Annotated in this window: 103 protein-coding genes and 1 pseudogene; 39 read left to right on the top strand and 65 right to left on the bottom strand. The window is 53.9% G+C overall.

Translation table 11 applies throughout. From position 1 onward, the window contains the following. The first annotated feature begins 55 nt into the window (after positions 1-55). The gene (locus AC6I8T_RS21215; RefSeq protein ID WP_208725915.1) at positions 56-781 is read left to right on the top strand and encodes an SDR family oxidoreductase; all 726 of its coding nucleotides are present in this window, start codon (positions 56-58) and stop codon (positions 779-781) included. A gap of 48 nt (positions 782-829) precedes the next feature. On the opposite strand, the gene AC6I8T_RS21210 is transcribed toward AC6I8T_RS21215, so the two are convergent. Continuing rightward, a complete protein-coding gene (locus AC6I8T_RS21210) occupies positions 830-1,942 on the bottom strand; it encodes an alkene reductase (protein ID WP_497834348.1) in 1,113 nt (370 codons plus the stop codon). Between the two features lie 200 nt (positions 1,943-2,142). Between AC6I8T_RS21210 and AC6I8T_RS21205 the strand changes: the two genes are divergently transcribed. After that, complete coding sequence (locus tag AC6I8T_RS21205) at positions 2,143-3,168, top strand: AI-2E family transporter (RefSeq protein WP_208725917.1); 1,026 nt, start codon at positions 2,143-2,145, stop codon at positions 3,166-3,168. On the opposite strand, the gene AC6I8T_RS21200 is transcribed toward AC6I8T_RS21205, so the two are convergent. Further along, positions 3,157-5,871 carry a cation-transporting P-type ATPase gene (locus tag AC6I8T_RS21200; protein ID WP_208725918.1) on the bottom strand — a complete coding sequence of 905 codons (2,715 nt, stop codon included), beginning with the start codon at positions 5,869-5,871 and terminating at the stop codon, positions 3,157-3,159. The genes AC6I8T_RS21205 and AC6I8T_RS21200 overlap by 12 nt on opposite strands. Before the next feature lie 431 nt (positions 5,872-6,302). Between AC6I8T_RS21200 and AC6I8T_RS21195 the strand changes: the two genes are divergently transcribed. From AC6I8T_RS21195 to AC6I8T_RS21185, 3 genes are read left to right on the top strand one after another with little or no spacing between them, the layout of a single operon-like run. Next, positions 6,303-7,391: an efflux RND transporter periplasmic adaptor subunit gene (locus tag AC6I8T_RS21195; RefSeq protein ID WP_208725919.1), complete on the top strand. Its 1,089-nt coding sequence runs from the start codon at positions 6,303-6,305 to the stop codon at positions 7,389-7,391. Then, complete coding sequence (locus tag AC6I8T_RS21190; RefSeq protein ID WP_208725920.1) at positions 7,391-10,453, top strand: efflux RND transporter permease subunit; 3,063 nt, start codon at positions 7,391-7,393, stop codon at positions 10,451-10,453. The genes AC6I8T_RS21195 and AC6I8T_RS21190 overlap by 1 nt, the downstream gene beginning before the upstream one ends. After that, positions 10,446-11,411 carry an acyltransferase family protein gene (locus tag AC6I8T_RS21185; RefSeq protein ID WP_208725921.1) on the top strand — a complete coding sequence of 322 codons (966 nt, stop codon included), beginning with the start codon at positions 10,446-10,448 and terminating at the stop codon, positions 11,409-11,411. Before AC6I8T_RS21190 ends, AC6I8T_RS21185 begins: the two co-directional genes overlap by 8 nt. 40 nt (positions 11,412-11,451) lie before the next feature. Here AC6I8T_RS21185 and AC6I8T_RS21180 read toward each other — a convergent pair whose 3' ends face one another. Continuing rightward, positions 11,452-11,805 (bottom strand): DUF1428 domain-containing protein, encoded by a 354-nt coding sequence (locus tag AC6I8T_RS21180; protein WP_208725922.1) that lies wholly within the window; start codon positions 11,803-11,805, stop codon positions 11,452-11,454. 178 nt (positions 11,806-11,983) lie between these two features. Here AC6I8T_RS21180 and AC6I8T_RS21175 point away from each other — a divergent pair, with 178 nt between their 5' ends. Further along, positions 11,984-12,670, top strand: coding sequence for a RipA family octameric membrane protein (locus AC6I8T_RS21175; protein ID WP_497834347.1), 687 nt, complete (start codon positions 11,984-11,986; stop codon positions 12,668-12,670). A 31-nt stretch (positions 12,671-12,701) separates the two neighbouring features. Here the strand turns inward: AC6I8T_RS21175 and AC6I8T_RS21170 are convergent, their stop codons facing one another. Continuing rightward, on the bottom strand, positions 12,702-12,959 hold the full coding sequence (locus AC6I8T_RS21170; RefSeq protein ID WP_244634061.1) for a hypothetical protein: 258 nt from the start codon (positions 12,957-12,959) through the stop codon (positions 12,702-12,704). Positions 12,960-13,097: 138 nt separating this feature from the next. Here AC6I8T_RS21170 and AC6I8T_RS21165 point away from each other — a divergent pair, with 138 nt between their 5' ends. Further along, complete coding sequence (locus AC6I8T_RS21165) at positions 13,098-13,430, top strand: gamma-glutamylcyclotransferase family protein (protein ID WP_497834346.1); 333 nt, start codon at positions 13,098-13,100, stop codon at positions 13,428-13,430. Positions 13,431-13,706: 276 nt separating this feature from the next. Further along, a complete protein-coding gene (locus AC6I8T_RS21160) occupies positions 13,707-14,006 on the top strand; it encodes a hypothetical protein (protein ID WP_497834345.1) in 300 nt (99 codons plus the stop codon). A gap of 250 nt (positions 14,007-14,256) precedes the next feature. Here AC6I8T_RS21160 and AC6I8T_RS21155 read toward each other — a convergent pair whose 3' ends face one another. After that, positions 14,257-15,549 (bottom strand): hypothetical protein, encoded by a 1,293-nt coding sequence (locus AC6I8T_RS21155; protein ID WP_497834344.1) that lies wholly within the window; start codon positions 15,547-15,549, stop codon positions 14,257-14,259. 337 nt (positions 15,550-15,886) lie between these two features. On the opposite strand from AC6I8T_RS21155, the gene AC6I8T_RS21150 reads away from it, so the two are divergent. Both AC6I8T_RS21150 and AC6I8T_RS21145 read left to right on the top strand, forming a co-directional pair. Beyond that, complete coding sequence (locus AC6I8T_RS21150) at positions 15,887-17,074, top strand: low temperature requirement protein A (protein ID WP_415173505.1); 1,188 nt, start codon at positions 15,887-15,889, stop codon at positions 17,072-17,074. 32 nt (positions 17,075-17,106) lie between these two features. Continuing rightward, a complete protein-coding gene (locus AC6I8T_RS21145) occupies positions 17,107-18,051 on the top strand; it encodes a LysR family transcriptional regulator (RefSeq protein ID WP_497834515.1) in 945 nt (314 codons plus the stop codon). Here the strand turns inward: AC6I8T_RS21145 and mdcH are convergent. The 10 genes from mdcH to AC6I8T_RS21095 form a co-directional block, all read right to left on the bottom strand. Beyond that, positions 18,036-18,929 carry a malonate decarboxylase subunit epsilon gene (gene mdcH / locus AC6I8T_RS21140; protein WP_497834343.1) on the bottom strand — a complete coding sequence of 298 codons (894 nt, stop codon included), beginning with the start codon at positions 18,927-18,929 and terminating at the stop codon, positions 18,036-18,038. The two genes, AC6I8T_RS21145 and mdcH, sit on opposite strands and share 16 nt — an antisense overlap. Beyond that, positions 18,926-19,531, bottom strand: coding sequence for a malonate decarboxylase holo-ACP synthase (locus tag AC6I8T_RS21135; RefSeq protein ID WP_208726623.1), 606 nt, complete (start codon positions 19,529-19,531; stop codon positions 18,926-18,928). The genes mdcH and AC6I8T_RS21135 overlap by 4 nt, the downstream gene beginning before the upstream one ends. Before the next feature lie 2 nt (positions 19,532-19,533). Beyond that, positions 19,534-20,493: an AEC family transporter gene (locus tag AC6I8T_RS21130; protein ID WP_208725929.1), complete on the bottom strand. Its 960-nt coding sequence runs from the start codon at positions 20,491-20,493 to the stop codon at positions 19,534-19,536. 130 nt (positions 20,494-20,623) lie between these two features. Continuing rightward, the gene (gene mdcE / locus AC6I8T_RS21125) at positions 20,624-21,412 is read right to left on the bottom strand and encodes a biotin-independent malonate decarboxylase subunit gamma (RefSeq protein WP_208725930.1); all 789 of its coding nucleotides are present in this window, start codon (positions 21,410-21,412) and stop codon (positions 20,624-20,626) included. Beyond that, on the bottom strand, positions 21,409-22,245 hold the full coding sequence (locus AC6I8T_RS21120) for a biotin-independent malonate decarboxylase subunit beta (protein ID WP_208725931.1): 837 nt from the start codon (positions 22,243-22,245) through the stop codon (positions 21,409-21,411). The genes mdcE and AC6I8T_RS21120 overlap by 4 nt, the downstream gene beginning before the upstream one ends. Beyond that, complete coding sequence (gene mdcC, locus AC6I8T_RS21115; protein ID WP_208725932.1) at positions 22,238-22,537, bottom strand: malonate decarboxylase acyl carrier protein; 300 nt, start codon at positions 22,535-22,537, stop codon at positions 22,238-22,240. Before mdcC ends, AC6I8T_RS21120 begins: the two co-directional genes overlap by 8 nt. A 9-nt stretch (positions 22,538-22,546) precedes the next feature. Next, positions 22,547-23,413, bottom strand: coding sequence for a triphosphoribosyl-dephospho-CoA synthase (locus AC6I8T_RS21110; protein ID WP_208725933.1), 867 nt, complete (start codon positions 23,411-23,413; stop codon positions 22,547-22,549). After that, the gene (mdcA, locus tag AC6I8T_RS21105) at positions 23,413-25,068 is read right to left on the bottom strand and encodes a malonate decarboxylase subunit alpha (RefSeq protein ID WP_208725934.1); all 1,656 of its coding nucleotides are present in this window, start codon (positions 25,066-25,068) and stop codon (positions 23,413-23,415) included. Before mdcA ends, AC6I8T_RS21110 begins: the two co-directional genes overlap by 1 nt. A 235-nt stretch (positions 25,069-25,303) precedes the next feature. Further along, positions 25,304-25,780, bottom strand: coding sequence for a nucleoside deaminase (locus AC6I8T_RS21100; RefSeq protein ID WP_208725935.1), 477 nt, complete (start codon positions 25,778-25,780; stop codon positions 25,304-25,306). Continuing rightward, entirely contained in the window at positions 25,777-27,084 is a 1,308-nt protein-coding gene (locus tag AC6I8T_RS21095) for a nucleobase:cation symporter-2 family protein (RefSeq protein WP_208725936.1), read from the bottom strand. The genes AC6I8T_RS21100 and AC6I8T_RS21095 overlap by 4 nt, the downstream gene beginning before the upstream one ends. A 122-nt stretch (positions 27,085-27,206) precedes the next feature. Here AC6I8T_RS21095 and AC6I8T_RS21090 point away from each other — a divergent pair, with 122 nt between their 5' ends. Further along, positions 27,207-28,109: a LysR family transcriptional regulator gene (locus tag AC6I8T_RS21090; RefSeq protein WP_244634062.1), complete on the top strand. Its 903-nt coding sequence runs from the start codon at positions 27,207-27,209 to the stop codon at positions 28,107-28,109. Between the two features lie 533 nt (positions 28,110-28,642). Then, positions 28,643-30,433, top strand: coding sequence for a sensor domain-containing diguanylate cyclase (locus AC6I8T_RS21085; protein WP_208725938.1), 1,791 nt, complete (start codon positions 28,643-28,645; stop codon positions 30,431-30,433). A 7-nt stretch (positions 30,434-30,440) separates the two neighbouring features. Here AC6I8T_RS21085 and bdcA read toward each other — a convergent pair whose 3' ends face one another. Further along, positions 30,441-31,154: an SDR family oxidoreductase gene (gene bdcA, locus AC6I8T_RS21080; protein WP_208725939.1), complete on the bottom strand. Its 714-nt coding sequence runs from the start codon at positions 31,152-31,154 to the stop codon at positions 30,441-30,443. Positions 31,155-31,347: 193 nt separating this feature from the next. Here bdcA and AC6I8T_RS21075 point away from each other — a divergent pair, with 193 nt between their 5' ends. The 3 genes from AC6I8T_RS21075 (at position 31,348) to msrA (ending at position 32,977) form a co-directional block, all read left to right on the top strand. Beyond that, entirely contained in the window at positions 31,348-31,593 is a 246-nt protein-coding gene (locus AC6I8T_RS21075) for a ParD-like family protein (RefSeq protein ID WP_208725940.1), read from the top strand. Further along, positions 31,590-32,375 (top strand): type I methionyl aminopeptidase, encoded by a 786-nt coding sequence (gene map, locus AC6I8T_RS21070; RefSeq protein ID WP_415173516.1) that lies wholly within the window; start codon positions 31,590-31,592, stop codon positions 32,373-32,375. Before AC6I8T_RS21075 ends, map begins: the two co-directional genes overlap by 4 nt. A 65-nt stretch (positions 32,376-32,440) precedes the next feature. Beyond that, entirely contained in the window at positions 32,441-32,977 is a 537-nt protein-coding gene (msrA, locus tag AC6I8T_RS21065) for a peptide-methionine (S)-S-oxide reductase MsrA (protein ID WP_208725942.1), read from the top strand. Positions 32,978-33,081: 104 nt separating this feature from the next. Here the strand turns inward: msrA and AC6I8T_RS21060 are convergent, their stop codons facing one another. Both AC6I8T_RS21060 and AC6I8T_RS21055 read right to left on the bottom strand, forming a co-directional pair. Continuing rightward, entirely contained in the window at positions 33,082-34,437 is a 1,356-nt protein-coding gene (locus tag AC6I8T_RS21060) for an RHS repeat domain-containing protein (RefSeq protein WP_497834342.1), read from the bottom strand. 64 nt (positions 34,438-34,501) lie between these two features. Beyond that, positions 34,502-35,419 carry a LysR family transcriptional regulator gene (locus AC6I8T_RS21055; protein ID WP_497834341.1) on the bottom strand — a complete coding sequence of 306 codons (918 nt, stop codon included), beginning with the start codon at positions 35,417-35,419 and terminating at the stop codon, positions 34,502-34,504. A gap of 127 nt (positions 35,420-35,546) precedes the next feature. On the opposite strand from AC6I8T_RS21055, the gene hpxD reads away from it, so the two are divergent. Both hpxD and AC6I8T_RS21045 read left to right on the top strand, forming a co-directional pair. Next, positions 35,547-36,578 carry a Rieske 2Fe-2S domain-containing protein gene (gene hpxD / locus AC6I8T_RS21050; RefSeq protein ID WP_208725945.1) on the top strand — a complete coding sequence of 344 codons (1,032 nt, stop codon included), beginning with the start codon at positions 35,547-35,549 and terminating at the stop codon, positions 36,576-36,578. Positions 36,579-36,589: 11 nt separating this feature from the next. Further along, a complete protein-coding gene (locus tag AC6I8T_RS21045) occupies positions 36,590-37,555 on the top strand; it encodes a PDR/VanB family oxidoreductase (protein WP_497834340.1) in 966 nt (321 codons plus the stop codon). Here the strand turns inward: AC6I8T_RS21045 and AC6I8T_RS21040 are convergent. After that, positions 37,552-38,154: a LysE family translocator gene (locus AC6I8T_RS21040; protein WP_497834514.1), complete on the bottom strand. Its 603-nt coding sequence runs from the start codon at positions 38,152-38,154 to the stop codon at positions 37,552-37,554. The two genes, AC6I8T_RS21045 and AC6I8T_RS21040, sit on opposite strands and share 4 nt — an antisense overlap. Positions 38,155-38,263: 109 nt before the next feature. On the opposite strand from AC6I8T_RS21040, the gene AC6I8T_RS21035 reads away from it, so the two are divergent. From AC6I8T_RS21035 to AC6I8T_RS21025, 3 genes are all read left to right on the top strand, one after another. Continuing rightward, positions 38,264-39,178 carry a LysR substrate-binding domain-containing protein gene (locus tag AC6I8T_RS21035; RefSeq protein WP_208725947.1) on the top strand — a complete coding sequence of 305 codons (915 nt, stop codon included), beginning with the start codon at positions 38,264-38,266 and terminating at the stop codon, positions 39,176-39,178. A 255-nt stretch (positions 39,179-39,433) separates the two neighbouring features. Continuing rightward, positions 39,434-39,598, top strand: coding sequence for a con-10 family general stress protein (locus tag AC6I8T_RS21030; RefSeq protein ID WP_013511857.1), 165 nt, complete (start codon positions 39,434-39,436; stop codon positions 39,596-39,598). Between the two features lie 368 nt (positions 39,599-39,966). Then, positions 39,967-40,428, top strand: a complete 462-nt coding sequence (locus tag AC6I8T_RS21025) for an OsmC family protein (RefSeq protein ID WP_208725948.1) — start codon at positions 39,967-39,969, stop codon at positions 40,426-40,428. Between the two features lie 3 nt (positions 40,429-40,431). Here the strand turns inward: AC6I8T_RS21025 and AC6I8T_RS21020 are convergent, their stop codons facing one another. The 9 genes from AC6I8T_RS21020 to AC6I8T_RS20980 all read right to left on the bottom strand — a co-directional run bounded on the left by AC6I8T_RS21020 (position 40,432) and on the right by AC6I8T_RS20980 (position 50,614). Next, complete coding sequence (locus AC6I8T_RS21020) at positions 40,432-41,508, bottom strand: diguanylate cyclase (RefSeq protein ID WP_208725949.1); 1,077 nt, start codon at positions 41,506-41,508, stop codon at positions 40,432-40,434. A 227-nt stretch (positions 41,509-41,735) separates the two neighbouring features. Next, positions 41,736-43,571, bottom strand: a complete 1,836-nt coding sequence (locus tag AC6I8T_RS21015; protein ID WP_208725950.1) for a methyl-accepting chemotaxis protein — start codon at positions 43,569-43,571, stop codon at positions 41,736-41,738. Positions 43,572-43,745: 174 nt separating this feature from the next. Beyond that, positions 43,746-44,378 carry an aspartate/glutamate racemase family protein gene (locus AC6I8T_RS21010; protein WP_208725951.1) on the bottom strand — a complete coding sequence of 211 codons (633 nt, stop codon included), beginning with the start codon at positions 44,376-44,378 and terminating at the stop codon, positions 43,746-43,748. 43 nt (positions 44,379-44,421) lie between these two features. Beyond that, on the bottom strand, positions 44,422-45,699 hold the full coding sequence (fabF, locus tag AC6I8T_RS21005) for a beta-ketoacyl-ACP synthase II (RefSeq protein WP_497834339.1): 1,278 nt from the start codon (positions 45,697-45,699) through the stop codon (positions 44,422-44,424). 20 nt (positions 45,700-45,719) lie between these two features. Beyond that, positions 45,720-47,279 (bottom strand): DHA2 family efflux MFS transporter permease subunit, encoded by a 1,560-nt coding sequence (locus AC6I8T_RS21000; RefSeq protein ID WP_497834338.1) that lies wholly within the window; start codon positions 47,277-47,279, stop codon positions 45,720-45,722. Then, on the bottom strand, positions 47,276-48,301 hold the full coding sequence (locus tag AC6I8T_RS20995; RefSeq protein WP_208725954.1) for an HlyD family secretion protein: 1,026 nt from the start codon (positions 48,299-48,301) through the stop codon (positions 47,276-47,278). The genes AC6I8T_RS21000 and AC6I8T_RS20995 overlap by 4 nt, the downstream gene beginning before the upstream one ends. After that, on the bottom strand, positions 48,298-48,843 hold the full coding sequence (locus AC6I8T_RS20990; RefSeq protein ID WP_208725955.1) for a winged helix-turn-helix transcriptional regulator: 546 nt from the start codon (positions 48,841-48,843) through the stop codon (positions 48,298-48,300). The genes AC6I8T_RS20995 and AC6I8T_RS20990 overlap by 4 nt, the downstream gene beginning before the upstream one ends. 219 nt (positions 48,844-49,062) lie before the next feature. Next, the gene (locus AC6I8T_RS20985; RefSeq protein ID WP_497834513.1) at positions 49,063-49,608 is read right to left on the bottom strand and encodes a GNAT family N-acetyltransferase; all 546 of its coding nucleotides are present in this window, start codon (positions 49,606-49,608) and stop codon (positions 49,063-49,065) included. After that, a complete protein-coding gene (locus AC6I8T_RS20980; protein ID WP_208725956.1) occupies positions 49,601-50,614 on the bottom strand; it encodes a LacI family DNA-binding transcriptional regulator in 1,014 nt (337 codons plus the stop codon). Before AC6I8T_RS20980 ends, AC6I8T_RS20985 begins: the two co-directional genes overlap by 8 nt. A 283-nt stretch (positions 50,615-50,897) precedes the next feature. On the opposite strand from AC6I8T_RS20980, the gene ascF reads away from it, so the two are divergent. Together ascF and AC6I8T_RS20970 are read left to right on the top strand one after the other, a co-directional pair. After that, positions 50,898-52,346, top strand: coding sequence for a PTS cellobiose/arbutin/salicin transporter subunit IIBC (gene ascF, locus AC6I8T_RS20975; RefSeq protein ID WP_497834337.1), 1,449 nt, complete (start codon positions 50,898-50,900; stop codon positions 52,344-52,346). 12 nt (positions 52,347-52,358) lie between these two features. Beyond that, positions 52,359-53,789 (top strand): 6-phospho-beta-glucosidase, encoded by a 1,431-nt coding sequence (locus AC6I8T_RS20970; RefSeq protein ID WP_208725958.1) that lies wholly within the window; start codon positions 52,359-52,361, stop codon positions 53,787-53,789. A 57-nt stretch (positions 53,790-53,846) separates the two neighbouring features. On the opposite strand, the gene AC6I8T_RS20965 is transcribed toward AC6I8T_RS20970, so the two are convergent. The 4 genes from AC6I8T_RS20965 to AC6I8T_RS20950 form a co-directional block, all read right to left on the bottom strand. Continuing rightward, positions 53,847-54,446: a nucleotidyl transferase AbiEii/AbiGii toxin family protein gene (locus tag AC6I8T_RS20965; protein ID WP_497834336.1), complete on the bottom strand. Its 600-nt coding sequence runs from the start codon at positions 54,444-54,446 to the stop codon at positions 53,847-53,849. Positions 54,447-54,472: 26 nt separating this feature from the next. After that, positions 54,473-54,745 (bottom strand): nucleotidyl transferase AbiEii/AbiGii toxin family protein, encoded by a 273-nt coding sequence (locus tag AC6I8T_RS20960; protein WP_497834335.1) that lies wholly within the window; start codon positions 54,743-54,745, stop codon positions 54,473-54,475. After that, complete coding sequence (locus AC6I8T_RS20955) at positions 54,742-55,512, bottom strand: type IV toxin-antitoxin system AbiEi family antitoxin (RefSeq protein WP_208725959.1); 771 nt, start codon at positions 55,510-55,512, stop codon at positions 54,742-54,744. Before AC6I8T_RS20955 ends, AC6I8T_RS20960 begins: the two co-directional genes overlap by 4 nt. Positions 55,513-55,610: 98 nt before the next feature. Then, positions 55,611-56,660, bottom strand: a complete 1,050-nt coding sequence (locus AC6I8T_RS20950; protein ID WP_208725960.1) for an NAD(P)-dependent alcohol dehydrogenase — start codon at positions 56,658-56,660, stop codon at positions 55,611-55,613. A gap of 111 nt (positions 56,661-56,771) precedes the next feature. Between AC6I8T_RS20950 and AC6I8T_RS20945 the strand changes: the two genes are divergently transcribed. Continuing rightward, on the top strand, positions 56,772-57,203 hold the full coding sequence (locus AC6I8T_RS20945; protein WP_497834334.1) for a winged helix-turn-helix transcriptional regulator: 432 nt from the start codon (positions 56,772-56,774) through the stop codon (positions 57,201-57,203). Here AC6I8T_RS20945 and AC6I8T_RS20940 read toward each other — a convergent pair. Further along, the gene (locus tag AC6I8T_RS20940; protein WP_497834333.1) at positions 57,145-57,969 is read right to left on the bottom strand and encodes a helix-turn-helix transcriptional regulator; all 825 of its coding nucleotides are present in this window, start codon (positions 57,967-57,969) and stop codon (positions 57,145-57,147) included. The genes AC6I8T_RS20945 and AC6I8T_RS20940 overlap by 59 nt on opposite strands. Before the next feature lie 104 nt (positions 57,970-58,073). Between AC6I8T_RS20940 and AC6I8T_RS20935 the strand changes: the two genes are divergently transcribed. Continuing rightward, complete coding sequence (locus tag AC6I8T_RS20935) at positions 58,074-58,961, top strand: SDR family oxidoreductase (RefSeq protein WP_497834332.1); 888 nt, start codon at positions 58,074-58,076, stop codon at positions 58,959-58,961. 80 nt (positions 58,962-59,041) lie between these two features. Here the strand turns inward: AC6I8T_RS20935 and AC6I8T_RS20930 are convergent, their stop codons facing one another. The 5 genes from AC6I8T_RS20930 to AC6I8T_RS20910 form a co-directional block, all read right to left on the bottom strand. Then, positions 59,042-59,863 carry a Cof-type HAD-IIB family hydrolase gene (locus tag AC6I8T_RS20930; protein ID WP_208725964.1) on the bottom strand — a complete coding sequence of 274 codons (822 nt, stop codon included), beginning with the start codon at positions 59,861-59,863 and terminating at the stop codon, positions 59,042-59,044. A gap of 213 nt (positions 59,864-60,076) precedes the next feature. After that, positions 60,077-60,778 carry a biuret amidohydrolase gene (biuH, locus tag AC6I8T_RS20925; RefSeq protein ID WP_208725965.1) on the bottom strand — a complete coding sequence of 234 codons (702 nt, stop codon included), beginning with the start codon at positions 60,776-60,778 and terminating at the stop codon, positions 60,077-60,079. Next, positions 60,771-62,081: a purine-cytosine permease family protein gene (locus tag AC6I8T_RS20920; RefSeq protein WP_497834331.1), complete on the bottom strand. Its 1,311-nt coding sequence runs from the start codon at positions 62,079-62,081 to the stop codon at positions 60,771-60,773. The genes biuH and AC6I8T_RS20920 overlap by 8 nt, the downstream gene beginning before the upstream one ends. Beyond that, entirely contained in the window at positions 62,074-63,522 is a 1,449-nt protein-coding gene (locus AC6I8T_RS20915) for an amidase (RefSeq protein WP_208725967.1), read from the bottom strand. Before AC6I8T_RS20915 ends, AC6I8T_RS20920 begins: the two co-directional genes overlap by 8 nt. A 218-nt stretch (positions 63,523-63,740) precedes the next feature. After that, positions 63,741-64,661, bottom strand: coding sequence for a LysR family transcriptional regulator (locus tag AC6I8T_RS20910; protein ID WP_208725968.1), 921 nt, complete (start codon positions 64,659-64,661; stop codon positions 63,741-63,743). Between the two features lie 112 nt (positions 64,662-64,773). On the opposite strand from AC6I8T_RS20910, the gene AC6I8T_RS20905 reads away from it, so the two are divergent. The 5 genes from AC6I8T_RS20905 (at position 64,774) to AC6I8T_RS20885 (ending at position 70,821) form a co-directional block, all read left to right on the top strand. Continuing rightward, complete coding sequence (locus AC6I8T_RS20905) at positions 64,774-65,919, top strand: M20 family metallopeptidase (protein ID WP_497834330.1); 1,146 nt, start codon at positions 64,774-64,776, stop codon at positions 65,917-65,919. Continuing rightward, on the top strand, positions 65,916-67,313 hold the full coding sequence (locus AC6I8T_RS20900) for a YfcC family protein (protein ID WP_497834329.1): 1,398 nt from the start codon (positions 65,916-65,918) through the stop codon (positions 67,311-67,313). The genes AC6I8T_RS20905 and AC6I8T_RS20900 overlap by 4 nt, the downstream gene beginning before the upstream one ends. 233 nt (positions 67,314-67,546) lie before the next feature. Then, positions 67,547-68,809: a DUF1479 domain-containing protein gene (locus AC6I8T_RS20895; protein WP_208725971.1), complete on the top strand. Its 1,263-nt coding sequence runs from the start codon at positions 67,547-67,549 to the stop codon at positions 68,807-68,809. Between the two features lie 78 nt (positions 68,810-68,887). Beyond that, positions 68,888-69,640 carry a DeoR/GlpR family DNA-binding transcription regulator gene (locus tag AC6I8T_RS20890; RefSeq protein WP_208725972.1) on the top strand — a complete coding sequence of 251 codons (753 nt, stop codon included), beginning with the start codon at positions 68,888-68,890 and terminating at the stop codon, positions 69,638-69,640. An 83-nt stretch (positions 69,641-69,723) separates the two neighbouring features. Next, the gene (locus tag AC6I8T_RS20885) at positions 69,724-70,821 is read left to right on the top strand and encodes an NADH:flavin oxidoreductase/NADH oxidase (protein ID WP_208725973.1); all 1,098 of its coding nucleotides are present in this window, start codon (positions 69,724-69,726) and stop codon (positions 70,819-70,821) included. Positions 70,822-70,903: 82 nt separating this feature from the next. On the opposite strand, the gene AC6I8T_RS20880 is transcribed toward AC6I8T_RS20885, so the two are convergent. Beyond that, positions 70,904-72,289, bottom strand: coding sequence for an aminotransferase-like domain-containing protein (locus AC6I8T_RS20880; RefSeq protein ID WP_208725974.1), 1,386 nt, complete (start codon positions 72,287-72,289; stop codon positions 70,904-70,906). A 118-nt stretch (positions 72,290-72,407) separates the two neighbouring features. On the opposite strand from AC6I8T_RS20880, the gene AC6I8T_RS20875 reads away from it, so the two are divergent. Next, positions 72,408-73,271, top strand: coding sequence for a DMT family transporter (locus AC6I8T_RS20875; protein WP_208725975.1), 864 nt, complete (start codon positions 72,408-72,410; stop codon positions 73,269-73,271). A gap of 60 nt (positions 73,272-73,331) precedes the next feature. Here AC6I8T_RS20875 and AC6I8T_RS20870 read toward each other — a convergent pair whose 3' ends face one another. Together AC6I8T_RS20870 and AC6I8T_RS20865 are read right to left on the bottom strand one after the other, a co-directional pair. Continuing rightward, positions 73,332-74,438 (bottom strand): ABC transporter substrate-binding protein, encoded by a 1,107-nt coding sequence (locus AC6I8T_RS20870; protein ID WP_497834328.1) that lies wholly within the window; start codon positions 74,436-74,438, stop codon positions 73,332-73,334. Positions 74,439-74,557: 119 nt separating this feature from the next. Next, positions 74,558-75,310 carry an IclR family transcriptional regulator gene (locus AC6I8T_RS20865; RefSeq protein ID WP_208725977.1) on the bottom strand — a complete coding sequence of 251 codons (753 nt, stop codon included), beginning with the start codon at positions 75,308-75,310 and terminating at the stop codon, positions 74,558-74,560. Positions 75,311-75,714: 404 nt separating this feature from the next. Between AC6I8T_RS20865 and AC6I8T_RS20860 the strand changes: the two genes are divergently transcribed. The 6 genes from AC6I8T_RS20860 (at position 75,715) to AC6I8T_RS20835 (ending at position 80,487) form a co-directional block, all read left to right on the top strand. After that, on the top strand, positions 75,715-76,107 hold the full coding sequence (locus AC6I8T_RS20860) for a RidA family protein (protein WP_208725978.1): 393 nt from the start codon (positions 75,715-75,717) through the stop codon (positions 76,105-76,107). A 110-nt stretch (positions 76,108-76,217) separates the two neighbouring features. Beyond that, positions 76,218-77,042 carry an ABC transporter substrate-binding protein gene (locus tag AC6I8T_RS20855; protein ID WP_208725979.1) on the top strand — a complete coding sequence of 275 codons (825 nt, stop codon included), beginning with the start codon at positions 76,218-76,220 and terminating at the stop codon, positions 77,040-77,042. A gap of 49 nt (positions 77,043-77,091) precedes the next feature. After that, on the top strand, positions 77,092-77,829 hold the full coding sequence (locus tag AC6I8T_RS20850; protein ID WP_415173251.1) for an amino acid ABC transporter permease: 738 nt from the start codon (positions 77,092-77,094) through the stop codon (positions 77,827-77,829). Next, positions 77,826-78,470 (top strand): amino acid ABC transporter permease, encoded by a 645-nt coding sequence (locus AC6I8T_RS20845; RefSeq protein ID WP_208725981.1) that lies wholly within the window; start codon positions 77,826-77,828, stop codon positions 78,468-78,470. The genes AC6I8T_RS20850 and AC6I8T_RS20845 overlap by 4 nt, the downstream gene beginning before the upstream one ends. Further along, positions 78,467-79,204, top strand: a complete 738-nt coding sequence (locus tag AC6I8T_RS20840) for an amino acid ABC transporter ATP-binding protein (protein WP_208725982.1) — start codon at positions 78,467-78,469, stop codon at positions 79,202-79,204. The genes AC6I8T_RS20845 and AC6I8T_RS20840 overlap by 4 nt, the downstream gene beginning before the upstream one ends. Before the next feature lie 11 nt (positions 79,205-79,215). Next, positions 79,216-80,487 carry an alanine racemase gene (locus AC6I8T_RS20835; protein ID WP_208725983.1) on the top strand — a complete coding sequence of 424 codons (1,272 nt, stop codon included), beginning with the start codon at positions 79,216-79,218 and terminating at the stop codon, positions 80,485-80,487. 43 nt (positions 80,488-80,530) lie between these two features. Here AC6I8T_RS20835 and AC6I8T_RS20830 read toward each other — a convergent pair. From AC6I8T_RS20830 to AC6I8T_RS20820, 3 genes and pseudogenes are all read right to left on the bottom strand, one after another. Further along, positions 80,531-81,762 (bottom strand): annotated as a pseudogene (locus AC6I8T_RS20830) (MFS transporter). A 186-nt stretch (positions 81,763-81,948) separates the two neighbouring features. Continuing rightward, positions 81,949-83,001 (bottom strand): NAD(P)-dependent alcohol dehydrogenase, encoded by a 1,053-nt coding sequence (locus tag AC6I8T_RS20825; RefSeq protein WP_497834512.1) that lies wholly within the window; start codon positions 82,999-83,001, stop codon positions 81,949-81,951. Between the two features lie 109 nt (positions 83,002-83,110). Beyond that, positions 83,111-83,944, bottom strand: a complete 834-nt coding sequence (locus AC6I8T_RS20820) for an SDR family oxidoreductase (protein WP_497834327.1) — start codon at positions 83,942-83,944, stop codon at positions 83,111-83,113. 132 nt (positions 83,945-84,076) lie between these two features. Between AC6I8T_RS20820 and AC6I8T_RS20815 the strand changes: the two genes are divergently transcribed. After that, on the top strand, positions 84,077-85,018 hold the full coding sequence (locus tag AC6I8T_RS20815; protein WP_208725986.1) for a LysR family transcriptional regulator: 942 nt from the start codon (positions 84,077-84,079) through the stop codon (positions 85,016-85,018). Here AC6I8T_RS20815 and AC6I8T_RS20810 read toward each other — a convergent pair. The 9 genes from AC6I8T_RS20810 to AC6I8T_RS20770 all read right to left on the bottom strand — a co-directional run bounded on the left by AC6I8T_RS20810 (position 84,996) and on the right by AC6I8T_RS20770 (position 96,785). Further along, positions 84,996-86,393 (bottom strand): hypothetical protein, encoded by a 1,398-nt coding sequence (locus AC6I8T_RS20810; protein WP_497834326.1) that lies wholly within the window; start codon positions 86,391-86,393, stop codon positions 84,996-84,998. The genes AC6I8T_RS20815 and AC6I8T_RS20810 overlap by 23 nt on opposite strands. Next, entirely contained in the window at positions 86,390-86,653 is a 264-nt protein-coding gene (locus tag AC6I8T_RS20805; protein ID WP_497834325.1) for a PAAR domain-containing protein, read from the bottom strand. Before AC6I8T_RS20805 ends, AC6I8T_RS20810 begins: the two co-directional genes overlap by 4 nt. A gap of 48 nt (positions 86,654-86,701) precedes the next feature. Beyond that, positions 86,702-87,448, bottom strand: coding sequence for a T6SS immunity protein Tli3 family protein (locus tag AC6I8T_RS20800; RefSeq protein ID WP_497834511.1), 747 nt, complete (start codon positions 87,446-87,448; stop codon positions 86,702-86,704). Positions 87,449-87,608: 160 nt separating this feature from the next. Further along, positions 87,609-88,355, bottom strand: a complete 747-nt coding sequence (locus AC6I8T_RS20795; RefSeq protein ID WP_497834510.1) for a T6SS immunity protein Tli3 family protein — start codon at positions 88,353-88,355, stop codon at positions 87,609-87,611. A 148-nt stretch (positions 88,356-88,503) separates the two neighbouring features. Continuing rightward, entirely contained in the window at positions 88,504-89,220 is a 717-nt protein-coding gene (locus AC6I8T_RS20790) for a T6SS immunity protein Tli3 family protein (protein WP_497834324.1), read from the bottom strand. Positions 89,221-89,303: 83 nt separating this feature from the next. Further along, positions 89,304-91,397: an SGNH/GDSL hydrolase family protein gene (locus AC6I8T_RS20785; protein WP_497834323.1), complete on the bottom strand. Its 2,094-nt coding sequence runs from the start codon at positions 91,395-91,397 to the stop codon at positions 89,304-89,306. Continuing rightward, the gene (locus AC6I8T_RS20780) at positions 91,394-93,919 is read right to left on the bottom strand and encodes a type VI secretion system Vgr family protein (protein WP_497834322.1); all 2,526 of its coding nucleotides are present in this window, start codon (positions 93,917-93,919) and stop codon (positions 91,394-91,396) included. The genes AC6I8T_RS20785 and AC6I8T_RS20780 overlap by 4 nt, the downstream gene beginning before the upstream one ends. A 125-nt stretch (positions 93,920-94,044) precedes the next feature. Further along, entirely contained in the window at positions 94,045-94,737 is a 693-nt protein-coding gene (locus tag AC6I8T_RS20775) for an aspartate/glutamate racemase family protein (protein ID WP_415173263.1), read from the bottom strand. Then, a complete protein-coding gene (locus tag AC6I8T_RS20770; protein ID WP_208726101.1) occupies positions 94,734-96,785 on the bottom strand; it encodes an FUSC family protein in 2,052 nt (683 codons plus the stop codon). Before AC6I8T_RS20770 ends, AC6I8T_RS20775 begins: the two co-directional genes overlap by 4 nt. A 262-nt stretch (positions 96,786-97,047) precedes the next feature. On the opposite strand from AC6I8T_RS20770, the gene AC6I8T_RS20765 reads away from it, so the two are divergent. Further along, positions 97,048-97,995: a sulfonate ABC transporter substrate-binding protein gene (locus AC6I8T_RS20765; RefSeq protein WP_208726565.1), complete on the top strand. Its 948-nt coding sequence runs from the start codon at positions 97,048-97,050 to the stop codon at positions 97,993-97,995. A 110-nt stretch (positions 97,996-98,105) separates the two neighbouring features. Here AC6I8T_RS20765 and AC6I8T_RS20760 read toward each other — a convergent pair whose 3' ends face one another. From AC6I8T_RS20760 to ssuD, 8 genes are all read right to left on the bottom strand, one after another. After that, entirely contained in the window at positions 98,106-99,317 is a 1,212-nt protein-coding gene (locus tag AC6I8T_RS20760; RefSeq protein ID WP_497830931.1) for an acyl-CoA dehydrogenase family protein, read from the bottom strand. Between the two features lie 3 nt (positions 99,318-99,320). Then, a complete protein-coding gene (locus AC6I8T_RS20755; RefSeq protein WP_208726097.1) occupies positions 99,321-100,754 on the bottom strand; it encodes an MFS transporter in 1,434 nt (477 codons plus the stop codon). A 174-nt stretch (positions 100,755-100,928) separates the two neighbouring features. After that, positions 100,929-101,804, bottom strand: a complete 876-nt coding sequence (locus tag AC6I8T_RS20750; RefSeq protein ID WP_208726095.1) for a MetQ/NlpA family ABC transporter substrate-binding protein — start codon at positions 101,802-101,804, stop codon at positions 100,929-100,931. Continuing rightward, complete coding sequence (locus AC6I8T_RS20745; protein WP_208726093.1) at positions 101,801-102,499, bottom strand: methionine ABC transporter permease; 699 nt, start codon at positions 102,497-102,499, stop codon at positions 101,801-101,803. The genes AC6I8T_RS20750 and AC6I8T_RS20745 overlap by 4 nt, the downstream gene beginning before the upstream one ends. Further along, the gene (locus tag AC6I8T_RS20740; RefSeq protein ID WP_497834321.1) at positions 102,496-103,515 is read right to left on the bottom strand and encodes a methionine ABC transporter ATP-binding protein; all 1,020 of its coding nucleotides are present in this window, start codon (positions 103,513-103,515) and stop codon (positions 102,496-102,498) included. The genes AC6I8T_RS20745 and AC6I8T_RS20740 overlap by 4 nt, the downstream gene beginning before the upstream one ends. After that, a complete protein-coding gene (locus AC6I8T_RS20735; protein ID WP_208726089.1) occupies positions 103,512-104,903 on the bottom strand; it encodes an LLM class flavin-dependent oxidoreductase in 1,392 nt (463 codons plus the stop codon). Before AC6I8T_RS20735 ends, AC6I8T_RS20740 begins: the two co-directional genes overlap by 4 nt. 77 nt (positions 104,904-104,980) lie before the next feature. Further along, positions 104,981-106,417: an FAD/NAD(P)-binding protein gene (locus AC6I8T_RS20730; protein ID WP_497834320.1), complete on the bottom strand. Its 1,437-nt coding sequence runs from the start codon at positions 106,415-106,417 to the stop codon at positions 104,981-104,983. After that, a complete protein-coding gene (ssuD, locus tag AC6I8T_RS20725) occupies positions 106,417-107,589 on the bottom strand; it encodes an FMNH2-dependent alkanesulfonate monooxygenase (protein ID WP_208726087.1) in 1,173 nt (390 codons plus the stop codon). Before ssuD ends, AC6I8T_RS20730 begins: the two co-directional genes overlap by 1 nt. A gap of 272 nt (positions 107,590-107,861) precedes the next feature. Here ssuD and AC6I8T_RS20720 point away from each other — a divergent pair, with 272 nt between their 5' ends. Further along, positions 107,862-109,796, top strand: coding sequence for an aliphatic sulfonate ABC transporter substrate-binding protein (locus AC6I8T_RS20720; RefSeq protein WP_497834319.1), 1,935 nt, complete (start codon positions 107,862-107,864; stop codon positions 109,794-109,796). Here AC6I8T_RS20720 and AC6I8T_RS20715 read toward each other — a convergent pair. The 4 genes from AC6I8T_RS20715 to AC6I8T_RS20700 form a co-directional block, all read right to left on the bottom strand. Then, a complete protein-coding gene (locus AC6I8T_RS20715) occupies positions 109,785-110,048 on the bottom strand; it encodes a hypothetical protein (RefSeq protein WP_497834318.1) in 264 nt (87 codons plus the stop codon). The genes AC6I8T_RS20720 and AC6I8T_RS20715 overlap by 12 nt on opposite strands. Before the next feature lie 196 nt (positions 110,049-110,244). Beyond that, a complete protein-coding gene (locus tag AC6I8T_RS20710; protein WP_497834317.1) occupies positions 110,245-111,216 on the bottom strand; it encodes a ParB family protein in 972 nt (323 codons plus the stop codon). 7 nt (positions 111,217-111,223) lie between these two features. Beyond that, a complete protein-coding gene (locus AC6I8T_RS20705) occupies positions 111,224-112,423 on the bottom strand; it encodes an AAA family ATPase (protein WP_208726074.1) in 1,200 nt (399 codons plus the stop codon). A 1,947-nt stretch (positions 112,424-114,370) separates the two neighbouring features. After that, positions 114,371-115,300, bottom strand: coding sequence for a RepB family plasmid replication initiator protein (locus AC6I8T_RS20700; protein ID WP_208726072.1), 930 nt, complete (start codon positions 115,298-115,300; stop codon positions 114,371-114,373). Positions 115,301-115,343: the final 43 nt, after the last annotated feature.

Here is a 115,343-nt window from a genome sequence, read left to right as displayed (position 1 = left end):
CCCCACCAGCACAGGCCAACCTGTGCTGGTTTTTACGTTTGCAGGAGTTAAAAACATGAGCCAGAAAAGAACATTTCTGATTACCGGTGCCAGTAAAGGTATTGGCTTTGCACTTTCACAGCGTTTGGCGGCCAGTGGACATCAGGTGATTGGCATTGCGCGCAGTGCGCCAGCCCAACCCTTCCCCGGTCACTTTGTCGCGCTGGACCTGGCAGATAGCGCGGGATTCAAACAAGCCCTGGAGGACATCACTGCCCAATTCCCCCTTGATGGCGTCATCAACAATGTCGGCCTGGTTCGACCGCAATATCTGGCAGATGTCACCCTCGATGCACTGGATGAAGTATTAAAAGTGAATTTACAGCCAGCGTTGCTGGCAACTCAGGCCGCATTACCCGGTATGCAGTCGCGAGGTTTCGGACGGGTAGTTAACATTTCCAGCCTGACGGTACTTGGCGTGCCGCAGCGCACCTCATATGCCGCGGCCAAAGCGGCGCTGGTCAGCTTTACCCGGAGCTGGGCGCTGGAACTGGCAACCCAGGGGATTACCGTAAACGCCGTGGCACCAGGCCCCACCGAAACAGAACTGTTCCGTGCCAGCAATCCCCCAGGCAGTCTGGGAGAACAGCGTTACCTCAGTAGCGTACCGATGAAGCGCTTCGGGCAGCCGGATGAGATCGCCGCAACCATTGCGTTCCTGTTATCTGAAGAGGCGGGATTTATGACGGGGCAGACGTTATATGTCGATGGGGGAGCATCAATTGGGGTAGCGCAGATTTAAAGCCAGTGACAGCCAGTAACGGCGCGATTTATCGCGCCGTTTTCGTTGTTACGATACCCAGGCAGGGAAATCGGTATAACCGCGTGCATCGCCGCCGAAGAAGGTGTCACGATCCCAGGCAGTGAACGGGTGCCCCTGACGAATACGTTCTGGCAGGTCCGGGTTAGCGGTAAATAAGCGACCAAACGCAATCAGGTCAGCGTCCCCGTTTACCAGCATCACCTCTGCCGCATCCGGTTTAAATCCGCCAGCCGCAATGATCATTCCGCTAAAGAACGGGCGCAGTTCACGACTGGCGACCGGTTCCGCATAGCTGCCGTTCTCGCGATCTTCAGGTCCCACAATCCGTGGTTCGATAATGTGTAGATACGCCAGGGAAAAATCGTTCAATTTTTCCACCAGATAACGAAACGTGGTGGCCGGGTCGCTGTCATGCATATCGCCATAAATGCCGCTCGGTGAAATACGTACGCTGACACGCCCACTGCCCCAGACATCTGTCAGCACCGCCACCACGTCAAGTAAAAACCGGGCGCGATTTGCCAGACTTCCTCCCCACTTATCGTTACGCTTGTTGCTGCCATCTAACAGGAACTGTTCCGGTAGATAACCGTTGGCGGCATGCAGCTCCACACCATCAAATCCTGCCGCCAGTGCGCGTTGCGCCGCACGCTGAAATTCGTCGATGATGGCAACGATAGCGTTTTCATCAAGTTCCCGTGGCTCAGGGAATAAGCGCCCCTCATAGTTGCCCTGTGCATCTTTGCCGACGCCATAGGTATCGCGGGCAACCAGGGCAGAAGGCGCAACCGGTGGTCTTCCGGCGGAAAGTTCGGGCAGCGACTGGCGGCCAGGATGCCAAAGCTGCAACACAATCTGGCTCCCTTTAGCGTGCACCGCCTCAACCAACCGTTGCCAACCGGCTTGTTGTTCGTCACTGAAGATGCCCGGCGCATCGGCGTAGGCATTCGCAAACGGAGAAATGGCAGTGGCTTCTGCAATCAACAACCCCCCTTCGCTGGCACGCTGGCGATAATACTCCACCATCAGTTCACCGGGAACGCCGCCGACTTCCGTGCGCATCCGTGTTGTTGGTGCCATCACCACGCGATGTTGTAGACGAAGTTTTCCAGCGCTAATTGGGGTAAATAAAGTTTTCATTTTTGCTGCTCTCTTTGGCTAAAGAGAGCAGCCTAAAGTGCCTGTACTGATTCAGAAACCGGGCAACAGGCATAACCGCTATTCTCAAATGGAATGTGTATTCTCTGTTCAGCCCTGTGGTGAAACTATGCTGAATCAAAACATTGCAGATATAGTTAATGCACTATGCAGCGCATCGTTAACTTCAGGGAAATGACGAAATGAGCTGGTTTACCCCGTGGCCGCAGTTATATCGTGTGTTGATTCTCCTTGCCTGCCTGACCCTGATTTTGTTCGGGCTTCATCTGTCGGCGCACCTTATCAATCAGGTGCTGCTGGCGTTGCTGCTTTCCATCATGCTGGACCCGCTGGTGAGTTGGCTGGAGCATAAACGGATTCCGCGTATCCTCTCTTCGCTGGCGATCATTCTGGTGCTGCTGCTGGTGATTGTTGTCACCATTATTAAGCTCACGGTACTGACGCCGGACCTGATTCTGCTGAGCCGTCAGACGCCCCTGTTGTTAACCACCCGCTTGCAAGAGATCACCCAGGCGCTGGACCAGGTGGGCATTGCGCTGGCACCGGATGAGATGCTGGCTTTTATTGATGTTGGCGCGGTGGTGAAATGGATCACCGCTTTCCTCACCCAGATTCCCGGCGTGCTGTCGTGGTGGGTGATGGTGTTTCTGATGTTGTTGTTTATGTTGTATGAACTGCCACTGCTGAAAAATGCGCTGGAAAAACGCGCCCACGGCAAATCGGCGGCGCTCTACCGTGCGTTGGATGATGGCATCCAGAGCGTGATTGTCTATGCGCGGGTCAAAACCCTGACCGGCATCTTTGGCGGCATCATCGTCTGGGGGGGTGCGCAACTGCTGGGGCTGAAATTTGCCTTCTTCTGGGGTGTGTTGATGTTTGTGTTCAATTACATCCCGGTGCTGGGTTCATTTATGGCGGCGATTCCGCCGGTGGTGCAGAGCTATATCGCTTTTGATCTGGAAGTGGCGCTGGCGATAGCCGGTTTTTTTGTCCTGTTAAATCTGACGCTCAGTTCAGTGCTGGAACCGCTGATGATTGGTAAACGTCTCGATATGGCGTTGACCAGCCAGTTGCTGGCCTTTCTGTTCTGGCAGGCGTTGCTTGGCATCACCGGTGCTATCCTCGCCATTCCGCTGACTTATCTGATCAAAAAAGTCCTGCTGGCCAGCTATCGGCAACAGCAGGACTCGGCGTTATCAGATCAATGACTGCGTTTTAACGCCACGCCAGGAGCGCGTCAGACGTTTTTCTATTTCCACGATGATGAAGATAGCGATACTGACGATTAACGAGATAAACCAGTAATTAATCGGCAACGGACGGGTACCGAACAGCGTGTTCATCAGCGGTACATAGATGATGATGGCTTGCAGGACGATCAGCACCAGCGTCACCATCCAGATACCTTTGTTTTTGACCAGGCCGCCGTCAAGGGAGAAGCCTTCTGAGTTACGGCAGTTAATCATATAGGCCCATTGCGCTGTCACCAGCATTTGCAGCAACACGGTGCGGATAAATTCCTCACTGTAGCCGCGCGGCTGGAGCCAGGCTTCCAGCACGAAGGCGCTGATGGAGATCAACAAACCAACAAACACGACACGCCAGATGGCGTAACCATCCATCACATGCGCTTTGACATTACGCGGTGGGCGGCGCATCGCATTGGCTTCTGCCGGTTCAAACGCCAGGCCAAATGACAGGGTGGCGGAGGTTGCCATGTTCATCCAGAGAATCTGTACCGGGGTAAGCGGCAGCAGGTTACCCATCAGGATAGCGATGATAATCAACAAGCCCTGCGCCAGGTTGGTCGGCATAATAAACAGGATGGTTTTCTTCAGGTTGTCGTAAACCCGCCGTCCCTCTTTCACCGCTGCCGCAATGGTAGCGAAGTTGTCATCAGCCAGAATCATATCTGCCGACTCTTTCGTCACCTCGGTTCCTTTGATACCCATCGCAATACCGACGTTGGCCTGCTTCAGTGCCGGGGCATCATTCACCCCGTCACCGGTCATCCCGACAATTTCACCGCTGGATTCCAGCGCCTTCACCAACCGCAATTTATGTTCGGGACTGGTGCGCGCAAAGATGTCATAGGTTTTTGCCGCCTGCGCCAGCTCGGCATCATTCATATGCTCCAGCTCGTATCCGGTCACCGCAGAGTTGCTGTTGCCAATGCCCAGCATCTGCCCGATCGCCATAGCGGTTTCCTGATGGTCGCCGGTGATCATCTTGACGCGAATCCCTGCCTGCTGGCATTCGTGAATCGCCGAGATGGCTTCCGGACGCGGTGGATCCATCATGCATCCCAGGCCCAACAGCACCATGCCGTTTTTCAGCTCGTCGTGGTCGAGCGTGGTCACTGGCGCTGACGTTGGTTTCCACGCCGCCGCAACGGTACGCAGCCCTTCACTGGCATAGGTGGTGATGGCCGCTTCCCAATACGCCAGATCGAGCGGCTCAACCCCCTGCGGAGTTTGTTGTTGCTGGCACAGTTTCAGCAACACATCCGGTGCGCCGGTCAGCAAAATATACGACTGGCCGTCAGCGACACAGCTCACCGACATGTATTTATACAGGGAATCGAAAGGTAATTTACTGACCACCTCAACCGATTGTTTTTGCGTGATGCCCTTCGCCGCCAGCACTTTCATTGCGCCTTCGGTCGGACCGCCAACAATCACCCAATGACCATTGGCATCCTGCTGCAACTGGCTTTCGTTACAGGTATCTACCGCGCGTAAAAATTGCTGGAACAAGGGATCGGTCGCCGAATTTAATCCGCTACCGCCTTCCGCAACAATTTCGCCTTTCGGTTCATAGCTGTTGCCGCTCACACGCCATTTGCTTTTTGCCAGCACCACCGCTTTGACCGTCATTTCATTCATGGTCAGGGTGCCGGTTTTGTCAGAGCAAATCACTGACATCGCCCCAAGGGTTTCCACCGTCGGCAATTTACGGATGATGGCCTGTACGCGCGCCATCGACTGCACGCCAAGGGAGAGGATAATCGAGATAATCGCCGGTAAACCCTCCGGCACCGCCGCCACCGCCAGGCTGATGACCGACAGCGCCAGCTCAGGGAACGGAATGTCACGCAGCAACCAGGCAAAAATAAACAGCGCCACCATCATTAAGACAATGATGAAGAAAATGGCTTTACCGAGTTTGTCGATCTGCACCAGCAGCGGCGTTTTGACCTCTTTCACTGAGCTGATCATCTCATTGATATGACCCAACTCCGTATCGCCGCCACTGGCGACCACCACGCCTGATGCGGTGCCTGAACTGACCGTGGTGCCAGAAAATGCAAGGTTGAGACGATCGCCAAGGGATTTTTCTCCCTCCAGCGATGCCACGCTTTTTGACACCACCGTGGATTCGCCAGTAAGAATCGCCTCCTCGACGCGCAGGTTATGCACATCAAATAAGCGCAAATCTGCCGGAATTTTATCGCCAGGACGCAGCATCACCACATCCCCCGGCACGATATCCTGGGTGGATATGGTGGTTTGTTTGCCATCGCGCACCAGAATCGCTTCACTGGCTAACATATTCTGAATGCTTTTCAGTGACTTCTCAGCGTTACTTTCCTGAACAAAGCCAATTAAGGCATTGATCACCGCCACACCGATAATGACAAAGGTATCAACCCAATGTGCCATGACGGCGGTAATAAGCGCGGCGGCAAAGAGGATATAAATTAACACGTCTTTAAAATGTGCGATAAATTTCAATAACGCTGACTTCTCCGCTTTTTGCGGCAGCGCATTAGGACCGTATTTCTTTAAACGATCACTGGCGTCAGTTGATGATAAGCCAGCCGGTGAACTTGCTAAGTTCTGGAAAGTTTCCTCTGTGGAGTACTGATACCAGGGTTGTGCACCCTTATCCTGACCTTGAACATTTTCCATATTGACCCCTAGCTACTAAGCTATTGTTAAAATGAGTTTTTCTAAAAAAACACACATAATCTGAGGTAATTAGATTTGTAAGACACCTGCTGACATCATTATCCGAAAAAGCGATCTGACTAATGATTTGAATGAGATAAATTAAATCTAATCTATATTATCAGAATGGCAATGTTACTTTGTCTGCACCATCAGCTTCCGGCTGGATGCGTGCCCTTCCAGGATCATTAGATAAAAAAATAAAGGTAAACAGTAATGGAAATACAAACAGTTAAGTTGGTTTGTGGATTCGTTATCATGGCCGTTGTTGCCACCACGCTGGTCGGTTTGCTGACCTATGTTGTGGTATCGCATATTTCATGAAGATCGTTTGTTTAATCCTTGCGAGCTGTTTAATTCATGGCGTGGTATTTACGGGATGAGGGAAAATAATGATAAAATACAAGGCTCTACTTTTACTTGCCTGTACATTGCTAATTGCGGGGTGCGATGAAAAAAAAGAACCGCCGCCTCCCCAACCCCGCGTCGTTAAAGCGTTTACCATCACCTCAGGCAGCGCCAGCAATGTGCGCATCTTCCCGGCGCGTATCCAGGCGGGTGATAACACCGAACTGGCGTTTAAACGTGCAGGCCGTATTGAACAACTCGATTTACGTGACGGGATGGTGGTAAAAGCGAACCAGACCCTCGCCCGATTAAATGACACCGATGCACGTTTACGCGTGAAAGACCGGCAAAATAGTTTCCAACTGGCCGATCGGCAATATCAGCGTTTCCGTACCCTTTCCAATCGCAGCGCGGTGTCGCAAGCGGATATGGATGTACAGAAATCCAATCGCGATGCAGCAGCCACCGCGCTGAAAGTGGCTCAGGAAGAGTTGCAATTCCTCACCCTCAGCGCGCCGTTTGATGGCGTGATTGCCCGCGTCAATGTGCGTAATCATCAGGTGGTTGCCGCCGGACAACCCATCGCCTTGCTGACCCGCGCCGACGTGCTGGATGTGATTTTCACCGTACCGGAGAGTTTATTCACCGCCCTCGATATCCAGAACGCCAGTTATCAACCTGAAGTGCAATTCAATGCCCTACCCGACAGAACGTTCACTGCCAGCTACAAAGAACACAGCACGCAAACCGATGCCGCGACGCTCACCTGGCAGGTGGTGCTGACCATGCCCCGTCCGGCCGATTTACCGAATGTGGCCGGGCTAAGTGGCACCGTGCGTATTCAGTTGCACAACCTGCCGAACGCACCACAGCAATCGCAGGTGGTGGTACCCGCTGCGGCAGTATTCAATCCGGATCGTAGCCCAACCAATCAGCCACATGTCTGGCTGATTGTTGGTGAAGGCGACAATTTACACGTCAAAGATCAACAGGTTGAAGTGGGCAACATCAGTGCCGAAGGCATTGAAATTATCAGCGGCTTGAAAACAGGCGACCGCGTGGTGTCTGCCGGAACAGGCGAGCTGCGTGAGGGTGAAGCGATCCGTATCTGGACCCGTGAGCGGGGGTTATAATGCGGATTATTGACAACTTTATTAATAAACCTGTCCGTATCTGGATGGTGATTTTGCTGCTGGGCGTAGGCGGGATTTACGCCCTGCTAAACATTGGTCGTCTTGAAGACCCGTTGTTCACCATCAAGGCGGCGGTGATCGTCACGCAATATCCGGGGGCGTCGGCGCAGCAGGTGGAAGAAGAAGTCACGCTCCCGTTGGAAAATGCCTTGCAACGCTTGCCTTCACTCGACAACGTTAGCTCGATTTCCAGCAATGGCCTGTCGCAGATCACCGTCTCAATTCACACCAGTTATCTTGCCAACCAACTGCCACAAATCTGGGATGAACTTCGGCGACGGGTGGGTGACGCGGCGCGCCAGTTCCCACCTGGCGTCAATGAACCCTTCGTCAATGACGATTTTGGCGATGTCTATGGCTACTTCTTTGTTATTTATGGCAAAGACTTCAGCAACGACGAACTGCGTAATTATGCCGACCAGTTGCGGCGCGATCTGGTGTTGGTACCCGGGGTCGCGAAAGTTGCCGTCGCCGGGGTGCAACAGGAACAAATTCGCATCGCCCTCTCCAGCACCAAAATGAGCAGCTACGGCATCACGCCCGCGCGCGTAGCCGACTTACTCAGCCGCAGCAATGTGGTGTCTAACGCCGGGAGTATCCGTCTTGAGGGAGAATCGATCCGTTTCAACCCCACCGGGGAGTTTCAGTCTCTGGAGGATTTAGCCAACCTGCCGATATCCCGTCCTGGCACCACGCAAACGCTCCATCTGCATGACATTGCCACCCTGTCACACGATGTCACCGACACGCCGGACAACCTCTACCATGCCGACGGTCATGATGCGCTGGCGATTGGTGTCTCTTTCGCCCCCGGCGTTAACGTGATTAACGTGGGCGATGCGCTGACACAAAAGCTTCAGGATTATCAACAGGACAAACCCGCTGGCATCTCGCTGAAAGTGTTTTATAACCAGGCACATGAAGTGAAGCAGTCGGTGGATGGCTTTATCCTTAACTTTCTGATGGCGCTGGCGATTGTAGTCGGTACGCTGCTGATTTTTATGGGACTGCGCAGCGGTATTGTCATCGCTGCCTCGCTTACCTTTAACGTGTTGGGCACGCTGCTGGTGATGTACCTGTTTGGGCTGGAACTCCAGCGTATCTCGCTGGGGGCGCTGATTATCTCCCTCAGTATGCTGGTGGATAACGCCATTGTGGTGGTGGAAGGCATCAAGATCGACCAACAACGCGGTAAACCGTTACAACAGGCCACCACGCAGATGGTCAAGCGCACGGCACTGCCACTGTTGGGAGCCACGGTGATTGCCATCATTGCGTTTGCTCCGATCGGCCTGTCACAAGACTCAACCGGGGAGTACTGTAAATCGTTGTTCCAGGTGCTGCTGATTTCTCTGCTGCTCAGTTGGATCACGGCGCTGACGCTAACGCCGGTGTTTATTAAATGGAGTGAAGCGCGCCGTAAAGAATTGCAGTTACCACCACAGGATGATCAATCTCCCTATCAGGGTGTGGTGTTCCGCATTTATCGCAGCACGCTGGCGAGCTTAATTCGGCTACGCTGGCTGACCATCACCGTGATGGTGGCCTGCCTCGCTGCCTCTCTTTATGGTTTCACCTTTGTAAAACAAAATTTTTTCCCCTCCTCCAACACGCCGATTTTTTTCACCGATCTCTGGTTGCCCTATGGCACGGATATCAATTTTACCGCCGCGACGGCGGCTGAAATCGAGCGTTTTATTAATCAGGAGCCAGGCGTTGATGCCACCGTCACCACCATCGGTCAGGGTGCGATGCGCTTTACCCTGACCTATGACGCAACCCGGCAGTACAGCAATTACGCTCAGATTATGGTGCGGGTCAAAGATGGCCGCCAACTGGAGCGGATTGCCTTAGCCACCGAACATTACATTCAGCAGCAATATCCGCAGGTGAATGAGCGTATCAAACGCATTCAGTTCGGCAGCGCCAGTGACAGTGCCATTGCGCTGCGTGTCATCGGTCCCGATCCGGATGTGCTGCGTCGTATTGGCAGCCAGATTGATGGTATTTTCCAGGCAGATGGCACCACCTTCCCGGTGCGCAATGACTGGCAGGAGCGGAGCAAGGTGATCCGACCGCAATATTCAGCGTTACGCGGTCAGGAACTGGGTATCGACAAGCGCGACATTGACCAGGCGCTGCGGATGAATTTCAGTGGCGATGCGGTGGGGATTTTTCGGGATGGCTCACGGCTGATTCCGATCATGCTCTTCCCGGCGCCGGAGGAGCGGCAGAATATTGATCATATCGCCAACATCCAACTCTGGAGCGCCTCGCTGCAACATTTTGTCCCGCTCAGTAACGTGATTTCTGATTTCCGCCTGGAGTGGGAAGACCCGCTGATTATGCGACGCGACCGGATGCGCGTGTTGACGGTACAAACCGATCCCGACCCGGCGCAAGGATTAACCGCGGCCCAGGTGGTGGCGCGCGTCCAGCCGCAAATTGAACAACTCCAACTGCCTCCCGGCTATCGGCTGGAATGGGGCGGAGAACTGGAAAGTTCACGCGAAGCCCAAAGCGGCCTGTTAAGCTCGCTGCCAATCGGGTTTCTCGTGATGTTTATCATCACCATTCTGATGTTCAATTCTTTGCGAGATGCGGTGGCGATATGGATCACTGTGCCGCTGGCTTTGATTGGCGTCACCTGCGGCTTTTTACTCACCGGCATTCCGTTTGGTTTTATGGCGTTGATTGGTTTGCTGAGTTTGTCCGGCATGCTGATCCGCAACGGCATCGTGTTACTGGAGGAGACGCGTCAGTTCCGACAGCAAAAAGCGTTGCAGGCGGCGATTCTCGATGCCGCCACATCGCGTTTACGCCCCATTTTGCTGACCGCGTTCACCACCGTGCTGGGTCTGCTGCCGCTGTTGCGCGATGTGTTTTTCCAGAGCATGGCAGTCGTGATCATTTTCGGGCTGGGTTTTGCGACGGTGCTGACGTTGCTGGTGTTGCCGGTGCTGTATCGTTGTTTCCATGCCAGGGATGCTGCTGATGAATAATATCGGGTTGAATTTGTTGAAAACCCTGGCATGTATGACGGCGGTCTCCTTTTTCACGATGTATCAGAGCTACGACCGCTACAACTATAATTACAGCCTCGCGCTGAATATCCTGAGTTTTATCTCCACCATCGCCACGCCGCTCTACTTTTTGTTGAGCGGCTATCTCGATGCCGGACAGAAGCACAGTCCGAACTGGCAGTTGGAGAAGATCCGGCGCATTTTGCTGATCTTTCTCTTTTGGTTTAGTTTTTTCTGGTTTGCCGGGGTGCAAAATAAAGGCTATCTGATTCAACCGTGGTTTGTGATTTCCCTGATTTTGATTTATGTCTCGCAACCGGTGATTGACCGCCTGCTTCTTTTCCCTGGCAAAATGGCGTCGATTATTTTTGTGCTGCTGTTGGCCGCTTTCCTGTATGACATTTTGGCCGTGCTCTACCCGAATACACGCGCTTTCTCGCTGTTACCGCAATATCGTATCTGGACCTGGGTGTTGTATTACTTATCTGGTCGTCTGATGGCGTTGCCAGGCGTGGTACAACTGCTGCAATCGATACGGGTGGTACGGCTCAGTTTGTTATTACTGCCTGTGGTGTATCTGTTTACCTGGCTTTATGAACGTTATTATTTTATCGCGCGCTTTATCACTACCGGCAATGATTTCGTACTGACCGGCTCCCAGGTCTATTTCCTGGTGATTCTGATGGCGATTAGCGTCAACGGGATAACGGTGCCTGCGCACTGGAAAAAGGTGCCCGCGCTGTTCGCCACCCTCGGTAAAACTATGACCGGGGTTTATATCCTGCATTACCTGGTGTTCAACATCCTCGCCTGGTCGATTTCCATCCGTTCGCTGGCCGATAAGATCATGGTGATTTGCCTGACTGTGGTGGTATCAATGATGATTTCGTTGCTGTTGTTACAGATTCCCGGAGTGAAAAAACTGATTAGCTTGTGAGTGAGGTGGCTGGCGGCACGCCGCACAGCCATCAACCCGCTCATTCATCAAGAATGGGTGAGAAACCACCGTAAATCATGCGTTTGCCATCAAACGGCATAGTTTCGCCCATCTCTTTCATGCGCGGATCGGCCATCAGTTTTTCATTAGCGGCATCACGTACCTCTTTGGAAGGATATTCAATCCAGCTAAACACCACCGTTTCTTCCTCTTCAGCTTTGACCGCCATACGGAAGTCGGTGAGTTTGCCGTCTGGTACATCATCCGCCCAGCATTCAACAATACGGGTCGCGCCGAATTCCTTAAACAAAGGCGCGGCCTTAGCCGCCATTGCCAGATAGGCCTCTTTTTTATCCAGCGGGACCGGCACAACAAATCCATCAACATAAGGCATAGGAATTCCTCCGTCGTTAATGACGCGGCCAGTGGTGGCCGCGAAGATTAAGTGTACGAAAAATAGACCAGTGGGGTTTGCGTGACGGGCGGCAAAATGACAGGTTGACAGCATCCAGGCTTGTTACGCTGATTTACGATACACTCGCCTTCATCCTCGTTAGTCAATACGGAATTTTATGCGCATTATCATTGATCAGGCTGACCAGCCCTTTATCCAGAGCTTTTTTGGCGAGAAAGTTGAGAGCATCGAAACAGAATCTCCCCAGGCGAAACAACTGCATCAGGCCCTTCAGGTTGCCCGCCAGCAGGTAAATACCGAGGCAGAACTGGACTGGAAACGCAGCGCCTTATTCCTCGCGCTGTTTGTGTTCCTCTATGCGGGACTGGGTGCGTCGCTGACCTTAGATCTCACCGCCAACAGCTCCAGCCATAAAAGCATTGCTTATGCGCTGGAAGCAGTGCCGGTATTGATCGCCTTTTCCGGGTTTTTCCTTTCTCTGCTGTTCCTGTTTTTTACCCGCAGTAGTGCACGCCGGGTACGTAACTGGGAACGCGGCATTCTGTTGCTGGAAAAGTACACCGCCTGCAACCTGAGCCATCAAATCAATGTGATGGGCGCGCGCACCACGCATTATTCTCAGCCAACGATCACCATCTCACTGGCGTTATTTATCAGCGTGACCTGGGTGGTGATGTATAACTTTTTCACTTTTACCACCAGCGGCGTAATTGGTAGCGTGATCTCCTTGTTTATCAGCACTATGACTTATGTGATCCTCGATCTTCAGTTACTTAAGTCCGGCCAGCAGAGCGAAATTGATGAACCGTTGATCCCCGCTGATGACGAAAAAGAGAAAGATTAAATCTGGTGTAGCGGCGCGATAAATCGCGCCGCTACGATTCTGCCTCCGATAGCACTTCTACCAGTATCAGCGGGCACTTTCTTACCCGACATGCTTGTGAGTATGCCAGCGAGCACACTGAACACAGATCCCGTACGTCTGATTGGTATTCATATTCGGTGAAATAACGAAACTGGCCACGCTCCGGCTCGGTACGCCAGAAACGTTGTGGCTCGAGAATTTCATCAAGTTGCCTGAAAGTCAGGGCCGACGGGTTATGAAACCCGACTCTTACACGATAAATAGTCATGATTTGATTATTCGTATCCAACCTGACATCAGCCAGACGTTATTAGTTTTCAATGCGATAGATCTCACTTATCACTCAGGATGACAGGCCGGATGTTCAGGGTTAAAGTGCTTCTTTTGTCTGATTTTACGAGGGAAAATGAAACGTTTATTTGTCTACGGCACGCTGTGTCCGGGTCGTTCCAACGCGCATATTTTAGAAAATATCGGCGGAGAATGGCTAGCCGGGCATGTGACAGGGACTTTTTATGAACGCGGCTGGGGAGCAGCAGCGGATTTTCCCGGCATTGTGCTGGATAAAAACGGCCCTCGCGTAGACGGTTATCTGTTTTTATCCAACAACCTGGAACCTCACTGGCCGATGCTGGATGAGTTTGAAGAGGGTTATGACCGGGTCGAAGTGGATGTGACCACCATCGAAGGTCAACGGATCACGGCATGGATCTACCAATTGCAACCACGCACTGCCTGATGAACATCCGCGGTCACGGCGATAATGTCCGTGGCCGCCGGCCAGCAATGCCGATCAAAACAACCAAAACCGTCGTAGTCTGATTTAAAAGGAAATCTTACCTCATGAAATTCCCATGAGAGAAACAGGTTATAATATTGAAATTAATTTCACCCTGTTTTTCAACCCTCCCACTTATATTAACATCGATAAAAACAGCAACTGCTAATGAGATTGCACAGGGAAAGTATCCAACACATATACGCCAGGATGGCTTAAAGAAGCTGGAATCGAACGTTGATCTCACTGCTGATCTATTATTATAAAAAACCCGATTCTATTTCTGCTAACGGAAGCGTTGATGAGAAAGGCATTATTACCATCGGCGCACTCACATTCTATAATGAATGGGTAGTAAAAAATATCAATAAAGCCGATGAGTTATATGATTTCAATCCAAATACATTAAGCACCTCCCCTCTCCGTTGTATCTCGAAAGAGAAACATGTAGAAGTGATAGAAATTGACAAGATGGTTTTAGAGTCACTGGGTGCAAAAGTTGGTGATAAAACCGTAGAGATTTCCGTTCCCTCATGAGGCCCTGATGGAAAGCAAAAAATAGTGGAAGGTGGATTACTGGTCCGAATTTGGCTGGGAAATACCGACAAAGGTGAGCCAGTGTATGAATACTATGGCCTCAGCCTGCTGGATCGAGAAGATTATATTCCTGAGTTTATCGTTCCTCCTGATTTTTCGGTAGATCGCTAATCTTCGCACGGTTCATACACCTATTTAGCCGCAGGCGGCAAAGCCTGCGGCTCATCCTCTGACTGCGAGCCACTGCGTGTTACCGATCCTCCATGCCGCACTGCCCGACAATGCGCTCCCCAATGTAGTTGCAGGTTTCATGCAACCGCCCCGTCACGCAGGTATAAGTCGTCTCGCCATCCGATCCCGGTGAGATCCGCACTTTTCCACCCCCCGATTTGCAGCAACTTTTAAACTTCGATGCGGTAGCAAAAGTACATTGACGCCCGGAACTTTGACCTCCGGCAGCACTGGTTAACGCCGTCTGTATTGACTGCATCTGCTCAGGATCATCAGAGGTCGCAATCGCCACGTTGTTAAGTTGCACACCTGTGGCCTGCATCACATCCTGACCGGTTGATGCGGCGACAGCAATGCCGGTCGCCGCGCCGACCAGTGAAGACACCAATTGCTGATTTTTAGCCTCATTCTCGGCTTCAATCCGTTGGTTATCGATTTGCGCTTGCGCATTGCTGGCGTCCAGCGCGGCCATATATTGTGACTGTGCAACATATCTGCCTGCGATATCCGCTGAGGTCTTACCTAATCCGGTGAAACCTTTTTCGTTCATCACGTCAGCAATCAGCTTATAACGATTGGCCTGAGTATCGTTATAATCACTTTGTCCACCGAAAGGATAAGCCGCCTCCGCTTTACGTTGCGAGGCTTGCAGCAGCGTATATTGTTGTTGTAACTGCTGGTATGATTTTGCGTAGTCTTTGTTATTCGCCATAAAATCCAGCAACGGACGATAATCGTTCGCTTTGGCATCTGGCATGGTATTTAACGATACCGCATAATCATTGATGGTTTTCGCGCTGGTATCACCGTTCTTCATCATTGCCTGATAGGCGGGAATATCCAGTGTCGCCATATCATTCACAAACAGGAAATTACCTCGCGAGTCAATAATATTGACATACTCTTTGTAGACATCAACCGGGCGGCTATTTTTCTTCGCCTTACCATCGTACAGTTTAAAAAGATTGCCGTAGGTCGAGACGGCCAGGTTCGATCCCCCAATTGATTTATCGAAAGGAGGAATAGCCGAGAGCAGTTGATTAAATTGTTTGATTCCTTTCTCATAATCACCGCTTCTGCTGGCGTTTTCTATGATGATACTTTCCAGTTCAAACGTTGTGACTCCCTGAACGTCTTTGTATTCCTGTATATTACAACTGGCAAGAAAATGACTGTAGGCAGCATCGAACTCACCGGCATTACTCCTTAACGAGGGAGAATGTAATGCTTTCTCCATATCGGAACATTTGGAGTATTGACCTGCTGAGCAACCAGAAAGTATGAAAGTGATGAGTAGAAAAAATATTTTCATATTGACACCTTATTAATTTTATTGGCGTCCTTTTTTCATCGCGAGCAAAGGCGTTTTAATTACCCACGTCACGCGACCGCTGAGTTCCTTTAAGAGGTAGTTTCATCCCGAAACCAAAAGCTAATCTACGGCAACAGCTATAGTGTGTGAAGTGAAGATTAACAAGGGTAAAATTAGCGAGATAATCATTAGTAGATTATTGTTTTTTAAGCTGCGTTAGTTCCAGTTATCGCCTGAATACCAACTTTTATCTGCATGGTTGGTTTTATTCTTTTAGCCGGGAGCTGGCTATTTTCGCGGGCCATCCCATCGACTCTTCGTTAAATGAGGTTGATTAATGACTGATAAAATTGGCCTGAATGCGCTATTGCGCCAGCGCGATGGGCACCATGCCCGCGTCACCTGGGAAGAACTGTTTTTCGATCTGGTTTACGTTTTTGCCGTAACGCAACTCAGCCATACCCTGCTGCATGACCTTAGCGCCAGTGGGATGTTGCAAACGCTTATTCTGTGGTTTGCGGTCTGGCTTGGTTGGCAGTACACCTGCTGGGTAACCAACTGGTTCAGTCCCGATACGCCACAGATCCGGGCGTTGCTTTTTGGCGTGATGGCGGCCGCGCTGGTGATGGCCGCCGCGCTACCAGAAGCATTCGGTGAGCGGGTGTGGTTCTTCGTTATCGCTTACATCATCATTCAGGTGGGCCGTACCGCATGGATTGTCTGTATCCTTGGCCCGCAGCATGCCCTGACAGCGAATTACCGCCGGATGCTGGTATGGCTGGTGATCTCAGCGCTGATCTGGTGTGCCGGAGCACTGAGCAGCGGCGGTTTACGCACCGCCCTCTGGGCCTTAGCGGTGCTGTGTGAATATCTCTCGCCAATGACCGGTTTTGCCTTTCCCGGGATGGGACGATCCGCCACACGCGACTGGACTATTGAAGGCGCTCATCTCACCGAGCGTTGCCAGCTGTTCGTCATCGTCGCGTTAGGGGAAACCCTGCTGGCCACCGGTGGCAGCCTGGCGGAGAGCGAGGCATGGACCTTCCCGGTGCTATCAGCCATGTGCGCTACTTTTCTTTCAGCGCTGGCGGTGTGGTGGCTTTACTTTGGCACCTCCGGCGAGCAGGCAACGCAAGCCATCACCCATTCTCCTGATCCCGGTCGCATGGGCGCACGTTTTCACTATATTCACGTCATTTTGGTGGGTGGCATTATCGTGATGGCGGTAGGGAATGACCTCATCCAGGAAGGCCCGGAACATCATGTAACGCTGCTGCATGGCGCGGTGATTAGCGCCGGGTCGGTCATCTTCCTGGTGGGTAGCGCCATCTACAAACGCGTGGTGTACGGCGCCATCCCCATTACCCATATTCTTGGCGCACTGGCGCTGTGTCTGGCCGTGGCGCTGATGCCGGTCCTGACGCTGGAACAGGCCGGTTGGCTGACCACCCTTATCATGCTGATCACCGCCCTGGCGGAATCACGGGTGCATCAGCGCCGCATGATTAAAATGAAAGGTGTATGATAACCATCATCTTCATTTTTAAGTCTTTATCCATGAAACTCAATGTCGACAATGATCTGACGGTACGCAAACTTTTCATTTTCTGCACTTACATGGAAAGCGAAAATCTGGCGCGTACCGCAGAAACCCTCGGTATCAGCACCGTCAGCGTGCACCGCGCGCTGCATACGCTGGAAGAGAGTCTGCGTTGCCCGTTGTTTACCCATAAGGGACGCAATCTGGTGGCGCTGCCCGCCGCATGGACACTGCTGGAGTACAGCCGTGAAGCGTTACAAACCCTGAGTCAGGGGCTGGATGAGACGCGCCGCACCGCAGGTATCGGGCTGGGGCATCTGCGCATCGGCACTTTGTATTCGCTGTCGCTGGAAACCGTGCCGCGTCTGATTATGAATATGAAGTTGCGCCGACCGGAGCTGGAGTTAAACCTGACGATGGGTTCGAATCAGGTACTGACGGGGATGCTGCAAAATAATCAACTGGACGCCATCATCATCTCGGTGACGGAAACGGAAATCGATCAGAAGGTGTTTGAGCAGGTCGGATTGTTTCAGGACGACATCTATCTGGCGGTGCCTGGCGCTGAACCCCGCGATGCCACAGAAGATGTCGATCTACGTGAGTACAGTGACAAACCTTTCGTCTCGCTCGATGAAGGATTCGCTACCTTCACTGGCTTTCAGGAAGCGTGCCATGTCGCGGGGTTTGAACCCAATATCGTCACCCGCGTCAATGACATCTTTTCGATGCTCAGTCTGGTGCAGGCCGGTATGGGATATTCACTGGTACCGGGCCGCATGCGTAAACAATACGAACACGATTTGCAGTTCCGCAAGCTGGCCGAACCGTATCAGATGCGTCAGCAGATCGCCATCGTCTTCGCCCGCAATCGCGAACATGACCCCAATCTGCTGGCGTTAGTTGCGGAGGCCCGGATGTACGCGCTGAGTTTACAGGATAAGGCTCAGCCCCGGGCGTAGAGATGTTGCACCAGTTCCACGCTGCTGCGTTCCAGCGCCAGACACTCGCCCTGCGGCTGTGTACTGCGCGTTAGTCCGGTCAGCACCCCACCTGGCGGCATCTCAAGCACCAGCCGCACCTCACGTTCTTCTGCGGCCACCATCGCCTCATGCCAGCGTACCTGGCGTGCCATATTCATCGCCAGATCATCAGCAATGCGCTCCGGTTGCCACAACACCCTGGCGCTGTTACCGCTGAGGTAAGCACAGCGTGGCGGTGTTAGCCGTACCTGCTGCATATGTTCCGCCAGTTTACGCGCCGATTCATTCAGTAACGCGCAGTGGGATGGCACGCTGATCGCCAGCCGACGTACGCAGTTTGCGCCTTGCGCCCGCGCCGCATCACCGACCGCTTTCATCGCCGCCTCACTGCCCGCGATCACGATCTGCGACTCTGAGTTGATGTTAGCGATAAAGCTGTGCCGGTTATCCACCAGCGGCTCCACCTGTTGCAGCGGCAAGCCGTTGATGGCGGTAAGGCCATAACCGTGCGGATAGGCGCCTTCCATCAGATCACCGCGCCGCGCCACCAGCCGTAACGCATCGGCGAAGTCCAGCGCACCGGCAATCACCGCCGCCGGATACGCGCCAATCGACAAGCCACAGACCATATCCGGTTGTACACCCTGCGCCATCAAGCCACGCGCCGCAGAAACCCCGGCAATCAGGAGCGCCAGTTGTACCGCACGAGTATGCTGTAACGCCTCATGGCTATCCAGCCGCGACAGTTCATCACCTAATACCTGTTGCGCCTGTTGCCAGGTGTCATCACGCGGCAGGTCACTGAGCATCCCCGGTCGCTGAGCGCCCTGGCCGGGAAATGTAAACAAGGTTTTCATGGCGTCTCCTCTGCCCAGGGGTTGTCCGTTAAACGCGGTCCGGTTGCGGTTTTTAGCAGCACGCGCCCACTGCGCAGCCACTCATTTAAGGCAAAACCGCCCTGCGGTGTCTCGATTTGGCTGTCGGCGCGACAGGGTAGCGTCGACAATACCTGTTGCCAGTGGGCCACATCAGCGGGTCGCAACGGGTTGGGCGCGCGGATCAGCAAATCCAGGTCGCTGTCCTGATGCAGCACCGGCAGGCCGGTAGCCAGCGCAAATCCGGTGCTGCCGGTCACGCCCCACTCCCACGGCCAGTGATGCTGACGCAGCACCACCAACGCCTGCACCGTTGGATGGTGGTTTAACTGCCTTGGCACCACCAGCATTTCCGGTGACACTACCCGAACCACTTCAGTCGGGGCCACCCATCCTGCCGCCCGTTGATGGCGTGCCTGACCACGCACGCCAACCGGAATCAATCCCTGTTTCATCACATCACGTCGCACCACCACCGGTTGCTGACAATGCCACAGCTCAGCTACCCAGGGGTCTGTCACCCCGAGCAGCGCCGTATCATGGCGCAGCCAGAGCAAGTCATGGGGACGTGCGGTGATGTTCATCATCAGATTCCTGCGGTTAAGGAGATAAACAGCGGCAGCGAGAGGATCGACAGCAGTGAACTTAACAGCAACACCGCTTCCGCATCCGGCGACTGCACGCCAAAACGGTTACCGAATACCACACCAAAGAAACCGGCGGAGAGCGCGATCATCAGAATCGCGGTGATCGCCACGGTGCCATGTAAACCAAACACCAGTACGATACCCCAGGCCAGCGCCGGTTGAATCAATAACTTGGTCACGGTGGAGCTGATCACCATGCTGTTGATTTTCAGTTTGCGCGCCGAGAGGATCACCCCGGTCAGGAACAACGCCGCCGCGGTGGCCGCCAGTCCGAGTGGTTTAATCGAGGCCAGCAACAGATCCGGCATCTTCACGCCAAACGCCGACAGTACCACCCCAAGCAACGGTCCCCAGACGATAGGTTTTTTCACCGAACGCCACATCAGCACCGGCAACATTGCCAGGGTGGAGCGTTGCGTTTCACCGGCAGCGCGCGCTTTTTCCCGTTCGAGGATCAGCAGGCAAAACGGCGTCATCAGCACCGAACCACAGGCGATGGACACCGCCACCGAGAGTGATGTCGCAGAACCTTCACCCACCACGCTGCCGAGAATTGGCAGCCCCAGCGCGGCATAGTTCGGCAGTGCCACCGTCAACGTGAGTACCGCAGCGTCCTGTGGCGACTTTTTGAATACGCCAGTGGCGATGAAATACAGCGCTGCATAGGCAATCCACATTGCCAGAGTCAACACGGCAATCAGTGGCATCTGCGCCACGATACCGCTCCACGGCGTTTGCACCGTGGCGCTGAACAACGCGGCGGGTAAAGCAAAATCCATAACAAAAATATTCAGTAGCGAGACGTTCTTGTTATCGACCATCCCGGCTTTGCCAGCCCAGAAACCCAGCAACATAATGACAAAAATGGGTGCGAGGGCATGAAGAATCACGTAAGTCATAAATCACCTGTTATTAGAAGAGTGAATACTGACGCGATGGTGTTTATTTAACAGACGCTACAGTTAGCCGGGTGTACCAACACACCCGGCCCTGTCGCTATCCGGCAGGTTTATTGTTTTTTATGTTTAACTACCAACTGGCGCGCATACGCGCGCGGACATCAGCCGAAGCCTGTCGATTGACAGCGACTTCACCGGAACCACGACGTGGATCCTTGCGGGCATCCTCGATCGCCGCCGCTAAGGTATCGCGAACGCGTTGTACATCAGACGCGCCAGGCGCATCAGGGTCGGCGATATTCAGCAGCGAGGACAGCAAACCCAGAGTGGCGTAATTGCTGATGTCATAAGCCATCGGCGGTACGGTGGCCGCCAGTTTTTCCAGCGCTTCCACGGTGCGCAGCGTAATACGTGCGGCGGATTCTTTACCCATGGCATGAACCAGTACGCCCGCGTCATTGAAGGCGATCAGGCGATTGGCCTGATAACCGTGCGCCAGAAACGCCCCGGACATCGCCTTACCGACAATCAAGCCGATCACCGGGTGACCTGCCAGACGTGCCTGGGCATACGCCCCTGCCGCACCCGCCAATGCCTGGTGGATACCAAACGCCTCTTCACGACGACCATAGGCCTGGCTCGGCACATCAATCACCGCCACAATCGGACGTTTGATGGCGCTGTTGGCATCGGCCGCGAGGGTTTCCTGTACCACTTTCGCCAGCGTCCATCCTTCCAGTAACCCCACCTCACCTTTGGCAGCGCGCGGATAGCGGTTATGTGCATCCGGGACGACCGCAATGTAACGGACACCGTCGGCGTCAGCGGCCAGCACCGATGGACACAACCCCTGAATCCGCTCTGCACCGCCGGTCAGTTGGTTAAACCAGCGTTCACCACGGCTGTTATTTGTGCTCATTTTTTCACCTCCGGGGCAAAGACCTGATGAATCACAGCCGTACTGGCCTGCTGTTGGGTGTCGAAACGCGTCAGGCGATCAAGGTAAAAGGCGTAGTTTTCGCTACGATGCTGCGCCGGAACGCCCTGAGCGATGGCGGCATCGACGGCGGTTTGCACCGCATTCACACCATCGCCAACCAGCGCATCAACCAACCCGCTTTGATAACGGATTTCGCCGCCAGTCATGCTCCAGATAAAGGGACGATCGCGGGAGTCGTACTCTGCTATCCCGGCTTCCTGTTCAATGACCTGTGGACCATTCAGGCCCAGACGCGCTTCACGGGTGACAATCAGATAGCTACATAACGCCGCCGCAATCGACATCCCGCCAAAGCACCCGACCGTACCGGCAACAATGCCGATGACCGGGGTATAACGGCGCAGATCCACAATCGCCGCGTGAATATCGGCAATCGCCGCCAGACCGAGGTTGGCTTCCTGTAGCCGCACCCCACCGGTTTCCAGACAAAGAATGGCCTGCGTCGGGATACCGTTACGGTTGTCCTCCGCCGCCAGCTCCAGCGCGGCGGCCATTTTGGCCCCGGACACTTCACCCATACTGCCGCCCTGGAAGGTGCCTTCGATTGCCACCACCACCGTCGGTTTGCCGTGGCGGCTGCCTTTCATCACCACCATGCCGTCATCGGCCTGCGGCACGATGCCCTGCTGTGGCAACCAGGGCGACATCACACCGGCGAACGGGTCGAGCAATTCGCGTGCGCTACCTGCATCCAGTAGCGCCAGCGCCCGTTGCCGCGCCCGTAACTCAATAAAGCTGCTGTCGTTACGCATGAGCGACCTCCTCAAACACCTGTTCAATGCGGATACGCGCCACACCCGGTGTCGCACCGAAGTCATGAATAACCAGTTGGCCCGCAGGCAAGTCGGTGAGCTGCGCCAGGCGATTGAACAATGCTTCCCAACGCGCGTGACTGTTATTGACTGACGTGGTGATAGCAATGTTCAGAACGTGGCTATCATCCGCCGTGAACAGCACCTCCATATCCCCCGATCCCACCACGCCCGCCAGCGCCTTGCCGCTGAGCGTACGGCCGGACGGGTATGACAACGTTATGTGTTCCATAGCTACCTCTTAATCATTAAATGTTGCTGCCTGAGCGCCGGTGATGCGGTCAAGAAACAGCGTGGCGGCCAGTAAATCGGCGGCCCCACCCGGCGAGGCATTGAACCTCAACATCGCGTTATCCAATTTTTCCAGCGCCTTGCGCCCTGCCGCCCCGGCATAGCCCCCGGCCGTCAGTACCTGGCGCGCACCCTCCTGCATGGCACGCAGCGCCGGTAAACCTGCCCGGTGCAGTACGCAGGTGTCGGTTAGCGAGGTCAGGATGGCCATCAGCGCATCAATGCGTGCTGCCGTTTCATCGGCTCCGGCACGGCGACTGGCATGGAGTTGCGGCAGCGCCAGCCGGGTAATATGGGGAAAACCTTGCTGCGCCTCTTCACGCGCACCCGGTACACGAAAACGATGTACCACCCGTAACCCTTTGCTGAAGGTTTTCGGGGCCGCGCGATCCGGCAAACGGGCAAGCTGGGCGGCAACCTCACAGACGCGGTGGCTGTCGCCAGTCCCCGCCAGCATCGCGCCAGCGCTGACCAGCAAGCCAAGCGCCCAGATAGCACCACGATGGGTGTTAACCCCGGCAGTGGCGGCCATCATTTGCCTCTCACCTTCACGTCCCAGTTGTCCGATGGTTTCCCGCAGCGCAATATCCGCCGGTCGTTGCCAGCTTTGTTGTGCCAGTGCATAGAAGGTAGGCGTCAGGCTACGCGCAGAGCGCTCCATCAGCGCCAGCGTGAGGTCGTGATGCGCCCCACTGCCACGGCGATCCACCAGCCCAGGTTTGGGCGTGAGGTTCACTTCTTCGATCAGACACGCGGTCGCCATCTGCGCCAGTTGATGCAGATGATGTTCAACCGGTGTGGGTGAGAGTCGTTTCATTACCAGCTCCGGAATTTAGCGGGCGGGTTGTAGAGGCCGTCTGACCACTCGACCAGGTCAGCGACGCTACCGGCAGCCAGCAGTGAACGGGTGGCATCTGAACGACGAATGCCGATATCTTCCGGGAACACCACTTTGCCGCTGCGACGTAATTCAGCCACGCGTTTAGCATCCACACCCAGACCGATATCGGTGATACCCGCCACCGCAGCCACCATCGCCCGACGTTCTTCCAGGCTGGTCGCCCGATAGAGGTAGGCAATACCTTCTTCGGTCAGAACGTGGGTCACGTCGTCGCCGTAGATCATCACCGGGGCCAACGGCATACCGGCGCTTTTCGCCACCTCAACGGCATCGAGGGTTTCCACAAAGGTCGGTTTGACGCCCGCCTGGAAGGTTTCCACCATCTGTACCACCAGCTTGCGCCCACGTTGCAACGGATCTGGCTCGTTGATCATTGCCAGCCAGGCGGGTGTGGCATGACGGCGTCCGTGGGGGTCGTGGCCCATATTTGGCGCGCCACCAAAGCCCGCCAGACGACCACGGGTGACGGTGGAGGAGTTACCGAGGCCGTCAACCTGCAAGGTCGAACCGATGAACATGTCCACCGCGTATTGACCGGCAAGTTGACACATCGCGCGGTTTGAACGCATTGAACCGTCGGCACCGGTAAAGAAAATATCGGGACGCGCGCGGATGTACTCTTCCATCCCCAGTTCACCACCGAAGCAGTGCACACTCTCCACCCAGCCACTTTCGATGGCCGGGATCAGGGTCGGATGCGGGTTAAGGGTCCAGTGCTTGCAGATTTTGCCTTTCAGGCCGAGTTGCTCACCGTAAGTCGGCAGCAGCAATTCAATCGCCGCGGTGTTAAAACCGATACCGTGGTTAAGTGATTGCACCTGATGTTCGGCGTAGATGCCTTTGATGGCGAGCATCGCCATCAGGATATGTTCCTGTTTAATCAGGCGCGGGTCGCGGGTAAACAGCGGTTCAATAAAGAACGGTTTATCCGCCACCACCACAAAATCAATCCAGGAGCCGGGAATATCGACACGCGGCAGATCGCACTCGTCATCCACCAGTTCATTGACCTGGGCGATCACGATGCCATCATGGAAGGCAGCCGCTTCCACCAGCGCCGGGGTGTCTTCGGTACTCGGCCCGGTGTACAGGTTGCCTTTTCGGTCGGCTTTGTAACCGGCGATCAGCGCCACGTTCGGTGCCAGATCGACATACAGGCGCGAATACAACTCGATATAGGTATGAATAGCACCGATTTCGAGGATGTTATCCTCCAGCAGCTGCGAAATACGCAGGCTCTGCGTACCGGCGAAGGAGAAATCGAGTTTACGGGCGATGCCTTTTTCGAAGATATCGAGGTGCTCGCTGCGCCCGACGCTCGGCATGATCATATGCAGATTATTAACTTTGGCGGGATTGACCTGCGCCAACATGCGCGAGAGAAAATCGGCTTGTTTCTGGTTGTTGCCTTCCAGCACCACCCGGTCACCCGAGGAGATCAACCGTTCAAGCATCTCTGCCATTTGATCGCTCGGTAGCACTTTCCCTGCCACCTTCACTTCTGCCAGTCTCCGCTGTTTTTCGATGCGCCGCGTATTCCAGACGCGCGGCGAATGCTGTCCTGATGACATGACTAACCTCCTGAATTCGCGAATCTCAATGATTGCTTCAACTGGATTCAGTCTGGCGTCAGGGCGCGGTTCCATCAATCAAGCAGCGGAGCAGATCGTTAGCCTGAGAGTAATGATTGGATATTCAGAAGTTTGATGGGGATCAACGACGTTGGCGTAGCGGCGCGATTTATCGCGCGTTTTTCCCCATCGTAAAGGTCAAAAGAGCGCGATAAATCGCGCCGCTACGGTTTACTTAACGTTTCTGCCAGAACGACTGTTGCAGCGCAAAGGTTTCCTCATCCAACGCAGCCACCGGGCCGATTAAACGGATAGGTTTCTGCCCATGCGCAAAAACCGCTGCTGCCGACAGACTCATGGTTGGGTTTTCCTCATGGCTGCCGGTGCATGCCAGTAAGCGCGTTTCACTCATGCCAAATACCACCCGACCGATATTGGCCCAGTAAATGGTTCCGGCGCACATGCAGCAGGGTTCAACGGCGGTATAAAGCGTACATTGCCACAAATATTCCGCCGGGAAGTTGCTGGCGGCGATGCGCGCCAGGGTCGATTCCGCATGGTTCACCGTGTCGATATTGCATTGCGTCAGCAAAACGGTTTGATTGTCCGGTGCCACCAGCACTGCGCCAAACGGATGTTTGCCTAATGCGATAGCGCGTCTGCCGACCTCATTTGATAAACGCAGAAAGTGGATATCCTGGTCATTAATCATGTGCGTGCTCCATAACCATTCAGGATGGCGTTCAATACCACGGCGGTGAAACCGCCCAGGAAGATGCCGCTGTCAAAAATCAGTTTTAAGGAGGGCGGCAGGACATGGAAAATTGCCGGAAAGGCCATCGGAACAATCCCCACGGCAACCGAGACAGAGATGATCAGGATGTTCTTTTCATTATTGAAATCGGTATTTTTCAGCTCCTGAATACCCGCGCTGATGGTCATACCAAACATCAGAATACCGACGCCACCCAACACCGGGCTGGGAATGGCGGCAATGATCGCGCCTAATTTCGGGAACACGCCTAAGCCCACCAGAATCGCCCCCGCAGCAATCAGCACCAGTCGACTGGTCACTTTCGTCAACATTATCAAACCGGCATTCTGCGAAAATGCATTGTACGGAAAGCTGTTCAGGCAGCCGCCGAGCATGGTGGAGAGTCCATCGGCCCGAATGGCATCCGCCAGGCGGCGGGAGGTGGTGGGCTGGCCGATCAGTTTGTCGATCAACAACACGTTGCCGGTGGTTTCGGTCATCACAATCAGCATGGAGAGACACATCACCACAATGGGTGCGATATGAAACTCCGGCATGCCAAAGGCAAATGGCAGGCTAAAACCCACCCAACCGGCAGTGGTGACCGCAGAGAAATCTGTCATTCCTGCCAGGTATGCCAGTGCCGAACCACAAAACAAGCCGAAAAGAATACTGAAGTTACGCAACACGCCACGGGTCGCGCAGTAGAAAATCAGCGTGATGATTAAGGTTCCGGCCCCCAACAGCAGTTTATCTACGCTGGCAAAATCAGGCGCATCCGGGTTGCCACCACCCAGCCAGATAGCGGCAGCGGGCATCAGCGAGATACCGATTAACGTAATCACACAGCCAATCACCACCGGCGGAAAAAAGCGCACCAGTTGGCTGAAAATCGGGGCCACCAGCAGGGTAAATAACCCGCAGGCAATCGCCGCACCAAATACTGAGGTCAGACCAAACTCATGCCCGACCATTAACATCGGCCCCAGCACCACGAAAGAGCAGCCCTGAATCAACGGCAAACGCGCCCCAAAACGCCCTATTCCCCACGACTGTAAAAGGGTGGCTAATCCCGAGGTCAGTAAACAGGCATTGATCAGCACGATAGTTTCACTGGCTGAGAGTTTCAGCGCTGATGCCAGAATCAGCGGAACCGTTACGGTGCCGGCATACATCACCAACACATGCTGGAATCCCAGCGACAGAATACGTCGGACGGTGAGCGGATTTTCCGCCTGCCCGCTGTTTAACACGCTTTCCATACAGCCCCCTGAAAATGAACCATTGAATGATTGACCGCCCAACTATATGTAATTAAAAATGGCAACCAATAATTAGCTGCTTTCAATAAAACTGAAAGGTGGGGTGTCAGGTGAAGTATTCATTGGATCAACTTATGACCTTTGAGCAGGTTGCCCGCTCAGGATCATTTTCCGCTGCCGCACGGTTGATGAAGCGTTCACAATCCTCGGTGAATATGGCGATGAGCAACCTTGAGGACGAATTTAACCTCAACCTGTTTGTGCGCACCCCACGCCAAATCAGCCTTACCCCGCAAGGCCAGACTCTGCGGGAATATGTCAAAACCATTCTGGAGCAATGCAACGCGCTGGAGCAGCGGGTCAGTGCCTTCAATATCCAAACCGAGGCACACGTTAGCCTGGCGATTGAAGTCCCCTACACCACCGTCGCCGCCGTACTATACGAATTTGCTATGCATTTCCCGGAAGTGGATATCCATGTGCGTGAACCCTTTCAGGGTGACGTGGAGGCAATGGTAAGAAGAAATGAAGTGGATGTCGGTATCTCCATGTCTCGCCCGGTTGACAGCGATGCCATTGAGTTCGCGCAGTTAGGCAAACTGATCATGGTGCATGTGGTCAGCTCACAACACCCGTTAGCACAACGTCTGCCGGTGTCATTTGCCGATCTCCATCGCTGGCGACATATCACCTTCGGTGAGCAGCAGAAAACCATCTCCACCACGGAATATCTCGGCAGCCCGATGACCTGGCGGGTGGAGAGCTACAATGCCATGATTGATGCCGCGCTTGCCGGGCTGGGCTGGGCTTCCCTGCCCCGCATTTTTGTGCAGCGAGAGCTGGAACAAGGTGTGCTGACGGAATTGCGCCAGCAGGAATACCCGCATACCGATTGGGTTGTCGGCGTGGACCTGCTATGGTCGCGCAAGAAACAGCCAGGCCGTGCATTAAGCTGGCTGATTGACCGGCTGATTAAAAATAAAATTTTTGAACGAGATGCGGCGGGAAATAGCACGACACTTTGAAAAAAAGGGCTCGCCATTTTTTATTATTTTGCTCCCGAGATGTTATTCACGGTGATTATCATCATGAATGTAAATCCATAAACATATATTTGCTGCCATCTGATTAATTAATTGTACTTTTTTATATCTGGAAAACTTCTTTCTGGCAGAATAATTCCCTGGGATTAAAAATCTAATCATCACGGTCAATTTAATTCGCCGATCATTTTCTGTACACCGCCACGCTCGTTGCTATTATAGCAACGCAAAGCACACACACAGCAACGTGCTGCGTACGAGAATTTTCCTGAATTAAATGTGCAGCATTTTAACCCGCTCCGTGCGGGTTTTTCTTTTCAATGACTCTCCATTCCCGTCTTGCAGACGTAAAGAATGCGTTAAGACAAATAAGAATGACAAAATCTGGCGACAAGCCTATGATAATCAACTTAAAAAAACGACCTGTCATTGTCGGAATAAACGGCTTACCAGGTTTACATAATTCGTTTTCATTTTAATTTTCGCATCTGAATCAGGGTCAGGGCGGAGGAATAATGTACATAAACGACAGTAGCGAAGATGGCTGCCAGCGTCTCGCGTTGCAGGTACTGCGGGACCCGGATGAAAGCCGGGATGATGTACTAAGAAAATTTACCAGCCTGGTCAGTAAAACCTTGGGTATCCCAAGTAGTTTTATCTCGGTAATGGACGATGACCACCAATATATAAAAGTCGCACACAACTTTTTGGTGGGGAAAACCGCCAGGGTTGATTCGATGTGCCAGTATGTGGTTGACGGTGAGGGTGCCATGATCGTCCATGACACCTGGCAGGATCCCCGTTTCGCAAACAATCCCTTTGTCGTGGGTGAACCTTTTGTTCGTTTCTATGCCGGGGTGCCGCTAACAAACCGGGAAGGTATGGTACTTGGCAGTCTGTGCGTGGTTGACCGCCAATCCCATCCATTCAGCCCGGACCAGGTGAATACCCTTAAGTTACTGGCTGAACTGGTGATGTCATTTCTTGAAGCATGGCATGCGGTGGGTTACACCGACCCGGTAACGGGTCTGCCTAACCGCCAACGCCTGATACGCGATCTTCAATCTCTCGCATCTTCCGGTGATAACACGCCGCGACGCCTGGTGTTGATCGATTGTATTGATATGCCCAGAGCCTATGAGCTGGCACGTTCTCTGGGGATGGCCCCGGTTGAGGGGCTGCTTAAAGATGTGGCTACGCTGCTGCCCTTACGCCTGCGCCCCGGTAATGATGCGTTGCTGTATACCATCGCGACGGGACGTTTTGCGGTATTAACCAAACAAGACGGTCGTTTAAGCGCCGCCTGGGTTGCCACAAGGCTTGAGGGTATCAGTGCCGATATGGGAGAAGGTTTGTCGGTCGATCTGACCACCCACACCGGAGAGACGGACTTTATCCCCTCGCGACTTTCCGCACATGAGATTCTGCGACGATCTGTCAGTGCCCTACATGAAGCCATCTGTCGTGGTGTCCCCGCCATGAGCTTCAGCCTGGCGTCCGATGAACGCCGGACAGAAGATTTCACCCTGGTCAATGATCTGGCTTCAGCGCTCAAACATGACCGCGAGCTTTACCTGGTTTATCAGCCGAAAATTTGCCTGCAAAGCGGTGAACCGCTCGGTCTTGAAGCGCTGATCCGCTGGGCGCATCCCATCAGGGGAGAATTGGCACCCGCAGAATTCATTCCCCTCGCGGAGCCGACCACGTTAATAGAAGAACTGACGGTATGGGTAGTCACCCATGCGATAGATCGTCTGAAACGCCTCAAGCATAGTGCGATTCAGCTCCCGATTACCGTGAACGTTAGCGTCCGTGACTTCAGCAAAAAGGGCTTTGCCGACTGGCTCGAAAAGCTGATGATTGACGCCCGCTTGCCAACCTCGTTGCTCGGTATTGAATGTCTGGAAACCGAACGAATTATTGAAAGCCCGGCTGCCATTGATGGCCTGGAGATGCTGAAACTTCGGGGATTTGGCATCTCACTGGACGACTTCGGCACCGGTTATAGCAACATCAGCTATCTGCGCCGCATGCCGCTGGATGTCATCAAGCTGGATCGCTCAATCATTAATGGCCTGTCCACCGACACCGCTTCACGTATCATCACCAAAAGCATCATCTCCATGCTGAAGGAATTGGATTATATGGTGCTGGCTGAAGGAGTGGAGAATATGGAAACCCTTGAGGCATTGAAGGAATTTGGCTGTGACCAGGCGCAGGGTTATTTCTACTCCCACCCTTTGCGGGAGGAGGAGTTGGATAACTGGCTGGCCTGGAAACTGCGTAATGTTACTTGTCAGCGTTAGCTGATTATCAGGCACCAAACGCACCGTCAATGGTGTGCATGGCCCCGGTCACAAAACTGGCTTCCGGTCCGGCCAGCCATGCCACCATTCCGGCCACCTCTTCCGGCCGACCATGACGCTTAATCGCCATAAAGCCGTGCATCAATTCTTTCAATGGCCCCTCAGCCGGATTCGCATCCGTATCGACGGGACCGGGCTGGACCACATTGATGGTAATCCCGCGCGGGCCAAAGTCACGCGCCAGGCCGCGCGCCATCCCCTGAAGGGCGGATTTACTCAACGCGTATGAGGCCATGCCGGGCACGGGCATGCGGTCACCATTAACAGAACCCATGATGATAATGCGCCCCCCGTCCGGCATCTGACGTGCCGCCTCGACAGAGGCAAAATAGGGCGCATTGATATTGATTCGAAACAGGCGCTCAACCTCGTCGGGGTCCTGTTCTAACGCATCACCGAAGGCGATGATCCCCGCGTTAACCACCAAAATATCCAGTGGCCCGCTGTCTCTGACCCGGCCAATCACCGCATCGCGATCCGCGCTGTCGGTCTGAAAAGCCTGACTGCCCGTCTCTTCCGCCAGCAGTCTGGCGGCTTCTGCCGATCCGGCATAGGTGAAGCTGACCCGAGCGCCTTCTGCGGCAAAGCGCCGCACAATCGCTGCACCTATGCCCCGGCTGCCGCCAAGTACCAACACTGATTTACCGTCAAAATAAGACATCCTCGACTCCTGCGTGATTTGAGGTAGCCGCGAGTGGCTACGATGCAGTCAGTTTAGTCGACGTTCACGACAGGTTACCGCACAAATGCGCCCGCTCCCCCAGGCCAGGACCGGCTAAAAGTTTACCTTCCAAAATCAACGCACCCGGCGTAATCTATATATAAACCATATACGTTTCATATAGGCTAAGGTGATGGGAATCGTAAAAATCTCCGATCTGATGCATGAGAACCTGCGCGTGGCGAGCACGGCGTTAAGTCGCTCAATTAACGCGCAGGCGGAACACTGGATGAAAATCGGCATGCTGGCCGAGCTTTACCCGCAGCTTAGTCATCAGGAGTTAACACGCCTGTTGATGCGCGTGGAAATTGATGGCGGCTCCGATCTGGCGCAGCTGCTGAACACCTCTTTACCCACTACGCAGGGAATTGCGCAATGAACAACATCAAACTGCACTCCGCGCAGGAAATCGAACTGGCGCGTGCAGCAGGCCACGACGCTGCCAAAGTGCTGGCGATGATCACGCCTTACGTGAAACCGGGAGTGACCACCGACGAATTGGATCGCATCTGTCACGATTTCATCGTCAATGAACTAAAGGTCATTCCCGCCAATATCGGCTATCACGGCTATACCCGCACCGTCTGCACCTCAATCAACCATGTGGTGTGCCACGGCATTCCCGGCGAGAAAAAACTCAAAGACGGCGATATCGTCAATATCGATGTGGCAATCATTAAAGACGGCTGGTACGGCGATACCAGCCGGATGTATTTCGTCGGCACGCCATCGGTACGAGCCAAACGTCTGGTGGAGATCACTTATCAGTCGATGGTGGCCGGGATTCGCGTAGTTAAACCGGGTGCCACCCTGGGGGATATTGGTGCCGCGATTCAGCAGGTGGCGGAAAAAGCCGGTTTCTCGGTGGTGCGTGAATATTGCGGTCATGGTGTGGGTGAAATCTATCATGGTGAACCGCAAATTCTGCATTACGGTACGCCGGGCACCGGTCTGGCGCTGGAAGCTGGCATGATTTTCACCATTGAACCGATGATCAATGCCGGTAAAGCGGGCACCAGCGTGTTGTCCGATGGCTGGACGGTGGTGACCAAGGATCGTTCTCTGTCGGCCCAGTGGGAACACACCGTAGCGGTGACGGAAACCGGGTTTGATCTGCTGACGCCGTGGCCGGATGGTACGGGCGAATACGAAGCGATTTGATCGTAGCGGCGCGATTTATCGCGCCGCTACGGGTAAACCATATATATCAGGATCAGGGTGTAAGTGTGAAACAAGAAAGCGCAATTTTTGCCGGTGGCTGCTTCTGGTGTACCGAAGCGATTTTCCAATCCATTGATGGCGTGATTTCGGTAGAAAGTGGCTATATCGGCGGCCATGTCGTCGCGCCCACTTATGACCAGGTGTACAGCGATACCACCGGTCATGCCGAAGCGGTCCGCATCGTTTTCGATGCTGATACCGTCAGCTACGACGACCTGCTGGATATTCACTTCGCCACTCACGATGCCACTCAGCCCAATATCAAAGATGGCGTCGAACGTTCCCGTTACCGTTCCGCGCTGTTTCCGACCTCGGCAGCACAACGCCTCGCCGCTGAGCAGGGCATCACGCGTGCGGCAGAGGAATTAGGCCTGCCGCTGGTGACGCAGCTGGAACCGCTAAGCGAATGGTATCCGGCAGAAGATTACCATCAGAATTTCTGGGAGAAAGAGGGCCAGGAAAACGCCTTTTGTATGATGAATATCCCGGCCAAACTGCAAAAGCTGCGGAAGAAATTTCCGAAGCAAGCGAAAGAGACTTAATATGTATAATCTGGGTGATAAATTATCACCCAGACTTATCTTAAGTCACCTGTCTGTCTGATTAAACATATCAACAATTAATGTTGATGATGTTCTTCGGTATCTTATTCAAACCGGAGGAATTTACTTCTATCACTGATCATTTTCCGGTAAATAACATTCCCTTTCGTTTCCTCACCCCTTAAGTATTTTGTCACCATGAAAGGGGATTCCCCTGTAGATAACCTGGCAGCTGCCTTTTCAATTATCGAATGTTTGTATTTGGTTGCGAAAACATACGTATCTGAATAAATTAAAATATTTTTCTTTGTTATGTTCCGCAGTTCCTCTCCAAACTTTTTCGCACCGTCTGGCGTACTGCAACACGTTACTTCGAGCGTATCGTAGTCCGAGTCAAAATTCCGATGAAATCTTTTTAGATATTCATAGAACTCATCAGGTCGATATCCCATGCCATTGATCTGAGGCTCACCTGTTCCTGATAGTCCATGAGAGGAGAAATACAATTTTCTCTTTTCCTCCCTGAGGGTATAAGTAACCGCGGGGCGCTGATCATCTCCTATACCCACAACGGTAATATCCCGAAGCCTGTAGTTTTCATCTTCAATAGGATGAAATTCGCCGAGATAACCTTCCGCTAATTTTCCCAATGCGTTAATTTCATTATTCAATTCTTCTGTTTTTTTCTTCTTCTCGTCCTGCTGTTGCGAGTATTTGAATACACTATCCAGCACGAAGGAAAGCCCGACTACCACACTGCCCAGAATCGCAGAACAGAATTCAAAATTTTCGAGTTCGGAACCTGACACCCATGCTGCACCCGCTAATGCATAAATCGCAATGCCCGCACCCATCACCTCCTCTTTATTAACGGTAATTCGCCCATCCTCATCAGTGAAGGTAACCGGGTTATTCTTCACCATTCTGAAAAGATTAATTCCGTCCACCCCTCCAGCCGGGTCTGTGTTAATCCAGCGCATCATCCACGGAGCGTAATAACGGTAGCGGTAGTAAAGTAATCCGGTAATATCGCGTTCTTTAGCAGCATAGCGCAGGGTTTTGTAATGGGACGTTATTTGCCTTGCTGTTGCCAAAAGAGATGTCCCACCAAATGGATAATAGTGTTCCCGACTGATTATATTCCCCTCTCCATCCAGCTCAAACCGGATGTTTTCACTACGATCGGCAAGAGAAAAGCGTGGTTGATAAATATCGACACCTTCAGGCTTGCCCCGCTGCCAGTGCAAAATACGCACACCTTTGAGCGTAATGACACGCAGATCTTCGTTCATCTGAGAAGTCATATTGGTCGTACGTAATTCCAGCCCCGTAAGGTAACGTACTTGTTGCTGGTGCATACCCTGTTTTATTGGCTGACAGGTTGACTTTGTGACACGTTGACCTGCACAGACGTAGCGGTAACGCTCACAGCTATTGTTTAACGCTGAAGCTTCTTTCATCGCAATAATTCCTCACTGGAGTCATCGCTTCACGTTAAGCGCACCGCCGTCCGGCAAATAGTAGTTAGTGATGTTGTTGCGGCGTCATCTCCTCAATCACCGCAGTGATGCGTTGAATCACCTGTTGTGCCGCACGCGACAGCTGACGAGAGGGGGCGGTACACAGCGCCAGCGTCAACGGGCGTAGCACGCTATTTTTCAGCGGCACGAAACACAGTTGTTGCTCCTCCACCTCACTCATCACATCCAGCAGGCTGAGGACACAGATGCCAGTGCCCTGCGCCACCAGACTGCGGATCAGACGGATATCATTGCAGGCGATGATATTATCCGGTGCCATACCCTGTTTGCGATACAGCGCCGCGACACGTTCGTGCACCACCAGCGACTCGCCGGGAATGATATGTCGTTCGCCACTTAACTCGCTCAGGGATAACGCGTTGCGGCCACTCAGCGCGTGTTGTGGCGGCAGGACCACCCCCATCTCCAGCTCGGCAAAGGCCAGCACATCCAGACCGCTCTGCCCGGCCGGGTCGAGAATCAAACCAAAATCAATTTCCGACTGGCGGATCCGCTGGCTGATGGCATGGCTGTTGTCGACCGTCAGCTCCAGCCGCAGCCATTGATGCTGGCGGGCAATATCCGCCAGCGCATCGGCCACCTTGCCTTTGGTCAATGACTGCACCAGCCCGGCACTGACATTGCCGCGTTTCAGGCCCTGGATATCATCGAAACGCTGGCGGGTGACGCGAAACTCACGTTGCCAGCGCATCACATCGTCATACAACAGTTCTCCAGCTGTCGTCATGCGCAAGCCGTCGGGCAAGCGTTCAAACAATGCCGTACCGAAACTCTCCTCGGCCTGCAAAATTTGCCGGTTAATGGCGGATGCCGAGACGTGCAGCTTCTCCGCCGCCTTACGCAAACTGCCGCTACGCGCCACCTCAGCAAAATAAACGGCAAATCGGGAAAATGGACTCATGGCTCACCTGTACAGTTTTTTGCAACACATAATTGAATTAATGCTGATGGATTTGTACAGGCCTGATTATTCACAATGACCAGACAAAAATGAAGAGTTTATTGTGAGCTACTGACAGGACATCGCTATGAATACCCTCACCCCACCCGCCCACTGTACATTTGAACCCGATGACTGGTTGCGCCTGGCTCGCCAGTGGCACCCGGTTGCCCGCTCCTGCGACGTTACCGGTGCCCCCACCAAAGCGGTGCTGTTGGATGAGCAATTGGTGGTCTATCGCATCAAAGGCCAGGCCGTGGTGGCGCGCGATGTATGTCCACACCGTGGCGTCCCCTTAACCCTCGGTTTTCATGACGAAGAGGGGGTGGTTTGTCCCTATCACGGCCTGCGGTTTGGTGAAGGTGGCAAATGCAACCGTATCCCCTCCAGTCCTGGCCAGCCCATCCCCGCCAAACTGAATCTGATCAACTATCAGGTGGAGGAGCGTTACGGTCTGATTTGGGTATGCATGGCACCGGATGCTGACAACCCATCACCTTTGCCGGTAATGCCGCACTGGGACGATGCCGGATTCCAGCAAATCAACTGTCCAGGCTTTGATGTGAACGGTTTCGCCGGCCGCCAGGTGGAAGGTTTTCTCGACGTCGCCCATTTCGCGTGGGTCCACACCGAGACTTTCGCCGATGCCACTAATCAGGTCGTACCGCCCTACAATCCGGTTGAAACCGCTTACGGTTTCGCGGTGGATTACTGGAGCTCGGTCAGTAATTTCGCCGCCGACAGCGGCCAGCAGGCACCGGAAGGGTTTGAATGGCTGCGCCATTTTGAGATGCACCTGCCTTTTACCGCCACGCTGACCATTCATTTCCCTGGCGAGGCCCGACTGGTGATCATGAACGCGGCATCACCGGTTTCGGCACGTAAAACCCGGATGTTTGCTCCCATCGCCCGCAACTTTGATCTGCATATCCCGGTAGAAGATGTGCATGCCTTTAACCAGCGAGTGTTTGAGGAAGACCGGTTGATGGTGGAAACCCAGATGCCGGAGCGCCTGCCACTCGACCTGGCGCTCGAAGCCCATATCCCGGCTGACCGCAGTTCCATCGCCTATCGTCGTGGCCTGAAACGTATGGGCTTCGGTGAATTTTTCCTGGTGTAACGGAGGCAACGATGAGCACAACATTACAGGTGGTGGTGGACGGGATGTTCCGCCAGGGCCGGCACAACCTCGCCGTTAACCTGGTCGCGGAAAATGGTCTGCCGTTACCGTGCTGGCAACCCGGCGCGCATATCGATGTTCATCTGCGCGAGGGATTGGTGCGCCAATATTCCCTTACCGGACAGAGTGACAACACCCGTCATTATCAGATTTGTATTGCGCGCGATCAGCAGTCACGCGGTGGATCGCGTTATGTCCATGAGATGCTGCGCCCCGGTCAGGTCCTCCGCATCTCGCCGCCGCGCAATCTGTTTCCCATGCAACCCGCCGGAAAAGTGATCCTGATGGCAGCCGGTATTGGCATTACGCCGTTGTATGCGATGGCAGAAGCGCTGGAAGCGGCGGGCGTGCCCTTCGTGCTGCACTATTATGTGAAACAACGTGGCGACGAGGCGTTTCTGCCCGAGCTATCCAAACCCTTCCAACATGGTTTTTGTGAAATCTGGCACAGCAGCGAAGGCCGCAGCCCACGCAGTCATGCGCCGGCAGAGTTGCTGGATCCGGCAGAAGATACCCATCTTTATCTGTGCGGCCCGGCGGGTTTTATGAGCCATATCCGCGCCACCGCAATCCGTCACGGTTGGCAAGAGCAGCATATTCACACTGAAGCCTTTAAGCCGCTGACGGCTGTCGCTGCACAGGATGAAGCAGGTTTCACCGTCACCCTCGCCTCTACCGGGCAGCAATGGCCGGTCGCACCCGGACAGACCATCGCCACGGTGCTACTGGAAAACGGCGTCGATGTGCCGCTTTCCTGCGAGATGGGCATGTGCGGAGCCTGTCTGACCCGTGTCACTGAAGGCGAGATCGATCATCGCGATACCGTGCAATCCGCGGCAGAAAAATCTGCGCCGGAACAATATATCGCATTGTGCTGCTCACGCAGTTTGTCGCGCAATCTGGTGATCGAACTTTAAAACAGTTCGCGCAGGTTATACCCCGCCCCCACCAGCGCCATCAGCAGCAGCAGGTATTGGGAAACCATTGCCAATTGATGCTGCTGAACGCCATTGACCCAGCGCCGCACCGCGAGGATATAACAGGCCATGACGCAGAAATCGAAGGCTATCCACAGCAGCGAGAGCAGCAGCAGGCTGGTGCTGAGGTGTGGCGTAACGGCAATGAACTGGGGAAACAAGGCAGCAAAAAACAGGATATCTTTCGGATTCGAAACGCCCACCAGAAAACCCTGCACTATCCCGCCCTGCTGCATTGGCGCGACATGCTGTGCCGGTACCGTCCTCAAGCCTCGCCAGGCACCGTAGCCGATATAAAGACACCCGACCAACGCGGCAATGCGCAAGCTCAGCTGACTGATGGTGACCAACCCAACCAGCATCAAGACTGCCAGTGCAATCAACACCAGCGACGCACCGTGGGTGCCTAGCACCGTGTTAAACGCGCGTCGGCTACCGTGACGGGCGGCGGTGCCGGTCACCAGCGCCACCACCGGACCCGGCGTGGCTAATAAGACGAAGATGGAAAACAGATAAGTACACAGTAATGGCAGATTCATGGTGGTTATTAACAGAGAAATCAGACCGTCAGTATCGCCAGCCACAACGCAGTTGAAAAACGCATTAAACTGCCGTTGAATGTGAGTTTTACTCAATATGGCAAAACCCATGTCACTTCCTCCTCTTTATGCGCTACGGGCTTTTGCCTGCGCCGCCCAATACGGTTCCTTTAGTCAGGCGGCGACGGTGCTGCACGTCACACCGGGTGCTATCAGTCGACATATCCGCACGCTGGAAACGTTGTTTGGCTGCGAACTGTTTATTCGTCGGGGACCTAAAGTGGAGGTCAGCGCCGCAGGCCGCGTGCTGGCGACACAACTACAATCAGGATTCGACAGCCTCGAACGCGCCTGTGCCGCCTTTAGCCAACAAAGTAAAAACCTGCGCCTGAAGGCCCCCTCGACCTTGACCATGCGCTGGTTGCTGGATGTGTTACAGGCATTTCGTGAGAAAAACTCAACACCTGAAGTGGCAATCTCCAGCGTCTGGATGGCAACAGACAGTGTCGATTTCAGTCGTGAACCTTTTGATTGCGCGATTTTATTGGGTAACGGCGATTTTGGCCCCGGCACCGAGAGTCACCTGTTATTTAAAGAGTGGCTGATTCCTGTCTGTTCCCCCGCTCTGAAACCGCAGGCACAGCAGGATCTCGCAAGCTGCGAACTGATTCACCCCACCGCTGACCGGCGGGACTGGCAGCGCTGGTTAAGGGGAGTCGGACTGACGCCGGGCGCGAACCTTTGGCAGGGCAAAGTCTTCGACACGCTGGAGCAAGGCAATATGGCCGCAATCAGTGGTCACGGTATCTCGGTTGGAGATCTGTTGCTGAGTCTGAATGCGCTGCGCGACGGACTGCTGACGCTTCCTTTTCCCCAGGCGGTGGCAACCGGCGACGGTTATTATTTTGTCTGGCCGGCCAACGCCCCGTTTAGCGCCGCACGCGACACGCTACTGAGCTGGTTGCGTGATCATCTTCCCGCCCTGCCAACAACCGGAATCGATGGGTTAATACTGATGAAATAACCGACTCCTGGATGGGATATAACAGCACATGCCCTATTCTCCACAATGAAAATAGATAGCAACCTAACGAATATAAATAAGCCCGAGACATCATATTAATTATTTATTTCTTACATGAACAAAACGGCAAAAATGCCAACTTAGGATTATTCTTAGTTTGCCTTAATTAAAATTACCGCTACAGTTATTCTTGCTTCCTGATGTGAGAAGAAGCGCGCTCTGTTAATCGGCAAATACATCGAAGAGGAATAAACAATGACGCAACGTCGTGGTGGTTCAGGTAACTTTGCAGAAGATAAGCAACGCGCGGCTGAAGCGGGTCGCAAAGGTGGTCAGATGAGTGGTGGGAATTTCCGCAATGACCCGGAGCGTGCCATCGAAGCCGGTCGAAAAGGAGGAAAAATCAGTCGCCGCAAGTAAAGCAAACGCTCAGATATTCCATATTCAATCTATTTTTGTGGAAACGCATATCCTGACCATCGCCTGTTCGACGTCGGGAGGTGTTTTTATTACCCGCAAACACCAGGCTATTTCCCTACCATCTTATACAATCAGTCGATTTAATTTGTACAGGGTTATATTTCTTGTACAAATTAAATCTGCGCTATATATATTTATTCCGGCATTCTGGAATATCCGCTGAATACCCTAACTTAATAATAAATCATGATTTATTGCATCTTTGATGCTACTTTATGTTGCAAGCCCCAGGTGTCTGCGCCCTGGTGATTGCAGAAGATCTATACAATGCGCGATAAATCGCCCCGCCTCATAAAAGGAGCAGCACGATGGCAGCACGGGAACATCATTATCAGGTGACGGTTCGCTGGACCGGCAATCGCGGTGACGGCACCGCCAGCTATACCGCTTATGATCGCAATGGCGAATTGCTGGCAAACGGCAAACCCACCTTGCCCCTCAGCGCCGATCCCGCGTTTCGTGGCGATGCCAGCCGCTGGAACCCGGAAGAGCTGTTGCTCGCCGCCGCGTCTGCGTGTCATAAGTTGTGGTATTTGCATCTGTGCGCCGATGCCGGGATTAACGTGGAAAGTTACGAAGATGCCGCTGAAGGCACTATGGTGGAAGGTGTGCGCGGTCGGTTTACGCAAATCACCCTGAAACCGCGCATCACCTTGCGCAACCCGGCAGATGCCGAGCGCGCAAGAGAACTGCATCATCAGGCGCATGAGGCCTGTTATATCGCTAACTCACTTAACTTTCCGGTAAGCTGCGAACCCCGCTTCGCATAAACGTCAGGCCGCGCCGGCCAGTACGGGTTGCCACAACCGCACCCCGTTACGTCCGGCGCGTTTCACTTCATACAGAGCTTCATCAGCATGACGCAGCCAGTAGCCAAGTGACTCCGCACCGGCTGCTGCTGCGATGCCAATACTCACTGAACAACTGAAATCCGGCGAGGCCGGCAAACGCAGTTGCGCAATTTTCTCTTTCAACCGTTCCGCCAGCAGCACCACGGATTCATCACAGGAATGATGCACAATCACCCCCAACTCATCGCCGCCAAAGCGGGCGGGGATATCCTGGATGCCGACATAGTTGCGCAATAACGCGGAGATCTCCGCCAGCAAAAAATCGCCCGCTTCATGGCCCCAGGTGTCGTTAACCGCTTTGAAATTATCGACATCAATCAGCAGCAGATATGCGCTGCTGTCACCACGACGGGTGCTGAGAAATTCACTCTCCAGCCGCCGTTCAAACAGACGCCGGTTGGGGATTTCCAGCCCAGGATCCATCAGCGCGATACGTTCCAGTTCGCGATTGCGTTTGCGCAACTGCCAGGTGAGGTTGTACGACGCAACGCTGAGCGCCAGCATATAAATCGTTGCCAGCGGCAGCGTCAGCCAGACAGTTTGCGTGCTGAAGGTGGGCCGGAAGCCAGTGCCATCCACCAGCCAGACCATCATAAAGGTACAAAAGAAGGCCTGAAGCGCGGCAATCAGTTGCGCACTGCCTCCCGCCGCATAACGATCCGAGGCCAGCACCGCCATAATAATAAACGAGGGCATGGGGCTGAGCCCCATCAGCGCGACCCAGGCCCCGCCAAAGGCCGCGTCCAGTGTCAAATTACGCCGCTCGGTGGCGGTGGAATCTACAGCGTGCAACGCCAGACGATACGCGATCCACGGCCAGATAAATGCGTTGGTAAACAGCAGACCGCACAGCTCAAGGCTACGGTTCATTTCCATCAACACGGAAAGAATAGGGAAGAAACACAAGATCGTGCCGAGCTGGCGCATTAAAAACATGCGGCGAACGAAGCGCACCGAACGACGCTTCAGGTGATTATCATCAGGTGAGTAGTAATTCATTCACGGGCAATATCAGACCGACAAGACATGCAGTTTATCGGAAAAGCATTAAACCGCGTGTACTTTTTCAGATTTTTTCCCTTGAATAGACACGACAGCACAATTTTTTTCCATTATGGGGAAAATAAGCACTGGCCCCATTGGTCGCAACGCGATTTATCGTGCGGTTTTCCCAAAAAAAACAGCGCGATAAATCGCGCTGTTCCTGAATGGTGCTCCGGTGCTTGTTAGCTTGCTTTACCTTGCAGACGGAATTGTGCCACCAGACGTTCCAGCATCAGTGCCTGTTCTTCCAGTGAATTTGCGGAGACAGACGAGGCGCTGACCAGCGAGGCGTTCTGCTGAGTGGTGGTGTCCAGTTCACCCACGGCACGGGCAATTTGTTCAATACCACGGCTCTGTTCATCCGACGCCGCCGAAATTTCTTCCATGATCTCATTCACGCGCGCAATGCTGCCGAGAATTTGATCCATAGTTTCACCGGCACGCGCCACCTGCTGATGACCGTTGCTGATACGGCTGACCGATTCGCTGATCAGCTGTTCAATATCTTTTGCTGCCTGCGAACTGCGCTGTGACAGGTTACGCACTTCACTTGCCACCACGGCGAAACCACGTCCCTGCTCACCCGCACGCGCAGCTTCCACGGCGGCGTTCAGGGCAAGGATATTGGTCTGGAAAGCGATGCTGTTGATCACCGCGGTAATATCAGCAATTTTCTTCGAGCTATCAGAAATTTCACCCATAGTGCTGACCACATCGCGTACCGCGACACCGCCCTGATTAGCATTGCGTGTGGCTTCTGCGGCGATTTGGCTGGCCTGACGCGCATTCTCGGCATTATTTTTCACCGTAGCGGTCAACTGCTCCATGCTGGCGGCAGTCTCAACCACCGCCGCCGCCTGCTGTTCCGTGCGTGAGGACAGGTCGAGGTTACCCTGATTGATCGCGCTGGCTGCCTGCGACACGCTGTTGACGCTACTTAACACGTCGCCAATCATGCTGCGCAGCCGTTCATTCATTCTGCCCATCGCTGAGGTCAGCTTGCCTAACTCATCACGACGATCGGTGGCAAACTGCGAACTGAGATCACCACTGGCAATGCGCTCCGCCAGTTCGAGGTTATGGAATACCGGCTGGGTAATTTGACGGATGATGTACCAGGCCACCAGCACGCCCAACAGGATCGCCAGCCCGCCAATCAACAGCGACAGGGTGGAAGAACCGTTAGCCAGTTCATCGTTGCGTGTTTTAACAATGGTGATGACTTTCTTGATGGCCGCGCTGCTTTTATCACCCGCCACTTTTACGCCGTCTTCCGCGCTGCGCAGTTGCGCATAAGCCTGAGCCGCTTGCAGGCTCAGGTCTTTAAAGCGTTCGGTATCCTGCCATAGCGCGGTAAAGCCCCCCTGCTGTTCTGGCGGAAGTTGCGCCAGTAACGCTTTCATCCCCTGATCGGCGCTACGGAAGTGGGCTTCCAGCGCGTTACGCAACGGTTCGCTGACGTTGAAGCGCAGCGCCAGCGCCTCTTCCCGCACATTGCTGATGGCAAACAGTTGGTCGTAAATCTGGTTGGTCAATTCCGGCGTGGCTACCGGGGTACGGATCAGTTGGGTATAACGGGAGGTGGTGTCCTGCTGGCTGATATTATCGAGTTGAGCTCGCAGGCTATTCAGTTGCTGGGTGGCCTGCGTCATCGCGCCGATACGTTGCTGGAAATCGGTGAGATGGCTGCCGATCTCGTCGATAATCGGTGCGGCATCGTCTGACCAGTTGAGTTTTTTGGCCTCCCCGGTCAGTTGCTGCGCATGGGTGACATATTTCGCCATCACCGCGCCAGACTGATCATCGCCATAAAGGTACTTCAGGCGGTTAATTTTTGCCTGGAACACTTCAATATTGATGTCATAAATCAGATTCGTTTTTTGATAGATATTATGAATTTCGTTGAAACGCTGTACGCTCAGCCCGGTAGCAAGCGCCACCAGCAACAGCACAATACCGAATCCTGCCGACAGTTTTCGGGTTATGCGCACGTTTCGCAATCGCGATACCAATCCCATGTTTCCCACTCCTGCGTTTATCATTTTTGTAAGGGTTACTGAGAGGGTTATCGGAGGGATTAGGGAATTGTTTATTGTCGGAAGCATAAAAAAAGCGCGCCGCAACGATTGAATGGGATCCGTAGCGGCGCGATTTATCGCGCAATCCGTGACGCGTTTATCGCGCAAGGGGTATTACTGCGGGGCCAACTGACTGATAAACAGCCCCGCCGCGCTGACCGCATCAACGGCGATACCGCCCAATTGCGCGCGGATACTATCGCCCAACGCGATGGTCGAGAAGCCGGTGCAGGAGAAGGCAATCACCTCAATCCCTTCGCGATACAAACCCTCGGCACAGGCCAAAGCACTGGCGCGGCCTTCCGTCGTCAGCAGATCGGTGGTGTTGCGAATCCCTTCTGGCCGCGCATAACGCACTGACTCACCCAGCAACTGGCGGAACGGTGCCGGTGCGGTGGCACCTATCCCCATCACTGCCACCGGTCTTTTTAACATGCGGGCGATACTGGCCGCTGCACTGCCCGCGCTAATTACCGGTACCGTCACGGCCGCACGTAACTCAGCCAGCCCCGGGTCGGCGGCACAGCTGAGAAACAGCGCATTGCAGCCCTCCGCTTCCAGTTGCTGGCCCAACGTCACAATTTTGGGCACTGCCAGCGCCTCGCTGGCATCGTCAAAAATACCTTTAGGTTGATCGGGAATCGCCCGGCTCACCGATGCAATGCCATACTCCTGGTGAATTAACCGCCCGTGTTCTTCAACAAAGTGCTGATCCGGGTGGGTCAAAACACGAATAATCCCCAGCATGTCCAAACTCCTGCATGATGTTGTTGTTATTTTGCTGACGCCGCTACGCCTGCCAGCGGCGGAAAATCAGGCTAGCATTGACGCCGCCAAAACCAAAACCATTCGACAACACATATTCCATCGGCATCGGGCGCGCGGTTAACGCCACCAAATCCAATCCCTCCGCCGCCACATCGGGTTGGTGCAGGTTCAGCGTCGGTGGTGCCAACTGGTCACGCAATGCCAGAATGCTGAAGATGGCTTCAACACCCCCCGCCGCACCTAACAAATGGCCGGTGGCCGATTTGGTTGAGGTGATCGCCACCGGGCTGTCGGCAAACAGCGCGCGGATCGCCGCCAGCTCCCCTTTATCGCCCACCAGGGTTGAGGTGGCGTGTGCATTGATATGTTGAATTTGCGACGGAGTAATCCCGGCCTGGCGTATGGCGGTTTGCATGGCCCGACGCGCACCGCTGCCATCTTCCGGCCCGGCGGTGAGATGGTAAGCATCGGCGCTGGTGCCGTATCCCACCACTTCCGCCAACGGGGTCGCGCCGCGCGCCTGGGCATGATCCAGCGATTCAATCACCAGCAACCCCGCTCCCTCGCCCATGACAAAACCGTCGCGCTGTTGATCGAAAGGTCGCGAAGCGCTGGCAGGCTGGTGGTTAAATCCGCTGGACAGCGCTTTCGCCGCGGCAAATCCGCCGAGGCTGACACGATGAATCGCCGCTTCGCTACCGCCGCACAAGGCGATATCCGCCTCTCCACTTCGGATCAGGCGTACCGCATCGCCAATCGCCTGCGCACCGGCAGCACAGGCTGTCACCGGCGCACCAATCGGCCCACGAAAGCCGTGCGCAATCGAGACGTGACCCGCCGCCAGATTGGCAAGAAAGGAAGGTACGGTAAAAGGTGACAGGCGACGTGGACCACGGTTATGAGTGGTTTCTACCGCCGCCGCGATTTCATTAAAGCCGCCGATGCCGGTGGCAATGATGGTCGCGGTTCGCTCGCGCAACGCTTCCAACTGAGGAAACCAGTTAGCCTGGGTGAGCGCCTCATGAGCAGCTACCAGCGCAAACTCAATAAAGCGGTCCATTTTTTTGCGCTCCTTGGCCGGGATAACCGCCAGCGGATCAAAGCCATGTTGCGGGTCCTGTTCTACCGAGGGCACCTGACCGGCGATTTTGCAGGGGATATCCTGCACGATGGCTTCGGGCAACGGGCTGATCCCGGATTGCCCCTGCACAAGGGCGCGCCAGACATGTTCCACGCCGCACCCCAGTGGGCTGACGATCCCCATGCCGGTAACGACGATGCGTTTTAATGAGATATCCATATGATCTCCAGTTGTGATGATTAGGTTTTTGGCACTTTCATAAACGGCACCAGCAATGCGGCGATAAAGAATCCGATCATGATCAGCCAGAACGCGTCGGCAAAAGCCTGAGTTTTGGCTTCACGCAGCGTCAGTGCCGCAAGGTTTTTCAGCGCGGCAGTCTGTGCAGCATCGGGGCTGAAACCCTGCTGGGTCAGCGCAGCGGTGGATGTGTGCATAAATTCGCCCAGCGTCAGGCTGGCACTGTTGAGATGGTCTGCGAGACGGCTGTAATGCAGGTTGGTGCGATCATTAAGTATAGTGCCGCACAGGGCGATGCCGATGGCCCCACCCAGATTACGCATCAGGTTAAACAGCCCGGATGCCAGTTTGAGGCGCGGCGGTGGCAGGCTACCCAGCGTCAGTGTCACTGTCGGTGCGACGGCAAATTGCTGCGCCATACCACGAAACGCCTGTGGCAGCAGCAGCTGATCTGCACCCCAGTCGTGAGTAATCGGCACAAAACTGTACATCGATACGCCAAAAGCAATCAGCCCGGCCGCCAGCAGCCAGCGCAGATCCACCCGATTAGCCAGCCACGAGTACAGTGGAATCGACAGCACCTGGAACAGGCCGGTAGAGAAGATCGCCAGACCAATTTCCAGCGCGCTGTAACCCCGCACCGTGCCGAGAAAAAGAGGCGTGAGATAGATGGTGGCAAAAATGCCAACCCCCGCCATAAACGAAAAATAGCAACCGAGGGTAAAGGTACGATCTTTTAGCGCGCGTAAATCCATCACCGGTTGCGCGTGGCGCAGCGTACGGATGATAAACATCACGCCACATACCAGCGCCAGCCAACCGGTGATGGTCAGGGTGCTGTCGTCAAACCATCCCCAGCGCGGCCCCTCTTCCAGCGTATATTCAAGACAGCCCAGCGATACGGCCAGCAAGCCGATACTGAGATAATCAGCGCCGCGTAACAACGAGGTATCCGGCGTATCGATTTTTACCAGCGCAGGCACCGCCAGCGTGATGTATATGCCCGGCACGATATTGATGAAGAACAACCAGTGCCAGTTGAAATTCTCTGTGATCCACCCGCCGACAGTGGGGCCAAGTGTCGGGGCCAGCGATGCCAGCCCACCAATCGTGGCGGCGGCAATCACCCGTTGCTTACCCTGGAAAAAGGCAAAGGCGGTGGTAAACACCAGCGGGATCATCGAACCCCCAGCCAGTCCCTGCAAGGCGCGAAACGCAATCATGCTCTGGATATTCCACGCCCAACCACACAACACGCTCATCAGGGTGAAACCGGCCGCCGAGGCGGCGAACAACCAACGCGTTGACATGACCCGCGCCAGCCAACCGGAAAGCGGGATAATGATGATTTCGGCAATCAGATAGCTGGTCTGCACCCAGACGGTTTCGTCATCCCCCGCCGACAGACCACCACCGATGTCACGCAATGAGGCCGAAACAATCTGGATATCCAGCAGCGCAATAAACATGCCGAGACACATAGTGGCAAAGGCAATGACTTTTTTGCTGACCGGCATCTCTAATGCCGGTGCAGCAGGCAAGGCCGTCTGGCTGCTCATGGCGCAGGTTTCTCATCAACCGTTACCGTAACCGACAGCCCCGGACGCAACAGCCCCAGCTTTGCCGCTTCGCCATCCAGCGCAATACGTACCGGGACACGTTGCACGATTTTGGTGAAGTTACCGGTGGCATTCTCCGCTGGCAGGATGCTAAAGCGTGAACCGGTGGCAGGCGACAGACTGACAACATGGCCGGTAAAGGTACGGCCCGGCAACACATCAGCGACGATCTGCGCCTGTTGTCCGGCCTGTAAATGCGCCAGTTGGTTCTCTTTAAAATTGGCATCTACCCACAACCCCTGTGCAGGCACCAGCGAGAGCAATTGCGTACCGCTGCTGACGTAAGCTCCGGACCAGGCGCGGCGATTACCGATCACCCCATCAAAAGGGGCACGAATTTCGGTATAGCCAAGATTGAGTTTTGCCATTTCCAGACCCGCCTGCGCCTGTACCAGCGCCGCTTGCGTCTGTTTCTCACGCGCATCCAACACCTGTAACTGGCGCTCCGCAACGCTTTTATCGGCGCGAGCTTTGCTCTCCTGCGCCACCGCCTGACGGTAATCCGCCTGCGCGTAGTCGCGGGTTTGCGCAGAGACCGTCTGCACCAACGCCCCATAACGTCGGTTGTCGCCTGCGGTTTTTTCCGTCATCGCCTGTGCGGCATTCACTGCCGCTACTGAACCGGCGATGGTGGCGAGTTGTAACTCACGCGTGGCGGCGATATCCGCCAGCGCAGCCTGCTGAGCGTCGACTTCTCCACTGGCTTTCATCAGTGCTGCCTGATAATCACGCGCATCAAGCCGCACCAACAGATCACCTTTTTTCACCCGCATGTTGTCCTGCACGGCGATTTCCTGCACGTAGCCCGCCACTTTGGCGGAGATGGTGCTGATATCGCCGCCGACATACGCATCATCGGTCGATTCAACAAAACGGCCGGACTGCCACCACCACAGGCCATAACCCGCAGCCAGTACCACGGCGGCAACCGCCACTAACGGGATCACTTTGCGCCTGTTCATGGCTTATCCACCTGTTTCGCCGGTGGGACAAATTTCAGCGCTGGCTCACCCGCACGTTTTTTCTGGATGTATTCGTGACGATAGCGAATCACTGGCGCGGCTACCGGACCGGGCACGATCGAATACTTATCCGCGGTCAGCGGCTCACGCGTTTCGCTATCCACCATAATCGCCTGCACCGGACGTTGGGTGGCGGTTTCCACCAATTGCACCTGACGACCTTCCGGCGAGAAGTGGCGGCTACCCCACTCCACCAACGCCAGAATGACAGGACGAAAATCACGTCCGATCTCGGTGAGGTGATATTCGTAGCGCGGCGGGGTGCTGCTGTAGCACACCTTCTCCAGCAGTCCATCCTCCACCAGCTCCTTCAGGCGTCGGGAAAGGATGTTCGGGGCGATGTCGGCATTCTTTTGAAATTCATCAAAGCGGGTAAAACCTGCTAGCGCATCACGCAGAATAATCATGCTCCAGCTATCGCCAATGCGTCCGAGGCTGCGGGCAATGGGACAAGGGGCGTGGCAAAGCGGTTCGTTTTTCATCTTGCTGGCTCGGGTTGGTTCGCAATGCGCTCAGATTTCCACAGTAACTATCAAAATGCAAGTTACTCTGATTGGCAGGAAGTGTCGCGGCGCAATTTATTGCGCAGATTTTTCCCTCAGCGTGCACGAAACCGCGCGATAAATCGCGCCGCTACGGGTGAGCCAGTCAGGGTGTAAAAATGTTTTTTTAACAGATGTGTATCAGGCAGGTTTTACCGCTTAATATCTGAACTCTTCGCTTAACAAGCCAAAAATCCAGTCATCCTGCCAACGACCATGCAGGAAATAGTTTTGCCTGAGCGTGCCTTCCTGATGAAATCCAGCGTTAAACAAGGTCCTGCGTGAAGCTTCATTTCCTGAAGTCACCGTGGCGGTTAATTTGCGATACCCCAGGATATTAAATGCGAAACGGGCAATATCTTTTAGCGATTCACTGCCAAAACCCTGACCATGAAATTCGGCGGCGAGGATAAAACCCACTTCCGCAATGCCTTCATCACGCTCGATAAAGCCGGTGACGCCCATCGGTGTATCTGTATTCTTTTGACACATAACAAGACATAACCAATGCTCACTGCCTTTATGCCAGGGTTGCAAACGTTTCTCGAAAGACTGGATTCTGATTTCTTCATCCGTGCGTGAATCGCTAATAAAATGCATGACGTGACGGTCCTGATTTAACGCCTTGAAAAATGGCCAGTCAGCAGGTTCGAGGCAGCGATAATCCAGCCTGACAGAAGAGATTTCCTTGTAATGTTTAACCATATGGCCCCGGCCCGATAGATTCGCGCATGACCAGGCGCGCGGTGAAATTTTTGTTCTGCGCCATATTGCCGCCATCCAGCATCGACACCAGTTGTTCAATGGTCTGCTGGACCATTTCGGTCACCGGAATTTTCATACTCGACAGTGAAGGAATGGTAAACGGGGCCAGCGGGATATCATCAAAACCCACCACCGACACCTGTTCAGGCACGGCAATCTTCGCGGCAGCGAGTTGTTTCATGGCGCCAATCGCCATCTCATCGTTGCTGGCAACAATGGCGCTGAAGTGACACCCGCGTGCCAGCAAGGACGCCACCGCCGCCATGCCACTTTGCGCATGCCACTTACCCTCGACAATCAGCGCATCCTGCACCGCGATCTGATGCCCGGCCAGCGCCGCTTTATAGCCGGAAAGACGTTCCAGCCCGGTAGGAGAATCCAGTGATCCGGTAATAAAGGCGATATCACGATGGCCCAGCGCAATCAGTTGGTTGACCGCCAGCGTGCTGTTGGCGTGTTGATCGGAATAGATACAGAAACTCTGATGCTGCCGCAGACGGCGGTTAATCACCAGAATCGGTTGTTTATGTTGGGAGATAATGTCGTCCATCTCATCGATGGAGAGAAAACGGGGGTAAATGATGATGCCGTCGCAACGCAAATCAAGCAGAAACTGAATCGCCGCACGCTCTTCGGCTGCGCTGTGTTTGCCATCGGCGAGGATCAGCTGTCGCCCCTGTTGCTCCATCAGGCGCGCCGAGTGAGCCATCAGCTCGCTGAAATAACTGCCGCTGTAGAGCGTGTTGGTAATCACCAGCCCGATGGTTTGCGTCGATTTCACCGCCAGATTACGTGCCAGCAAGTTGGGGCGGTAATCCGTCTCGGCGATCGCCCGCAGTACCCGTTCGCGTTTTTCCTCGCCCACATAGCCATTCCCCGATAACACGCGGGATACCGTTGCTTTTGACACACCGGCTTTTTTCGCCACTTCGAGAATGGTTGTCATCGTTTTCTCATCGCAATCAAGACGAATCGCAGTTTACCTAACATGCTCATAGATTAGGAAATTTTTCTCCTGACTGCCGCCCTGCCGTCACAGCCATTAAGTGATGAGCGTCACAATGTTTTAAATCAAATTTCAAATGTCTTGTCAGGTTAAAAATACAACTTCATTATTTTGTGAAACCGGTTTCTCATGATGAGAAACTGAACATCTGGTTGCCTCTGCCCTACAGCTGATGCACGAACGGCCAGATAAGCGACCTATTTTGATAAGAGACGAAAAATCCATGTCGAAGAATTATGCCGAGATCTCCCGCGCCATCGTCCAGGCGCTGGGTGGTGCCGAAAACATTGAAGCCGTCACGCATTGCATGACCCGGCTGAGATTTGTCGTCAAGGACACGGGCCTGGTGGACAACGCCGTGCTGAAAGCAATCCCCGGTGTGATGGGCGTGGTGCACGCCGATACCCAGTGCCAGGTGATTATCGGCAACAACGTTGGACAGGCGTTTCAGGAAGTGCTGAAGCTGGCAACACCGGGTTCAGCACCTGCCGCACAACCCGTACGGCGCAAAATCACCCTGAAACGCATCGGTGCCGGGATTCTTGATGCGCTGGTCGGCACCATGTCACCCCTGATCCCCGCCATTATTGGTGGTTCGATGGTGAAACTACTCGCCATGATCCTCAATATGACCGGCGTGTTCGCGGAAGGCTCCTCAACGCTGGTGATCCTCAACGTCATCGGCGATGGCGCATTTTTCTTCCTGCCGATCATGGTCGCGGCTTCTGCGGCGCTGAAATTTAAAACCAATATGTCGCTGGCGATTGCGATCGCTGGCGTGCTGGTGCATCCCAATTTTATCGACCTGATGGCTAAAGCCGCACAGGGCCAGGCGGTGGAGTTTGCTTATATCCCGGTGACGGCAGTCAAATATACCTACACCGTGATTCCGGCTCTGGTGATGACATGGATCCTGTCGCACATTGAACGCATTATCGATCGTATCACCCCGGCAGTGACCAAAAACTTCCTGAAACCGATGTTGATTGTGTTGGTTGCCGCACCAATCGCCATCGTACTGATTGGCCCGCTGGGTATCTGGATTGGTAGCGGGATTTCCTCGCTGGTGTACACCATCCACGGTTATCTTGGCTGGCTGTCAGTGGCCATTATGGGGGCGCTCTGGCCCCTGCTGGTGATGACCGGTATGCACCGTGTGTTCACCCCCACCATCATCCAGACTATCGCGGAAACCGGCAAAGAAGGCATGGTGATGCCCTCAGAAATTGGAGCCAACCTGTCGCTCGGTGGCTCCTCCCTTGCGGTCGCGTTCAAGACCAAAAACCCGGAACTGCGTCAGACGGCTTTGGCGGCAGCAGCTTCAGCGATTGTTGCCGGGATTTCAGAACCGGCATTGTATGGCGTGGCGGTGCGGCTAAAACGCCCACTGATCGCCAGCCTGATCAGTGGCTTTATCTGCGGCGCGGTGGCCGGTATTGGCGGTCTTGCCAGCCATTCGATGGCCTCGCCAGGCCTGTTCACCAGCGTGCAGTTTTTCGATCCCAATAACCCGATGAGCATCGTCTGGGTCGGTGCAGTGATGGCGCTGTCGGTGGTGCTCTCGTTTGTTTTGACCCTGGTGCTGGGCTTTGAGGATATCCCGGTTGCGGAATCCAGCCCGAAAACACCAGACGCGGTGGTTGACGCCGCAAAACCTGTAAACGCCAATTAATTGAGGATTTTCATGTCTGAACTGACATTTCCTGCGGGATTCTTATGGGGCGGCGCCCTTGCCGCCAACCAATCGGAAGGGGGGTATCTGGCAGGCGGCAAGGGACTGACAACCGTGGATATGATCCCACATGGCCCACATCGTATGCCTGTCAAGCTGGGGCTGGAGCAGCGTTTCACCCTGCGTGAAGACGAATATTATCCCAGCCATCAGGCCATCGATTTCTACCATCGTTACAAAGAAGATATCGCGTTGATGGCAGAGATGGGCTTTAGCGTATTCCGCACCTCGATTGCCTGGAGTCGTCTCTATCCCAATGGCGATGAGCTGCAACCCAACGCGGAAGGTATCGCTTTTTATCGCGATGTGTTCCGCGAATGTAAAAAGCACGGTATCGAACCGCTGGTGACGCTGTGCCACTTCGATGTGCCAATGCATCTGGTGACGGAATACGGTTCGTGGCGCAATCGTAAAATGATTGAGTTTTTCGCCCGCTATGCCCGCACCTGCTTTGAGGCTTTTGATGGCCTGGTGAAGTATTGGCTGACGTTCAATGAAATCAATATCTTGCTGCACAGCCCGTTCTCTGGCGCAGGTCTGGTGTTTGAAGCTGACGAAAACCCTGAGCAGGTTAAGTATCAGGCGGCACACCATGAGCTGGTTGCCAGCGCGCTGGTGACGCGCATCGCCCATGAGGTCAACCCGCAAAACCAGGTCGGTTGCATGCTGGCGGGCGGTAACTTCTACCCGTGGTCGAGCAAACCAGAAGATGTCTGGGCCGCCCTCGAAAAAGATCGCGAAAACCTGTTTTTTATCGATGTGCAGGCGCGTGGCGCTTACCCCTCATACTCGGCCCGGGTGTTCCGCGAGAAGGGAGTGAAGATTGAGATGGCACCTGAAGATACCGAGATCCTGAAAAACACCGTGGATTTTGTCTCCTTCAGCTACTACGCCTCGCGTTGTGCTTCCGCCGAGATGAACGAACAAAACAGCAGCGCTGCCAACGTGGTGAAATCGCTCACCAATCCGCACATTAAACGCAGCGAGTGGGGCTGGGGCATTGATCCGCTCGGTCTGCGCATCACCATGAACATGATGTATGACCGTTACCAGAAACCGCTGTTCCTGGTGGAGAATGGCCTTGGCGCACGCGATGAGATTAACGCCGACGGTGAAATCCATGATGATTACCGCATCAGCTACCTGCGGGAACACATTCACGCGATGGCGCAAGCGATTGATGATGGCATCCCGGTGATCGGTTACACCACCTGGGGCTGCATTGACCTGGTTGCGGCCTCGACCGGTGAGATGAGTAAGCGCTACGGTTTTGTCTACGTGGATCGCGACGACCACGGACAGGGTTCGCTGAACCGTATGCGTAAAAAATCGTTCTGGTGGTACAAGAAAGTCATTGCCAGTAATGGGCGGGATTTGGCGTAGTCTGGATTTACATGGGGCGACTACTTTGGTCGCCCTCTGACGAGATGAGTCAGCTTATCAACCAGTTAGAATCATTTCCAGATTTTCCAGTTGAGTCCTCCATGCTTCATGATTATGTTCCCTGAATTTCTCCAGGTTAACCATTTTCCACTTTACCGATGGATAATGCTGGTAATCATATATATCCCAGTCTGGTTCCAGTCTATTTAAGGATATCAAAAATCGTTTGTCTTCCTGAGTTAACCGGGTCCTGATAAGGCGAATTAACTCTGACCTTATCTCTTCATAATCATCATAACTAAAGGCAACATTGCTCATCCCCTCAAATTGATTCATAAAGGCTACTCTTTGATCTTGTAGATGAGGGTCAAGCATTTCAAATGTTGGCCGGTTACTACTTACCAGACCAAAAATCAGCCCTTTCTTAATTTCTTCGGTGAAGCCTTCATTGTTCAACAATAATTTCACATCAAACAAATCTCGTGGATGTTGTCGATCAAGGGCCGCACACAACTTACCACCAAATAGCTGAGATATTGGTACAATCGGGACGACACAAAATGCATCAAATTGCTCCTGGGCAGCATCACATAATGGCATCATGATCTTTTCACCGAGCAAACCTCGCCCTACCGGATTCACTTTAATTTTAATCACTACTTCGCTATCTGTGACCTGTAGTTTTAAACATCCGATCGATGCTGGACATGCATCGTATTGCGTAATCCAATAATATTTTTTTGAATGCGGATAAGTGCATCATTTATGGCCGTGAGTGATGTCGCTCTTTCGGCAATGTCAATATAGGTCAGATCAATATCGACAGAGAGCCTGGGCATATTACGCAGAAACAGATTTATTGCTGTACCGCCATGCATAGCTAAGCATTTTTCCTTCGCCACTTCTGGCAATACATCTAATAGCAGCTGAACTTGTTTCTTGTAAGCATTATTCACCGAATTGATTCCAACTCCTTTGGTACAATTATTTGGTATTTCGGGATATATATCCCGTTATCCACAATGGCTCTTTTCCCTTTGCCAAGATCTATTCTTTCTTTTTTTAAATAATTGAACCAGTCATGCCCAGCCTTGTCTGCCAAATACATAAACAGACGTTTGACCTTAACCGATGTACACTCTTCCAAAAGTTTTTGCACGGATGTCGGCCTTAGATTATTAAGCCCTTCCATCAATTCGTAAACTTCCAGCAACGGTTGCTCTCCCGGACTCAGGTAAAGACACTCCATCACAGCACGAGTGGGGCCGGATACTTTAACACTGAAGCCTCTGTGCTCAATATCAACCAAGCCAAGTTCAGCGGGTAAAAAACCAGACAACTTAAAGTTTACCTGCTTCTCCCATTCTTGTTTTACAAACCATAGCGGTGGCTTGTCAGCTGGTGAGCCAAATAACATGACACTCTTCTCAGCAAGCCCCAGGTAATGGGACTTGCCTTGTAGTGACAACGCCGTTTTAGCACCCGGATGCAGAGTCATCCCCAGGTGTGCTTGTAATGCGTAGACTGCCCCCAGATAGTCCACGTCATCATCCCACCGAACCATCGCGCCAGTACCGATCGTTCTAAACCACCGACTCTTTCTGTATTGCTTCTGTAACTCAAGGCTATAACCTTGTTGTGCTAACCACGCAGAGGTGAGCACGATTCCTGAAGGAATCATGCTCAGTAAAGAGTTTATTTTTGATGTTTTTGGGGTATTCATACTACCTTTATAGGCATATTTTTAATCCACAGCAACAGGCGGGTTTAAAAAAATGCATTTTACGGTATTATTTATACCTAAAACATATGAAAAATTTCTTACCAGCGCGTAGCCTGCATATCAATCACGAAGCGATACTTCACATCACCGCGCAACATGCGCGCAAACGCGGTTTCGATCGCCTCTCCAGCAATCAGTTCAATATCCGCCGTGATAGCGTGTTGACCACAGAAATCCAGCATGTCCTGGGTTTCTTTGATGCTGCCGATGGACGATCCACTGATGCTGAGACGGCGGTTCACTATCGGGCTGACGTTGGGAGACGGATGCGGCTGCTCGGGAATCCCCACCAGCACCAGTTTGCCGTTGGTTTTTAACGTTGCAAGGTAGGGGTCGAGATCGTGCGGGGCAGAGACACAGTCGAGAATCAGGTCCAGAGAAGCCTGGCAGGCCGCCATCTGCGCGGCATCACGCGAGATGACCACTCGCTTCGCACCTAAGCGCAGCGCATCTTCGCCCTTTTGCGGCGAGGTGGTAAACAAGGTCACTTCGGCACCCAGCGCACTCGCCAGTTTTACGGCCATATGCCCTAAACCACCGAGTCCTACCACGCCGACGCGGTCCCCGGCTTTCACGTTACCATAACGCAGTGGCGACCATACCGTGACGCCCGCACACAACAGCGGAGCGACACCCGCCAGCGGCAGGTTGGTCGGAATCGCCACGACAAAGTGTTGGTCCGCCACCACATGCTGCGCATAGCCGCCCCAGGTGCTGCCGCCAGTATATTTATCCGTGCCGTTATAGGTCGCGGTCCATCCGGCTTCACAATATTGTTCTTCCTGCTGCTGGCAGAAATGACACTCGCGGCAGGAATCGACCATGACGCCGACACCCACTAAATCCCCGGCCTGAAAGCGTGAAACGCTTTTGCCCGTTTCCACAACACGTCCAACAATTTCATGTCCCGGCACCAGCGGATAGTTGCTGACGCCCCATTCATTGCGCGCCATATGCAGATCCGAATGGCAAACGCCACAATAAAGGATCTCAATTTTGACATCCTGAGCCTGCACGCTGCGCAGCGCGATCTGACCAGAAGAGAGGGGTTGTGTGGCATGGGGTGCGACTAACGCGTTGATTTTCATTGCGCCTCCGAAAGCTTGTGGCAATGGCTGTGTGAAGGCGGCAGACTATAAAGAACAAGGTTCAGAATTGATAGTAGTCACCATTTGGTGACCATCCGAGGAGATAAGCACATGCCCGCCTGGGTTGACGGTAAATTGATGTTCTTCGCGGATTCCCCCCCGCGTCGCCTGATGGATCTTTTTTCTCTGAAGTGGAGCAGCATGGTGCTGCATGCGTTGTATCACTGGCCGGATCATCGCGCCCGTACTGGCGAACTTCAACGCAGTTTGCAGGGGATTTCGAAGAAGATGCTGTTTCAAACCCTTAAAGAACTGGAACAGCGCGGCCTGATCGCGCGCCATGTTTATGAGGTGATACCGCCAAAGGTAGATTACCGCCTGACGTCACTCGGTATGACCCTTGCCGCACCGATTGAACAGATGTATCAATGGGGACTGGAGAATCAGGCCGCGCTGGACCAGATGGCCGCCAACTACCACGCGGCTACGGACGCGCCATCAAACGTAGCATGCACAGCTGATCCTGCTCCCGACGCGGATTAAATACCACCAGGCTCAGACCGGGTTTGCCCTCGACGGCAAAGGTGCTGTACTCCAGCTCCAGCACCCCTTCGTCCGGTAGCCAGAGTTGTTTAATGCCTTCCCCGTGCTGGCTGACTTCCTGCGATTGCCACAGGTGACGGAAGGTTTCACTCATGGCGCACAACTCCGCCACCAGCGCACGCACATGTTCGCTGGCCCCGGTGCGCGCCACATCGGCGCGGAAGTTCGCCACCAGGTCGCGCGTGACCTTCTCCCACTCGGGTAAGCGCTTTTTCATCTGTTCATCGCGGAACATCATTAGCAAGATATTGCGCTGCTCGGGTGGCAGTTGCGCATAATCGACAAAAACTTTGGTGGCCGCCCGATTCCACGCCACCACCTGCCATTCGGCGGTTTTCACCAGCGCCGGAGTGCCTGGCATGCTGTCCAGCACCCGTTGCAACGAAGGAGATACGCTCACTCCGCCCTGCCAACTGACGCCAGGCAGACGATTCTGCGCCAACAGAAACAGGTGATCGCGCTCGGCGGCACTCAACTCCAGCGCCTTCGCTATCCTTTCCAGCACCACTTCAGACGGCGCACCGCCTCTGCCCTGTTCCAGCCAGGTATACCAGGTGGTGCTGACGCAGGCGCGTATCGCCACTTCTTCCCGGCGCAGACCCGGGGTACGACGGCGCTGCATCGGAAAGCCGAGTCGGGCTGCATCCAGCCGCTGGCGGCGTTCACGCAGATAATTGCCCAGCAGATTGTCGTCTTGCATCGTCATGGTGTTTATCCTGTTAGTCCCGATACCCGTATAAGCTCACGACTGTTCACCCGATCGCTGGCTTTTATCATAGTGCCTGTTAACAGCCTGTGAGGAGCACGAATATGCGAATTTTTGTGACCGGGGCGAGCGGCTTTGTTGGCTCAGCCATTGTGAAAAAACTGCACGTGCGTGGTCACGCGGTGCTGGGGCTGGCGCGCAGTGAGGCGTCAGCAGAGAAATTACACCTGCAAGGTGTGACGGTGTTACGCGGCGATCTGGAAGATATAGCCAGCCTGCGCGCCGCCGTGCGCCAGAGCGACGGCGTGATCCATGCCGGTTATATCCACGACTTCAGCCGCATGGATCACGCTGCCGCGGTTGATCAGCAGGCGATTCTGGCGATGGGCGAGGAACTGGCCGGTTCCGATCGACCATTGATTGTGACCTCCGGCACCGCCCTGGTGGCACCGGGACGGTTGGCGACTGAGCAGGATCAACCGGTGGCAGGCGCGCATCCGCGTTCTGCTTCCAACGTAGCGGCACTGGCGCTGGCGGAAAAAGGGGTGCGCGTGGCGCTGGTCCGCTTACCGCCCACGGTGCATGGCGCTGGCGATCACGGTTTTGTACCGATGCTGATTAACCTGGCAAAGGAAAAAGGCACGGCGTTTTACGTGGAAAGTGGCGAGAACCGCTGGCCTGCGGTCAATCGCTTTGACGCTGCCGAGCTGTTTTGCCTGGCGGCAGAGCAGGCGCAAGCGGGAGCGATTTTGCATGCGGTGCAGGAAGAAGGCATCCCCTTCCGCCAGATTGCGGAAACCATTGCCGCCGGATTAACGCTACCGATAAAAAGCCTGACGTTGCAGGAGGCACAGGAAGCGCTGGGCTGGATGGCGCGCTTCGCCGCAACCGACAATCCGACCTCCAGCAGTTGGACGCGCCAGACCTTTAACTGGCAACCAAACGGTCCGGGTTTGTTGCAGGACATGCGCGAGACGGATTATTTTCTCTAGCTATTCTGCATCGTAGCGGCGCGATTTATCGCGCGTTTTTTTAACACCAAAGGTAAAAATCGCGCCGCTACGGTTAGCTGTTATGCGAACGGAAATTCACGCGCCAGCAGACGCGCAATCACATTCAGCGCGCCCTCATCATTGTTGCTTTCGGTTTTATAACGCGACACCGCGCTGACTGGCGCGGCGGCATTCGCCATAGCAAAGCTGTAGCATGCCTGGCGCAGCATTTCGAGGTCGTTAGCACTGTCGCCAATCGCCAGCACCTCACAATCATCAATACCCCATTTCTCCTGCAACAGCGCGATACCATGCGCCTTATGGCAGCCGGGGATAATCAAATCGACAAAGCCAAAGCCACTGGAAACCGGGTGCATGATGTTCTCAATCGCATTCAGTTGCGTGTGCAGACGTTCCAGCAACGCCTCGACACCTTCATGCGCCAGATTGAGCGAAAACTTGAAGATGGTGTCGTCGATATCATAAAGATTGTCGCGTTTTTCCAGACGATGGTAATGGTTGGCAAGCATCGCCATCACCTCATCCGGCATCGAGGTATGTACATAGGCACCATTACGGCCACACACCACGGTACTGATCTCAGGCTCTTTTGCCAGAATATCGAGGATCTGATGCACCGCTGCCGGTGCCAGCTCTCCGCAGAATATCTCTTCGTTGCTGTCCGTTACCCAGGCACCGTTTTCAGCCACAAAGGCAATTTCGTTTTTGATTTCAGGAAAATAGCGCAGCAGCTGATAATATTGATTGCCGCTGGCGACCACGAAACGGATGCCCTTCTCTTTCAGCAACGCGTACTGACGCAAAAAGCGTTGTTTGTTGTACTGCTTGTTGTCATCCAGAAATGTGCCATCCATATCCACCGCAATCATTTTCACTGCCATAGTGCTCTCCTGTAACTGTGTGCCGTCAAATCCATCCGGCTTCAAAGGTTTTATTCAGCTTACTCGCGGTGTGGATTAATGAGAATGTGAATTATCAGATTGTTCACCGCTTTCAGAGATTTCCAGACCAATTATTACTGTAATTGGCCGCCTTTTTCCCTGATCCAGCTACAGATTCCGGCGAGGGCGTTGGTATCACACCCTCGCCCGACATCAGGCCGCAGCGCTCTCGCCCCTCAATCCTGCCAGCAGCGTCTGCGAGCTGGCTACCGCACCAAAGATGCCGCCCTGCATATGGATCATGCTTAAAGCAGCCTCATGATGTTTACGTTCCGTTGCGGCACAACAATCCGCCAATACCAGACATTCAAAGCCACGGTCATTGGCTTCACGTAACGTGGTATGCACACAAACATCGGTGGTGATGCCGCTGATGATCAGATTACGAATGCCGCGACTGCGCAGAATTAACTCCAGGTCGGTGGCATAAAAAGAGCCTTTACCGGGTTTATCAATGATCACCTCATCGGGCAGCGGTGCCAGTTCGGGAATGATCTCCCAGCCCGGCTCACCACGTACCAGAATGCGGCCACAGGGGCCGGGCGCACCAATCTCAGCCTGCATACGCTTTGAACGCCAGCGCTTGTTGGCTGGCAAATCGCTAAGGTCCGGGCGATGCCCTTCGCGCGTGTGAATGATGGGAAAGCCCAGCGCACGCATGGTTGCCAGCACCTGCTGCAACGGCACGATAGGGGCGCGCGTCAGGGCGATGTCGTAACCCATGCTGTCAACATAACCGCCTTTACCACAAAAATCGGTTTGCATATCGATAATCACCAACGCCGTATCGCGCGGGCTGAAGCGACCATCAAACGGCCAGGCATAGGGCGTGGAATCAATGGCATAGTCAGGCATTTTCTTTCTCCAGATTCTGTACGCTGACGGGGCGCTGCATTTTCACAATCAGGGTATAGCTGATTGCCGCGGTCACCAGCCCAATCACCGCTTCACCAAACTGCGGGAAGGCGACATGCGCCAGCACCGCACACAGGCTGCCAATCGCCCAGGCGGCAAAAGCGCTGCCGCGCAGACGGCGAGTCGGGCGTTTTTCACTGACTTTCGCCATGAAGATCAAATCGACAATCATGACCGCGCCAAAAGGTGGCACCACGATGCCGAGCAAACTGAGCCATTCAAGGAAGTAAGACCACACGCCCGCCAGCGCCAGCACGCCGCCAATGGCACCGAGGATCAGCGTCCAGAGTCGCATTTTGCTGCTGAACAGATGACTAAAGCCCACCGCGCCGTTGTACAGGCAATGGGTGCAGACCGAACCGAGATTGATAAACACAAACAGGAAGGCAACCGTCGAGAGCAAGACGCCGTGGCCCATCAGCATCGGCAGGAAATTACCGCCGTTGCTCGCCGGATCAACCGCCGCCCCCACCGCCACAATCACCACACCAAACAGGTACGAGATCACGTTCGCCAGCGGGAAGGCCGAGAACGCGGCGATGACCGCCGAGCGTCCATCTTTGGACCAGCGCGTGAAATCTGCCGTCATGGTGCCTGAATCGGCAAAGCCTGCCACCACCATCGTGACCGCCGTGCCCATACTCATCGCCCCGGCGGCGCTGGCACTACCCTGCCACTGCGTGAGGGTGCTGAAATCATGGTTTTCCGCAATCAGCCACAATGCCACCAGCCCGAGCACCACAAACAGCGGTGCGGCGATCATTCCCAGCACCGAAAGCGCCCGCACCCCGAGAAAAGTGACGCCGGTATACAGCACCATCGCGAACGCGGTCACTGCCAACGCGTTCCAGCCGAAGGTTTGATTAATCACCGTTCCGGTCAGGCCGGTCTGAAAGGCGTACCAGCCAATCACCACCGTCGACAGGAAACCGGACACCAGAATGTAGCCTTTCGTACCAAAGGTTCGTTTTGCCTGGAGCGCAAAGTTCATGCCGGTGTTACCGGCAAACCAACTCAGCGCACCCACATAAGCAAACAACACCAGATTGCCCAGCAGGATGGCAATCAGCGCAGGCCAGAAGCCGAGATGCCAGGTGATGATGCCGCCAAATAACGCATTGGTTAAGATCATCGGAAAACCAAACCACACCGCCGAAACGGAACGCGTTGAATGGCGATGGCTAAGGGGAACAGGTTCGTGTTCGAATTCCTGCTTCAGCGCAGGGGAAGATTTATCACTCATGGACGACTCCGGTAACAGCAGGATAGAAATGATTCCAGGGTTGAATGCGCTCAAAAGCGGCACTTGCCGCCAGCACCAGGCCATCGTCCAGATGACGACCTACAATCTGCATGCCAATCGGTAACCCGCTGGCAGTGAAGCCTGCCGGGACGGATGCCGCCGGTTGGCCGGTAAAATTGAAAGGAAAACAGAAAGAGAGCCAGTGGTCGCTGCGAACCATGCGACCATCAATGATCTCCGGGCCTTGCATGCCCAACGGGAACGGAGGTGTGGCTAACGTGGGCGTCAGCAGCAGGTCGTACCCCTGCATAAAGCGCCACAGTTGATTACTGAGTTTTTTGCGCGCCACCAGCGCATCGGTGAAGGTTTCCGCCTGCCAGTTATGTTGCAGCATGGCAGCCAGATGGGGAGACATGCGCGACCCCAGTTGCGTACGCAGGTCTCGCATGCCATTCAGGTCGCTTTCCAGTGCCACCAGCGCTGAAAAAGCGGCAACTTCATCTTCGATCGCCGGGTTAACCTCCTCCAGCTCTGCCCCGAGTTCGCGAGCAAAGCGACGCGCGGCGGCAGTCACAACGTCGCGCACTTCAGCGTCGACCGCCACATAACCAAAGTCCACGCTAAAGGCGATACGTAAGCCCCGCAGCGGTTTGTCCAGCGCTTGCAGCCAGTCCACGTCACTACAGGGAATGGAGTGTCGGTCACGCATATCCGGGCCAGCCATCACCGACATCATCAGCGCGGCATCTCGCACGCTGCGCGTCATCGGCCCGATATGTTCCAGAGACTCCCAACTGGAAACGCCCGGATAGCGTTCGTCACGGCAACCGGGCCACAGCGGCACCCGCCCCATCGACGCTTTTAAGCCATAGACGCCGCAATGCGCGGCCGGAATACGTACCGATCCCCCACCATCGCTGCCTAACGCGACAGGACAGAGCCGGGCCGCCAGTGCGGCTCCCGAACCGGCGCTGGAACCACCGGGAGTTTTGCTCAGGTCCCACGGATTGCGCGGTGACGGGAACAGCGGATTGTGCCCGACACCGCTATAACCAAATTCCGGCGCGGTGGTTTTCCCCAACAACACCGCATCTGCCGCCAGCAGGCGCTCGACAGTGATGTCATCTTCATCCGGGATAAAATCGGCATAGGCGGCGGAACCGGACGTGGTTTTTACTCCGGCAGTGCAAATCAAGTCCTTCACCGCCAAAGGCACCCCGGCCAGCGCGCCGAGGGGTTCCCCTTTCAGCCGTCTGCTGTCAATTGCGCTGGCTTGTGCCAACGCCCTCTCCGGCACCAGGGTACAAAAAGCCTGCACTTGCGGTTCCCGCTGCGCCAGGCGATCAAACGCCGCTTGCGTTAGTTCGCGTGCTGAAACCTCGCCGTTGCGCACCAATGTCGCCAGCAACGTTGCATCGCCATCCAGTAACTCATCAAACATGACTTTCTCCGGGATAATCGGGGTTACCCGGAGTCAGTGCAGATCGCGTGCCACATTGCGCAGCCAGAACGGCGACAAAACCAGAAAGTCAGTCAGGATACGGACTTGGATACAAGATCGAATTCTTATAACAAACTCTTGTTAGCATTATTGCTAGCAATGCACTAAAACGGCGCGTGGGTTGCGGCAAAACCGGGCACTGGAGTGCGATGCGAAGATCATTCCTTCACCTCTGACTCATAGAAGAAGTTACACAACAACTGCCAGAGATAGCTGGCTGCCGGGGTGAAACGATGATCGACGCTGCGCAGTAAATGACACTGGCTTTCGCGCGCGATACGGTGATCGATGGGTATCGCGCGTAATCCCTGCTCCAGCAAGGCGCGCGGTACCGCCTGTTGGGTCATAAATGCGATCCCTAACCCGGCCTGACACAGCGACAGCGCACTGGAAAACAGGTTGCAGCAGTATGCCGGTGCCAGCACCTGTCCTTCACTTTTGAAGATGGCGCTGAGATAACGTTGCAGACCAAAGGTGTCGCTCATGGCGATCAGACGGTGCTGCGTCAACTCCGCCACGCTGATTGACGAGTAACGGGCAATCGGGTGGTCCGGCGTCACAATGGCGCAGATTGGCCCGCGCGTAAAACTATGACTTTTTAGCCCTGGCGGCCCGGCAGTACCAAAACCGACCGCCATATCCACCTCACCGCGCATAATCAGGTCAACGGTGGTTTGCATATCCCCCGAACTGATATCGATAAATACGCCCGGCCAGGCAACGGAGAACTCCTGCAAAACATGGTTAACCACCTCTTCCACCATGCCCTGGCCTATGCGCAACGTGACCGATCCACCGCGCATATGTCGCATATCCCGCAGTTGCCGCTCCAGCAGTTTGCGCCGCTGCGTGGTTTGCGCATAATCCTCGGCCAGCAACTTACCGGCCTCCGTGAGCACCACATTGCGCCCGCGCCGCTCCAGCAGCGGCAATTGCAGGCTCCGTTCGAGCAGCGATAGCTGGCGGCTGACTACCGATGGGTTGATCCCGAGCGCATCTGCGGCACGACGGATACCGCCCTGCATCCCTACTTCATATAAATAACTTATCGCTTTCTCGGGATAAGCGGCATTTGTCATAAGATAAGCCTATCTGTTGCTTTCAGGTCAACAATTCTAGCATTCCCAGTTCATTTTTAACCGCTGACTTTTCTGCGCATACTGCCGTCTGGACTAAGGCAGGAAAACATAAATGAACCATATAAAAAATTACTTACAGCAACACGCCGACGAGATTCTGGGTGATATCAAGCGACTGGTACAGGCGGAATCACCTTCACTCGACAAAGCCGCCGTTGACCGTTGTGGCGAAGTGCTACAGGGTATTTTTCAGCAGCGCCTGGGGATCAGTGCTGAAGTCGATCATCAACCGACCTACGGCAACCATTTGCGTTTTGCGCTGGGTGAACATGGCCCGCAAACCACTGTGATCGGCCATTTTGACACCGTCTGGGATCATGGCGAGTTAGCGCTGCGTGAAGAGGATGGCAAATTCTATGGCCCCGGCGTGCTGGATATGAAAGCCGGGCTGGTACAGGCCATTTGGGCGGTGCGCGCGCTGGTGCAACTCAATCTATTGACCGATCAACGCATTGTGTTCCTGTGCAACAGCGATGAAGAAGTGGGTAGCCCCAGCTCCAGCGACTGGATTGGTCGCCACGCGATGGGTTCAGAGCAGGTGCTGGTGGTGGAACCGGCGGAAGTCGGCAGCGGCGCGCTGAAGGTTGCGCGCAAAGGCACCGGACGTTATGACGTGGTGATCACCGGTCTGGCTGCCCATGCGGGCAACAACCCCGAAGAAGGCGTCAGCGCCGTACAGGAGATGGCACATCAAATCCACGCCCTGCACGCCCTGAATGACCCGGCGCGCGGCACCACGGTGAATGTCGGCATCGCCAATGGCGGCAGCCGCATTAACGTGGTGGCTGACCATGCCGAATTGGGTATTGATACGCGTGTCACCAGTGAAGAAGAAGCGCAACGCATTCATGCCGCCATCAGCAACCTGCAAGCGGTGATGCCAGGGATTACCCTGAAAGTGACCGGTGAGCAGGGACGACCGCCAATGCGCCAAACCCCGGCTTCTGGCTTGCTGCTGGAACGGGCACAACGCGTCGCCCTGCAACTCGGATTTGCCGTTGAAGGCAAATCCGTCGGCGGCGGCAGCGATGGCAACTTCACCGCTGCATTGGGGCTGCCGACGCTGGATGGCCTCGGCGCGACTGGCCGGGGTATCCACGCGCGTCATGAACACATCAATATTGCCGATATCGTACCGCGTGCCGCTCTGGTTGCCGGTATTATCCTCAGCGACAGCACAGCAGGTGACGCAGCATGAGTCAGGTAAACATTGCGCCATCTGCCAGCGTGTCGGCAGCCCGTCCTGCGGGACAAAGCCCGTATCTGCTGCTGTTTATTATGCTGGTGGTGGCGGCTGTCGCCACCTGGCTGATCCCGGCTGGCGCATTCGATTACGAAACCCGCGAGGGGATTAAATTTGCGGTGAAAGGCAGCCTGCATGCTGTGCCGCAGTCCGGTGTGTATCCGCTGGAGATCTTCACCGCGATTGCCGATGGCATGGTGAAAGCCGCACCGATTATCTTTTTGATTTTGTTCACCGGTGGTGTGCTGGCGGTGGTGGAGTCAACCGGGGCGATTAAAACCGCACTGAACTCCCTCGCCCGCAGTACCCGCCTGAGCGATACCCGCATCATCCTGATCTTCGGTGTGATTTTCGCCATTCTCGGCACCACGGGTGCGGTGATCAATGCGGTGGTGGCTTTCGTTCCCATCGGTTTGCTGGTGGCGCGTTCGCTGGGATTGTCGCCGATCCTTGGCGCATCGCTGGTGTATCTCTCCTGCGCCGCCGGGTTTAACGTCTCGGTATTAGGTCCGGCCACCACCGGGCTGACGCAGCATTTGGCACAACTGCCGATTTTTTCCGGCATGCTGCTGCGCGGGCTGACTTTTTTGCTGTTTGCGTTTAGCGCGATGGGGTATTTGATCTGGTCAGTACGCAAGGCACGTAAGGCCGGTGAGCTACGTCCCAAACAGACGGAGACGCAGGATGCCACACTGGTGGTGACACCGCGACATAAGTTGATTCTGGTGACCTGTGCGCTGGCGCTGATTATTTTTATCAGCGGTGCCGTCAGACTGCATTGGGGCACCAATGAAATGTCGGCCATGTTTGTCTTGCTGGCGATTGTCGTCGGATTGATTGGTCGTATGTCTGGCACCGATATCGCCAACACCTTCCTTTCCGGCTGCTCTGGTCTGGTAAAGGGCGGGTTTATCGTCGGTCTGGCGGGCGCGGTTTCACTGGTGCTGCAACAGGGTCATGTACTCGATCCTATCGTGGGGTTCCTGACCGATTTGCTGGCCCCGGTGCCGCAAAAAGTCGCGGCCATTGGCATGTTTATCAGCGCAGCATTGATTCACTTTGGCATCTCATCCGGTTCCGGCGAATCGGCGGTGCTGATCCCGATCTTCTCACCGCTGGGCGATAACCTCGGCCTGACCCGCCAGGTCACAGTGCAAACGGTGTTGCTGGGCGAAGGTATCGTGAATTGCATCAGTCCGACGTCGGGCGTGTTGATGGCGGTGCTGGCGACCGCCGGTATCCCGTTCGGCAAGTGGCTACGTTTTATTGCGCCGCTGATTGCGGTGTGGTTTGCCATTTGCGTGATGATGCTGCTGATCGGTGTCTCAATCAAGTGGGGACCGTTCTGATTTTATAATCCGCAACAAGCGTAACGGCGTGATTTATCACGCCGTTTTTTTTTGCCCGCGTTGGTGAAAAACTGCGCGATAAATCGCGCTGCTGCGGATTACCCACCTTCTGGCTACCCTCAGATCAACTCACACAACATTTCACTGTTGCGGTTTTGTTTTTTTCGCTGCATATTACGAATGAAAGTTAAAACTAATTCATTCGAAACCTCGTACCCGGATCAGGAGTTGCTATGAACATGCCTTTTACTGCGGTAACCCTCCCAGAAGATCACAAGGCGAAAATCCGCCTGATGAAACAACAACTCAGAAAACAAATTGGCGATGTCGAAGGTTTATTCCTTCAAGTGAAAGCCAAAATCAACCAGGCCATTGCGCAGGCGAAGGAAGATGAAGCACAACGCGGCACGGCCTGGCCGATGGTGAACTGGCGAGATATCGCAGAGAAGAATGTCTCTCAGGAACAAATCGACTTTATCAAACGTCGTGGCTGCGTGGTGGTGAAACAAAACTTTGCCCGCGAGGAAGCGCTGGCGTGGGATAAAGCGATGCTCGATTATCTTGAGCTGAACGATTTTGATCGTCAGTATCGTGGTCCGGGTGACAGTTTCTTTGGCAGCCTCGAGGCTTCCAGGCCGGAAATTTATCCCATCTACTGGTCCAAATCGCAGATGGAAGCCCGCCAAAGTGAAGGGATCTCGCTGACACAATCGTTCCTGAACCGGCTGTGGAAATTTCAGTCTGGTGACGTGACCTGGTTTGACCCGGATGTCAGCATCATTTATCCCGACCGCATCCGCCGTCGTCTGCCCGGCACCACCTCCAAAGGGCTAGGTGCCCACACCGATTCCGGTGCGCTGGAGCGTTGGCTGCTGCCCGCTTATCAGCAGGTATTCAGCAAAATCTTCAATAACCAGTTTGCAGACTACGATCCCTGGGATGCCGCCCATCGTACCGACGTCAATGAATATGATGTGGCGAATACCACCAAATGTTCCGCCTTCCGTACGTTCCAGGGCTGGACGGCGCTTTCGGATATGGAAGCCGGTCAGGGATTGCTGCATGTGGTGCCGGTGCCGGAAGCAATGGCGTATGTGCTATTGCGTCCGTTGCTCAGTGATGTACCGGAAGATGAACTGTGCGGCGTGGCACCCGGTAAGGTGCTGCCGATCTCTGAGCGTTGGCATCCCGATTTGATTGAGGGCTTGTGCTCCATTCCGCCGTTGCAGGCAGGTGACTCGGTCTGGTGGCATTGCGATGTGATCCACGCCGTGGCCCCGGTTGAAGACCAACAGGGCTGGGGAAATGTGATGTATATTCCCGCCGCGCCGTTGTGCGATAAGAATCTGCGCTATGCCGAAAAAGTCGCGAATGCGCTGGACTTCGGTATCTCGCCCCCCGATTTCCCGCGCGAAGACTATGAACGCGACTGGCAGCAACGTTTCACCACCGCAGACCTGAACGCCATCGGCAGACGTAGCCTGGGGTTAGCCTGACCGCCATCCGCCCGGTGCTGCCGGGCGGGTTTCTGTTACACTGCCGACATTATCCTAACCGTGCCAAAGCCTGATGCGATGAATAGCCGACACCAACAGATTATCCAACTGGTAAATGAAAGGGGCAGCGTCACAGTTAACGAACTTTCGCAGTTAACCGGCGTTTCCGAAGTGACCATCCGCCAGGACCTTAACGCGCTGGAGCGCGAGAATTTCCTGCGCCGCGTTCACGGCTCCGCCGTCGCGCCCGACAGCGATGATGTGGGTGCGCGCATGCGCACCCGTTACAAAATCAAACAGGCGATCGCCGAGCGCGCCGCCTCGCTCGTCAATGAAGGGGAAGCCATTTTCATTGAAGGCGGCAGCACCAACGCCCTGCTGGCGCGCTGTCTGGCTAACCGTAAAGATTTAACCATCATTACCGTTAGCCACTACATCGCCCAGGTGCTACGCGACTCGCAATGCGAGGTGATTATCCTCGGCGGCCAATACCAAAAAAGCAGCGAATCGGTGGTTGGCTCACTGACACGCTTCTGTATCCAGCACATCAATTTCCATAAAGCTTTTCTTGGCGTCGATGGCTGGCATGCGGAAACCGGTTTTACCGGCCGGGATATGATGCGCTGTGATGTGATCAATGCGGTGATGGCAAAGCATACCTACACCATCGCCATAACCGACTCCTCTAAATTTGGCGTGATCCATCCCTACCCCAGCTCTCCGGAACACCCGTTTGACGCGGTGATAACCGATGACGGCATTCCTGCCGCCGCGCGGGAAAATCTGTCTGAAGCCGGGGTGCGGTTAGAACTGGTGACACAACCTGAGTAATCTGGCAACGCACAAATTGATCGTTGCCCGGCCCTGGGATAAGCGCATCATGTCCTCCTTTGGCCTAAAACCAGGATCAACACATGAGCAAATTGTTTAGTCCCATCAAACTGGGGTCACTTGAACTGGATAACCGCATTGTGATTGCCCCAATGTGCCAGTACTCGGCACAAGAAGGCTGTGCCACCGCATGGCATCGTATCCATCTGGGACAACTGGCGTTTTCTGGTGCCGGGTTATTGATCGTCGAAGCCACCGCCGTAGAAGCACAAGGACGCATTTCACCGCAGGATCTCGGTTTGTGGGATGACACAACGGAACAGGCCTTGCAGACGGTAGTGAACGATGTTCGTCAGTACGCCGATATTCGCCTTGGGATTCAGCTCAGTCATGCGGGACGCAAAGCGTCAACCTCCGCGCCCTGGCAGGGCGGTACGCAAATTCCGCTGGAGCAACAAGGCTGGCAAACCGTCGCACCTTCCGCCATCCCGATGCATGAAGGTGAGCACCCACCGACTCCCCTGACCCATTCTGACCTTGCTCGCATTAAACAATCCTTCGTTGCCAGTGCCCTGCGCGCGGTACGCATTGGTTTTGAGCTGATTGAACTTCATGCCGCCCACGGTTATCTGCTGCACCAGTTCCTGTCGCCGCTTGCAAACCAGCGAGAAGATGAATACGGCGGTAGCCTGGAAAATCGTATGCGCTTCCCGCTGGAAGTGCTGGAAGCGGTACGTGCGGCCGTGCCTGATCATGTGGCCGTCGGCGTCAGGATCTCCGCTACCGACTGGGTCGAAGGTGGCTGGGATGTGAAGCAATCCGCTGAGTTCTGTCAGAAAATTGAAGCGCTTGGCTCAGCGTATGTGCATGTTTCCAGCGGAGGTTTGTCAGCACAGCAGAAAATTACCGTATCGGCGGGTTATCAGGTACCGTTTGCCCGTGAGTTGCGCAAAATCACCCGTATGCCGGTGATCGCCGTCGGACTGATCACCGAACCACGCATGGCGGAAGATCTGTTACAGGACGGCGACGCCGACCTGGTGGCCCTGGCGCGTGGCATTCTTTATGATCCGCGCTGGCCGTGGCATGCCGCAGCCGAGTTGGGTGCCAGCGTGCATGTGCCGCCCCAATATCTGCGTTCAGAACCACATGGGGTCAAAGGCAGCATCAAAGCCCGTTAAGCCTCCCCCCGGTCGTAGCGGCGCGATTTATCGCGCGGATTTTTCACGCATCGCGCACGAAATTGCCCGATAAATCGCGCCGCTACGACTGTATTACGTCCTTAAGTACACGATAAATCCGCTCATCGCCGCATTGCGAGACATTAAAGCGTAAAAATCGGTCACAGCTCCCCGACTGGCTAAAGGTGTTGCCGGGCGCGAGTACCACGCCCTGCCTCAGGCAAGCGCGTGAAAACTCGGCGGCATCCAACCCTTCCGGCAGTTCACACCATAAAAACAGCCCGCTTTGTGGCACCAGCCACGGGCGAATACCGACTTCTCCAAGCCGCTGCATTACCTGTCGTCGGCTATCTGCCAGACGTAACTTGATCGCTTCCAAATGGCGTCGATAGCCGCTATCTTTGAGCACATTCAGCAACAGATCGGCGGCCAGCCTGCCACTGCTGAAGCCAGTGGCAATTTTCATATCGATAAGTTTTTCCACCCAGGTCGGTTTGGCAGCGATATAACCGCAACGCACCGAGGCTGAAACCGTTTTCGAAAAGCTGCCAATCACCATCACCCGTGCAAAACCATCCAGCGCCGCCAGACGTGGCGCGGTATGCGTCTCCAGATCGGCAAAAATGTCATCTTCGACAATCACCAGATCCGAGTTTTCGGCGATTTTTAGCAGACGATGGGCAGTGGTCGGGGATAGCGTGCCACCCGTTGGGTTATGAATGCCCGAGTTGGTGATATACAGCCGTGGCGCATGCTGCGTTAATGCCTGCTGAAACGCCGCCAAATCCGGCCCCTGAAGTGTCCAGGGAATGCCAACCACCTGCACGCGCTGCGCCCTGAGCAGGGCATGGAAGTTAAAATAGCAGGGATCATCCACCAGCACGGTATCGCCTGGCTCCAGCAGAAAACGACAGATCAGATCAATGGAGTGTGTACCGGAGTCGGTCAGCAACAGTTGGTCGGGCGTGGCGGAAAGTCCATAGGCTGCCAGACGCCGGGTCAACAGTTGGCGCAGTTCCGCGCTACCCGCCGGAACGGCATAGTCAGTCAACAGTGCGCTTTCGCTGCGTGCCGCCTTGCGTAGCGCTCGCCGGATACCCTCTTCATACATCCACTCTGGCGGCATCCAGCCACATCCTGGTTTTGGCCTATCCGGTGCGGCGTCCAACGCCTGACGCGTAATCCACAGCGGATCAACATCGCGCTCCACGGTCGGTGCCAGCTGTGCCAAATCGAGCGGCGCAATCGGCCCGGAAACGAAGAAACCTGCACCGGGACGCGAAACAATCACGCTTTCGGCTTCCAGCCGGTCATAAGCCTCCACCACCGTCGAAACGGATATCCCGGCAGATTGGGCACGCGCACGCACTGAAGGCAGGCGGCTGCCTGGGGTCAAGGCCCTTGAGGCGATCTGCTGACGGATATCGTCCATCAATTGTTCGATACGGGTTTTGTTGCGCAATGTCATCACCCCTCAGCTGTACTGCCCAGTTAACCAGTACAGTTTCTTTAAATTGTACTGGATTGTATCTGTTATCGTCCCGGAAATCAGTGGTTAACTGCGCAATATTAACGAAGGAGGGATCATGAAAATTGCATTAAACGGTTGGCTGAGTGGTTTTATTGGGGTGATGATTTTTGCCGGTTCGCTGCCTGCCACACGCGCCGCCATCGGCGGATTTGATCCGTTATTTCTTACCTGCGCACGCGCCACTATTGCGGCGTTGTTGGGTGGCGCGTTGTTGATGGTGCTGCGCCAGAAACGTCCTGCTCTGACGGATATCCCAGCTCTGGCGATAACCGCGCTGGGCGTGGTGGTCGGTTTTCCGCTGCTGACTGCATTGGCCGTACAGCATATCTCCTCTGCTCGTTCGATGGTGTTTCTCGGGCTTTTGCCGATGTCGACCGCCATTTTTGCCGTGCTGCGCGGCGGCGAACGGCCACGTCCGGTATTCTGGCTGTTTTCCCTGGCGGGCAGCGCCATTATTGCGGGCTATGCGCTGGGCGGAACGGCGGGAAACATGATGGCCGGTGATGTGCTAATGATTGCTGCCATCATTCTCTGTGGCTTGGGTTATGCCGAAGGGGCAAAACTATCACGACGGCTTGGCGGCTGGCAGGTGATCAGTTGGGCATTGCTGGTGGCCGTTCCGGTGATGTTACCCGCCGCGATTTACACCGCGCCTGCCACCTTTAGCGGCATTGCCATGCCCGCGTGGTTAGGGCTTGCCTGGGTATCGGTATTTAGCATGCTGATAGGTTTTATCTTCTGGTATCACGGCCTGGCGAAAGGCGGTATTGCGGCGGTGGGACAACTGCAACTGATACAACCCTTTATGGGTTTTGCGCTGGCGGCTTTGCTGCTACACGAATCGATCAGCTGGGCCATGCTGGCGGTGGCGGGTGCCACCATTATGTGTGTGTTTGGCGCTAAGCGGTATGCGTCATAGCGTAGCGGCGCGATTTATCGTGCGCGGAAACGGGCGATAAATCGTGCCGCTACCTGTCCTTTATTGGTTCTGCGGATAACTCAGGGTTATCGCATCATCCGGCAGTTTGGTGAAGTCTCTGATAAGGGTGTGGAAATCAGCTACCGGATGGAGATCGCTAAACTGTTGCGGATAGAGGTCTTTCGCCAGAATTTCCATGCCAATGATGTTGTAAGGATGGTTATAGAAATGGTGATACACCCCATACACCCGGCCCTGCTTCACTGGCTCGATCTGCGCCAGCCCGGTACGACTCAGCAGTTTCTGGAAGGTCACACCCACATCTTTCGGATCGACACCGTAGCCAAACGGCAGCACGTTAGCGTTCGGGCGTTTGGAACCGGTCATGATGTAGACATCGGGTTTCATGGCGATAATTTTTTCCAGCGCCACAAAGCCTGAATTGCCCGGCAGCAGCGCAGAGCCGATATTTTTGCCACCGACCGCTTCAACCAAGCCACCCCAACCGTTGTGTCCGTGGGTAAAACAGCAGTTGTCGCTGTTACCGGCGATCGGTTCAATAAACACCGTAGGTTTATTTTTAACGTTATCAATGACCTGTGTCATCTTCTGCATATGCTGCTGGTAGAAATCGGTATAAGCTTTCGCCTCTTTTTCACGGTTCAGAATTTTACCCAGCAACGTCACGCTTGGCGCGGTGTTCTGTGCCGGATGCAGTTCATAATCGACAAAAACGACCGGAATATGCAGGTTATTGAGGGTATCCAGCACACCTGATTGCTTCAACGCCGGTTTTGCACGTAGCTGGGCGATCATCAGATCCGGTTTTTGCGCCAGCACGCTCTCCAGATTGACCTGCCCCTGATCGTTAAAACCCATATCAACGATTTTTGTCGCTTCCGGCCAGCGGCCTTTCAGCATGTCCCAGGTCTGAGTGTCCTGTTTTTTCGGCAGGTTGTTCCAGGCAACCACGCGTTTAAACGGGTCATCACGATCCAGCAACGCCAGCGTCAGGACGTCGCGTCCATCCTGCAAAATAATGTGTTGCGGTTCGTGATTGATGGTCTGGGTGTGACCATCCATATCGGTGACACTCAGTGGATAGGTGGTGGCGCAGGCCGCCGTTGAAGCCAACAACCCGATAGCCAGTAACAGGCGCGTTTTCATCGCAAACTCCGTGATAAAAAGAATAGTTATTATTATCAATAACCTTAACACAACCTTAAGTTGCAAAAATAAACTGCACATCAATAGGTTGTGCCGGAGTACGAGGAAAATGCACCAACTCAGGTGAAATCCGATAATTTTTGCCCGGAAACGATCAATTCTTTCAACAGCATCTGACGCCGTTCTTCTGGCGTATCGCGACTCACCATAAAGCAGATCGCCGCCACCGCCTGCCCGCTACGCGAACGAATCGGCGCGGCCATACAGCAGGTAAAACTCTCGGATAACCCTTCGGTCAGGCAATAGCCCAACTGTCCGGCACGATGGATATCTTCGAGGAAGGCCTGTTTGTCGAGGATTTGCCCATTCGCCAGACGGTAGTCCTCTTCCGGGATGAGATCGAGAATGGCGCTATCCGACCAGTTACTGAGCAGCAAACGGCCGGTAGCGGTCCAGGTAATCGGTACCCGCACCCCGATATCAGACGTGATTTTAAATGGGTGGGCGTTGCTTTCCGACAACACCACAGTGTACTTATTCCCCTCCAGCATACATAGCTGTACCGTTTCACCATGACGGGCCACGATCTCAACCATTAGCTGATGAGCACGACGGATAAGATCGTTATGCGCCATGTAGTCTGCACCGTAATAGTGCATTTCGCGGCCAAAGAACACGGCACCGTCGGCATCCAGCTCCACCAACCCGGCTTCACTCAGCAGGCTGACTAATTCATAGACGCTGGAACGAGGCGCACCGGTGGCGTCGATCAAATCACGCATCGCCATAGGCTGACGGGCGATATGCAACTGGCGAAAAATGTCGATAACCCGGTCAACGCCGCGCGCACGCGATGGCTTTTCGTCCGGCATAAGCAAATTCTCCTGATGCAGTCGGGCGGTCGCGCCAGACAGTAAAAAAGAAAAGCATCATACACCCAGCGCCGACGTTAACCCATCCCCGTTAATTAAAATTTTAATGTCTGACTTTATATTTCTTTGTTCTATTTTGGTGCCTCATTTTAGCGCATGGCAGTCAGATCTTTTTTTTAAATCACGAGAGTGGTCACATTTCCATTTGGAAATTCCCCTCTTCTCTTTTTTATTTTGCGATCGCGACGACATCACAAAAAATTAAATCCCTGGCGACATATTGCAAAAGTAAAAATCCTGTGCAAATCTTGCCCTATCCGATATTGCAGATAGCAGTCCGATATACCAGACGGCTGTCATGCAGTGCAAATTAGCATTCTCAGAACAAAAAGGAGCAGCGTTGCATGACGATCACACGTTATGGCATTGAAGGCGGAACGGGTACCGGTGGGCAAAAACTGCCGTTCGCACGGGCAGTTGAGGCCGATGGCTGGCTGTATATCTCGGGCCAGACACCGATGCGTGAGGGCGAAGTGGTGGAAGGTGGCATCATCGAACAAACTCGTCTGGCCTTTGATAACTGCCTGTCTATCATGCGCGAGGCGGGTTATGCGGTGGAGGATGTGGTACACGTCACGGCGGTGTTAACCGACGCACGTTACTTCAGTTCATTTAATAAAGTTTTCAGCGAGATATTTACCGGAAATCCTCCGGCGCGTATTTGTAGCGTGCAGGATTTAGTCGTCGACTGCAAAGTGGAAGTGGATATGAAATGCTTCCGCGCCGATCGAAAATAATATTATTCACCTGATTATAAACTGCGTTTTTATTTACCCGCCCACACCAGGGCAGTTCGTTAATAACTGATGCTTTTCATGTCGTCTCCATTAAATAAGCGAGCAAAACAATGAATGCAACTTCGTTAAAAATCATCGGCGGAGCGCTGGTCATGCTGGCCGTTGCCGGTTGTACCCCCACGGAAGAGAAAAAAGAGGCGGGAGCAGCACCGCAATCGGCGCTGCAAACCGTATTGCAACGCGGCACGTTGCGCGTGGGTGATTGCCTGAGTTTCGCCCCCTTCGGCTTTTACGATAAAGACGGCAATCCTGATGGTTATGACGTCGATTTGGCGAAAGCCCTGGCAAAAGAGATGGGGGTGAAGCTGGAGATGGTAAACACCACCAGCGCCAACCGCATCCCTAACCTGCAAACCAACAAAGTGGACGTGGTGTTCTGTAACTTCACCCGCAACCTGGAACGTGCCAAAGAGATCGGCTTCACCAATCCATATGTGGTGGCGAGCGAAGCGATGCTGGTACGTAAAGAGAGCGGCATCAAGTCGGCGCATGACATGGCCGGTAAAACCATTGCGACGGTGAAAGGATCAACCAACGGTGACGAAGTGCGCAACATGGGCATTGACGTGAAAATTCAGGAGTACGACTCCTCACAGGCCGCCATTCTGGCGGTGAAGCAGGGTCAAGCCGATGCGATGATCGAGGATAACAACTTCCTCGCTTACCAGGCCAAGCTCGATCCGACGCTGACCGTCACCAACGAAGCGCTGGTGCCGCTGGAGTACAACGCCTTTGGCGTGAAACAGGGTGACCAGGTGTGGTTGAACTACCTCAACGAGTTCCTGTTTGAGATCAACGCCTCCGGTGAGAATGCCACGCTGTACCAAAAATGGTTTGGCGATAAGCCGCGTTACCCACTGAACCCGCAATTCTGATTGCCTGCGGCGCAGCAGCACGGGCTGCGCCGTAAGAAGGAGCCCATCCATGAGTTATCAATGGCTAACCCTGTGGAATTATGGCGAGACTTTTCTGGCCGCCGCCTGGCTGACACTACAGGTCACCCTTCTCGCTTTTATGCTGGCGGTCGCACTTGGGTTGCTGGCCGCTCTGGCAAAAGCCACCGCGTTAGCCCCGCTACGCTGGCTGAGTCACTGCTATGTCGAATTCATCCGCAATACGCCAGTGTTGCTACAAATCTTCATCATCTTTTTCGGTCTGCCTTCACTCGGTATCACCATGAGCGCCTTTACCGCTGGCGTGCTGGCACTGGGGATTAACGTCGGGGCCTATCTGTCGGAAACATTTCGCGCCGGGATACAGTCGGTGCCCAAAGGGCAACTGGAAGCCGCATGGATTTTGGGTATTCCACGCCATCAGGTGTTTTTAAGCGTGGTATTGCCGCAGGCGGCGCGCGCCGTGTGGCCTGCCATTATCAACAATCTGATTCAGCTATTGCTCGGTACGTCGCTGTTGTCGGCGATTGCGCTGCCGGAGCTAACCGGTACCGCCACGGTGATTAACGCCCGTACCTTGCTGTACATCCAGACCTTCAGTGTGGTGGCGCTGGTGTATCTGCTGTTAAGTAATCTGTTTTCCTGGCTTGGTAACCTGGCGGGACGGCGCATGTTTCATCCGCCGCTGGTGACAAAGGTAAAAAAGTCCGCCTGGTGGTGGGCAAAAAAATGGCTGACTAATCCACTGAAACGGGAGAATGCGCTATGAGCGACTTGATCATCAGCTCGTTGCCGCTGTTGCTGAAGGGGCTGGGTATTACCCTGCTGCTTTCTGTCGCCGCCATTATTGGCAGCACCCTGCTCGGCCTGCTCGCCGCCGTGTTGCGAACCAGTCGTGTGCCGGTCGCCCGACAAATTGCCGTGTTGTACACCGAGCTGTTTCGCGGTACGCCGGTGTTGATCACCCTGATGTTTATCTACTTTGGCGTGGCTTATTTTGGCTATGAAATCAATCTGTTTGCTGCGGGCATTCTCGGTCTGAGTATTTACCAGGGTGCCTACATTGCCGAAGTGTTTCGTGCCGGGATTGAAGCGGTACCCAGGGGGCAATGGGAAGTGTCGTGGATTCTCGGCCTGTCAAAACGCCAGACCTTTCTCAGCGTGATTCTGCCGCAGACTCGCGGCATCGTCTTGCCGCCGCTGGTGGGACAGTATCTGTCCCTGATTAAGGACACCTCGATCGTTAGCATGATCGGCATGTCGGAACTGATGCACCAGGGCCAGGCCATTGTCGATCGTATCGGCCAGCCGGTGGTGATTTATGGTCTGGTGGCCGTGTTGTATTTCGTTGTCTGCTTTCCCCTTTCTCGTTGGGTTCAACATCATCAAACCAGGAGCCAGTTATCATGAGCAAATCCGCCATTACGCTGAGCCGTATCACTAAATCGTTTGGCAGCACGCAGGTGCTGAAAGAGATCAGCCTGGATGTCTCGCCCGGCGAAGTGCTGGTGCTGATTGGCGCGTCCGGTTCGGGCAAAAGCACCGTGTTACGCATCATGAGTGGGCTGGAAACCGCTGACGGCGGTGAAATCTGGGTTAACGATGTGCCGCTGCACGACACTAAACGCAGTCGGGAAATTTGTGGTCATGTTGGCATGGTGTTCCAGCAGTTCAACCTGTTTCCCCACAAAACCGCACTTGGTAACGTGACGCTGGCGCTGATTAAAGCGCAAAAATTGTCCGAAGCCGAAGCCAATAAACGTGGCATGGCGGCCCTGACGCGTGTCGGACTGGCGGAGCGCGCCCATCATTATCCGGCGCAGCTCTCCGGTGGACAGCAGCAACGTGTGGCGATTGCCCGTGCGCTGGCGGTAGAACCAAAAATTATGTTTTTTGATGAGGCCACTTCGGCGCTCGACCCCGAGTTAGTCGGTGAAGTGATGGAGGTGATGCGCAGTCTGGCGCGTGAAGGCATGACCATGGTGGTGGTCACTCACGAGATGGGCTTTGCGCGCAAAACCGCTGACCGCGTCGTGTTTATGGATCAGGGCGTGATCGCTGAACAGGGATCGCCCGAGCAGATTTTTGTTCATCCGCAAAATCCCCGTACCCAGCAGTTTTTATCACGCGTGCTTGAGCATTGATCGGAGGCGTTATGTCGATTCATTTTCCGTTGGTGGCGGATGGCCTGCTGGATGCGCAACAACCCGCGCCACGCTTTAAATCCGTGGCTGGTCGTGGTGATACGCCGTTGCCGGCTGGCACCCCGGTGTTTGCCAGCGATCAGGTGTTTTCCCCGCTGATGCTGATGAAGCAGTCAGCGCTGGAGAATAATTTGCGGCAACTGGCAGATTTTTGTCGCGAGCAGGGCGTGATGCTGGCGGCACACGGCAAAACCTCGATGTCTCCGGCCATCCTGCGCCGGGCGATTACGGAAGGCGGGGCCTGGGGATTAAGCGCCGCAACCCCGGCGCAGGTGCGCGCACTGCGCCAGTTCGGCATTCGTAACGTCTTTCTTGCCAATCAACTGGTCGACCCCGCAGGTATCCGCTGGATTGGCGAGTGGCAAAAGCAACATCCAGACCACGGCTTTCTTTGCTATGTCGATTCAATGCAAGGGGTGCGTTTACTGGAGCAACATCTTGGCGACAGTCGCATCGCCGTGCTGCTGGAGATGTCGGTGAGCGGCGGGCGCACCGGTTGCCGCTCAACATCTGCGGCACTGGAAATCGCCACCGCGATTGCCGCCAGCCCTGCCCTGCAACTGGTGGGTGTCGCGGGCTATGAAGGTGCGCTGGGAGCCGGACGCGATACCGTCGGTATCGCCAGAGTGCACGATTATTGTCAGATGCTGATCGCCACGGCGGCGCTGCTGGTAGAGAAGCAGCTGTTCAGCAGCAACACCATTATTCTCAGCGCCGGTGGTGGTGCCTGGTTTGATGTGGTCAGCACCTGTTTTACCGAAGCCCGGTTGCCGCTACCAGTCACGCCGCTGATTCGCTCGGGTGCCTATATGGCGCACGATAACGGGTTGTATGCCCGTATCACCCCGTTTGCCCAATCGGGCAGCCAGCATCATTTTGCCGCCGCGCTGGAAGTCTGGGGGCGGGTGTTATCGCGTCCTGAGCCAGGCCTGGCATTTGTTGATTTCGGCCGCCGTGATGTGCCATTCGACCAGGACTTGCCGAATCCGCTGTGGGTGCGAGATGTCGATGGCAGCGCGCCTCGCGTGGCTGCTGGCATGCGTATCAGCGAGGTAAATGATCAACATGCTTATTTGTTGTTGCCAGAAGAGGATGCGCTCAAGCCCGGTGACTGGGTGGGCTGTGGCATTTCACATCCCTGCACCGCGTTTGATAAATGGCGGTACTTACCGCTGGTCGATGACGATTATTACGTCACAGATTCACTGGAAACAGCATTCTGAGTGATTTTTCGCCAACCGCCAGAGCAGATTCTGGCGGTACAGCTCACTTACGCTTGATCAGCCCCAGCACGATGACCACCGACAACGCGACCAATCCCGTACCGGCGAGAAAAGCCAGATGATTCTGGTGCAACATCAGGCTTATCCCTTCCAGATGAGAGGACCCCGCTACCGCCGTGGCAACCATGATGCTCAATCCCAAAGCACCACCCATTTGATGCGCCGCATTGATCAAGCCCGATGCTGCTCCGGCATCACTCGCTGCCACACCACTCAACCCCATCGCGGTTAGCGGGCCGGTCGCGCCGCCAATACCAAACCCCATCAGAATTAACGGCAGCAGCAATCCCGACAGATAGTGGCTTTGCGCATCCAGGCGACTCAGGAGCGCCATACCAAGTAATACCGCCAGTAAACTGATTAACAGTAGATTTTGACTCCCGAAGCGCCCCGTCAGACGTGGTACCTGCAAGGCCACCAGAAAGTTAATCAGCATGGCCGGTAAAAAGGCCAGTCCGGCCTGGATAGCGGAGTAGTGCAGAACGCCCTGCATAAATTGGGTTGAAAAAAAGAAGAAACCCATTGCAGCACCGATATAGAGGATACGCGCCAGATAAGCGCCACTGCGCATGGAACTGTGAAATAACCTCAGCGGCATAATGGGTTGCTGCGCATGTTTTTCGACCAAAACAAACACCCACAGCAGAATGATTGACGCTGCGAAAGTCAGCATCGTGGTGATACTTAACCAGCCATTGCTCACTGAACTGATGGTTGCGTAGACCAGCCCCGTCATTCCCAAAGCCGATAATACCGCGCCACCCACATCAAATTTCCCACGATGGCGTGCAGTTTCCGGTATGAAACGCAGCGCGCAAATAATGAGCAAGATACCAATCGGGACGTTGATTAAAAAACCAGCACGCCAGGAAATGAGATCTGCCACGATACCGCCAACCACTAATCCGATACTGGCCGAAAGACCACCCGCCGCCGCATACAATGAAATAGCGCGTGCTCGCGCGTGACCATCAGCCATTCCGCCGTAGGTGCAAGCCCAATACACAATGAGGAGAGCGTGAAAAGCGCTAACCCTGCCACCAGCAGATGACGACGACCTAAGATGTCACCAGCGCGGGCGCACAACAGTAATAATCCGCCAAAGGTCAACGCATAAGCGCTGGATACCCAGGACAACCCGGCTGACGTAAAAGCCAACTGGGTTTTGATTTTGAGTAACCCGGTGATCACCACCGAGTTATCAATGACAATCATGGTATAGCTGACCAGGATAATTGCCAGGATAAGATTCGAATAAGAAACTGACGCGGTCGTTGACGGCGAAGCACTATCGCTCATGGTAAATGCTCATTTGTTAGCGAGTTAACGGTGGAGTATTAACAGAGGTGTGATGTAGAAGAAGGGGAGTAACCGGGCAAACCACTGCCCGGTTAAACATGGTCAGTTTAATGTGGACATATCGATCACAAATCGATATTTAACATCACCTTTTTCCAGACGTTCAAAAGCGTCATTCACCTGAGCGGCCGTAATCATTTCAATGTCGGCGGTGATGTTGTGTTCGGCGCAGAACGCCAGCATTTCCTGGGTTTCATCAATCCCGCCGATATTTGAACCGGCAAAACTTCTGTGTCCTTTAACAACGTTAAATGCGCCGATCTCAATGGGTTCTGGCGGTAAACCGACCAACACCACCGTGCCATCAATCGCTAACTGTTGCAGATACGCATTGATGTCGTGTTTGCCTGATACGGTATCGATGATCAGATCGACTTTACCGGCAAATTTTTTCATTTGGTCAGCATCTGACGTCAACACCGCCTCATGTGCCCCTAAGCGTTTAGCATCCGCCACTTTCGCCTGCGATGTGGTGTACACCACAACCTGTGCGCCCATCGCACGGGCAATTTTAATTGCCACATGTCCTAATCCACCAATACCCAGCACGCCGACCACTTTTCCCGGACCCGCCTGCCAATGTTTTAAGGGGGAATAGACGGTGATGCCCGCACACAACAAGGGGGCTGCCGCAGCCATATCGTCAAAATGCGGCATTTTCAGGGTGTAACGCTCTTTACACACATAGGTTTGGGCAAAGCCACCCAACGTCATACCACCAAGATGTTTATCCGGTGTGTTAAAGGAGAGCGTGGTGCCATGTGCGCAGAATTGTTGCAGATCGCGTTCGCAGGCCGGGCAGGTTCCGCATGAATCGACAATGCAGCCCACGGCAGCAAAATCACCCACGTTGAATTTTTTAACTTCTGAACCTACGGCAGTCACCCGACCCACAATTTCATGTCCGGGCACCATCGGGTAGTGGCTGGCACCGAAATCATTTTTCACCTGATGAAGGTCAGAATGGCAAATTCCGCAGTAGAGGATTTCCATCTCAACATCATCGGGCAACAAGCCGCGACGCTGAATGCTAAACACCTGTAAGGGATGGGTGGATGAATCCGTGCCAATCGCTTTAATGGATTTGATCATGATTTCCCCGATGACAACTTGAGTGATAAGGGATCATACTGGCTGACGCCAGCATGATTAAGCCAGCCAGAGATATTGAGGATATGAATCACATTCATGAAATTCCCCCCTCTCATCCCGGCGTTTGCAGTTTCCCGGCTCGCATCGCCGCAATCACGCCACCATCAATCAACAGATCGCTTCCGGTGACAAACCCGGCATCCGGCCCCAGCAGGAAAGAGGCGGCAATCGCAATTTCCTCCGGAGGTGCCATGCGTTTTACCGCGGAGGCATCCACCATGGCACGATAAATATCACCAATTTCCGAGTTGAGTTCATGCAATGCCAGCGGTGTCACCACCACACCCGGACTGATGGCGTTCACGCGGGCGCCCTTCTCACCCCAACTGACGGCAGATGCCTGAACGCGCAGATGGTTGGCACGCTTCGCCAACATGTAGGCCACAAGCGTGTTCGGGACAGCGTTCTGTTGCAGGAAGGGTAGCGCCAGCAATTCTTCGGTTGGCGTATAGGCTAATGCATGGTCCTGTTCTGCGGATAGCGCAGGCATCATATGACCGGCCATGCTGGAGATAATCAACCCGGCACCGCCCGCTGCGATGACTGTTTCGAACACCTCAAACACCAGCGCTGCGCCATAGAGATCCACTTCCAGCACTTTTTCTACCGGTGCCATATTGGGCGACAAGCCTGCCGTATTGATGACCTGCATCACCTTGCCGAGCGAGGAAGCACGGGCCGCCAACTTTTCCACCGACTCACGCGAGGTCACGTCAACATCCTGCGTCTCGACGCTATAACCTGACGCATTAAGTTGTTCTGCTGCCTGTTGCAGAGTTTGTGGATTGAAATCAGCCAGCAGCAAGGTTTTACCAAAACCCTGACGGCGGGCAATCGCCTGACCAATGCCACCAGCGCCAATAATTACCACGATATCTTTCGTCATGTTGACCTCACAATCATTTGAATGGGGTGAACGCCCGACCAGGCGGTTCAATCAATGAGCGAAAGTCTATACGCGGCGGATTCAGGTGATAAGATGCTTAATAGTTAATGAACTTAGATCTGAGATTTATAAATGCTGCGAGATGAGCTGGGTGACCTGGCTGCTTTTTTAGTAGTGGCTGAGGAAATGAGTTTCACGCGTGCCGCCGCGAGGCTCTCAACCTCACAGCCTGCGTTGAGCCAAACTGTCCGACGTCTGGAAGAGAGGCTAGGCGTACGGCTGTTGATTCGTAACACCCGCAATATGGCTGTTACCGAAGCCGGTGAACAGCTGTTGAATACCTTGCGCCCGGCGTTTAGCGATATCGACAATCGTTTGCAATCACTGAGCCAGTTTCGCGATAAACCTGCTGGCACCGTACGCATCACCGCTGGTCAACACGCCGCAGATACCCTGATTTGGCCCGCCATTAATGAGGTGTTGCACACCTACCCCGATATTAAAATCGAGCTATCGCTGGATTCCGCGTTGACGGATATCGTCAGTGAACGCTTTGATGCCGGAATTCGTCTGGGTGAACGGGTAGAACAGGATATGATTGCCGCTCGTATCGGCCCCGAGTTACGTATGGCCGTGGTGGGCACACCTGACTATTTCACCCGCCATCCAGCCCCTACGTCGCCACACGATTTACCTCAGCATGCCTGCATCAATATCCGCCTCCCCAGTTCCGGTGGCATCTACGCCTGGGAATTCACTCAGGGAGAACGCGAGCTTAACGTTCGCGTCAATGGGCCGTTTATTGTCAACAACCTCAGCGCGGCGCTGAAGGCTGCACAAGCCGGAGTGGGCCTGGCGATGGTGATGGAAGACATGGTGGAAACCCAGTTGGCAGAAGGTCAGTTAGTGCGGGTGTTGGCAGAATGGTGCGCACCTTTCGCCGGTTATCATATTTATTACCCCAGCCGTCGCCTGCTCTCTCCGGCGTTTCAGGTGTTATTACAGACGTTACGTCGGAGAAATGCAGCTGAAGAAAAACCACGCAGGCCGGTTATCGACGGTAATAATCAATAATCCGTTCTCTGTGGCGACGCGCAATATTTAAACCCTGGGTAAAAATCCCCAGGGCAAGTAACATCATGCCTGCTGGCATGATAAACAGGTATATGAACGCATCGTCCTGAGTCTCTTTGGGCAAAGAGAAGCGAATCAACAAGATTTCAAGACCGATGAGCGAAATGAGCGTAATAATCTTGAATATTCCATGAAGTATCTGTAGCCAATTATTGCCATCATCTGCGGGGGAGTTGATACGTTCTCCAGACATCATCGCCACGTTAATTTGCTGTTTTTCGCCCTGTTGCGTTGCGAGTAATTGGCCCCGTTGCCCATGACGTATCGCCTGCGCCGCCCACTCCAGCATCAGCCACCGATAACCCGGCGTCCAGGTTGCAGCAACCGGTAAACGGTGCCAGTTATGCTCTGGTATGCCACTCAGTGTTTCGTTGAAGGCATCCTTGAGCAAATGCAAAGCTTCACCCTGCAAATTCCCGCTCCATACGTGGCGTAAATTGGCTGGCACCACCTGCTTTGCGGCGAATAAGATATCCAGGTATTTCTCGACCTGATGCTGATGGCAGTTCAGGCTGCGAAAACACCACACCGGCATCCGGGTGTCAGGTGATGGACATTGATGAGCAAATAACAGCGCCGTGGCGTATTCACAGAATGCGTCGTCATTAGCTCCCTGCAACTCCATGATAATCAGCAAACGGGAATCACAAAAATAGGTCATGATCCATTCTTCCAGCATCGAACATTGTGGCAGCGCCTGGAGCAAATGGAGGGTCGGTTTTTGCAGTAATGTGTGATTATGTATGATGGCGCTGGCATCCTGCTGGGTTGGTTGATCGGCGTTGCGGATGTATAGCCAGACTTCCGGCCTGTTAAGCGTTGCAATATCGAGTTGGTCTAACAAATGGGTTAAAATCTGTTGCGTGCGACTCAACCCCATGTCTTCATCAACGCCGACACTGAGTTTACGCGGAATATCTTTTAGCGGCGGCATTTCCCCTTCCAGGCGAAGCATTTTAAGAGCCGCATCTTCCACCGGAAAAAGCGAGCTATGTTCAGCCAGTCGGATACCGGCTGAGGCGTGGTTAATCCACCAATTACGCTGCTCAATATAACTTTTTTCCATCATGTCGGCCCAAAACTGACTGACACTGTGGAAAAGCAAGATAAGGGTGTAAATGAAAGCGCCTACAAGGGCAGGGATCACTAGTATCCATATGATCTTCAGCTTTGTGGATGCCTCCGGTTCTAACACCAGTGCGCTGATAATCGCAATAATAATTCCCGGCAAAAGAGAGAAGAACAGGCTGATCAGGCCAGGGGAGCGCAGATCGTCTGGCCAATAAGGTTCAGGGAGGGATTTCCAGATATTCATGATTCAACAGCCCCTGCGACAGGTAATGAAGAAACGAACGAGCAGCCGCATTTAGCCTGGTACGCCTCTGTCACCACATTCCGGCCATTCATGGTCCATCCAGGATGGCCCTCGTCAGCCTTGGTTTTACCATGAATGGTGCAACGGGCGCTGTCGCCCAATAACATGACGGGTTTGCCATCAAACATTTCACCGGTCGCATCAGTCACGCTTCCACCGTGCGATAATTTGTCTCCGAGACGGATAACGCCTTTTATCATGTGCTTAATCCTTTAATGTCCATTATTTATTGTGCACCGGGTAAATAATCAGAGCCCGGCATTCAGGTCGCATTTCATATGCGTCCAGCCCTGATAGTTTTTAACTTCGGGTATGCGGTCAGGCAGATTCTGGAAGTTGGTGTAATACTGGTTTACCGAGCGATGTAAAATGCGCGGATCGATATATTCACGGCCCCATAATGATGTATCCAGGCCTTCAGCCGGACGTATGGCGTCGATATGGTGCGCTATTTTCCTCCCTCTGAACTCCACAACATAGTCCACACCTGTTCCGCCGGGTTGCAGACGCGGATCGTCAAAAGGCAGCGACGACATATAAATGCGTCCCTGTTTGGTGAGGAGAAAACCCTGATCGTTGACGACAGTCAGGGACTGGATATTGTCATAACCGGGCGCATTTGAACCATTGTCTTCTTCACCATTTATTGAGGTTGTTTGCCAGGTTCTTCCATAATCTTTTGAAATGGTCATTACACCAATCATACCCCAACCGGGTATGGCAATATAACGCTCTGAGGGATGAATATAGGGTTTGGTAAAAATCCGGTAACCCCATTCATGCACTTCACTCCTGATCCCCCGTTTCTGGTCCACAAACCAGAGTTCACCCTCGCAGTTATAACCTTTCAGCTCCAGCCAGCGATGGTCATCAAACCGGTACACCACCTGTACCGGTTTCTGGCGCGGTTTTAACCAGTTGCCCTGACATCCGCTAACCATGAATAAAGCAACAACCAGCATCATCGAGGTAAATCCTTTTACATATTTTTGCATCATTAAAACACCATTTTTTGGCCGGTGGCGGGAAGTTCCAGACAATTGACAGATCTCACCATTTCGCTGTATTTCGCCATCTTTTTGATATCCTGACTGGTTGACCGTACTGTTTTTTTTGGTGACCCAAAAATCGCGCGATAAATCGCGCCGCTACCGGTCAGAGCCCGGCATTCAGGTCGCATTTCATATGCGTCCAGCCCTGATAGTTTTTAACTTCGGGTATGCGGTCAGGCAGGTTCTGGAAGTTGGTGTAATACTGTTTCACTGAGCGATGTAAAATGCGCGGATCGATATATTCACGGCCCCATAATGATGTATCCAGGCCTTCAGCCGGACGTATGGCGTCGATATGGTGCGCTATTTTCCTCCCTCTGAACTCCACAACATAGTCCACACCTGTTCCGCCAGGTTGCAGACGCGGATCGTCAAAAGGCAGCGACGACATATAAATGCGTCCCTGTTTGGTGAGGAGAAAACCCTGATCGTTGACGACAGTCAGGGACTGGATATTGTCGTAAGTCGGTGAATCTGAACCGTCATCTTCTTCTCCTTTGATTGAAGATGTCTGCCAGCTTCTCCCATAGTCTTTTGAAATACTCATAATCCCGGTCATATCCCAACTGGGTACCGCAATATAACGTTTAGATGCATTGATATAGGGCTTGGTAAAAATTTTATAGGACTGAAACCAAAGCTGACTGCGAATCCCCCGTTTTTGATCCACAAACCAGAGTTCACCCTCGCAGTTATAACCTTTCAGCTCCAGCCAGCGATGGTCATCAAAACGATATACAACCTGCACCGGTTTCTGGCGCGGTTTTAACAAGTTGCCCTGACATCCGCTAACCATGAATAAAGCAACAACCAGCATCATCGAGGTAAATCCTTTTACATATTTTTGCATCATTAAAACACCATTTTTTGGCCGGTGGCGGGAAGTTCCAGACAATTGACAGATCCCACCATTTCGCTGTATTTCGCCATCTTTTTGATATCCTGACTGGTTGACCGTACTGTTTTCTTTGGTGCCCCAAAAATCGCGCCGCTACCGGTCAGAGCCCGGCATTCAGGTCGCATTTCATATGTGTCCAGCCCTGATAGTTTTTAACTTCGGGTATGCGGTCAGGCAGATTCTGGAAGTTGGTGTAATACTGGTTTACCGAGCGATGTAAAATGCGCGGATCGATATATTCACGGCCCCATAATGATGTATCCAGGCCTTCAGCCGGACGTATGGCATAGATATGGTGAGCTATTTTCCTCCCTCTGAACTCCACAACATAGTCCACACCTGTTCCGCCGGGTTGCAGACGCGGATCGTCAAAAGGCAGCGACGACATATAAATGCGTCCCTGTTTGGTGAGGAGAAAACCTTGATCGTTGACGACGGTCAGGGACTGGATATTGTCATAACCGGGCGCATTTGAACCATTGTCTTCTTCACCATTTATTGAGGTTGTTTGCCAGGTTCTTCCATAATCTTTTGAAATGGTCATTACACCAATCATACCCCAACCGGGTATAGCAATATAACGCTCTGAGGGATGAATATAGGGTTTGGTAAAAATCCGGTAACCCCATTCATGCACTTCACTCCTGATCCCCCGTTTCTGGTCCACAAACCACAAGGCCCCTTCACAGTTAAATCCCTGTAATTCCAGCCAGCGATGGTCATCAAAACGGTACACCACCTGTACCGGCTTCTGCTGAGGTTTTAATAAGTGACTCTTGCACCCGCCTAGAATCAACAAAACAACAACCAGCATCATCGAGGTAAATCCTTTTACATATTTTCGCATCATTAAAACACCATCTTGTGGCCTGTTGAGGGAAGATCCAAATAATTGACCGATTACGGCATATCCCACTGAGGTAACGGGATCTCTTTATGGTGAAATTCTCCAGGTCGAGCCGGATCAATTTTGGTTGCAGGGTGGTACTCATTCACGACGCCAAATTCACCGTCTGGTAAAATTCCATCAGGTTTGTTCATGAATTTTTTGGTTTTATCCAAGTCCAGCTGACCGGTGATGTAATATAACCTCGCAAACTCATTCGGATTATATTTATGCCGCCAGTCGGCCAGCTTTCTTAGCCGCAGCCAGAACTCCTGGTCTTCAAATGCCATACAGTTACCAATCGCCAGGTCATACGCCACCGCTTTTTCCTGCACGTTCGGGTCCATCACAATGGCCGAATGCTGGCTGAATTTTACCGGATCGCCATATTTCGCCATCTCTTCAATTTCCTGGTCGGTTTTATTCCGCAATAACCGATATTCCATACGCTGCTGAGAACCAATAACCCGGCCGCCGGTAAACTGCGTTTTGTAATAATAATTCACCGCACTCAATTCATTTTCAGTGAGTACATGCCCCGGTTGCATAAAATAGGCGTGTAATTCGAGCACCGGACGGGTTTCTTTTACCTGCCACACGCCCTCGTGGGCACGGGCGGAATAATCGATATAGCGATCCTCTCCCGCAATACCGGTTTTAAACTTCATCTCCCCTTCATTGCTGCTGCCCATCATGGTCAGTTCAAACACCTGTGGCAGCGCTTCGGCATTGATAGTTACACCGCTGTGATGCGGATAGGTCGCGTTGGTGGCCCAACCGTCATAGCGGAAATCTCCTTCTTGCCAGGCCGGTTTCTCAAACGGCTGCCCCGTCGGGTTGCCTCCGGTGGTATAGCGCTGGCAAAACGCCCGCTGGTAAAGGTTCTCCATCCCGGCGGCTAACTGGTCAGGGATCCCTCGCCAGCCAAAACCCTGCACGTTCTGGAGCGACACGATGCCATCGTCCGGGCAGAAGTAGTTGTACACCCGACCATAATTGTTGCGGCCGTAGCGCGGGTCGCTGTGCCACTGGTGTTTGCGCGCCAGCGTACCGTCGTTCATCATCGCCTGCACAAAGTCCGGGTGATAGCGCCCGGCAGGATCATATTTGGGGTTAGTCGCCATCAGCCGACAAAAGTTACACAGGGTTTCCTGACGGGCTTTTGCGGTCTGCTGGCGGCCCGGGAGCTGGTTTTCCAGAAAACGCGGTGCCAGCGAATAAGGGGAATGGCAGAGGATGGTGCAGTCAGCCACTGCATATTGGGGGTCCTGCTGTCTTACCAGCATATTGGCCAGCATGGTGATAATGGTGCCCTGGCTGTGCGCAACGATATTAATGGTATCAAGTTCAGTTTTAGGGTTTTTTCTAATCTCAAGAATCAAATCCGCCAGCCGCTGTGCCGCAAAGAACTGATAAATCCGGTGCGGATTGCCGTAAATCGGGTGGGTATAATCCCCCCCGTTCAGCTTGCGGCTGTAAACGCCCGCCATCCAGATCGCGCCGCCGTTGGCGCCCGGTCCGAGCATATCCGGGATGCAGGTGGTGGCATTGGCAAAAGTACCACCCCCTTTGGCGACGGCCAGATCCAGCACGTTACCGTAGTTATCGTTGCAGAATCCGCGCATTTCCGGGTTAAGTTTTTTCAGGCGTTTTGGATCATTCTCCTGAAACGCGTCATACGGCAGCACCGATTCCAGCCCGAGCTTTTTGACTTCATCCCGGTAACGCTGCTGGTCGTTGTCATACGTCTCGCGGTCCACCGGGCGATATCCCCAGTAAAACGGGATCACCGGCGAGCGTCCACTGTGGATCACGCGCCGTGCAGCACCGTTCAGGTCGGTTAAGCCACTTATCTCCGCCCATTGATGAGGATGCATATCGGTGCGCGCCAGCCGGGTATTCAGCCCGGCGACAATCCCCTGCTCCTGTGTCTCGTAGGCGTCACCGATATCGTTGACGCCATGCACCAGAATAACGATGCAGGGTAATGGGCTGCGCACCGCAAATTCCTGGGTGAGCATTGCCCCTGCGGTATCACGGGGCACACCAATAAAAGTCCCGAGAACCGGGTTGTTGAACACATCGTCCGACTGCTTTTCCTTGCTCATCGTTTTGCCTCCCTGATTAACGTTATTTCAAGCTGTTCCGTCTCGGTCAAATCCAGTAGCGGCGAATGACCGTTCGCATCGGTGGTCCCCTCAACCACGCTGCCATCAGAGGTAGTGACCTGAAAGGCCTGATTAAGCAGTGGATGCTTGCGGTCGCCCTCTCGAAACAGACGAACCCGACGCGCCAGCGGATTATCCGCAAATACCGGATCCACAATCTTCGCCATCTCACCTTGTTGGTAACTGAGCGTCGGTGATTTCTGTTCAATGTATTTCGGCGAAAAAATTTCCACGCCCCCGCCCGGATGGATGCGAATCCCGCCGCCACCGCAGTGAAGAAATAACCCCTTCTTCGCGCTGATTTGCACTTCGCCGTTCACGCTGGTCAGTTGCATATCCTGATCTGCCAGCGCGGTTAGCTTGCCCCGCTGCGCCTGTAAGCTAATGTGGCCGGACGCGGCAATCAGTTTGATCCCCACACGGCGCACAAATGCGGAGATCCCCTGACCAGCCGCCAGTGATAAGGTTTTAAAAATATTCACGCTGCCGTTATTGCTGGCGGTAATCACGGCATCCTGCCCGGCGGAAAGTTGCAGGCTCTCCGGCGTGGCCTGCACCAACCCCGCATCGGCCCAGGCAACAATGCCCGGTTTGTTTAACCCGGTCAGCGACTGGTTAAGTTGTTGTTGGGGCGCGGTATCCACTGCATCAGCCCCGGCCTGGCCCGCACTCCCTTGTAGGCTATAAGCCAGGCTCAGCGCCTGCTCCAGATGGCGGATGGTTGCGGCCATCTCAAGCTGGCTGCCATTAACATTCGGCTGAGCAGCAGTGGTCAGGAGAATCCCCTCCCCTGCTCTGACGGATGCATGGTGCTGAGTACGGAGTTCAGCACCCGCACCGCGAGCTTGACGCTTGCTGTCTACCAGATGGCCGATATTGAGCTGCGTTTTACCAAATTCGCTTGCCAGCTTGATATGCTCACGCCCTTTCTCATCCTCCATCCGCAATTTGTTTTTTCCAAAGGTACGGATGACGTTGCGTGTGCTATTGAGATCATTGACCAGGTCTGGATTGATAACATCATGCAGGACATGCGCAATGTAGGGACGCTCCGGATCACCACCTTCAAAGGCAATCGCGACTTCGGTGTTATCCAGTAGCGGGAAATGCACGCCAAAACGGTCCCCCGCGTAGATTCGCGCCAGACGCACCGGCATACTCTCCTGCCCCTTCACCCATTCATCCAGGTCGAAGCTGAATTTAACCCGGTAGCGCCCCTGGCGATCGGGGCGCGCCAGAGTGTCATTAAGATGAAGCCCGGAGATTCGCGCCGGTACCGTGCCCGCAATAACGGGACGTGCGATCCGTTCGGGTCGCCACGCCACGCGTGCGCTGAAGGGAATGCCGCTTAACTCAGCCAGGAAAGGCGTATTACGACCTCCACGACAGTTCAGGCTCACCACCAGCATGCCATCTGCAAAAGAGCTGGGATGTTCCCCGATAATTCCCACCACCCTACCGGGTAACAGCGCGGGATCATCAACCTGTGCGGCGAGCCGGATGCGCTGACATAAATGGCGCTCATGACGAATACGGGAGAAAAACCAGGCCGTTTCGGCTTCGCCACCCTGCATACTTGCCCAGCGATCGCCTTCGCCGTGATGAATATCGCCGTAATGGTAATCACGGCCGCGAGTGAAAGGCGCTTCATTCCCCATATCCGCAAAGGATTCCAGGGCGGTGAGGCGTTGGATGCGGTAGTCATAGTCGCGGGTGTGAACCGCCGCAGGCACCACCGACGCAGAGCTGGTCATATTGCGGATGGTCAGGTGTTGCCCCGACATACCAGCCTGGGGTAATGCGATGATTTTATGACCAAAAATGTACCGTGACGGCATATCGCCAAAAACCATGACCGTTAAATGGCTGGTCGTTTCATGTGGCTCAAAGCGAAACCAAATCCCCACTTCAGACAACAGACGCAGAATGAAATGCAAGTCGGTTTCCCCCCACTGGACAATCATTTCACGCTCGGGGTAAGTCCAGCACAGGCCATCCATATCGATTTCATAGCCATGCATACCGTGCGACTTGAGCACACGGCAAACCAGTTCAGGCACGGCGAGATTCTGAAAAATGGCAAAACGACGGGTATGAGCGAGCAAAGAGAGGGGATGTTCAAGCGTGATTTCGTATAGCGCTTCATCGCGGCTGGCAGCGACACGCGACATACCGGTTATCACACCATTGATTTCGCGTTGTTCTTGCCACTGAGTCTCGGGGGGATTGCCATCTGTGGGAGCGCGGATCCTGAACGAGGCCTTTTTCATCACCAGACTATCAGGCGGGATATCACGATCTTCAGAGCAAAAACGGATCGCATAACGCCACGGTTGGCTGAGTGCCTCCTCCCCCGTAAACGATTCAACATCGGCATAAAAATCTTTATTTTCAAAGCATAACAGGTAACGATTGTGCGAACTCTTCCGATTATCCTCACGGAAATTTGTGTTAGTTAACATGCTTTCTCTCCCTGAAAGTCAGTTCACAACATTTAATTTCGGGAGAGAATAGTCAACACAGGTGATTTAGTGAACAAATACCTGTCAGTTTTGCGGCATAACACCAATTTTGGCGGGCGGCTTTGCTACGACAACGCGACCTTCACCGCATCCTGGGCATGAATCAGCGTGGTATCGAACAGCGGCACGCTGGCATCCTCCGGCTTCACCAGCAAGGTGATCTCCGTGCAGCCGAGAATAATGGCTTCCGCCCCGTCAGCCACCAGCTGCGCAATAATCTCGCGATACCGCGCGCGTGACTCATCACGAATGATCCCCAGACACAGCTCCTGATAAATGATGTCATGCACCACCTTGCGCTGCGCGGCGGCGGGCACCCGCACCTCAATACCGTACTCCTGTTGCAGGCGTCCTTTGTAGAACGCCTGTTCCATAGTAAAGGCCGTCGCCAGCAATCCAACGCGTTTCACGCCTGACTGACGGATACGCTCCGCCGTAGCATCAGCAATATGCAGCAGCGGAATATTTACCGCCGCCGTAATTTGCCCGGCAACCTTATGCATGGTGTTGGTACAGAGCACGATGAAATCCGCTCCACCCCGCTCAAGGCTGACTGCCGCTGCCGCCAGAATCTCTCCGGCTTTTTGCCACTCACCGGCAACCTGTAATTGCTCGATTTCGTGAAAATCAACGCTGTACATCAGGCTGCGTGCCGAGTGCAATCCACCCAACTGCTGCTTTACCTGTTCATTGATGATGCGATAATAGAGCGCCGTCGATTCCCAGCTCATTCCGCCAATCAGGCCGATCAGTTTCATTCTGTGTCCTTTATCCTTTCCGGCCAGCGTGCCGTCGGAAACAACGATAACCGAATATTGAACAAATGGAACAGTGGAGCAAATAACGCACGTTCCTGCATGGCACCCGCTTCCAGGCCGAGTAATAAATGATTCAGCTCCATCAGCAAGGCTGGCTGCGGCTGCGTCTGCAATGATTTCAGGCGCAGCTTAAGGAACTGGCTTAACTCATGGAACATTGCGCCACTATCGATGTGATGCGTCGCCAGTAGCGCCTGATGCCGTACGTAAAAGTCATAGCAATTGGCTCCCAGCCAGGCTTCAGCAATCAGGTTGCCACCGGACACCAGATCCGGCACCGGATCAACCCGCTTACGTGGCAGGATCACGTTGACCTTATCCAGCGTACGCGCCACGAACTGCTGTCGCATCGACATCGTCACGCCATCCAGCCGCATCGTGGTGATAAATTGCAGCAGCTCACGAATGCCCTTACGTACCGCGCGCTTCGCCGTCCAGGAGGGACGTTTATTACGGATTAAGGCGGTGATCACCACGCCAATCACAATCCCTACCATCGTCGACAGCACCGCATTCACTATAAGCAGTAAGTCAGGTTTGAAGTGGTGACTCATCCCGATAAAACCCGGTATTTGGGTCGCCACAATCAGGCCAATCAGGTTGGTGGAGGGATTGGCAATCACCAGCCCCAACGCCAGTAATCCTGGAGCCAGACAGATCACCAAGGCTTCAAACGTCACCGCCTGTGGAATGAGAAAGACGATATACATCAGGCTGATCGCCACCGCGATGATCACCCCCTTAAGGAACAGCTTCATCGGAGCAATCGGGCTATCCATGCCGGCAAAGAATGAGCAAAGTACCGCCGCCATCATCGGCGCAGTCGAACCATCGACCCAGCCGCTGCCAATCCAAAACAGGCAGGTGGCGAAGGTGGCGGTAAAGGCGGTGAAAGAGGAGAGTAACAATAAGCCTTTGTCGATATGGCGGTGGCTGCGCACCACGGTTTTCCCCGGTTTCACCGTTGGTGTCCACTCACTGACACGCTCACTGACGCTGTGGTAGGCATTGGCAATACGGACAAAATTCAGCAAACGCTCCAGCAATCCCAGCAGCAAAATGCTTTCTTCGCTGTTAAGCCGGCCCTCCTCCCACGCCAGTTTGAGTTGTTCCTGCGCCGCCAGCAAATGGTCATGCACCGGTTGGTCTTCTGCACCGTTCAGCCAGACGAGAAATTGCTGAAACGCCTGCGCCACATACTCGGGGAAAAGAATTTGCTGCTGTGCCAGCAAGTTAAGCCGTGACTCAATCGCCGTTAGTGTCGGGATCAGATATGAAAGATGTTGATACTGCACGCTTACCAGACGCACCAGACGGCGCGCCGCATCGCCTTCATAAACACAGTGAGTAATCAGCGTCTCCACATTGAGGGGATAGTTAGCCATCTGAATCAGGATGCCTTCCCGCTCAAGCGCCTTATCATTAGGTGTCGATGTCACCAGTTCGCTGCATAGCTTGCGCGCATTTTGATACCACTGGCTGACACTCTGCTCCAGCAGATGGCGCATTGATACCGGCATGATCAGACGATGCACCAGGCTACTGCACACAATTGCGACGGTGATTTCCTCGATACGTGAAATCACGGTGTAGGTGATCGATGCCGGTGAAGTGACATCGGGAAATCCCATAATGGCGGCGCTGTAGCCCGCCAGCATAAAGACATAACTTTTTGGCGTCCGGTCATGCAGCGAGAGATAGAGACACACCGCCACCCACAGCGAGATGCACAGGCTGAACAGCATCGGTTCCTGTACCGTCATTGGATAGATCAACAGCGTGAATAACCCGCCCAGCACCGTTCCCATAAAGCGGAAGATGGATTTGGACACCGTCGAAGCAGAATAGAGCTGCGAGGCGACATACACGGTGGTCAACGACCAGGCCGGTTTATCGAGATTGAGTTCCAGAGCAATGTAAAAAGCCAGAAAGGCGGCAAGACAAGTTTTGGCAGAAAACAGCACTGCACTTTGAGAAAGCCACTTCATAAAGCAAAAAAGACCTTGAGCAGGCACGGATAAGCGTATCCTGGCAGAAGCCTGGGAGGAAGGCATTTTGATTTGTTATACAAATTATTACCGTGCTAATTATATGGGCATCTATGGAAATTTCAGCCGCCATTTTCACCCGACAACTGATTACAGTGAATGGCGCAAAATTCGAAATAAAGTTATAAGCGATCGAAAATCGTTATTTATTGGTTATATATGCGCTTTGCTATGGTGGTAAAAAAACCACGCGAGAACAATGATGAAACGTAAAACGCATTTATTAAGCACGCTGGCGTTAAGCCTTGGTCTGCTTTCCGCGCACAGCTTTGCTGCCAACCCGGAAACCGTCAACATCGGTTATCAGAAAGCCAATATCTTTGCGTTGCTGAAATATCGCGGCACGCTGGATGAAACCCTGAAAAAGGAAGGCATTAATGTTCGCTGGATTGAGTTTCCTGCCGGGCCGCAAATGCTGGAAGGTCTGAATGTCGGTAGCATCGATCTGGCGGCGACCGGGGACGCCCCTCCCGCTTTTGCTCAGGCGGCAAAGGCCGATCTGATCTATCTCGCCCACTCCCCTGCTAACCCGAAAACCGAAGCCATCGTGGTGCCGCAAGATTCCCCGATTCACAACGTTGCCGATCTCAAAGGAAAGCGAGTAGGTCTGAATAAGGGTTCGGACGTCAATTATCTGCTGGTTAAAGCGCTGGAAGATGCCGGGCTGAACTATAAAGACATCACTCCGGTGTACCTGCCACCGGCTGATGCTCGCGCAGCCTTCCAAAAGGGTGCCATTGACGCCTGGGTTATCTGGGACCCGTTCCTCGCCGAAGTTGAAGCACACACCGGCGCACGCCAGGTACGCAATGCCGAAGGTTTAGTGCCGCATTACACCTTCTACCTTGCCAGCCGTCGTTTTGCTGAGGAACATCCGCAAACCGCAAAACAGGTAGTGGATGAGTTAAGTAAACTGAGTGACTGGGCTAACCACCATCAGGACGATGCCGCCGCCATTCTGTCAAAATCGACCGGACTGGATAAGGCCATCTGGCAAACCACGCTGGCGCGTCTGCCGTATGGTGCACAACGCATGACGCCGCAGGTGTTTGATGAACAGCAGGCGCTGGCGGATACCTTTACGCGCGTTGGGTTGTTGCCGGTGAAGGTGGATGTACGCAGCGCCACCTGGTCGCTGGATAAGCAATAAAGATCTACATCGTAGCGGCACGATTTATCGCGCATTTTGTCAGCCAAAAGGTCAAAAGAGCGCGGTAAATCGTGCCGCTACGGGCAAAAGGGGCGCTTCACGCCCCCCATTCATTCTCCCCTGCCGATCTGCCAGATGGCGGTTGGCGATGTACCATTTACCTGCCAGTCACCGATATCACGCGCTTTGTAGATCACCGGATTATGTGATGCCACGGTGCGTGCATTACGCCAGTGGCGATCCAATGCTTTGCTTAAGCGAGTATCAGAAGCGCCTAACGCATTAAACAACTCAGTCGCGGCACGCGGCACCAGTTCGCTGGCGATCACCTGCGCCTGCCCGGCTTCCGCTTCTGCCAGGTCATTCACCTGTTTGAGATAAACCTCGTCACCGCTGATATGGGCCTCATATGCTGATTGCAGTGAATGTGCGGCACGGATCACCGTCGCCTCCACGGCAAAGGCGAGGCTGGTCACTTCACCCACCACCTGCAACACCTGCACATCCTGGCGTGAGGCACTGCCGTTGCTGTGACTGTAGATACGCTGGCGTGCCTTTACCCCCTGTGCCGCATCACGCGCGGCAGCTCGCGCAATCCCGGCCAGCGTCGCCAGCAGCACATGCTGGTAGAACGCGGTCTGGTAACGGAAACGCTCGGCAAAATCGAACACATGATCCTGCTCAACGTGGGCATTAGCGAAACGGGTGGTGCCGCTACCGGTCAGACGCTGGCCGAAGCCATCCCAGTCATCTTCAAGGCTGACGCCGGGTTGATGCGTGTTGACCAGCGCTATCACATCCCCCTGATTGTCATTGCGCCGCGCATAGACATCAATCCAGTCGGCAAACAGGGTGCCGGTGCTATAAAATTTCTCGCCGTTCAGCGTCCAGCCCTTTTCACCTGGCGTGACGCGGGTGATGACATCCCCCAGTTTCACCGTACCAATCTCAGTCCAACCACTCCCCACCAGCTCACCATCAATAAAACGCCGGAACCAGCCATCGCGCGCCGGACTGTCCGGCTGATTGAGACGATCTTCGACGAAAGCAAAATGCGCGCGCAGCGCCTGCGGCAGATTCGAATCGGCTTCAGCCAGTTCAGTCAACAATTGGAACAGCTGCGGCAGCGAAGCGCCCCAACCGCCTTTTTCCTGCGGAATCCGCACCGTGCCAAAGCCCGCTTCTTTCAGCCAGGTCAGCGGTTCATCCGGCAACGTACGATGACGCTCACGGTCGGCTGCACCTGTGGCGATGCGTTCAAACACCGGGCGGAAATGTGCGGCCAGCCGCGCATAGTCAGTACCTGTAGCTAATAAGGTCATGGTTCACTCCTGATGGGAAAGATCATCGATATCGTGGCGGGTTGGCTCGTGACGCACCGCCAGCAGGAAGAAAATCGGGATGATGGCGCTGAGCGAAACCACCCAGAACATGTTGGTGCCAAGCGAGGCCTGAAGAATCGGCAGAATAAACAGCGCTAACGCACTACCGATACCCGACAGTGCACGGCTAAATCCGACGCCGGTAGCGCGAATCGACGTGGGATATGACAGCGCCGGATAGACCATCAACTGCGCGCCGGGGCCGAATCCTTCCGCAAACAGCCACAGACCGAGCATCAACACCGCAAACACAATGCCTGCCAGCGCTTCGGGATGACCAATCAAGGCCAGTGCGATCAGTGCGACAAACTGCAAGGCAAATCCGGCAATCGCCACATGGCGCGACGGATATTTCCACGCCAGGCGCATCCCCAGCAGGCCGCCGGTAAAGGCAAACAACGCATTCAGGCCCAGCGAGGCAGAAATGGTTTCAAACACCCCAGCCCCGAGGAACTGGGCCAGAATGGATGGCAGGAAGAAGGCGATGGCGGTGTATTCAAACGAGATGCAGATATTCATCACCCCGGCGACGATGGTGCGTTCACGCCACGGCTTCTGGAACAGCACGCGGAAACTGACTTTCGGTGCCGCCGAGGCCGGGGGCGTTTCGGGTTCCGCTTCATGGGCATGGATGCCGTAGGAATCACGCAGGATGCGCACCGCCGATTTCAGGTCCCCCTGATTAGCCGCCCATAACGGGGATTCATTCATAAACTTGCTACGCACCGCGATAATCAGCAGTGCAGGCACCGCGCCAAACAGCAACGAAGCTCGCCACAGCCAGTCGAGGTGTTCTTTCGGGAGCAGAAAGTAGAGAGCAAAGATCAGCAGGAAGCAGAGCGTCGAGGCGGCATACCACATCGGGCACCACGCAGCGAGCCGCGCGGCTTTATTGCCTTTCCCGGCAAACTTGGAGAATTCGGCCAGGTAGGACATCGCGACCGGCAGATCAATCCCCACGCCAATCCCCATCAGGAAACGGGCACCAATCAGTACCCAGACGTTGGGCGCTAACCCGGCGGCGATCGCCGACACCACGAAAAACAGCATGTCGGCCATAAATACCGAGTAGCGGCCATATTTGTCGGTAAGCCAGCCGCCGATCAGGTTGCCAACGATAGTGCCAACCATGATCGATGACGTGACCAGCCCGGTAATAAACGGCGAGATCTGGAATTCACGAACCACATCATCAATGCCGTAGGAAAGCGTGGTGAGATCGTAGGCGTCAAGAAATACGCCACCAAGCGCAAGAAACACAATCATGCGGGCATAGTTGTTTTTCTCACTGCGGGTATTGATCAGGCGCGCAACGTCGCTGACCGAACGGACCGGTTGCGAAACCGGCAGGGTGTTTTCTAAAGGGAGTGTGCTCATACCGCCTCACGGTGTTATTTGTTATGCAGGTGAGGTTGTTATAAGCGTTAACCGGACAGGACCAAAACAACAAATAGTGATATTTATTTGTTTTAAATCAATATGATAAATAGAAGTAACGCAAAAACCCAGGCACGCAGAACATGCCCGGGTGTATCAGCCATCGGCAGAGAATTAGTCGGCAGAAACCGGCACCAGAACCCCTTTTACCAGCGGATCATCCGTGGTCTTCAACCAGTGTTGCAGGCGCGGATCGGAGAAGGCTTGTTTCAGCTTTGCGATATTTTCCTGTGACAGATAAGGCGTACCGATCACCAGTTGCGATGCAAAGGTGCGCGGCGCAGGCGGGAACAGAATGCCTTTGTCACGCGGCACTTTTCCGGCATCAAACTGCGACACGTAACCAATGGCGGCATCCACCGAGTTCAGCGCACGCGGCATTGTCAGCAAATCCAGCTCCTTAAACACAAAGCCATGTGGATTACCGGTGATGTTTTTTAGTTTTGCCGTGCGTGGTTCCACGTTGGGATCGAGGGTGATTAATCCCTGACGCGCCAGCAGCCACAGCGCCTGGCCCTGGTTTGCGCCATCATCCGGCACCACAATGGTGGCCCCCTGCGGCAGCGCATCCACTGAACGGTAGCGGTCGGAGTAGATACCAAAGGCCCACTGGAACAGCGGTAACGTTGGCGTTAGCGCAAAATTATTCGCGTCCACCACCTGTTTCAGCCACCACTGATGCTGATACACCGTTGCCGCGTATTGTCCCTCTGCCACGGCGCGGTCAGCCTGCACCGGGTCTTGCACCCCGACCGCTTCCAGTTTCAGACCGTAATCCGCTGCGATATGGTCATTCACATACTCAATCAGCTTCTGCTCACCGGCCATCGCCGGTTCATAGTGAATTTTTAAGGTGGTGCCAAATACGACCGCCTGCGGTTGCTGACTACGCCAGAACCCGGCCGCAGCGGCGGCGGCAACGACCACTATAATCAGCAGCAGCCACGGCCAGCGTCGGGTTTTACGTAACTCAAATTCTTGTGTTGTCATAGCGATGTCCCCTGAGGATGACGTAAAGCGGTAACCAAACGATCACCGAGAAACTGAATGGTTTGAATTAAGGCGACCAGTACCACGATGGTGGCGATCATGATGTGATTGTCGAAACGTTGATAGCCATACACCACGGCCAGATAGCCAATGCCACCGGCACCGATGGTGCCGGCAATCGCCGAGTATTCGATCATGGAGATCAGATTGAGGGTGATGGCGGCGACAATCGCTGGCAGTGCTTCGCTGAGTTGTGCCTGGCGGATGATTTGCCAGCGCGATCCCCCACAGACCAGCCCCACAGCGGTGACCTCCCCTGGTAACTCACGCAGGGCGTTATCCACCAGCCGTCCGAAAAACGGGATACCGGCGGCAATCATGGGCACCACCGCAGCCGGAATGCCGATAGTGGTGCCGGTTAACCAGAAGGTGAACGGGATAATCGCAGCCATCAACACCAGGAACGGTAGCGAGCGTCCCATGTTCACAATCCAGCTCAACACCCGGTTCACACCCCGATGAGGAAACAACCCGCGTGCGGAGGTGTTAAACAACACCACGCCCACCACCCCACCGCAGGTCACGACAAACAACATCACGATACCGACCATCAACACCGTTTCACCCAAAGCGGGTAGCATCAACGTGGGTATTTCCTTCCAGGGTGTATCCTGACTCATGACGGAGACGCTCATACCGCCTCCTTCAGCAACGGCGCACCCGCAGTGACGCGGCCAATCAACCCCAGTTGTTCCAGCTGCATCAGCAACTGCGACAAAGGAACACGTTCACGCTGGAAGTGAATGCCAACCTGCAAGCGTCCCAGTTGCAGGCCATTCACCTGCTCGATATGCGCTCCCAGTAGATCAATACGCAGCGCAAATTGCTGACTCAGGCGAGTCAGCCAGTCACTGGCGACCGGCACATCGGTGCGGTAGCTCAGTTGAAGTACCAGCTCTGACGAGGCCGGTTGTGGCGCCAGCGGCAGAAGTTGTTGTGCCAGGCGGGAATCAGGCTGCGCCAACAACTGCTTCACCACGCCGTAATGCACAATTTGCCCGTCACGAATTTCCGCCACCGCATCTGCCGCACGGCGTACCGCGTCCATTTCATGGGTAATTAACACAATCGCCAGCCGGTACTCGTCACGTAATTTACGCAGCAGGTCGAGGATGGTGACGGTGGCCTCGGGGTCAAGCCCGGATGTCGCTTCATCAGCCAGCAATACTGATGGCCGCAGCGCCAGCGCGCGGGCAATGCCAATGCGCTGACGTTGTCCACCAGAAAGCTGTGCCGGGAACGCCGAGGCTATATGGCTCAGCCCGACGTGCTCCAGCAACTCCCCTACCCTCGCGGAGATGTCGCGTTCCACCACACCAAGATAACGCAGCGGCAAGGCGATATTTTCCCAGGCGGATTTGCGCTGCAACAACGCCGACGATTGAAACACGGTGCCGATCGCGCGTCGCTCGCGGCGCAGCACTTCACCACTCAGCCGGGAAAGGTCGTGACCGTTGACGCGGATGCTTCCGGCACTCGGTTGTTCCAGCAGGCTAATGCATTTTGCCAGCGTCGACTTCCCTGCCCCGCTCGGTCCCACCACCGCCGTGATGTTGCCAGGCTGTACCTCAAGGTTGATAGACTTCAGCACGTCGGTCACGCGTCCGTCAGGTGCGCGATAGTGCTTACTCAATGCCTCGATCTCGATCATATGACCTCCTGCGGCACCGTCTGCACGCGATAACCCGCGCCAGGATGGGGTGCCTGCAACTGTGGCCCGGCCCGGAATAACTTCTCGCGCAGCGTGCCGCTGGCGTACTCTTTCTTAAATACGCCCCGCTTCTGCAATTCCGGAATCAGCAACTCGACCACATCTTCAAAGGTTTCATGCGTCAGCGCGTAAGCAAGGTTAAAACCATCGACATCGGTTTCTTCAACCCAGCTTTGTAACTCATCCGCTACCGTTGCGGCGCTTCCCACCAGTAGCGGGCCAAAGCCACCGATACCGACCCAATCAGCCAGCGCAGCCACGGTCCATTGACGGTCAGGATCGGCGGTGGAGAAGGTTTCCACTGCTGACTGGATGGCGTTGGTGTGCAGATACTTCAGCACCTGATCCGGCTGATACTGGCCGAAGTCGATGCCGGTCCAACCCGATACCAGTGCCAGCGCACCTTCGTAGCTCACCCAGTTTTTGTATTCCTGCCACTTCGCCTGCGCTGCTTTATCCGTTTCTCCGACGATGACCGTTTGCAGATTGAAGATCAGAATGCTGCGCGGATCGCGTCCCGCTTCTGCCGCGCGGCGGCGGATATCTGCCACGGTTTTCTTCAGCAGCACTTTGGACGGTGCCGCAACAAATACGCATTCGGCATGTTCGGCAGCGAACTGCTTCCCGCGGCTGGATGCCCCCGCCTGATACAACACCGGCGTACGCTGCGGTGACGGTTCGCACAGATGAATCCCCGGTACGCTGAAGAAAGTCCCCTGATGATTGATCGGATGGATTTTGCTGGGATCGCTGAAGATACGGCGCTCACGGTCACGTAACACCGCATCTGCTTCCCAACTGCCTTCCAGCAGTTTGTACACCACCTGGAGGTACTCATCGGCATAGTCGTAACGGCTGTCGTGATCGGTTTGCGCTTTGTGCCCGATATTGCGCGCGCCACTCTCCAGATATGAGGTGACAATGTTCCAGCCAATACGCCCTTTCGTCAGGTGATCAAGCGTCGACAGACGTCGGGCAAATGGATAAGGATGTTCAAACGACAGCGAGGCGGTCAGTCCAAATCCCAGATGCTCGGTCACCAGCGCCATCGGGGTAATCAACGCCAGCGGATCGTTCACTGGAACCTGCGTGGCCTGACGAATGGCGGCATCACCGTTACCGTTAAGCACATCGTAGATGCCTAATACATCAGCGATAAATAACCCATCAAATTTGCCGCGTTCCAGCAAACGTGCCAAATCGACCCAATATTCCAGGTCCTTGTACTGCCACGAGCGGTCGCGCGGATGCGCCCACAACCCCGGTGACTGGTGTCCGACACAGTTCATATCAAAAGCATTCAGGCGTATTTCACGTTGCGATGGCATAGCAATCTCCATAGCGAGGCCCTGATCGCTGTGCGACCCGGCGTTCGTCAGTTAATTTTTAGGGGAATGTTGGGAAATCAGGGTGCTAAAGGGGGACATCGCTCCGCATGTTTGATATGCCGCGACAGGAGAATTTGGCGTGCCACCTCAGCGGCATGATCGGCAACCTGCGGCAATCCCATCAGTTCGCCAAAACGCGCCCTGGCGGCTGGGCCAACCACAAATACATTTTGGCTTGGCTGACCGGATCGCGTCAGCGTGTGGGAATGGCGATCGACGTCAATACCAAAACCTAACGCATCGGCGCGGATGAAGCCTTGTTGACTGAGCGACAGCAGTAACGGTTGGCTGGCGGTTAGCGCTTCATGGCCGGGCCCCGTGGTGACGATAAGATGGTCGAGCGGGTGGTGTTCTGTCGCCCCGTCACGGGTATGCAACGTAATATCAAGCTGGTCGCCACGGGATGCGATGGCCGCGAGACGGGCCGCCAGCACGCGCAGCGTTCCCGCCTGTTGACGTTGCGTGATCTCTGCCGCCACCTGTGGCGCAATGCGATAACGATGCACATCCCACCACGACCGCAAATGACGGACAAAACGCTGTTGTTCACGCAATGACAGCGACTGCCAGATGCTTTGCCCCTGCGCGCGCACTTCATCCAGCACACGCTGCCACGGCAATTGCTGCTCTGCGGCGCGCGCGACCTCCGCCCGAATATGATGCAACCACAGACGCGTGCTGGGTTGGGGTTGCGGTGCCAGCGTCCACTCGGGCCATTCACCGCTCAGGTTGGCGCGTGACAGCTGCCCACGCCGGGAGAAGGCTAATAACGGGCCACGATGCTGTCGTGTTGCCAGTGAGGCCACCACATCGGCCATACTCAGACCGGTGCCGATAATCGCCACCGAGGCGTGGCTGTCGATGTTATCAAGCACGCCTGGTTGCCACGGATTGGCAATCAGGGCCGGGTGTGCGGAGAAAGGCAGGAGCGCCCTCGGCAGTGAAGGCGGCGGATGGCTGATTGCCAGCGCCAACACATTGCCTTCAAGCGTTTCACCGTTGCTCAGCAGCAACTGTTGCCCTTCCCAGGCGAGAGCGCTGGCCTGGATATGGTGTAAGGTCACCTGCGGGTGCTGTAGTACAGCCTGGGCAAACAGTTCGGCGAGGTAACGACCAAACATGCCACGCTGTGGATACACCGCGCCATCGGCACAATGAGCTACTGAATCCAGTGAACATTCCGGCTGCTGCCGATACCAGCGATCAAATGCCCCCTGCTCATCCCCGCTAAGTTGCATACGTGACGCCGGGACATTGATGCGATGCGCAGGTTCTTGCGTTGAATAGGCTACCCCTGCCCCCAGCGTCTGACGAGGTTCCACCACCGTAACGCGTAATGGCGCTGTCGCGTTACGGGCAAGATGAATCGCCAGCGCTGTGCCGCTGAATCCACCACCCACAATCATCACATGGGGTATCTGCATCGCCCGATCCTCACTGCGTGTCTTCAGCATCAGCTGGCGCTCGCCTGTTTGGTTGGCCGTTTGTCACCACCAATGGTTTCACCAAACGGGCCGGTATTAACGCTGCGGGCGCGTTGTTGCTGCCCGTGCGCCAGCGGCAGCAACGGTAAGAGTAACTCTGCCACACGATGCGCTTCTTCGAGATGCGGATAGCCTGAAAGGATGAAGTTGGTCACGCCCAACGCCTGATATTCGCGAATGCGGGCAGCGACCTGCTCCGGACTGCCGACCAACGCCGTCCCTGCCCCACCACGAACCAGCCCGACTCCCGCCCACAGATTAGGAGCAATGTAGAGATTGTCACGCGAACCTTTATGCAATGCGCTCATCCGCGCTTGCCCGGCTGAATCCATACGGGCAAAAATTTTCTGCGCCTGCGCAATCGTCTCTTCATCAAGGTGCGCAATCAGTTTATCTGCGGCCGCTTTGGCCTCTTCTTCCGTCTCACGTACGATGACATGCAGACGAATACCGTATTCCAGCTTACGTCCGTGTGCTTCTGCCCGCGCGCGTACTACCGCCAGCTTCTCTGCAACTTGCGCCGGGGGTTCACCCCAGGTGAGATAGGTATCAATTTGCTGTGCCGCAACATCAATGGCAGCATCGGATGAACCGCCAAAGTACAGCGGTGGACCATTTTCCTGTACCGGTGGGAACAATACCTCAGCACCTTCAACGTGAATATGCTGCCCCTTATAGTCAACCTTTTCGCCACGCAGCAGACGGCTGTAGACGTCCAGAAATTCTTTAGTCACCTCATAACGTTCACTGTGACTGAGGAAAATGCCATCCCCTTTGTTTTCTACCGGGTCACCGCCCGTCACCACATTAATCAGCAGGCGACCGTCGGAGAGGCGGTCCAGCGTGCTGGCCATACGTGCGGCCAGGGTCGGTGGCTGCAATCCCGGACGCACCGCAACCAGATAGCGTAACCGCTTCGTTAACGGTGCCAGCGCCGAAGCAACCAGCCAGGAGTCCTCACAGCTTTTTCCCGTGGGGATCAGCACGCCATAAAACCCGAGGTTATCCGCCGCCAGTGCGACTTGCTGTAAGTAACCTAAATCAACCGGTCGCCCACCCTCCGTCGTGCCAAGGTAGCGCCCATCACCATGTGTAGGAAGGAACCAGAAGACATTGATGTTCTCATTTGAGGAATCAGCCATTATGTATTTCCTATATAACTTTATTAAAAAATGATCATTTCACTTCATTTATTTAGTTATATAGCCGTTAGCGAAATGCGTGCCAATTTCTCATCTTCACTAAACGCCGATATATCAGTAGGTTGATGGTGTTTAGCGTTCGTTATCTGTTGCATTCGCAACTTTGCTTCAACAGCATTTGCTGCATTTGCAACTTCTTATGCTTTTTTCCTACTGTTCATAGTGAATGTGCTTGTATAGCGTGAGGATACGCTTGCACAAGGATATTCATCATGTTGACACCCTATGCTGATTTTGCGGATTCTCCCCGTTTAGTCGATCCAGCCTCTCGCGCATTTCAATCTTTACTCGACAAGTTTGCCCCAACGGATGCCACCGTGCTGATTGCGGGTGAGACCGGTACCGGTAAAGAAGTGGTAGCCCGCTATCTGCATCATCATAGTACTCGCCGACATGGCCCTTTCCTGGCGGTGAACTGCGGCGCATTAACGGAGAGTCTGGCAGAAGCCGAGTTGTTTGGGCATGAGAAAGGGGCGTTCACCGGTGCCACTCAGGCACATCCAGGCTGGTTTGAGTCAGCCCAGGGCGGCACGTTGTTACTGGATGAGATTGGAGAACTCAGTCTGCCATTGCAGGTAAAACTGCTGCGCGTATTGCAGGAACGCGAAATTACCCGTGTCGGTTCGCGCAAACCCATAAAAGTTGATGTCAGAGTGATTGCTGCAACTCACGTCGATCTGGCTCAGGCCATCCGGGAACGTCGGTTCCGTGAAGATCTGTTTTATCGTCTCAACATCGCTGTTGTCCCCTTACCTCCTTTACGGCAACGACGTGAAGACATACCCGTACTGGCACAACATTTTCTGGCGCTGTATTCCCGCCGTCTGGGACGCCCGGCACGGCGTCTGTCTCCTGATGCGCTCGAAGCCCTGATGCAGTACAACTGGCCCGGCAACATCCGAGAACTGGAGAACACGCTGCATAATGCGGTCCTGCTCAGTCGTGAGGAGACCTTAACCCCTGCGCAATTACGTCTTGCTGGTTACAGTGAACATCGGCTGAGTGATGTTCAGGACTCCACCCTTGATAGTTTTCTACGTCAGTATTTGACGTCTGAATCTAATCAACTGTTCGATCGCGTGGTGCAAAGCCTGATTAATAACGCGCTGGAGCTTGCCGATAATAACCAAACCCAGGCAGCAACATTATTAGGTATTAGCCGCCATACTTTACGCACCCATCTGGCTAATCAGGGTGTCATTAAAGGACGTCGTAAAACCGTATCAGTCACCCCAGGCCAGGCTGTCTCAGCAGCGCAAGGAGAACGCGAGCTCCGCATCGGATATCAAAAGTTTGGCAATCTTGGCGTATTAAAAGCACGCCAGAGCCTGGAACAATGCTTTGCACAGCAAGGCGTGAGTGTGCTCTGGAGTGAGTTTCCTGCTGGCCCACAACTGCTTTATGCTCTGCAAAACAACGAAATTGATTTTGGCACCACCGGTGAAGTACCGCCAATTTTTGCTCAGGCGAGCGGCAATGCGGTGACCTATATCGCCTGGGAACCGCCTGCACCAAGCAGCGTCGGCATCGTCGTCCCGCTTGAAAGTGATATCACGACATTGGCCGATCTAAGAGGAAAACGGATTTCTGTCAATAAAGGTTCAAACGTGCACTGGCTGTTGTTGCAGTTGCTGGATGAAGCAGGCATTGGCCTTGATGAGATAAAAGTGGTGTATGCACCGCCCAAATATCCGTTGACGGTCAGTGATTATCTCTCCGTTGACGCCTGGATGATGTGGGACCCGCTACTCAGCGCAGCAGAGAATAATCCGGCATTGCGCGTCATCGCTAATGGCGAAGGGCGTGTCAGCAATCATCAATTCTATTTGGCCCGTCGTGATTACGTTCAGCAGCATGATGATATCGTGCATCAGTTAGTGGAAGCGTTGCAACAGACTGGACAGTTTATCGATAGTCGCAGGCATCAGGCAGCGATGCTACTGGCGCAGGAACTGGGTCTGGAAACCGATGCCGTCGAGCGCGCCTTATCACGCCGCAGCCATCAAACCCGATCAATGGCATTCGAGGTGATTAAACAGCAGCAGGCTATCGCCGACCGCTTTTATGCTCTGGGCTTAATCAATAAACCCGTTCGTGTCAGAGAGGCTGTCTGGCAGTTTTCTTCGGGGTTACGTTTACTGGCGTAATATCATCTGGCGAGCTGAGCGAGCAGGGCGCTCGGCAAAGTTATCCACCTTTTCTGTGGATAAACTATTGAATATCATTTGGCTAATGAAGGCATTGTCTGACGGCGACAGGTTGATGTGAGCTGCAACCCTGGCGATTTCAGGCTGAAATCGTTTTAAAAAAACGATGATATTCATAGAGATAATGATGAAATCGCTGTGGCGAGGTTCAATGATTTCATCTTTCCCATCGTGGCTATACGCCAAATCCAACCTTTTTCTGCTTTATGTTGCTATCGGTTAATCCTGCACCAGGCCAGCTGATTTTATGGCGTAAAGACATTGCTGCGAGGCTGAAATTATGGCGATTTCAGCCTGAAATTCACCACGGCATTATTGGAATTTCATGAGGTTAGCGATGAAATCAGGCTGGCGAGGAGCAAAAAAAACCGCCCGAAGGCGGTGTAGCTTACTGATTGAGGTATTTGTTGAGGGTTTCGTTTATCACCCGATCAAGTTCGTCCTGCAACTCTTTTGACTGGCGATTAAATTCATAGCTGAACATGCGACCTCGTGTTTTTTTACGCGCGAAACGGTCTTTGTCGGCAAAGGTCCAGAGCGCGGTAGCAACCACTTTATCTTTTGCCGGTGACTGTACCAGCGTCTGGCTTCCATTACGCACCAACCGTAAAATGCCGTTCTTCACTTCATCTTCCGCCAGCCCATCACGCGCACAGACAGTATCGACATCCATACCTATCGCTTCAATCAGAGCCTCAACCGTCTGCCCGGTTTCCTGGAGCTTCTCATAAGCCTGCAACAAGGATTTATAGTCGGGATAGGTCAGTTCGGAATGATTGGGAAACAGCGTAATTAAATCTGCCGGAACACTCGCCGCCTGCAACGCACGGGTCACTTTAGCCTGCGACAATCCTTCACTCTGCGCGATTTCTTTTTGCGACAGGCCGCCGTCCTTCAGCGCCATCAGACGCATACCCACTTCACGCAGATTATGTTCGCGTGCAGTTTGAATATCCTGCGCCAGGCGACGGGCTTCTTCAGCACTGATAGCCGCATCAGTTACCAGGACGTCAAGGCCAGTTTTACAATGCAATGCCGCAGCACGACGCCGTGACCCATCAAGAATCTCGATGCGGTCATCACGCTGCACGCCAATTGCCGGAAAGAACTGCTGGAGTTTGATAGTACGGATAATGTCACGCAGTGATTCAGGGGTGAGTCCAGCCTGGTCGCGACCATTAGTTTCCATCACCACATAGGTTCTTTCTTCAATCTCTTTCGCTGCAATACGTTCCAGGGTGAACTGGGCGCGCTTGCCTGTCGACAGGATAAAAGTTTGAGAGTGGCCTTCTGATGTTTCTTCTGTTTGCAACGGTGTCTGGCTGAATGTTCTGCCAATCGTAATGCGTTTTGCGCTCATAGTAACCTCAGTTCAGGCGAATAAATTCAATACGGTCAAACACGGCTTTGGCGAAATCTTCCGCCGCTGAACGCGCATTCTTTAAGGCTTCGCTGCTGCCAACATAGGTAGAAGGATTGGCCGAAATAACGGTGTCAAAGGACTCACCACAGCGCTCAAAACCATCCAGTCGCGGCAATGCCGCATCCAGCATGTCACCGCCAAAGATTTCTTTCGCGAGACTGTGGCATAACTTATGGTCGGCCTTATTGGACAACTTCGACATGAAGCCAATATTGCCTTGTAAGCGGCAGCTGGCCCCGGAATCTTCAATGATGCCAATCAGCTCCGGCAGGCGCGTCAAATACTTCAACGTAGAGTGAAAATCGACCTGGGCTGGTGGTACGGGTGTCATTAGCAAATCAGACGCCGCAATGGCGTTCTTCAGGAAAGCATCGAGATGCGGGCCACTATCAATAAAGATGAAATCATAATCCTTCTTCAGCTTAACGATGACGTTCTCGTATAACACCGAATGTACATTGTGCTGAGGCAAATGCTCGGCGCAGAGTTCATCCCAGCGTGAAGCAATAAAGGCATCATCAATTGAAGCGGGCAGCACATCTACACCCGGAATGATGGAGGGCACAACAAACTCGTTCAACAGTTCTTCACGGCTGACATTCTGCAACATCGCCTGCGCGGCTGTAGCCTCCACCAGACCAACAGATCGTTCATGATTGAGAAACATGGTCGCGGAGGATTGCGGATCGAGGTCAATAACCAGAATGCGTAAATCTTCAAACAGCAAATGCGGGTGGGCGCGTAATGCGTGTGCCAAAGAAACGGTTGAGACGGTTTTCGATACACCACCTTTCAGGTTGCCCACAAATAACGTGAAAGCATCTGCGTGGCGGTCACGGTACTTGGGTACACCACGATGGTGGTAAATATCGATGATGTTTTGAATTGACATGGCATATTTGGTTGAACTGCCCGCCGCGCGCTTATCAAAGGGATAGCCGTTTTCTTCCATCTCATTGACAGCATAATCAACACTGGCTCGCGTTAACTTTGGCAGTTTTGCCAGCGCTGCTTTCGCGTAAACCTGGTAAAAGGTGTTTTCCTGCAATTCTTCTTTCTGTGCCTGGATCTGTTCCGTCAGACTCATCAGCATTCTCTCAGAACGCTGAGCAACCTTCAGAACTTGCTTTTCATCGTTAGCCATAGTTGCTCCACATATGTAGGATTTATGACTTTATACCGAAATCCTGCACATCAGGCAAATATATCTCATCTAATCAGAAAGAATTGATACTGATGAAACTCCTTGAGGAAGAAGGGTGTTTGAAGGGATGTTCACTGTAATCCGTGCCGAAAAATTAGCCTCATCGGTCTGTTGTGTAAATCATGAGCTGAACACTTTTCGAGCCATCCCGCAAACATTCACTGTAATCAGTGCAAAGAAGGGAAGATTGATTGAGTCTGATCTGGAACGATAAAAATCTCAGGAGCGGAGCAGGGCATTAACGTTCACTGTAGTCAGTTAGAGTTGTCGATATCGCCTGCAAAGATTCACTGCAATCAGCATTACATTCACTGTAATCAGTAAATGGGGGAAGAACATTCACTGTAATCAGTACTCATCTCCTGACCAAACTGGATTGTGGTAGTTCCAAGGGGAAGTGGCTGGCATAAACATTCACTGTAATCAGCAAAAAGCACTACTGATTTACGTTACACGGATAAATGTTCACTGTAATCAGTAACATCAGGCAAAGAAACACCAGGGTGTTCACTATAGTCAGTAGAACAATCGAACTACAGGTGAAAACATTCACTGTAATCAGAAAATATTGCGCAACCCTTATTCAATATTCACTGTAATCAGCAGAACGCCAGTTCGCTCACCTGGAAAACGTTCACTGTAGTCAGTGAGTCACTTCAAATGCTGAATCGACGACCGGCTTTAAATAGAGAGCATAGTGTCTGCCAGTTAAATGCCGCAGAATCCAGCGTGTTGACATCAATTCGTAGCGGCGCGATTTATCGCGCTCTTTTACCTTTGGTGTTAAAAAAACGCGCGATAAATCGCGCCGCTACGGAATGTGCCTTGAGTTAATCGTGTTATGAAACAGGAAACAGAGGGAGCAGGGAGCAGGGAGCAGGGAGCAGGTGAATAATAACATTCACTGTAATCAGTAAAATCGCACGGGTGATTTGCCGGGCGAGAACAACATCGTTACCTGATACCTCATACAAAGATTCACTGTAATCTGTAGATGGGGAGTGGGTAAAAGTCATCACAGCTGTTCACTGTAATCAGTATCCAATAGCGAGCCTGCCACAACATAACGTTCACTATATTCAGTAACGCAACCCCGGCTTAAGAGACTAACGTTCACTGTAATCAGAAAGAGGGAGCAACAAAGACCAGGTTGGATCATTCACTGTAATCAGTAAGAGGTAGCCAGATAGAACGTGAGCAAGGTTCACTGTACTCAGTAAAACGCTCAGAATCAGTGCGGGTTGTTCAAAAGGGGAGCGAATCCGGAACGAATTTAAGCCAGAATTCACTGTAATCGGTGACAGCGTGACGTTGGGCTTTGATGCAACATTTCGGGCGTAAGCTCTCCCTCAAATCATCCACTGTAGTCAGTAAAATGGGGCAATCATTCACTGTAATCAGCAGACGTGACCAACCCTGTCACTTTTTATCCTCTACAAAGTCGCAAACTACCGATTACAGTGAACCCTTCATTAAATATCAGATAAAATAATTTAAAATCAGTTAGATAAATATAAACATTCACTGCAATCAGTACATGAGATAAGCAGCTTACATTCACTATAACGAGTAATGTCTGCCTTACTTCAAACGTTCACTGTAATCAGTATCCCCCTATAAAAAGGGCGTATCTGAGACGCTTAAAAATCAAATGTAAGTGCTTACTATCAATAAAATCCTTGTAATAGGCTTGTCGAAAACGAGAACTATCAAAACTGTGTAGCAAAACGAAGCGTGATTGCTGATTACAGTGAACGTGACTGATTACAGTGAACAACAGGGCTGGCTACTGATTGCAGTGAATGATACAGGAGAGAGTCAGTGTCACTTTTACGCTAAAAGTGACACTGCAACATGCGAATGGCTGACTACAGTGAACGTTGAAATTCAGTCTTCAAAATCCAAATCTTCCAGAGAGTCGATACTCTCCAGATTACTGATTCCGTCCAGTTTTGGGGTTCGACTGTGGATAATGAAAAACACAGAGCGCCCACGCTTCACTTCGGAATAGTCGAGATAACCAATCTCCTTCAACTGCTCCATCGCGCGACGAACCACATGGTTTTGTGTCGTGGTTTTAGAACCCAGGTTTAAACGCATACGCAGACGCGCCAGCGAAATAGGGGCAGGGTTAGTTGGCAGACTCTCCAGATAGGTATACAGCGCCTGAGCAGATTCCTTACGCTTAAGCCGCGAGATAGCACGCAGTTGCAGCAGAACCTTATGATCGAAGTTATACAGTTCGAATAACTTAGGATCCGCCTGAATACGCACCACATCCTTCTCACGATCGTAATAGGCCGATTGCACCAGATGGGTGTGATAAGCCTTACCATTACCTTCAAAGGAAAGGGTATTGGTGGCGATACGACGTAATGAGGCGTCAAGACGCTTACGCAGGGCCGCTGAGGAGTTCGCCGAAGGAATGCCACACATTTTAACGAAATCAATAAACGGCAACGTCACCGTGTCGCCTTTTGACGGATAGCGTGAGAATGACTGGATGATCCCGGCCCAGGTTTTAAAATCGTTATCCATATCCAGCCTGGCACCGGTGATGGTAATCTTTTCATAACCTTCAGCTTTCACCAACGAGAGGTTCTTCAGCTCTTTGGTCGCATCGGTGGAGGCCATTGCGCCTGATTTACCGCGTGCAGTTGACTTCAATGTCGGAACGAACAGTCCAAGGCGCATTAACGCCACCGGTTGTACGGTGTTATTTTTGTTAGGGTGGAGCTGAATAACTTCACCGCTGTTTTTTGTCACCGACAGAAAAGGTTCAAGTAACGCCTTGTTTTCACTCTCTTTATCTGCCATAGCCTGAGATCTTCATTCTGTGGATGAAAAGGATCGGTTTCTG

The sequence above is a fragment of the Pantoea sp. X-Soil-OKNW-556 genome (assembly GCF_059730695.1).
The sequence above is the reverse complement of the archived record's forward strand: the minus strand, read 5'-3'. Positions and strand labels throughout refer to the sequence as shown.

Coding starts and splice junctions, on each gene's coding strand:
- AC6I8T_RS21215 (WP_208725915.1), top strand. CDS start 56: ATGAGCCAGAAAAGAACATTTCTGATTACCGGTGCCAGTAAAGGTATT.
- AC6I8T_RS21210 (WP_497834348.1), bottom strand. CDS start 1,942: ATGAAAACTTTATTTACCCCAATTAGCGCTGGAAAACTTCGTCTACAA.
- AC6I8T_RS21205 (WP_208725917.1), top strand. CDS start 2,143: ATGAGCTGGTTTACCCCGTGGCCGCAGTTATATCGTGTGTTGATTCTC.
- AC6I8T_RS21200 (WP_208725918.1), bottom strand. CDS start 5,871: ATGGAAAATGTTCAAGGTCAGGATAAGGGTGCACAACCCTGGTATCAG.
- AC6I8T_RS21195 (WP_208725919.1), top strand. CDS start 6,303: ATGATAAAATACAAGGCTCTACTTTTACTTGCCTGTACATTGCTAATT.
- AC6I8T_RS21190 (WP_208725920.1), top strand. CDS start 7,391: ATGCGGATTATTGACAACTTTATTAATAAACCTGTCCGTATCTGGATG.
- AC6I8T_RS21185 (WP_208725921.1), top strand. CDS start 10,446: ATGAATAATATCGGGTTGAATTTGTTGAAAACCCTGGCATGTATGACG.
- AC6I8T_RS21180 (WP_208725922.1), bottom strand. CDS start 11,805: ATGCCTTATGTTGATGGATTTGTTGTGCCGGTCCCGCTGGATAAAAAA.
- AC6I8T_RS21175 (WP_497834347.1), top strand. CDS start 11,984: ATGCGCATTATCATTGATCAGGCTGACCAGCCCTTTATCCAGAGCTTT.
- AC6I8T_RS21170 (WP_244634061.1), bottom strand. CDS start 12,959: ATGACTATTTATCGTGTAAGAGTCGGGTTTCATAACCCGTCGGCCCTG.
- AC6I8T_RS21165 (WP_497834346.1), top strand. CDS start 13,098: ATGAAACGTTTATTTGTCTACGGCACGCTGTGTCCGGGTCGTTCCAAC.
- AC6I8T_RS21155 (WP_497834344.1), bottom strand. CDS start 15,549: ATGAAAATATTTTTTCTACTCATCACTTTCATACTTTCTGGTTGCTCA.
- AC6I8T_RS21150 (WP_415173505.1), top strand. CDS start 15,887: ATGACTGATAAAATTGGCCTGAATGCGCTATTGCGCCAGCGCGATGGG.
- AC6I8T_RS21145 (WP_497834515.1), top strand. CDS start 17,107: ATGAAACTCAATGTCGACAATGATCTGACGGTACGCAAACTTTTCATT.
- mdcH (WP_497834343.1), bottom strand. CDS start 18,929: ATGAAAACCTTGTTTACATTTCCCGGCCAGGGCGCTCAGCGACCGGGG.
- AC6I8T_RS21135 (WP_208726623.1), bottom strand. CDS start 19,531: ATGAACATCACCGCACGTCCCCATGACTTGCTCTGGCTGCGCCATGAT.
- AC6I8T_RS21130 (WP_208725929.1), bottom strand. CDS start 20,493: ATGACTTACGTGATTCTTCATGCCCTCGCACCCATTTTTGTCATTATG.
- mdcE (WP_208725930.1), bottom strand. CDS start 21,412: ATGAGCACAAATAACAGCCGTGGTGAACGCTGGTTTAACCAACTGACC.
- AC6I8T_RS21120 (WP_208725931.1), bottom strand. CDS start 22,245: ATGCGTAACGACAGCAGCTTTATTGAGTTACGGGCGCGGCAACGGGCG.
- mdcC (WP_208725932.1), bottom strand. CDS start 22,537: ATGGAACACATAACGTTGTCATACCCGTCCGGCCGTACGCTCAGCGGC.
- AC6I8T_RS21110 (WP_208725933.1), bottom strand. CDS start 23,413: ATGAAACGACTCTCACCCACACCGGTTGAACATCATCTGCATCAACTG.
- mdcA (WP_208725934.1), bottom strand. CDS start 25,068: ATGTCATCAGGACAGCATTCGCCGCGCGTCTGGAATACGCGGCGCATC.
- AC6I8T_RS21100 (WP_208725935.1), bottom strand. CDS start 25,780: ATGATTAATGACCAGGATATCCACTTTCTGCGTTTATCAAATGAGGTC.
- AC6I8T_RS21095 (WP_208725936.1), bottom strand. CDS start 27,084: ATGGAAAGCGTGTTAAACAGCGGGCAGGCGGAAAATCCGCTCACCGTC.
- AC6I8T_RS21085 (WP_208725938.1), top strand. CDS start 28,643: ATGTACATAAACGACAGTAGCGAAGATGGCTGCCAGCGTCTCGCGTTG.
- bdcA (WP_208725939.1), bottom strand. CDS start 31,154: ATGTCTTATTTTGACGGTAAATCAGTGTTGGTACTTGGCGGCAGCCGG.
- AC6I8T_RS21075 (WP_208725940.1), top strand. CDS start 31,348: ATGGGAATCGTAAAAATCTCCGATCTGATGCATGAGAACCTGCGCGTG.
- map (WP_415173516.1), top strand. CDS start 31,590: ATGAACAACATCAAACTGCACTCCGCGCAGGAAATCGAACTGGCGCGT.
- AC6I8T_RS21060 (WP_497834342.1), bottom strand. CDS start 34,437: ATGAAAGAAGCTTCAGCGTTAAACAATAGCTGTGAGCGTTACCGCTAC.
- AC6I8T_RS21055 (WP_497834341.1), bottom strand. CDS start 35,419: ATGAGTCCATTTTCCCGATTTGCCGTTTATTTTGCTGAGGTGGCGCGT.
- hpxD (WP_208725945.1), top strand. CDS start 35,547: ATGAATACCCTCACCCCACCCGCCCACTGTACATTTGAACCCGATGAC.
- AC6I8T_RS21045 (WP_497834340.1), top strand. CDS start 36,590: ATGAGCACAACATTACAGGTGGTGGTGGACGGGATGTTCCGCCAGGGC.
- AC6I8T_RS21040 (WP_497834514.1), bottom strand. CDS start 38,154: ATGAATCTGCCATTACTGTGTACTTATCTGTTTTCCATCTTCGTCTTA.
- AC6I8T_RS21035 (WP_208725947.1), top strand. CDS start 38,264: ATGTCACTTCCTCCTCTTTATGCGCTACGGGCTTTTGCCTGCGCCGCC.
- AC6I8T_RS21030 (WP_013511857.1), top strand. CDS start 39,434: ATGACGCAACGTCGTGGTGGTTCAGGTAACTTTGCAGAAGATAAGCAA.
- AC6I8T_RS21025 (WP_208725948.1), top strand. CDS start 39,967: ATGGCAGCACGGGAACATCATTATCAGGTGACGGTTCGCTGGACCGGC.
- AC6I8T_RS21020 (WP_208725949.1), bottom strand. CDS start 41,508: ATGAATTACTACTCACCTGATGATAATCACCTGAAGCGTCGTTCGGTG.
- AC6I8T_RS21015 (WP_208725950.1), bottom strand. CDS start 43,571: ATGGGATTGGTATCGCGATTGCGAAACGTGCGCATAACCCGAAAACTG.
- AC6I8T_RS21010 (WP_208725951.1), bottom strand. CDS start 44,378: ATGCTGGGGATTATTCGTGTTTTGACCCACCCGGATCAGCACTTTGTT.
- fabF (WP_497834339.1), bottom strand. CDS start 45,699: ATGGATATCTCATTAAAACGCATCGTCGTTACCGGCATGGGGATCGTC.
- AC6I8T_RS21000 (WP_497834338.1), bottom strand. CDS start 47,279: ATGAGCAGCCAGACGGCCTTGCCTGCTGCACCGGCATTAGAGATGCCG.
- AC6I8T_RS20995 (WP_208725954.1), bottom strand. CDS start 48,301: ATGAACAGGCGCAAAGTGATCCCGTTAGTGGCGGTTGCCGCCGTGGTA.
- AC6I8T_RS20990 (WP_208725955.1), bottom strand. CDS start 48,843: ATGAAAAACGAACCGCTTTGCCACGCCCCTTGTCCCATTGCCCGCAGC.
- AC6I8T_RS20985 (WP_497834513.1), bottom strand. CDS start 49,608: ATGGTTAAACATTACAAGGAAATCTCTTCTGTCAGGCTGGATTATCGC.
- AC6I8T_RS20980 (WP_208725956.1), bottom strand. CDS start 50,614: ATGACAACCATTCTCGAAGTGGCGAAAAAAGCCGGTGTGTCAAAAGCA.
- ascF (WP_497834337.1), top strand. CDS start 50,898: ATGTCGAAGAATTATGCCGAGATCTCCCGCGCCATCGTCCAGGCGCTG.
- AC6I8T_RS20970 (WP_208725958.1), top strand. CDS start 52,359: ATGTCTGAACTGACATTTCCTGCGGGATTCTTATGGGGCGGCGCCCTT.
- AC6I8T_RS20955 (WP_208725959.1), bottom strand. CDS start 55,512: ATGAATACCCCAAAAACATCAAAAATAAACTCTTTACTGAGCATGATT.
- AC6I8T_RS20950 (WP_208725960.1), bottom strand. CDS start 56,660: ATGAAAATCAACGCGTTAGTCGCACCCCATGCCACACAACCCCTCTCT.
- AC6I8T_RS20945 (WP_497834334.1), top strand. CDS start 56,772: ATGCCCGCCTGGGTTGACGGTAAATTGATGTTCTTCGCGGATTCCCCC.
- AC6I8T_RS20940 (WP_497834333.1), bottom strand. CDS start 57,969: ATGACGATGCAAGACGACAATCTGCTGGGCAATTATCTGCGTGAACGC.
- AC6I8T_RS20935 (WP_497834332.1), top strand. CDS start 58,074: ATGCGAATTTTTGTGACCGGGGCGAGCGGCTTTGTTGGCTCAGCCATT.
- AC6I8T_RS20930 (WP_208725964.1), bottom strand. CDS start 59,863: ATGGCAGTGAAAATGATTGCGGTGGATATGGATGGCACATTTCTGGAT.
- biuH (WP_208725965.1), bottom strand. CDS start 60,778: ATGCCTGACTATGCCATTGATTCCACGCCCTATGCCTGGCCGTTTGAT.
- AC6I8T_RS20920 (WP_497834331.1), bottom strand. CDS start 62,081: ATGAGTGATAAATCTTCCCCTGCGCTGAAGCAGGAATTCGAACACGAA.
- AC6I8T_RS20915 (WP_208725967.1), bottom strand. CDS start 63,522: ATGTTTGATGAGTTACTGGATGGCGATGCAACGTTGCTGGCGACATTG.
- AC6I8T_RS20910 (WP_208725968.1), bottom strand. CDS start 64,661: ATGACAAATGCCGCTTATCCCGAGAAAGCGATAAGTTATTTATATGAA.
- AC6I8T_RS20905 (WP_497834330.1), top strand. CDS start 64,774: ATGAACCATATAAAAAATTACTTACAGCAACACGCCGACGAGATTCTG.
- AC6I8T_RS20900 (WP_497834329.1), top strand. CDS start 65,916: ATGAGTCAGGTAAACATTGCGCCATCTGCCAGCGTGTCGGCAGCCCGT.
- AC6I8T_RS20895 (WP_208725971.1), top strand. CDS start 67,547: ATGAACATGCCTTTTACTGCGGTAACCCTCCCAGAAGATCACAAGGCG.
- AC6I8T_RS20890 (WP_208725972.1), top strand. CDS start 68,888: ATGAATAGCCGACACCAACAGATTATCCAACTGGTAAATGAAAGGGGC.
- AC6I8T_RS20885 (WP_208725973.1), top strand. CDS start 69,724: ATGAGCAAATTGTTTAGTCCCATCAAACTGGGGTCACTTGAACTGGAT.
- AC6I8T_RS20880 (WP_208725974.1), bottom strand. CDS start 72,289: ATGACATTGCGCAACAAAACCCGTATCGAACAATTGATGGACGATATC.
- AC6I8T_RS20875 (WP_208725975.1), top strand. CDS start 72,408: ATGAAAATTGCATTAAACGGTTGGCTGAGTGGTTTTATTGGGGTGATG.
- AC6I8T_RS20870 (WP_497834328.1), bottom strand. CDS start 74,438: ATGAAAACGCGCCTGTTACTGGCTATCGGGTTGTTGGCTTCAACGGCG.
- AC6I8T_RS20865 (WP_208725977.1), bottom strand. CDS start 75,310: ATGCCGGACGAAAAGCCATCGCGTGCGCGCGGCGTTGACCGGGTTATC.
- AC6I8T_RS20860 (WP_208725978.1), top strand. CDS start 75,715: ATGACGATCACACGTTATGGCATTGAAGGCGGAACGGGTACCGGTGGG.
- AC6I8T_RS20855 (WP_208725979.1), top strand. CDS start 76,218: ATGAATGCAACTTCGTTAAAAATCATCGGCGGAGCGCTGGTCATGCTG.
- AC6I8T_RS20850 (WP_415173251.1), top strand. CDS start 77,092: ATGAGTTATCAATGGCTAACCCTGTGGAATTATGGCGAGACTTTTCTG.
- AC6I8T_RS20845 (WP_208725981.1), top strand. CDS start 77,826: ATGAGCGACTTGATCATCAGCTCGTTGCCGCTGTTGCTGAAGGGGCTG.
- AC6I8T_RS20840 (WP_208725982.1), top strand. CDS start 78,467: ATGAGCAAATCCGCCATTACGCTGAGCCGTATCACTAAATCGTTTGGC.
- AC6I8T_RS20835 (WP_208725983.1), top strand. CDS start 79,216: ATGTCGATTCATTTTCCGTTGGTGGCGGATGGCCTGCTGGATGCGCAA.
- AC6I8T_RS20820 (WP_497834327.1), bottom strand. CDS start 83,944: ATGACGAAAGATATCGTGGTAATTATTGGCGCTGGTGGCATTGGTCAG.
- AC6I8T_RS20815 (WP_208725986.1), top strand. CDS start 84,077: ATGCTGCGAGATGAGCTGGGTGACCTGGCTGCTTTTTTAGTAGTGGCT.
- AC6I8T_RS20810 (WP_497834326.1), bottom strand. CDS start 86,393: ATGAATATCTGGAAATCCCTCCCTGAACCTTATTGGCCAGACGATCTG.
- AC6I8T_RS20805 (WP_497834325.1), bottom strand. CDS start 86,653: ATGATAAAAGGCGTTATCCGTCTCGGAGACAAATTATCGCACGGTGGA.
- AC6I8T_RS20800 (WP_497834511.1), bottom strand. CDS start 87,448: ATGCAAAAATATGTAAAAGGATTTACCTCGATGATGCTGGTTGTTGCT.
- AC6I8T_RS20795 (WP_497834510.1), bottom strand. CDS start 88,355: ATGCAAAAATATGTAAAAGGATTTACCTCGATGATGCTGGTTGTTGCT.
- AC6I8T_RS20790 (WP_497834324.1), bottom strand. CDS start 89,220: ATGATGCTGGTTGTTGTTTTGTTGATTCTAGGCGGGTGCAAGAGTCAC.
- AC6I8T_RS20785 (WP_497834323.1), bottom strand. CDS start 91,397: ATGAGCAAGGAAAAGCAGTCGGACGATGTGTTCAACAACCCGGTTCTC.
- AC6I8T_RS20780 (WP_497834322.1), bottom strand. CDS start 93,919: ATGTTAACTAACACAAATTTCCGTGAGGATAATCGGAAGAGTTCGCAC.
- AC6I8T_RS20775 (WP_415173263.1), bottom strand. CDS start 94,737: ATGAAACTGATCGGCCTGATTGGCGGAATGAGCTGGGAATCGACGGCG.
- AC6I8T_RS20770 (WP_208726101.1), bottom strand. CDS start 96,785: ATGAAGTGGCTTTCTCAAAGTGCAGTGCTGTTTTCTGCCAAAACTTGT.
- AC6I8T_RS20765 (WP_208726565.1), top strand. CDS start 97,048: ATGAAACGTAAAACGCATTTATTAAGCACGCTGGCGTTAAGCCTTGGT.
- AC6I8T_RS20760 (WP_497830931.1), bottom strand. CDS start 99,317: ATGACCTTATTAGCTACAGGTACTGACTATGCGCGGCTGGCCGCACAT.
- AC6I8T_RS20755 (WP_208726097.1), bottom strand. CDS start 100,754: ATGAGCACACTCCCTTTAGAAAACACCCTGCCGGTTTCGCAACCGGTC.
- AC6I8T_RS20750 (WP_208726095.1), bottom strand. CDS start 101,804: ATGACAACACAAGAATTTGAGTTACGTAAAACCCGACGCTGGCCGTGG.
- AC6I8T_RS20745 (WP_208726093.1), bottom strand. CDS start 102,499: ATGAGCGTCTCCGTCATGAGTCAGGATACACCCTGGAAGGAAATACCC.
- AC6I8T_RS20740 (WP_497834321.1), bottom strand. CDS start 103,515: ATGATCGAGATCGAGGCATTGAGTAAGCACTATCGCGCACCTGACGGA.
- AC6I8T_RS20735 (WP_208726089.1), bottom strand. CDS start 104,903: ATGCCATCGCAACGTGAAATACGCCTGAATGCTTTTGATATGAACTGT.
- AC6I8T_RS20730 (WP_497834320.1), bottom strand. CDS start 106,417: ATGCTGAAGACACGCAGTGAGGATCGGGCGATGCAGATACCCCATGTG.
- ssuD (WP_208726087.1), bottom strand. CDS start 107,589: ATGGCTGATTCCTCAAATGAGAACATCAATGTCTTCTGGTTCCTTCCT.
- AC6I8T_RS20720 (WP_497834319.1), top strand. CDS start 107,862: ATGTTGACACCCTATGCTGATTTTGCGGATTCTCCCCGTTTAGTCGAT.
- AC6I8T_RS20710 (WP_497834317.1), bottom strand. CDS start 111,216: ATGAGCGCAAAACGCATTACGATTGGCAGAACATTCAGCCAGACACCG.
- AC6I8T_RS20705 (WP_208726074.1), bottom strand. CDS start 112,423: ATGGCTAACGATGAAAAGCAAGTTCTGAAGGTTGCTCAGCGTTCTGAG.
- AC6I8T_RS20700 (WP_208726072.1), bottom strand. CDS start 115,300: ATGGCAGATAAAGAGAGTGAAAACAAGGCGTTACTTGAACCTTTTCTG.